The organism is Salinispora pacifica DSM 45544 (genome assembly GCF_000378845.1).
GTDB classification, from domain to species: Bacteria; Actinomycetota; Actinomycetes; order Mycobacteriales; family Micromonosporaceae; genus Micromonospora; species Micromonospora pacifica.
The window spans coordinates 2,852,547-2,966,452 of record NZ_KB905359.1 but is presented as its reverse complement, the minus strand read 5'-3'; the positions used below and the strand labels follow the sequence as shown (position 1 = coordinate 2,966,452).

The following is a 113,906-nucleotide window of genomic DNA, read 5'->3' as shown; positions in this document are numbered from 1 at the left end:
GTCGCGACGGGACGTGTCGCGTGGGGGGAAGCAGTCGCCGAGGGTTACGTACGGGTCAGTGGGGTCCGGGCGGACCTGGCCGCGTACCTGCCGCTTTAGCAGGTGGCGGCGGGTGGCAATTACAGGATGCAGTGATTTCGTGACTTTCTGTGTAGGTGCGGGTTCGCGTACACTGTCAGCGACGACAAGCGGTCCCGGCCGGGGAGCGGATCCTGTGATTCGCCTGGCCAGTCCAGCAAGAGGGAGCGGCAGGTGCCCCGAGGCGATGGCCGGTTGAGCCACGACCTTGACCCCCAACGTCCCGGCCCCCAGGACGCCTGTGGTGTCTTCGGTGTCTGGGCCCCGGGCGAGGAGGTCGCCAATCTGACCTACTTTGGGCTGTACGCGTTGCAGCACCGGGGGCAGGAGGCGGCTGGCATCGCAGTCAGTGACGGCACGGGGGTGGTGGTCTACAAGGACCTTGGCCTGGTAGCCCAGGTCTTCGACGAGCCAACCCTGGCCAGCCTGCGCGGGCACGTGGCGATCGGCCACGCGCGTTACTCGACCACCGGCGCCTCCACCTGGGAGAACGCCCAACCGACCATTCGCTCCACCGCTTCCGGCACGACGATCGCCCTGGCCCACAACGGCAACCTGGTCAACACGGCCGAGTTGCAGCGGGAGGCCGGCGAGCGGGCGCTGGCCGGCGACGGGGCCACCAACGACACCTCGCTGGTGACCATGCTGCTGGCCAGCCGACCTGATCTGTCGGTGGAGGCCGCCGCCCTGGAGGTGTTGCCGCAGCTACGGGGAGCGTTCAGCTTCGTCTTCATGGACGAGTCGACGCTCTACGCGGCCCGTGATCACCACGGGGTCCGCCCGCTGGTGTTGGGCCGACTGGAGCGCGGTTGGGTGGTGGCCAGTGAGACGGCCGCGCTCGATATCGTCGGTGCCAGTGTGGTCCGCGAGGTCGAGCCGGGTGAGTTGATCGCGATCGACGAGGACGGTCTGCGCTCTGCCCGTTTCGCCGCGCCGGAGCCGAAGGGCTGCCTCTTCGAATACGTCTACATCGCCCGTCCGGACGCCACGATCGCCGGCCGGAACGTGCACGCGGCACGCGTCCAGATCGGTCGTCAGCTCGCTCGGGAGCACCCGGTAGCGGCCGACCTGGTGATCCCCGTGCCCGAATCGGGCACCCCCGCCGCGATCGGCTACGCGGCGGAGTCCGGCATTACCTTCGGGGCCGGTCTGATGAAGAATCCGTACGTCGGGCGGACCTTCATCCAGCCGTCGCAGACGCTGCGTCAGCTCGGTATTCGGCTCAAGCTCAACCCGCTACGCGAGAACGTTCGGGGGAAGCGGCTGGTCGTCGTGGACGACTCCATCGTCCGTGGCAACACCCAGCGGGCCATTGTGCGAATGCTCCGCGAGGCCGGCGCGCTGGAGGTGCATGTTCGGATCTCCTCGCCGCCGGTTTCCTGGCCCTGCTTCTATGGCATCGACTTCGCCACCCGCGCAGAGTTGCTCGCCAATGGTCTGGACAACGAGGGCGTCCGGCGGTCGATCGGCGCGGACACGCTCGGCTACGTGTCGCTCAGCGGTCTCATCGCGGCCACCGAGCAACCGAAGAGCCGGCTCTGCCGCGCGTGTTTCGACGGCGAGTATCCGATCGAGCTGCCCGCTGACAGCTTGATCGGCAAGCACGTGCTTGAGGGGGTCGGCCGGCGGGTCGCCGCCGAGTCCTCCGAACCGCACGCCAGTCCGCTCGTCGCCGCACCCAGCGGCCGCGACGCGTTCAGCTCGGCGCGGGTGCCGCGCCCCGACCCGGAAGAGCCGACCACCCACATCCGGTAGCACCACCCGGGTGCAACCCGGCTATCGCCGGTTCGCACCAGGACCATCTAAGGGGAGAACCGTGACGCACGTGTCCGAGCGCAGCGGCGCAGGAAGTAGCCAGACCGGTGCCGGCGGTGACCGCCAGCCCTGGACCACCGCCACCGGGCGTCCGGTGCGCAAACGTTCGGCCTCGTACCTGGATGCCGGGGTCTCGATCGAGGCGGGCGACCGCGCGGTCGAGCTACTCAAGTCGAAGGTGAAGCAGACTCGACGACCAGAGGTGATGGGCGACCTGGGTGGCTTCGCCGGCCTGTTCCGGCTGGACACGAAGAAGTACAAGAACCCGATCCTGGCCTCCTCCACCGATGGGGTCGGCACGAAGCTGGTGATCGCGCAGCAGCTCGGCATTCACGACACGGTCGGCATCGACCTGGTCGCCATGGTCGTGGACGACCTGGTGGCGTGCGGTGCCGAGCCGCTGTTTCTGCTCGACTACATCGCCACCGGTGAGGTCGTCCCGGACCGGGTGGCCGAGATCGGCGCCGGCATCGCCGATGGCTGCCGTTACGCCGGTTGCGCCCTGCTGGGTGGGGAGACCGCCGAGCACCCCGGTGTCCTCCGGCCGGATGAGTACGACATCTCGGCCACCGGTGTGGGGGTGGTGGAGGAGAGCGAAATCCTCAGCTCCGAGCGGGTGGAGGTCGGCGACGTCGTGATCGCGATGCGCGCGTCCGGCCTACACTCCAACGGATTTTCCCTGGTCCGGCACGTGCTGCTGGGCGCCGGCCGAATGCGGCTGGACGTGGTCATCGAGGACTTTGGCCGGCAACGCACCCTTGGTGAGGAGCTGCTGACCCCCACCAAGATCTATGCGCAGGACTGTCTGAAGCTGATCGCTGAGGCGGAGGTCCGGGTATTCGCCCACGTGACCGGGGGCGGTATCCCGGGGAACCTGGTCCGGGTCCTGCCGGAGCACGTGGACGCGGTGGTCGATCGCGCTACCTGGAAGCCGCAGCCGATCTTCGACCTGGTGCAGTCCAAGGGGCGGATCGAAGCCCCGGAGATGGAAGCGACGTTCAACATGGGCGTCGGCATGTTCGCGATCGTCTCCGCCGAGGATGCCGACCGCGCGCTGGCCACTCTCACCGGCCGCGGCGTGGATGCGTGGCAGGCCGGTGAGATCATCGAAGGCACCGGCAATGTTCAGCTGGTCGGGCAGCACACCCGTGGCTGATTGCTTCGGTGCCCGGTTGGACTGCTGATCGGGCTTCGCACCGATCCCGACGGTCCGCGGGTCGAGGGCTTCACCCGGGTGGCCGACGCCGCCTAGCCTGGGGAGCACTCGCGCAACGTCGCCGGGGCACGTCGGGGTGTCGTGGTGCGCCCAGGCCTGGCAGAGGAGGGCGATGGCGGTACGGGGGCAGTCGACAGGTGGGATGCGCGGTTTGGCTGCCGTCCCAGCCTATGTGGTTATGCAGCCCACAACGCTCTGCAATCTCGACTGCGTGTACTGCTATCTCCCGCTCCGCCACGCTAATCGGCGGATGCCAGTCAGCGTGGCGGAGGCGGTGGCGGCATCAGTCAACCCGTGGGCGCGAGCCGGGCGGTTCTCCGTGGTGTGGCACGGTGGCGAGCCACTCGCCGCCGGGCCGGAGCTGCTCGCCGCGTTGATTGCCCCGTTCGGGCCGGAGGTCGAGCATCACGTCCAGACCAACGCGACGCTGATCGACGATGTTTGGTGTCGGTTCTTCGCGGAGCACCGGGTCCGGGTGAGTGTCAGCGTGGACGGGCCGCGGGAGCGCAGCACGGATCGGGTCACCCGGGGTCGGCGTCCCGCATACCCCCAGATCATGCGGGGAGTCGAGGCACTGCGTCGGCATGGGCTGCCGTTTTCGGCGCTGGCCGTGGTGGGGCGGCCCGCGCCGGGTCTCGCCCGTGAACTGTACGACTTCTTCCTTGATCTCGGCCCGGACGTGTTGGGCGTGAACATCGAGGAGACCGAGGGGGTCAATACGCGGGCCAACCGCCACGACGCGGCTGCGGTGGCCGCCTTCTGGTCCGAGTTGGTGGCGGCCTGGCGCCGGAACCCCCGCATCCATCTGCGTGAGGTCGAGTGGTCCCTGCGGTACGTCGCCGCGGTGTTGGACGGCGTCGAGGAGCAGGTACTGCCCCGTCGGCTGGATCCGATTCCCACGGTCGGTCATGACGGGTCGGTGACCGTGCTATCGCCCGAACTGGCGGGCTTCACCAACCCCCGATACGGCGACTTCAGCAGTGGCAACGTGCTGGTCACTCCGCTGGCGAAGATCCTGGCCGAGGCCGCGGAGACACCCTGGGTCGGGGAGTTCCTCGCCGGGGTGGAGGCTTGCCGGGCGTCGTGTTCCTACTTCGGTTTCTGCGGCGGTGGCCATGCGGCCAATCGCTACTTCGAGCAGGGCCGCTTTGACGGTACGGAGACCGAGCACTGCCGCAACAGCAAGATCCGCCTACTGGAGGGAGTATTGGAGCATGCCCGAGGACACCGGTCCCCAGCAACCTGAGCGCACGGCAGGCACGGTCTCGGAGGACGTGGTCGATCGGGTCCGCGCCGCTGGCGTCGACCTCACCACGTTGCTCCGGGAGGCCGAGGCGGCCCGGCGGCTACGGGCGGAGGCGGCGGGAGATGGCTCCGCCAGCGCGGTCTGCGCCTGGAACCACTTCGAGAACATCCCGACGTTCTACAACTGGAACAACCGTCCACGCTGAGGGTTACACCGAGTAACGCAGAGTTGGCTGGTTGGTTACACCGAAGCCGTCCACGCTCCGCCGGTGTTCCGCCACTCCTGCCGGACAGGGCGTGTCTCGGAGCCACTGCCAGTACTCCGAGACACACCCCGCCTCCGTCGGGGACCGCTGACCGATGGGCACAAACATGAGCACGCGGATCGACCGCGTGCTCATGTTGCGACCAGGGGTCAGCGGTTGGGACGAGCCCGGCTGTCCGGGTCGTCGTCCACGTGGTCCTCGTCATCGTCGTCGACATACTCTTTGTAGTCGTCGTCGAAGTCGTGGTCCGACTTGTGGCTGCCGCCGAGTTCGCGTTGCAAGGCGGCGAGGTCGGTGTTCGGGGAGTGGTACTTCAACTCCCGGGCCACCTTTGTCTGCTTGGCCTTAGCTCGGCCGCGCCCCATGGCTCGACCCCCTCGCACAGAATGCGGGGCAGCCCGAAGGCGGGCCCCGATGACGTCAGGCATCTCTCGTGGCTCTTACGGTACATGGAGATGCCATCGTTCGGCACCTCGGGTTACCGTCGCCCGGCTCCGCGCGTCGCGGCGGGCCGGTCGTCACCCAGTGTACTCGGTAAGGGCCAATCCGGAGAGCGCCCCTAACAGCAGGCGAATCACCGTGAATCCAGCTTAACCGCGTTGCGCCGCTGTGGCGGCCCAGGGGCGGAACCAGCCCGGCCCGCCCCCGGGCTGGGATCAGGGCAGCAGGATTGTCCGCAGCCGGCCCACCTCAGCCATCCGTCGCTCGGCCAGCCGGTCCGCGGCCACCGCCGGAGGCACCCCCTCGGTATCGGCGAGCCTCAGGATCTCCCGCGTGGTGTCGTAGATCTTGGTCGCTCGCAGCTTCGCGCGTTCGAAGTTGAAGCCCTCGATCTCGTCGGCAACCTGGATCACGCCACCGGCGTTGACCACGTAGTCGGGCGCGTACAGGATGCCCCGGTCGGCGAGGAGTTTTTCGATGCCCGGGTGGGCGAGCTGGTTGTTCGCCGCCCCGGCGACCACCTTCGCCCGCAGCGCCGGGACGGTGTTGTCGTTGAGCGTGCCCCCCAGTGCGCACGGGGCGTACACCTCGATGTCGGACCCGGCGAGCACGGTGGCGTCGTCCATCAGCGTCACCTGCGGATGGTTCGTCCGCGCCCAGGCCAGGGCCCGCGGGTTCACGTCGGTCGCCACCACCTCGGCGCCGTCGTCCAGGAGGTGGCCGACCAGGTGCTTGCCGACCTTGCCCAGGCCGGCCACGCCGACTCGTCGGCCGCGCAGCGTCGGCGTGCCCCAGGCGTGCTCGGCTGCGGCGCGCATGCCCTGGAACACGCCCCAGGCGGTGAGGATCGAAGAGTCGCCAGCGCCCCCGTGCTCACGGCTTCGGCCGGTCACGTACCGAGTCTCCCGGGCGACCACGTCCATGTCGGCGACGTAGGTACCAACGTCGCAGGCAGTGTAGTAGCGACCACCCAGGGTGGCCACAAAGCGGCCGTAGGCGCGCAACAGCGCCTCGCTCTTGAGCTGTTCGGGATCCCCCCAGATGACGGCCTTGCCGCCGCCCAGGTCCAGCCCGGCCAGGGCGTTCTTGTACGCCATGCCGCGGGAGAGGTCGAGCACGTCGGCGAGGGCCGCCTCCTCGTTCGCGTACGGGTAGAACCGGGTGCCGCCGAGCGCGGGTCCCAGCGCCGTGGAGTAGATGCCGATGATCGCCCGAAGGCCAGACTGTTTGTCCTGGCAGAACAGGACCTGCTCGTGGCCGACCGACCCGGGGTCGTCGGTGGTGGCGAATACGCCCATGACTCACTCCTGGTGGGGTGTGCGGCCTTGTGGGCCGCGGACCTGCGGACGCCGGCGGGATGCTGCCGGTTCCGCTGAGCCTAGTATCGGCCGACATCGTCTCCGTCGTCACCAGCGTGTGCGTTCGTACGGCGGGATCAGCCGCTCGGCGACTCTCCGGAGCGCACGCGAAACCGTGCCACCAGGGATTCGCATCTGACTCGTGGGAGGATCGCGCCGTGCCCTCGCTCTTCGCCGCATACCTGCGCGTGTACGAACCGTTGACTGCCTTCGACCGAGACCGCCAGGAATACTGGCGGCGTTACGTCGAGCAGGGCCGGGCTGTCGCCCCGGTGGAGGGGCCCGGCCGGCAGCTCACGATGGTGATCGAGGCGCTCGGCGCGGGTTGGACGCGGCTGCCGAATCTGCCGGACGAGGCGTACGTCCTGGAGGCGGACGACACCCTGCTGGTCTGCCCGTGGAACCTGCGCATCCGGGTCGCCGAGGCGGCACTGAACGCGCGCGATGGCGTACCCCCGGTGTTGGCGGACGCCTTTGTGCCGCCGGTGCTGGCCGGGAAGGCCAGGGCGGTGGTTGACGACTGGCGTAGCGGGGCGCGCGTACTGGAACACGGCGTTCCCCGGGTGCATGAGCAGATCGCCACCTGGGGTGTGCCGCTGCGGTGGTTTGTCCTCTTCGAGCCGGTGGAGCGGCACCAGGTCACCGAGCCCGGCCGGCGGGCACTGCGGTACCGGACGGAGATTTCCAAGGCCCGCCGGCGCTCGTCGCGGGCCCTTGCCGTGTTGCGGAAGTCGGTCGGTGCCGCGCCGATCACCGAGGCGGTGGAGGAGGCCGCGCGCTGGCTGGAGGAGTTCCATCCACGGTCGGTGGTGGAACTGGACTACGGCGGGCTGGTGTCGCTGCTCTCCGACGAGACCCTCGCGGCGGACGACTCGCCGGAGTTGGTCGCCGCTGGCCTGGCCGGGCTGTCTCGGGGTGAGGCGGAGGAGGCGTCAGCGGCCTACGACAAGCTGGTTGCACGGTGGCGTGCGGTGCAGTTGCTTGAGCGGTGCAACTGACGCCAAATCGGTGGATTTCACTTCGCCAATCTGGGAACCTTTCGCACTTGATTCGCCACGAACCGTGATCATGAAGCTAGATAAGGTGGCTTCTGTCACATTAAAGGGGAATAATTCGGGCATGGTTCATCCGTCCGTCTAGGTACGTTCGGCCGTTCGGCCCATGTCGGACATCGGGGACTAGCCGGACCATGGGAGACGCGTCGGCCGGCGGGACCCCGGCCGGTGTCTATACACGTGGAGGAGTGACCCATGGCATCGCGAACGCACGAACCGGAGCCGCTGCTCACGCCGGCCGAGGTGGCGTCGATGTTCCGTGTCGACCCGAAGACGGTGACCCGTTGGGCCAAGGCCGGCAAGCTGAGTGCGATTCGGACTCTTGGCGGGCACCGCAGGTACCGGGAGTCGGAGGTCAGAGCGCTGCTGCAGGGGCAGATCCCGCAGCAGCGTCAGGGGGACTGACCTGGTGAGAACCAACGGACAATGTGGGTAGGGCGGTGGACGATCTGTCTACCGCCCTACGGCATTTCTGTGGGTGAACGCGGCTCAGCCCTCGGAAGGACTCCGCGGGCGGACGCGACTGGCGGGCGGACGCGACTGGTCACCGGTGGTCTCCGCGGGCGCGGATCAGTCCTTGAGCGTGACCCGGATCCCGATCGTGCCCTGCTCGCCCCGGCGTAACCGGCTCCCCAGCAGGGTCAGCCGGCCGAGCACCCGGTACTTCTCTTTGATCAGGCCCCGGACCCGCCGGGTGCCCGCCGAGTCGGCGAGCGCGGCGTAGCCGGGCACTGTCGGACCGTGCGGTCGCCCGCGGACATCGCAGGGGGCGATGGTCACATCGCCGCTGCGCCGGATCCGCTTCACCTTGCCGGAGCTGGCAACGGTCCATACTACGAGCGCATCGCCGTCACGGACCGCCCAAACCGGGGTCGGTACCGCACGGCCATCCTTGCGGAAGGTCGTGAGCAAGATGTACTTCTCGGTCGCGAGTCGCTCCAGCGTGGTCACGCCGCCAGGATACGGCTCCGCGGCCGATTGACCGGGCAGTGAGCCGGAACGGCGTGCCGTGCACCGCGGGGCTGGCGCGGCACGACACATTCGGAAGCCTCCTTCCGCCCGGTGCCGGGCTGCCGCGCGGTGCCTTCCAACCAATAGGGTCGCGGGGACGAGCGACACGGGTAGGCGGGACAACACGGGTGATCCCCGAGTCGCCGCCGGAGGGAGGAGGCGCCATGGGTGACCGTTGGGTCGTGATCGGAGCCGGCACGATGGGTCTCGGGATCGCGTACGTGGCCGCCGGTGCCGGCTACGACGTGGACCTGGTCGAGGTCGATCCGGCCCGGGGTGAGGCCGCCGTGGCGCGCCTCGGCGAGCTGTGGGACCGGGCCGTTGGCCGCGGCCGGTTAACGGTTGCGCAGGCCGACGCCAACCGGTCCCGGGTGACTGTTCGGGGAGCCCTCACTGAGGTCAGCGCCGGCCCGGAGGTCGTGGTCGAGGCCGTCCCGGAGCGGGCCGATCTGAAGCGCTCAGTGCTGCGCGACGCCGAGCACCTGCGCCCCGCGCTGTTGGCCAGCAACACCTCCAGCATCTCGATCGCCGAGCTGGCCGAGGGGCTGACCCGCCCGGACCGCTTCCTTGGCCTGCACTTCTTCAACCCGGTGTGGGCGATGACGCTGCTCGAGGTCGTCGTCGGCCCGGGGACCACGCCGCAGAGCACGGACGCGGCGGTCGCACTCGCAGCTCGGCTGGGTAAGGATCCCGTCGTCGTACGTGACCTGCCCGGCTTCGCCACCTCCCGGCTGGGCGTGACGCTCGGTCTGGAGGCGATTCGAATGGTCGCCGACAAGGTGGCGGAACCAGCGGACATCGACAAGGCGATGGTGCTCGGCTACCGGCATCCGGTGGGGCCACTGGAGCTCACCGACCTGGTTGGGCTGGACGTCCGGCTCGACATCGCCCGCACCCTGGCGGCCGCGTACGGGGAGCGGTTCGCGCCGCCGCCGCTGTTGGTCGAGATGGTTGCCGCCGGGCACCTCGGCAAGAAGTCCGGCCAGGGCTTCTACCGGTGGGAGAACGGGGTGAAGGCGTGAGGGGCCTGCGGATCGACGAACACGCCGACCGGGTGGTGGCGGTGCTGGACCGCCCAGAGAAGCGCAACGCCATCGACGTTGACCTTGTCCACGCGCTCCACGAACTCTGCGCCGAGCTGGAGGCTCGGCCGCGGCTGCTGCTGCTCACCGGAGGTGCCGAGGGCATATTCGCCGGGGGCGCCGACATCGGACAGCTCCGCGAGCGCGACCGGCTGGATGCCCTCGCCGCGATCAACTCGGCGGTCTTCGCCCGGATCAGGGCGCTGCCGATGCCGACCGTGGTAGCTGTCGACGGGCCGGCCCTGGGCGGTGGCGCCGAGCTGGCGTACGCCGGCGACCTACGGGTGTGCACCTCGCGGGCCGTCTTCGGACAGCCCGAGGTGCGGCTCGGCATCCTGGCCGGGGCGGGGGCGACGCACCGGTTGCCGGCGCTGGTCGGCGAGGCGCGGGCGAAGGAGCTGCTCTTCACCGGCCGGCGGGTGGATGCCGCGGAGGCCCTGCGGATCGGTCTGGTCAACCAGGTGGTCGCCGAGCCGGCCGAGCTGCTGCCGGCGGCGCACACCCTGCTCGACGAGGTGGCGAAGGGCTCCGCGCTCGCGTTACGGCTGACCAAGCTGGCCGTGGACGCTCCGGCCGCCGCGCACCCACACGTGGATCTGGTCAGTCAGGCAGTGCTCTTTGCGGACGAGGAAAAGCACCGCCGGATGACCGACTTTCTCGAGCGTCGGCGCCGGCCGTAGCTCCAGGTGCTGCTGTCGGCGCGGTGCGGGCACGTGGCCGGCTGGGCGGGGCACAGAGGCCGGGAGGGGCATGTAGCCGGCCGGAGGCACGTGGCCGGCCGGGCGGGGCACGTAGCTGGCAGGGGCGGGGCCGCACCGTGCTTCGGTGCGGCCCCGCCCAGTGCCCGACTGCGGCTCAGCGGCGCAGCGACACCCCGGCGTCGGCGAGAGCCCGGATCAGCCCGGCCGACTCGTTGAATCCGATGATCACGACAGCGTCGGACCCAGTTTCCTTGATCTCGCGGACCACGGACGTGAAATCCACCGTTGCCGCCTCGGCCCCCTCCGGCGGCTGATAGGTGTTCAGCGTGATTCGGCCCGCGTCGATGCCTGCCTGTTCCAGCTCGGACCGGACGATCTCCTGTAGTCCCTCGCCGTAGGAGTCCTGACGGGCCACGATGGCGACCTGCTGCGGGCCGTCCCGCAGGATGACGTCAGCCAGTGCCCGGCCCTGCAGGTTGTCGGACGGAGCGGTCCGGAAATAGCGGTCCTCGTCGTCCAGATCGGTGAGGCTCGCTTCGGTGTTCGACGGGGAGAACAGCACCATCCCGGCCTGCACCACGTCGGGCAACACCGCCCGCGAGACGCCCGATGCGCCGGCGCCGATGATGACGTGAACGCCGGCGGCGGCATGGCTCGCCACGGTCGCCCTGGCCACCACCGGATCCGTGCCGTCATCGCCGTCGATCCAGGTTACTGGGGAGCCAAGGACGCCACCCGCGGCGTTGATCTCCTGGATCGCGAGGGCGGCGCCGGCGGCGAGGGGCGGGTGGGACAGCACGAGGGCACCGGTCTGCGGTAGCAGGCCCCCCAGCACCAGCGGGCCTTCCGCGTCTTCGTCGGCCGCCCCGGTCTCCGGTGGCGGTGTGCTGCTCGCGCTGGACTCGAACCCCGCACCGACGAACTCCGTCTTGGCGTCGTTGATCTGCGTCCCGTCGAAGTGCAGGGTGGCGTAGCTGGCGGTCGAGGGCTCGCCGGCGGCAGTGAACCCACCTCGGCTGAGCGAGATGCCACGGTACTCGATGTCCTGCCCGTCCCGGGCCAGCGCGAGGCAGTCCACGGCGGTCTCACACCGCTGGCCGCCGTTGGTGACTCCGACGATCTGTGCGGCGAAAGCCGCCGGATCGGTAGTGCCGGCGAGCTGCGCGGCGAGTGCACTGATCAGTACCGCGTCGTAGGCCTCCGCCGCATAGATGAAGCTGGTCAGGTCGGGCTCGATCGACAGCAACCGGTCCTTGAATTCTTCCGGCAGCGGCGTCAGCGGTGTGGTCCCCTTCATCCCGTCAACCAGGTTGGCCCGGTCTCCCAACTCGGCGGGGAACGAATTGAGCATGGTGCTGTCGGTGCCGTAGAGACGTACCGAGGTAGTGGTGGCCTCGTTGGTCTCGTCGTTCCCGCAGGCGCTGCTGGCGAGCAGGAGCGTCGCGCAGGCGGCAAGGGTGGCAGCTCGCGTGGCGCGTGGGATCAGCATCGCAGTCCTTCCTCGGCGAAGTAACGCTGCGCAGCGTAGCGCGCCTGGCAAGCCGCCCAAAACCCTGGTTATCGCTATCCGCAGGTAGGCCACCTTGTTACTCAGCGTGTTGTAGAAGGCGGTGGGAAAGCGGTCGAGTCAGTGCTTCAGCCGAGGGCGCGCTTCGCCACCACACGCGCATAGCGAGCGAGAAGTTCGGACCAGCCAGCGGTCAGCGCCCGGCGGTAGCCCTCCGCTGCGGGGCCGTGCCGATCGAAGTGTCGGTGTTCCACCTCTACCCGGGTCTGCCCCGAGCGGTCGGGGCGAAAGAGCGCCTCGACCTCGCTGGCCCGGGCCGGATCGGGTGCTGGAACGCGGTCTGCCCCGATCTGCCAGGTGAAGACGAGTCGGCGGGGCGGGGTCCAGGCCAGCACCCGGCCCCAGTCGCTACGGAAGCCGTGCGGGCCGATTTCGTACAGCATCCCACCGGCCCGTGGTTCCATCCCCAGCGCGGTCAGGAGGCCGGGGCCGGACCAGGTGTACTCCGTGACCCACCAGTCGGTTATTGCGCCGGTGAATATCTCGAATGCCTGCTGCGCCGAGGCGGGAATGAGGAGCGAGCTGCGGAGCGAGAACCGTGCGAAATCCTGCTGGATATCGACGGGATCGATTATCTCCTGTCCCATAAGCCCGGACCATACCGGCTGATGCCTGCCGGTGCAGCATTGGGAGTGCGCGATTTAGCTGTTTATGGCAGTGATGTAGCAGGGCGGGTCGTCAACACCTCCATCGGGATTATGTTCCTGGTGGAAATTCTCGTATTTCGCCCTGGTCTCGGTTTCTGGACGACGTTTAGTGTCTAGGTTTAGAAAATTTTGAACGTTCAAGACTCTTGTGTCAGGAAGGGGAGCGGATGGACCCGGAGGTTGGCCGGCGATACGCCGAGGAGGTCGGCGTCGTCCTGGCTCGGATGGGCACCACCCCCGCCTTCGGCAAGCTGCTGGGCTGGCTGCTCATCTGCGACCCGCCGAAACAGACCACCGCGCAGCTGTGTGCGGCGATGGGGCTCTCCAAGGCCTCGGTATCCACCGGCATGCGGGTGCTGGAACAGTCCGGCCTGGTCCGACGGGTGCCGAGCCCGGGCCGAGGGCACGCGTACGAGATGCATCCGGACGCCTTCGCCCGTGCCCTCGACCCGACCGACAAGATGCGGGCTTTCATCGATCTGATGCAGCGCGGGATCGATCTGGTGGGCGACGCGGGGGCACCTGAGGCCAGCCGGTTACGCCATACCCGCGACTTCTACACCTTCATGGTGGAGCGCACCCCCGCCCTGATGGAGGAGTTCCGTCGACAAGCGCGAAAGGACAGTTAGGATGCGAATCCTGGTGATCACCGTAGGGTCGCGAGGGGATGTCCAACCGTACGTGGCCCTCGGCAAAGGTCTCCAGTCGGCCGGCCATGACGTCACCCTCGCCACCTGCGCCCGGTTCCGGTCGTTCGTCACCGACCAGGGTCTGGCGTACGGCGAACTCAGTGACGACATATTGCAGCTGCTGGATTCGGCATCCGGCCGGGCGGCGATGGAGGACACCACCGGATTGCTCGGGGCGGTCAGGACCAACATCCGGCTGGCCCGGCAGGCGAACCCGATCAACCGGAGGTTGCTGACCGACGCCTGGGCAGCAGCGAGGCAGGCCGAGCCAGATCTGGTCGTCTACCACCCGAAGGTGCTGGCCGGTCCGCACATCGCCGAGAGGCTCGGCGTACCGGTAGTCCTGGCGCTGCCGGTGCCGGTCGCCGTGCCGACCGGTGACTTCCCCCTCGTCGGGCTGCCCGAACTGCCGCTCGGCCGGTGGTACAACCGACTGACCTACCGCCTGGCCGGTGCCGGATACCGAATGTACGACGGCATGGTGAACACCTTTCGCCGCGACGCACTCGGGCTCCCGAAGACCCGCGGTGCCGCGCTGACCACCCGGCTCCCGGACGGGCGACCGATCCCGGTGCTGCACGGCATCAGCGAGCACGTCTTGCCGCGTCCCGCCGACTGGCCCGGGCACGCGCATCTCACCGGCTACTGGTTCCTTGACGACGCCGCCCGCTGGCAGCCCCCGGCCGCCCTGGTCGACTTCATCGAGGCGGGCGACCCACCGGTCTACGTCGGCTTCGGCAGCATGGCCGGGCGTGACCCGCGCCGACTCACCCGCCTCGTCGGCGAGGCACTGCGCCGGGCCGGCGTCCGCGGCATCGTGGCCACCGGTTGGGGTGGGTTGGCGGCGACCGAGCCGTCGGGCACCGAGTCGTCAGACACCATCTGGCACCTCACCCAGGCCCCACACGACTGGCTCTTCCCGCGGATGTCCGCCGTCGTGCACCACGGTGGGGCCGGCACCACCGCGGCGGCGCTACGCGCTGGCAAGCCCTCGGTGATCTGCCCGTTTCTCCTGGATCAGTTCGTCTGGGGTCGGCAGGTGTTCGCGCTCGGCGCGGGCAGTGCGCCCATCCCGCAGCGGAAGCTCACTGCGCAGCGCCTGGCCACCGCAATCCGTGCGGTCACCACCGATGCCGACATCCAGGCCGCCGCGGCCAAGCTGGGGCGGAGCCTCGCGTCCGAGGATGGCGTGGCGAACGCGGTCGGCAGGATCGACGCTCTCCTCGGCCCGACGGGTTAGGGTGCCAGCACCGAGTGGCCGCGCCCCCGGATGCCCTGGGCCTGAGTCGGCTGCGGCTTCGTCCGTGGAAAGGACGCCGAAGAGTACTGCGACGCGTCACTGTCACCCGATCACAATCAGCGACACCGTGCGCCGTACCCGTTCCTACCTGCGATCTCACGGGGATCACCACACCACGTAACCCCGTGGCTGGAGTAGGTTGTCTGATTTGCCGGCTTGGCTAATCTACGAATTCACCATATCCTACCGGTGTAGCACCCGTTGCCTCCGGCCGCCGTAGGTCGGAGGCTGTGTTTGAGCCCTGAGTTTGCATCCGGAGTAAAGGGAGTCAAAGCGTTGACCGACGAGTCCGGTAAGGCCAACTTCAGCGGAATCTACAACCAGGAGACGCCGTGCGCGTACTACGCTAACCTGCGCCGGTTTGAATACGAGATCCCGCAGCATGGGGCTACCGTATTCAACCAGCTGATCGATGCTCAACCGTGGGGTGGTGGCTATCGCCCCACCGTGCTCGACGTGTGCTGTTCCTATGGCATCGTCGGGGTGCTCACCAAGACCGATCTTGAGCTGGACGACGTGTACACGTACTACCAGGGTGCCAGTGACGACGGGCGTACCGTGGACCAGGTGCGCCGCGCCGAGAACGAATTTCTGGGTCAGCGGGCCCGGCCAGACGCCCCGCACGTAATCGGGTTGGACGTCGCCGAGAATGCTACTCGGCACGGGGTGGCGGTCGGTGCGCTAGACGACGCCTTTGTCGAGAACCTGGAGGCGACAACGCCGTCGTCAGAATTGGCCAAGAAGATGTCGGAGGTTGACCTCATCACGACCACGGGTGGCATCGGCTATGTCACCGAGCGGACGTTCGAGCGGCTGCTTACCTGCACTGAGGATCCGCCCTGGGTCGCCGCGTTCTGCCTTCGGACGTACGACTATGAGCCGATCTCGGACGTGCTCGCGCAGTACGGGCTCGTAACCGAGAAGGCGGACCAGGCTGTTCGGCAGCGGCGGTTTATCGACGACACCGAACGGGAGTGGGCGATGGCGGAGTTGGCGGCGCGGGGCGTCGACCCGGCCGACATGGAGAGTGCGGGGTATTTGTATGCCGACTTCTACCTCTCCCGGCCGAGGGAAGATGCGACAGAGAAGCCGTTGGCCGACCTGGTGACGATTCCCGCCAACTAGCTGACGCTGTCCCCGCCCTCGTCAAAGACTGCGCTGGTGGCGCGGGGGTGAGTCGGTGATAGCGCCCTCCGGGCCGGCGGGATCACGGTTGCGGTGAACTCGGCTGGCCGATTCGAGGGCTGCTACGCGTGCGATCGAGGCTTGGGGACTGCTGCCCTGGACGCGGGCGGGTCCCCAAGCCTCCCCCAGGTAGATCAGGTGTTGGTGGCTGGGCGTTGAGCTGCCCCCGTGGTGCCGGCGCTGTCAGGCCGTGCCCCGCATGAGGGCGAGCAGCATCCCAAACACGATCACTGTTTGGATCGAGTGCGGAATGACCGAGAGCCACATGCTCCGATAGCGCCTTACTGGTAGTGACATGATTAGTCCGCTGGTCAGCATGATGCCGCCAGCAGTCCAGGGCTGATGTAGGTGGTACAGGCCGAACAGGACGCCGTTGGCGAACCAGTCCGCTGACCCGAACACGCCTTGCATCCTGGGTAGGAGGATGCCGCGGAAGATGAACTCCTCACCGAGGAAGACGTTGAAAATGCTGAGCGTCAGAAAGAGCGCCAGGAACCACCAGGCTCCTTCCATCCGCGGGGCGACTTCGGTCGAGAACAGCGTTTCGGCGTCCTGGAAGGGCAATGGGGCCAGTCCGGGTAGCAGATGCTGCTGCAGGTTCTGAATCGCCGGTGCCAGGTACATCATATTGAGTACGAACGCGATTCCCAGTGGCGCCAGCAGCCAGAGGAGGCGTTTGCGGGGCCGACCGTTCACCGGGTCTCTGGGAACCTGTAACCACAGCCGGCGGGCCATTGCGGAGGGACCTACTGATTTCTCCTCGCGCCGGAGTATCAACATCGCCAGCACGAACTGCCAGACCAGGCCGGCCGCGAGCGTGCCGGTCGCCAGCACCACGGTGTCGTAGGGGCCGTCTGCTACTGCGGGGGTAATCACCCAGTAGCCCAAGCCCATGGGTAGGGCGGCGGCCGCCCAGATTCCCAGGATTTTCGCCAGCGAGTACTGTGCCGGCAGGTCGGTCGATGTTGCTGTGGGCGTGCCGGGTCGCTGTCTCGGCGGACCCGGCCGACTCTGTGTGGCGCCACCGCCCATACCGCTCAGCTCCTCGTAGATGTGTTGCCTCCTGGCCTAATTGTTGTGCCGGCGAAAGGCGTTCGTCCATGGCGGCCAGCCGGCCAGAATCGGGTAGGGAATCCCGGTCTTCCGGCTTGGGGCTCTCCCTACCTTTCGTGCGGGATTCACGCGCCGGACGGGCGAGGCTCGCTGCTGCCCTCCCCGTAGTTCGTTTCAGCGTTATATCGCTCTTTATCGGCGTTGGGACGTGTGTTGGGTATGTAAACGGAATATCTGGAGTGGTTGCCCATACCAATATCAATCCATTGAGGAAAACGGCCGGCTGTTCTGGCGCTCGTCATCCCTGGGTGCGCCTGGCGGGTGGGTGTTCGTCTGCTCGACGGAGCCCGCCGGGCTGTCGCTGGTGGTGTTCGCCACACTTGCACGTATAGTGATGTAAGCATATGTTCGTCGTGGCGCTGACAACTGAGCAGGGGAGAGGCGGATGGGCGCGGGGCACGATCACGGTCAACAAGCGGCGCGGGCCGGTGCGAAGCACCGGGGTCGGCTCTGGGCGGCCTTCGGGCTACTCCTCACCTTTATGGTCGTGGAGGCGGTCGCGGCGGTGATGACCGGCTCCTTGGCGCTGCTCTCCGACGCCGGCCACATGTTCACCGATGTCCTCGGTATCGGCATGGCCCTGGCCGCGATCACCGCCGCCAGCAGGGCGTCCCGGTCTGGCCAGCGAACGTTCGGGCTCTATCGGATGGAGGTGCTGGCGGCGCTGGCCAACGCCGTCCTGCTGTTCGCGGTGGCCTGCTACGTGGTGGTCGAGGCGGTACGTCGGTTCAGTCAGCCGCCGGAGGTGCTGGCGGGGCCGATGCTGGCGGTGGCGGCAGCGGGCCTGGCGGCCAATGTCGTCGCCTTCTTCCTCCTGCGCGCGGGCTCGCGGGAGAGTCTGAACGTGCGGGGCGCCTACCTGGAGGTTCTGGGAGACCTGTTCACCTCCGTCGGCGTGATCGTTGCCGCGGTCGTGATCGCCGTGACCGACTGGTGGTACGCCGATCCGCTGATCGCGGTGGCGGTGGGGGTGTTCATCCTGCCCCGCGCGTACCAGTTGGGCCGCGCCGCGCTGCGGGTGCTGGTGCAGGCCGCGCCGGCACATCTGGACATCTCCGCCGTGCGGGCGGCGCTACTCGCCGTGGACGGGGTAGCCGACGTGCACGACCTGCACGTATGGACGCTAACCTCAGGGATGGACGTTGCTTCGGCGCACCTGGCTCTCAACCGTGATGCCGATCTTGCCGCAGTGCTGGCCCGGTCCCGGCGGCTGCTGCGGGATCGTTTCGCGATCGAGCACGCCACCCTGCAGGCCGAACCGGCGGAGCCGGCCGACGCGGACGCTGTCTGCCACGGGAGTAGGTGGTGATCTGCGTCGCTCCCGGGAACCAGCGGGCGCGACCGGCCGACCACCTGATATACCGCCATCTATCTGGGAGCTCTTCGTGAACCGCCCATCCAGCCTGACTACCTTCCGGGCCGCCGTCTGGCGGGTGGTCGCCGGTCTCCGGCCGGTCCCCCGCCGTCCGCGTCGGTTGGCGACCCGGTGATAGGTCTCGCCGCTCTGGGGCGTCGGCCGTTTCTGCTGTCGGCGGGGACGGTGCTGGTGGCGGCCGCCGTCGGTGCGGTGCTGCTGTGGTGGGGCGGCGGTGCCGTCGCGGAGGTCCCGCCCGGGCTTCCGGACCCTGGACCAACCACCTGGCTGCTGCCGGCCTCCCGGCTGGGTATGCAGGTCAGCGCGGTCGCCACGGTCGGTCTACTGCTGGCAGCGGTGGTGCTCTCGCCCCGGGACGAGGGTGGGCGGCTATCCCCGATCGGCTACCGCCGCATGCGCGCTGCCGCCGGCGCGGCCGCGGTCTGGACCGCGACGTCCGCGGTCGCGGTCAGCTACACCATGGTCGACCTGTTCGGCCTCCCCGCCGCCGAGGTGCTGTCCCTGCCGGGGGTGCTCCACTTCGCCACCGCTGTCCCGCTCGGGCAGTCCCTGGCGCTCAGCGGCGCCCTGGCCCTGATCGTGGCGGTGGTCGCCGCGACCAGCCTGCGACCCGGTGGCGCGCTGACCGCCCTGCTGCTGGCGCTGGGCGCCCTGGTGCCGCCGGTCTTCACCGGCCACGCCGCGGCCAGCGGCAACCACCAGCTGGCCGTCTCCGGTCTTCTCCTACACGTGTTACCGGTCACCATCTGGGCCGGTGGCCTGCTCGCCCTGGCCGTTACCAGTCGCGGCACGACCGCCGACCTGGCACGAGCCGTACGCAGATTCTCCCCGCTCGCCGTTGGCTGCCTGACCGCCGTGGGTCTGTCCGGGCTGCTGTCGGCCGCTGTTCGGCTCCCGAGCGCCGCCGACCTGCTGGGCACCCGCTACGGGCAGGTGCTTCTGATCAAAGCTGCTGCGCTCGTCGCGATCGCCGCCGCGGGACTGGCCCACCGTCGCCGGGCCCTACCTGCCCTGGCGGCAGGTCGGCGCGGGCCGTTCCTGCGGGTTGCGGTCGTCGAGACGCTGCTCTTCGCCGCTGCGATCGGCACCTCGGTCGCGCTGTCCCGCACTCCGGCACCCATCGGTGCGGAGACGGAGGACCTCGCCACCGCGCTACTCGGCTTCCCGATGCCGCCGCCGATGACCATCGGCAACCTCGCCACCGCGTGGCTACCCGAGCCGCTGATCATGGCGGCCGCGCTGGCCGCCGCCGGGTTCTACACAGCCGGGGTGTGGCGGCTCCGCCGCCGCGGCGATGCCTGGCCCATCTCCCGTACCGCCCTGTGGCTGGTGGGCTGTGCCCTCATCATCGTGGCCACCTCGAGCGGTCTGGCCCGCTACGGGCCGCTGCTGTTCTCGATCCACATGATTCAGCACCTGCTGCTGATGATGATCGCCCCGATTCTGCTCGCGCTCGGCGGCCCCATCACCCTGGCGCTGCGTGCCCTGGCCCCGTCGACCGACCCGCGCTGGCCGGGCCCCCGCGAGTGGCTGCAGATGGCGCTGCACTCACGGCTCTCGCGCTTCCTCACCAATCCGGTGGTCGCGTTGGTGATCTACGTCGCCAGCCTCTACCTGATGTACTTCACCGGCCTGTACGAGCTGGCACTGCGTTCCCACGCCGCGCACCTGGCCATGGTCGGACACTTCCTCGGCGCCGGCTATCTGTTCTTCTGGGTCGTCATCGGTGTTGATCCCGCACCACGCCGTATCCCACATCCGCTGAAGCTGATCCTGGTCCTGATCAGCATGGTGCTGCACGCCTTCCTCGGCGTCACGCTCATGCAGTCCACCACCCTGATCGCGGAGACCTGGTGGATAGCGTTGGACCGCCCCTGGGGCGCCACCCCCCTGGAGGACCAACGCACCGCTGGCGGCATCGCCTGGTCCTTCGGTGAGTTGCCCACCGTCGTCGTGTTGGGCGCGTTGATGCGCCAGTGGATGAAGGCCGACGAGCGGGAGGCCCGCCGCCGGGACCGGGCCGCCGACCGCGCCGAAGCCGAAGGGCGCGAGGACGCCGAGCTCGCCGCGTACAACCGGATGCTGGCGGATCTGGCCGACCGCGATCGGCAGGTTCGCCGGTGAGTGGGCGGTTGGGCCGCCCCGCCGCGGGCGTCGGCGTGCCGGATGCCGGCCTCGCCGCTCGGTGCGGCCCTGCCCGTTCTGCGCCGAACAGGTGAATCACAATGATCCGTGGCGGTGCGCCCGGTACCTTTGCGTCCGGCGCTTCGCCTGCTCAGGGCGGTCGCCGCGGATCGGATAGACCGACAGGAGACGGAGATATGACGAGGAACATCCGGCTGACCCTCGCCGCGGTCGTGGCGTTGATTCTGGTGGCGGTCGGCGTGCTGGCGTTCAACCGTCGGGACGCGATTCCCAGCGTGGAGACGACCGGCGACACGGTCGAACGCGCGGTGCTGGTCCGCGAGGACAGCCACCGACTGACCTCCGCTCCCGACGGCAGGGTAACCCTGGTGGAGTTCCTCGACTTCGAGTGCGGGGCATGTGGGTCGGTGTACCCGAAGGTCAAGGAGATCGTCGCCGCCTACGAGGGGAAGATCACCTTCGTGGTGCGGTACTTCCCCATCTCCAGCCACCCCAATGCCGAGCTCGCCGCCCGCGCCGCGGAGTCCGCGGCCAACCAGGACCGCTTCGCCGACATGTACCAGCTGCTCTTCGAGAACCAGGACGACTGGAGCCGCCAGGAGGAGCCGCAGACCGAGGTCTTCCTCGACTACGCTCGTACCCTCGGTCTGGACATCGACCGCTTCCAGCGTGACCTGGACGACCCCGCCACCGCCGCCCGGGTGGCGAAGGACCGCACCGACGGTGAAGCCGTCGGTGTGCGGGGCACCCCCACCTTCTTCCTCAACGGGGAGTCCCTCTCCGACCTGCGCAAGGACGATCTGATCACCATGATCGACACTGCCCTGGCCGGATGACGACCGCCACCGCCGATCGACCCGTCGCCGTCCCCGCCACTGGGCGCCGCTTCCTGACTGTCGTCACCGCCTGGATCCTCACCGTCGGCGGTGGCGTCGGCCTGCTCGCCGCCGCCACCCTCACCGTCGAGAAGATCAACCTGCTGGCTGATCCCGGGTACGTCCCCACCTGCAGCATCAACCCGATCCTGTCCTGCGGCTCGGTGATGAACACTCCGCAGGCCGCGGTCTTCGGATTCCCCAATCCGCTGCTCGGCATCGCGGGGTTCGCCGTGGTCACCACGCTCGGCGTCGTCCTGCTCGCCACCGGAGGCCTCCCCCGGTGGATGTGGCTCGGCCTGCAGGGGGGCGTCAGCTTCGGCGTCGTCTTTGTGCACTGGCTCATCTACCAGAGCCTCTACGTGATCGGCGCGCTCTGCCCGTACTGCATGGTGGTCTGGGCGGTCACCATTCCGATCTTCCTCTACACCACGCTGCAGACCCTGCGCGACAACGCGACCGTACTGCCGCGGGCGCTGCGGCGCGCGACGGAACAGGTCGCCCTCTACCACAGCCTGGTCCTCGTCATCTGGTTCGCGTTCATCGTCGCCGCGATCCTGCACCGCTTCTGGGACTACTGGATCACCCTGGTCTGAGACCGTCGCGGCTCCGAGCCGGCCCTGGCGGTTTCGGAGACGTCCTTTGCCGCCGCTCAGGAGAACACCTGGAAGATCCGCTGGCGCCGGACGTCCCGAGGTGCGAGCTGAGCCCTGCCAGCATCACACCGCGACGGTGGGGCACGGGCCGGCCGACCGGAACGGGTCACCGGGCGCCAACCGGTGGGGAACAAAGAAACCGGGCTGACCTCGTTGCCGGTTCCAACGAGGTCAGCCCGGCTGTGACCGCGCCCCAGGTGGAGCGGGAATCGGGACGGTCAGCTGGGCTTGGGCGCTCCCGGGCGCGCGTAGCGCTGCCAGGTGATGACGACGCAGAGGGCAGCGAATGCCAGCCCGACGAGGTAGAACGCGGTTGGGGACATGATCGTCAGGCCGATTCCGAAGAAGAACGGGCCGAAGGCGGCGATCGCCGCGGTCCAACCGATGACGCCACCGGCCTGCCGGCGCTCGAAAATCATCGGCATCTGCTTGAAGGTGGAGGCGTTACCGATCCCGCTGAACAGGAAGATCGCGAGCATTCCCCAGAGGAACCGGTCGAAGCCGGCATCCAGTGCCGCGGCCGAGCTGGTGTCGGGTCGCAGTGCGGTGATGGTGAAGGCGATGGATGCGACGAGGCCGATTCCGGAGATCAGGGTCCACCGGGCACCGCCGAACTTGTCAGTCAGCGGCGAGAAGGCGACGCGGGCCGCGGCGCCGACCAGCGGGCCGAGGAAGACGAACTTGACCGGGTCGGGTACGGCGTAGCCGTCCACGAGCAGCTGCGCGGCGGCCCCGCTGCCCTGCACGATGTCCGGGTTGCCGGCACCGTAGAGGTTCTTCATCAGCAGCCCGAACTGGGCGGACAGCCCGGCGAAGGTGCCGAAGGTCATGATGTAGAGCAGCGTCATCCACCACGTGTCGACGTTGCGGAAGATGTCGAACTGCTGCCGAATGTTCGCCTTGACCGGGACCGACCGCAGCATGGTCCAGGCGAGCACGGCACCGACGATGATGAACGGGATGTAGATGTACGCCGCGTTCTGGTACCAGACGTCCCGGGCGGGTTCGCCCGGCGAGGTGGCCATCGGCCGGGAGCTGCCGAGGAAGCCGATCAGCGAGAAGCCGATGACCCACGGGGTCAGCAGCTGAACCAGCGAGACGCCGAAGTTGCCGATCCCGGCCTGGACGCCCAGCGCGGTGCCCTGGAGTCGGCGGGGGAAGAAGTAGGAGGTGCTCGGCATGAAGCCGGAGAACGCTCCGCCACCGATACCGGAGAGGAACGACAGCGACAGCAGCACCCAGAACGGGGTGGTCGGGTCCTGAACGAAGATTCCCCAACCCAGGACGGGCAGGAGTAGGAGCACGGTGGTCAGGGTGACCATCTTGCGGGTGCCCATGATCGGCGGCAGCACCATCCAGATCAGGCGCATGAGACCGCCGGCCAGGCCGGGCATGGCGGTGAGCCAGTAGAGCTGGGCGGTGCTGAGGTCGAAGCCGAGATTCGTCAGCTTCGGGGCGATCGCCGAGGCGAGGAACCACGAGGTGAAGCAGAGGGTCAGCGTGAAGGTGCTGATCCAGAGAGTCCGCCACGCCAAGCCCTTGTCCCAGGAGTCCGCATCCTCCGGGTTCCAGGACTCCAGCCACTCGCGGTTCCCGGATCTCCGGGTGGAACTCGTGGTGTTCATTCGTGGGCCTCCTTGGGCGCACGGGTCGCCGCCGAAGCGGGCGCGGCCGATCGGTTCGTGAAGTCGGGCTTTTCGAAGTGGTCGGCGAGCTGGGGTGACTCGCCGTGCAGCATGCGCACGACGGTGAGATGCATCCATATCGCGCAGATGAGGGTGAGCACGAACAGGACCAGGAAGGTGCTCGACGGGAGACCGGTCCAGGTCTTGGTGTAGGCGAAGAGCGGGGGAAGGAAGAATCCGCCGAGGCCGCCGAGCATGCCGACCAGCCCGCCGACGGCTCCCACCTGGCTGGGGAAGTACTCGGGGATGTGCTTGTACACCGCGGCCTTGCCGACGCCCATGGCGCAGCCGAGCAGTACGACCAGCACGGTGAAGGGCACGATGCCGAGCTGGTAGGCGAGGTGGGTGGTCTGGGTGCCGTCGGGGTGGTTGACGACGATGTGGCCCGGAGGCATCATCAGAATGCCCGTACTGAGCAGCATCAGACCAAATGTCCAGTACATCACCCGGCGGGCACCCAGTCGGTCGGAGAGCGATCCGCCGACCGGTCGGAGCAGCGAGGCGGGGAAGATGTACAGGGCGGTCAGGTAGGCCGCGGTCTGCAGGGACACGTCGTAGTTGTTCATGTAGTAGGTCGGCAGCCACGCGGCGAGCGCCACGTAGGCACCGAACACCGCCACGTAGTACAGGCTGAACCGCCACACCCGCAGCCGCTTGAGCGGTTCGAGCTGGGCCCGCAGCGGGGTGCCGCTGCTCGGCACCCGGTCGCGGCGGGGGGTGATGAACCAGGTAGCCGCCGCGAGGACGAGCAGCAACACCGCGTAGACGACGGGGACCAGCCGCCAGCCGCCCTCGATGACGCCGAGGTAGGTGGCACCGGCGGTCCCAGCGATCAGCGGCGGGCCGATGAACTTGGTGACGGAGGCGCCGACGTTGCCGGCGCCGAAGAGGCCGAGCGCGAAACCCTGCTTCTCCCGCGGCTGCCAGGCGGAGTTCCAGGCGATACCCGCGGTGAAGGAGTTACCGGCGAAACCGACCAGGAACGCCAGCACCAACAGCATCGCGTACGAGTTGGCGAGGGATACCAGGAATGAGGCGACCGCGGTCACGAGGAGCATCGCGGTCATTACCCGGCGTCCGCCGATCCGGTCCGCCACAATCCCGGCGGGGAGCCGCCAGAGCGAGCCGTTCAGCACGGCGGCGGCGATGATCCAGGACAGCTGCACCTCGGAGAGCCCGAACTCCTCACTGATCGGCTTGCCGAGGATGCCGAACATGAGCCACACCGCGAACATGACGGTGAAGCCGATGGTAGACAGGGTTAGGACCCGGGTGCGCCCACGATCGTTACGGCTGTTCTGCCCGGCCGCCGCTTCTTCCGGCGTCGGGTCGTCTGGAGCGGGTTTGACGTACACGGCAATTCCTCGATCAGCGGTAGACGGAGGTCGGCGCTAGCGTCACTGGCGCGACTGTCTACCCAAGGCTGCTGTCGTTTATCAGCGGCGGGTAGGGACCTTCTCCCCCGTCTGGCTGGCAGCAGGTCCCGTCGGTCGTACCCCACCCGGTGGAATAGGGGGGTGACCGGGACCTTGGTCCCGACGGGTCGGGACCGCGGCCTCCCGATCTGGCGGTTGATTTCGCGAACCCTGGTATGCGTGGCGCGCTGCCGTGTGCCGCCGACAACCCCTCGCGTTGTCGCTCGCCGCCGGAGGAGTGCCCACGTGTCAGCGCACCGCCCGCCAGAAGTTCATGATCCTGCGACGGACCAGGTCCCCGGCGCGGCGCCGTTGCTGGCTGCTCGGCGCTTCCTCCGCCGGGAGGCGGTCGGTGACCACGGCCGGACGCTGCACCAGGTGGACGACGGCGACTGGGAGCGGTTCTACCGCGACCGATGGCGCTACGACCGGGTGGTGCGCTCCACCCACGGCGTCAACTGCACCGGCTCCTGCTCGTGGAACGTCTTCGTCAAGGATGGCCTGATCACCTGGGAACACCAGGCCACCGACTACCCGACAACCGGCCCGGACTCGCCGGACTACGAGCCGCGGGGCTGTCCCCGCGGCGCCTCCTTCTCCTGGTACGAGTACTCGCCCTCCCGGGTGCGCCACCCCTACGTACGCGGGGTGCTGGCCGAGATGTTCCGCGACGGGCTCGCGCGCCTGGGTGATCCGGTGTCTGCCTGGGCCGACATCGTGGAGAACCCACTCAAGGCGCGCGCCTACAAGACCCAGCGGGGACGTGGCGGCTTCGTCCGCGCCAGCTGGGATGAGGTGACCACGATGGTTGCCGCCGCGCACGTCTACACCACGAAGACGTACGGCCCGGACCGGGTGGTGGGCTTCTCACCGATTCCGGCGATGTCGATGGCCTCCTTCGCCGCCGGCACCCGTTACCACGCCCTGCTCGGCGGCACCCTGCTGAGCTTCTACGACTGGTACGCCGACCTGCCGATCGCCTCGCCGCAGATCTGGGGCGACCAGACCGACGTACCTGAGGCCGGCGACTGGTGGAACTCCACCTACCTGATGATGTGGGGCTCGAACATTCCGGTCACTCGTACGCCGGACGCCCACTTCCTGGCCGAGGCCCGCTACCGGGGCACGAAGGTCGTCGCGGTCAGCCCGGACTACGCCGACAACGTCAAGTTCGCTGACGACTGGCTGGCCCCGCACCCGGGTACCGACGGCGCGCTGGCGATGGCGATGGGCCACGTCGTACTCACCGAGTTCTTCCGGGACCGCACGGTCGACTACTTCGCCGACTACATTCGCCGCTACACCGACCTGCCGTTCCTGGTCACGCTGCGACCCACCGCGGACGGCCGGTGGACCACGGATCGGTTCCTCACCGCGGCGGACCTGGGCCAGGCCGACGGAGCGCACAAGACCGTCCTGGTTGACGAGCGCACCGGCGAGTTGGTCGTGCCGAACGGGTCGCTGGGCTTCCGGTACGGCGAGGCCGGCCAGGGGCGCTGGAACCTGGACCTGGGCGAGGTGCTTCCCGCGCTCGGGCTGCTCGACCGGAGCGACGAGGCGATCGAGGTCGAGTTGGCTCGCTTCGACGTCGGGGAGACCGAGGGCGGGGCCACCATCCGCCGTGGTGTACCGGCCATCCGGGTCGGCGAGCAGCTGGTCACCTCGGTCTACGACCTGGTGCTGGCGCAGTACGGGGTGCGCCGCGGCGAGCTGCCGGGGCAGTGGCCGACGGGTTACGACGACCCGGATTCGCCGAACACCCCGGCCTGGCAGGAGCGGATCACCGGGGTGCCGGCCGCGGTGGCGGCCCGGATCGGCCGGGAGTTCGCCCGCAACGCCGAGCGCAGCAAGGGGCGGTCGCTGATCGTCCTGGGCGCCGGCGCGAACCAGTGGTTCCACTCCGACATGACCTACCGGGCACTCATCTCCCTGGTCACCCTGACCGGCTGCCAGGGCGTCAACGGTGGTGGCTGGGCGCACTACGTGGGGCAGGAGAAAGCCCGGCCGATCACCGGCCAGCAGCACATGTCCTTCGGGCTCGACTGGCAACGGCCGATGCGGCACCAGGCAAGCACCCCGTTCTGGTACCTGCACACCGACCAGTGGCGGTACGAGCGGGTCCCGGTCGATGAGCTCTCCTCCCCGTTGGGCACCGGCCGGTTCGCGGGGATGGCCTTCGCCGACACCGTCGCCGCCGCGCAGCGGATGGGCTGGAGCCCCGGCCACCCGTCGTTCAACCGCAACCCCCTCGACCTCACCGACGAGGCGGCGGTGGCCGGGGTGACGGTGCAGGAGCACATCGTCGCCGAGCTGAAGGCCGGTCGGCTCCGGTCGGTGGCGGAGGACCCGGACGACCCGGCGAACTTCCCGCGCTGCCTCACCCTGTGGCGGGCGAACCTGCTCGGCTCCTCCGGCAAGGGCAACGAGTACTTTCTGCGCCACCTGCTGGGAATCGACTCGGCCGCCAGCGCCTCGGAGTGCGACCCGGAGCACCGACCCCGGGACCTGGTGTGGCGAGATGAGGCACCGACCGGGAAGCTTGACCTCCTCACGGCGATCGACTTCCGGATGACCAACACCGGCCTGCACGCCGACGTGGTGCTGCCCACCGCGACCTGGTACGAGAAGCACGACATCTCCACCACGGACATGCACCCGTTCGTGCACGCGTTCAGCCCGGCGGTGGAGCCACCCGCCGACGCCCACTCCGACTACGACACCTTCCTGGCGCTCGCCGACCGGTTCAGTGAGCTGGCCGTCGACCACCTGGGGGTGCGGCGGGACGTGCTGGCCGCGCCGCTGCAACACGACACCCCGGACGAGCTGGCCATGCCCAGCGGGCGGGTGCGGGACTGGAAGGCCGGCGAGTGCGAGCCGGTCCCCGGCTCCACCATGCCGAAGCTCATCGAGATCGAGCGGGACTACGCCCAGATCGGCGCGAAGATGCGTGCCGTCGGCCCGCTCCTCGACCGGCTCGGCACCAGCACGAAGGCGCTCACCGTGGACGTGACCGCGGAGGTGGAGTACCTGCGGGAGCGAAACGGGGTCGTCACTGACGGGCCGTTCGCTGGTCGGCCGTCGCTGGCCACCGCCGACCGGATGTGCGAGGCGATCCTGGCGCTGTCGGGCACCACGAACGGTCGGGTCGCCGCGGCCGGTTTCGCGGCGTTGGAGCAGCGGACGGGGCAACCGTTCGTCGATCTGATCGCCGGGCACGAGACCGACCAGATCACGTACGCGGACACCCAGCGGGCACCCCAGCCGGTCTTCACCAGCCCGGAGTGGTCCGGCTCGGAGAAGGGCGGCCGGCGCTACTCGCCCTTCACCCTCAACGTGGAGCGGCTCAAGCCGTGGCACACCATCACCGGTCGGCAGCACTTCTTCGTGGAGCACGACTGGGTGGCGGAGTTGGGCGAGCAGTTGCCGGGCTTCCGGCCCCCGCTGAACATGGCTCGGCACTTCGGTGCCCCGGGTGAGTTGGTCGACGGCGGCGTCACCGTACGCTTCCTGACCCCGCACGCGAAGTGGTCTATCCACTCGATGTACCACGACAACGAATTGATGCTGGCGTTGTCCCGAGGCGGGCCGGTGATCTGGATGAGTGTGCCGGACGCCGCCAAGGTCGGCGTTCGGGACAACGACTGGGTCGAGGCGCACAACCGTAACGGAGTCATCGTGGCCCGGGCGGTGGTCAGTCACCGGATGCCGGAGGGAACGGTGTTCCAGTACCACTCGCCGGAGCGGACGATCAACGTGCCCAAGGCGGAGAAGAGCGGTCGCCGGGGTGGTTACCACAACTCGTTGACCCGGCTGCTGGTCAAGCCCACCCACCTGGCCGGCGGACACGCCCAACTCACCTACGCCTTCAACTACTACGGCCCGATCGGCAGCCAACGCGACGAGATCACGGTGATCCGCCGCCGCGACCAGGAGGTGGAGTACTGATGAGGATCCGAGCGCAGGTCGCCATGGTGATGAACCTGGACAAGTGCATCGGGTGTCACACCTGCTCCGTAACCTGCAAGCAGACCTGGACCAACCGGGACGGCACCGAGTACGTCTGGTTCAACAACGTCGAGACCAAGCCGGGCATCGGTTACCCCAAGCACTACGAGGATCAGGACCGCTGGCACGGGGGCTGGCAGCTGGACGAGAAGGGCCGGCTGAAGCTGCGCTCCGGCGGCCGGGTCAAGCGGCTCAGCCGGCTGTTCGTCAACCCGGACCTGCCCTCGATCGACGACTACTACGAGCCGGCGGCCTTCGACAAGGACATCCTGGCCAACGCCCCCGCCGGGCTCAAGGACACCCCGGTGCAGCGGCCCCACTCCGCGCTGACCGGCGAGCCGATGGCCCTCACCTGGGGGGCCAACTGGGAGGACAGCCTCGGCGGAGCCCACGAGCACGCCACCGGTGACCCGAACCTCGCCCGGATGTCGCCGGAGGCCGCGGAGCGGGTGAAGTTCGAGTTCGAGAAGACATTCCTGTTCCACCTGCCGCGCATCTGCGAGCACTGCCTCAACCCGGCGTGTGTGTCGGCCTGCCCCTCCGGCGCGATGTACAAGCGGGAGGAGGACGGCATCGTCCTGGTCGACCAGGACCGCTGCCGGGGCTGGCGGATGTGCGTCTCCGCCTGCCCGTACAAGAAGGTGTACGTCAACCACAGCACCGGTAAGGCGGAGAAGTGCACCCTGTGCTTCCCGCGGATCGAGGCGGGGCAGCCGACGATCTGCTCCGAAACCTGCGTGGGTCGGCTGCGCTACCTGGGCATCGTGTTCTACGACGAGGACGCGGTGCTCGCTGCCGCTTCGGTGACCGACGAGCACGACCTGCTCGAGGCGCAGCGTGCGGTCTTCCTCGATCCGGCCGACCCGGCCGTACAGGAGGCCGCCCGGGCCGCCGGCATGCCGCAGGAGTGGCTGGACGCCGCCGAACGGTCCCCGGTGTGGCGGCTGATCAGCGAATACAAGGTGGCGCTGCCGCTGCACCCGGAGTATCGGACGCTACCCATGGTCTGGTACGTCCCGCCGCTGTCGCCGGTGCTGGACGCGGTGGGGGAGGCCGGCCGGGACGACACCGACGCCGACGATATCTTCCACACCATCCGGGAGCTGCGGATTCCGGTGGAGTACCTGGCCGAGCTCTTCACCGCTGGTGACGTGGAGGCGACCGCCGGAGTCCTGATGAAGCTGGCGGCCATGCGTTCCTACATGCGCGCTCGCACGCTGGACGGTACCGTCGCCGACGATCTGCTCGACGGAATCGGGATGACCGCGGACCAGGTCGAGGCCATGTACCGGTTGTTGGCCATCGCCAAGTACGACGAGCGCTACGTGATCCCGGCCGCGTACAGCAAGGACGCCGCCGCGCTGGAAGCGCAGGCCACCGCGAACCAGGACTGCGCGCTGGACTGCGAGGGCGGCCCGGGAATGACCACGCAGGCCTCCGCGGAGAGCTTCCACCTGGTCGAGGGCGAGCAGGTTCGTCCCGGCCGGCCCGGACTCTTCTCCCGGCGTGCCGACGGCCGGCGTGGCTTCACGATCAACCCGCTGCGAGGCGGCGCATGACCGCCGCGACCGACCGGGCCCGCATCTTCGAGCTGGTCTCGCTGCTGCTCACCTACCCGGATGACGAGCTACTCGGTGCCGGAGCCGAGTTGCGCGGCGCCGCCGCGCGGATCGAGGCGCCGGTGGCGCGGGAGCGGATCGACGAATTCCTGGACTGGCTGCTGAACAACCCCCTGATCGACGTACAGCAGCACTTCGTACAGACCTTCGACCTGCGCCGCCGCTCCGGTCTGTACCTCACCTACTACCTGCACGGAGACACCCGTAAGCGGGGCATGGCGCTGCTGGTGCTCAAGCAGCGATACCGGGCGCACGGACTGCGGCTCGCGGATGGGGAGCTGCCGGACCTGCTGCCGGTGGTGCTCGAGTACGCCGCCTTGGTCGGCCCGGGCGAGGGGGAGGCGCCCCTGCGGCAGCATCGGCAGGGCATCGAACTGCTCCGCGCCGCCCTGACCGACTGCGGCACCCCCTACCGCCTGCTGCTGGACGTTGTCTGCGCCGTGTTGCCGGCGCTGACCGACGCCGACCGGGCCGCCATCGCGGCGCTCGCCGTGGACGGGCCGCCGGTGGAGACGGTCGGCCTGGATTCTCTCGGCGACGGTCCGGACCTGCACGCCGCCGCGCTTGCCCCTTATCCCGCCTGCTCCCCGTCGGAGGCATCGCGATGACCAACCTCGTCTGGACCGTCCTGCCGTACCTGTGCCTCGTGGTCTTCGTCGCCGGCCATGTCTGGCGGTGGCGCCACGACCAGTTCGGCTGGACCACGCACACCAGCCAGGTGTTGGAGAATCGCCTCCTGCGGCTCGGCTCGCCCCTGTTCCACCTCGGCGCTCTCGGGGTCGTCGGTGGGCACGTCATGGGCCTGCTGGTGCCCGCGTCGGTGACCGAGAAGATCGGGATCAGTGAGCACGCCTACCACCTCACCGCGGTCTGGGGCGGTACGGTGACCGGCCTGATGCTGATGACCGGCCTGGTCCTGCTGATCATCCGGCGGATGGTCAACGGCCGGGTTCGTCGGGTGACCACGCGGATGGACAAGGTGCTCTACGCCGCGCTCGCCGCCATGGTGGCGCTCGGCATGATCGCCACGGTTGGGATCAACCTGCTCGGTGGGGGCTACGACTACCGGGAGACGATCGCCGTCTGGTTCCGTGGGATCTTCTGGTTCCAGCCGGACCCCACCCTGATGAGCGGGGCTCCCCTGGTCTACCAACTGCACGCGATCGGCGGTTTCCTCTTCCTGGCGCTGTGGCCGTTCACCCGACTGGTGCACGTCTGGTCGGCGCCGCTGGCGTACCTGTGGCGTCCGTACGTGGTCTACCGCGGGCGCCGTGGCCCGGCGCCGACGGCGACCGCCGCGCCGGAGCAGGTACGGGACGCCGTCCGGGAGCCGTCGGCTCGGCGGTGACCGTCGTGTGGTGGCGGGTCGGTCGGCGGCGCTCCCGACGCGGCGGCCGTCGAGACGTGAGTTCTGCCTGGATACGTCCTCGGACCACGGTGCCCACGGGCCGGGGCTAATGTGTCAATATCGGGCGGTGGCGGAGGGTGATATGCAGCAGCAGTATCTTCCGGATGTCTACGTGAAGTTCCTGGAACGCTTTCCGGATGTCGCAGCGGCGCAGGGCGTGCTGGCGCGGACGGTGCGGGAGCGCAACTCGTTCGACGACCGGACCGACCGGCTGATCAAGTTGGCGGTGGCGGTTGGGGCCGAGGCGGAGGGAGCGGTGCGCTCCAATGTCCGCAAGGCGCTTCAGCACGGTGCGACCGTGGACGAGGTGCAAGCCGTCGCGCTCGCGGCCATCACCACCTGTGGTTTTCCTACCGCCATCGCGGCTTTGGGCTGGATCGACTCGGTCGTCTCGGCGCCGTCGGACGAGTGATGCCGACCGGCACCCCGCGGGGTGCCGGATGCACGGGTTGACTTCACACCGCGGGCGGTCTCGCCTCCCGCCACTGGGTGGGGGTGACTCCGTGCCGGGCGCGGAAGCGTTTGCTGAAGTAGCTGGTGTCGGGGTAACCGACCCGGCGGCTGATCGTGCTGACGGCCAGGTCGGTCTCGGTGAGCAGCAGGCGTGCCTGCTGCATCCGGCGCTGCGTGATCCACTGGGTCACGGTGCGGCCGGTTTTGCGACGCACGGCGGTGGTGAGGTATCCGGTGGTCAGCGCGAGGTCGGCCGCGATGTCGGCGAGGGAGATGGGCTGGTGGTAGCGCGCCTCGATGGCCTCGAAGACGGCCGCCAGCAGCGGTTCGTCGGCGTAGCGCAGGTGGTCGGCGAGGTCGGTCGACAAGCGGGCCACGGTCACGAGCAGCAGGGTCAGGTGGGCGAGGGCGGCCGCCTGGTGACCGTCGCGGCGGGCCCGAATCTCGGCGTCGAGTGCGGCGAAGCGCTCCATCAGGCTGGCCCGGTCGACCGGTGGGACCGGTAGCCGCTGGGCCCGGTTGCTGCCCTGCGCGAACGGAAAGAGCAACGGGTGGGTTCGCCAGGATGAGTAGGCGCCGGGCATTCCCGGCCGGACCACGTCGGCCGGGAACCAGACGGTCCAGCCGTCGCTGGTGATCTCCGCAAACGGGTCGACGGAGGAGACCACCTGCCCTGGTGCGATGACGAAGAGGTCGCCGTCGGCCACCGTCCAGGTGCGGTCGTCGATGCGAACCGTCCCCCGCGCCACGTGGGCGTAGCAGAGCACCAGGAAGTCGTGGGTGTGGGTGGCGAGGTCGAGGAAGGGTTCGCCGTGGGGATGGTGGGCTACCGCGACCGGGGCTATGCCGGGCACGTGGCCGAAGTCGAAGACCGGCACGCCCTGCCCGGTGACACCGACCTGGCGGGAGGGGGGAGTCAAGTTCCGTCGCATCCTGTCCACAGTTCCGCCATTGTCCGCAGCTTCGCTGTCCATGAGGCTGAGGGTACGACCGAGTTTCCGCTATTACCGGAGCGTGCCATGACCGGACAGCACAACTCCCATTCTGAGAATCGGGCCTATCTGCCCGCCATGGGCAAGCAATGGTTGCTGCCCCTCTACGATCCGTTCGCCCGCTTTATTGGCATCGGACGGGTTCATGAGAAGCTTTTGGAGCGTGCGAATCTTCGGCCGGGGCAACGAGTCCTGGAGATTGGCTGTGGCACCGGCGATCTGCTGCGGACGCTCAAGCGCCACCACCCGGAGGTGGACGCGATGGGCATCGATCCGGACCCCAGTGCGCTGCGCCGTGCTCGCCGCAAGGCCGCCCGGGGCAAGGTGCAGATCCAGTACGAGCGCGCGTTCGCCGATGACCTGCCGCTGGCGGACCACAGCGTTGACCGGGTGCTCTCCTCGTTCATGTTGCATCACATCGACGAAGCGGACTGGGTGCGGGTGCTGCGCGAGGTCCGGCGGGTGCTGCGTCCCGGTGGTGAGCTGCATGTAGCCGACATCGACGGCAGCCTGCCCGGACACGAGGGCGGTCATGCCCACCGCTCTGGTCGGGCCGGGGACAGCCTCCCCGATCGGGCCCTGTCCGCGTTGGTTGACGCCGGGCTGACCGGCGTCCGGGAGAACGGCTACGGCCGAGCCCGACTGGGCCGGTACGTCTTCTACCGGGCCGACGTCGGTTGAGGGGGAGCGCTTTCGCCCGGGGCGGCGGCTGGCCGTCAAGGACGGTGGTCTGACCCAGCCGAGGCCGTGCGCCGCCGCGTCAACGCCGGATCTTCGGGGGCACGTCCAGGTCCTGGGCGTCGGCCACGTCGGCGCACGGAACGACCGTGACGATGTCCCGATGCTGACGGAGGTAGTACCGGGCGCCCCGGTCCCGGGTGGCGCTCGCGGCGGCGCCGGCCCAGTGCTCACGCCCGAGCAGTACCGGGTGGCCCCACCGGTCGCCGTGGTAGCCCCCGACCGCCAGAGCATCGGGTCGGGCGGCGGCAGCCACCCGGCGTACCGCCTCGACTCCGACCCCCGGCATGTCAACCAAGGTCACGACAGTAGCCAGGGCGGTGGTTTCCTCCAGCGCTGCCAACCCCGCCCGCAGCGATGAACCCATGCCGGTCGGCCACGCCGGGTTTCGGACGACGCCCGAGTGGACCAATTCGGTCACGGCCTCCGCCCGCGCCCCCACCACGACCAGTACGGGGGCGCAGCCGGCGGCCACCAGCACGTCCCGGCTCCGCAGCACCAGGGGCTGGCCCTGGAAAGCCACGAGCGCCTTCGGCCCGCCGTACCGCCGTCCCGCTCCCGCGGCGAGCAGCAGTCCCGCGACGGGGTCGGTGCGCCCCGCGTCCACCGGCTCTTCGCCCACCGGTTTGCAGGCCGGACCGGGCCGTCGTTTCCGCATGCTCAGCTGACCGTGGCGTCGGCACGTCGGTGGATGGGGCCAGCCAGGTAGGTCAGGGGTCGACCGGTGCCCCCGGCGCCGGCGGCCGCGATCATTTCGGCGCAGATGGAAACGGCGGTCTCCTGGGGAGTTTGGGCGCCCAGGTCGAGGCCGATGGGTGCTCGAAGGTGGCTGAGTTCGTCCTCGGTCAAGCCGGCCGCGGTGAGCCGGAGGAGCCGCTCGCGGTGTGTTTCTCGGCTGCCGATCACGCCGACGTAGCCGGCGCGCCCCCGTAGGGCCAGCGACAGCAGTTCGGTCTCGTGGCGATCATCGTGGCTGAGCACCACGATGGCGCTCCGGGCGTCGGTCTCGATGCTGCGCAGGTGGCGGTGCGGCCAGTCACAGACCACCTGGTGAGCGTCCGGGAAGTGCGCTGCGCGCATGAACACCGGCCGGGGGTCACACACGGTCACCTCGAAGCCGAGGAAACGCCCGAGCTGGCTCATCGCTCGGGCGACCGGACTCATCCCGTAGAGCAACATGCGGGGTGCCGGCTGGTGTCTGACGAACAGGACGTCAACCGGCTGCCCGGCGCCGTTGATGATGCGTTCCACCTGCCCCACCGCGATGCGTTCGACCTGCCCCGCTCCGATGGACACCCGCTCCCGGAGCTGGCGTGCCACGAGCTCGTCCACCCCCGGATCGCCCGACGATCCCCACCACCCATCCGAGTCTGCCGCGAGCAGCGCCGCCCCTGGGCCGGCGGGTAGCACCAGAGCGGAGCCGACCGTCCGATTCGCCAGCAACCGATCGAGCAGCGGTGCCATGACCTCCACCGCCGCGGGCAGCACCACCACGTCGATCTCACTACGACAGGCGAGGCCGACCACCGGCGAGCCGTCGCTCTGGTGGGTGTAGCGGTTCCGGTGCACCCGACCAGAGCGGATCGAGTCCTGGGCCGCCGTGAGGACCGCGCCGTCAATGCACCCGCCGGCCACGCCGCCGGCGACCTCGCCGGTGGCGCAGCTGGCCATCACCGTCCCAACCGGGCACGGCGCGCTCCCCGTCACACCGACGACAACGGCCATCGCGAAGGAGAGGTCGGCCGAACACCACCGCCGTAGGGTCGGCGCGATGTACCTGATCCCCGCTGTCATCAGACTCCCTGCCGGCGAGCGGCCTAACGCGGTGTGGAACCCCTGGCCGTTACCGAGCAGGCTCCGTCATGAGGTCCTCGATGCGGACGGGCAGACTCCGGACCCGGACCCCGGTGGCGTGGTGGACGGCGTTGGTGATCGCGGCTGCCGCCCCGACGTGGACGACTTCGCCCAGGTTCTTGAGACCGAACGCGCTGAACGATGGGTCGGGCTCGTCGATGAAGTCGACGTCGAGGGTGGGTACGTCGGCGTTCACCGGAACCAGGTAGTCGCTCAGGTTGGTGTTGAGGAATCCGCCGAAGCGGGGGTCCACGGTGCTCTCCTCCCGGAGCGCGCTGCTGATGCCCCAGACCAGGCCGCTCAGGGCCTGGCTGGTGGCGGTGCGCCGACTGATCACCCGCCCGCAGTCGATGACCGACAGCATCCGGGTGACCCGTGGTCGGCGGATCCGGGGGCCGATGCGGACCTCGACGAAGTGGGCGACATAGGAGCAGGTGACGAAGTCGGGAAAGACCGGGCCCACCCGGGCGTTGTCGACGTCCGCCATCACCGCGCTCATCGGCGCCGTGCCGGTGTCGGGCGCATCGGTCGGGCGTCGCCCTGGGGCGAAGTACTGCCCGGGAGCTTCGACCGAGGGGAGGCCGGCGGCCATGAGAAGCCCGGCTATCAGTGGCCCCGAGTTGTCTGGGCCGACCAGCCGTCCCTCCGCCAGTCGGCACTCGCTGACGTCAACGTTGGCAACCGGCTCGCCATGGGTGGCGGCGATCTGGTGCAGCTGGGCTCGGATCCCGACGGCCGCTTCCTGGATGGCCGGCATGGCGGTGGCGGCTCCCCACGAGCCACCGGTTTCTGGCTGGGGAGCGACCCGGGTGTCACCAACGACTACCCGGATGTTGCTGGGTGACAGGCCGAGGGCATCGGCCGCGGCCAGCGCGACCACGGTGCGTATGCCCTGGCCCATCTCGTGTCCGCTGACCGAGACCTCCGCCGTGCCGTCGTCACACAGCCGTACGTGCGCGCCGGCGGCGGAGGCGAGGCCGGGATAGCAGCCGGTCGCCACGCCCCAGCCGATGAGGCTGCCATCCTCGCCGCGCATCGACCCGATCGCCGGGTCGCGTTCCGACCAGCCGAACCGTTCGGCGCCCCGATCAAGGCACTGCCTGAGCCGCCGTGAGGAGAATGGTTTGCCGGTTATCGGGTCGGTGGCGGTGTCGTGGCGCCGCCGTAGCTCGACCGGGTCAACGCCCACCCGTTCGGCGAGTTCGTCCAGGGCGCTCTCCACCGCGAACATCGTCGCCATCTCCATCGGCGCTCGCATGTAGCCGGGCGTCTGGGTGTCGAGCCGCACCAGGGTGGTGGTACCGCGGAAGTTCGGGATGCCGTACATACTTGCCGAAACCTGCGGCCCCCAGAACGGCATCAGGTCATGGCGTGATGTCTGCGCGACTGCCTCGTGTACCAGGGAGGTGATCGTGCCGTCGTCCCGCGCGCCGAACCGGATCCGGTGCCGGGTCGCGGGACGAAAGTGGACGCTGTGGAAGACGGCGGACCGCGGGACGATCAGCATCACCGGCCGGTCGACCCGCCGGGCGGCCAGGGCGGCCAGGGTGGTGCTGTACGTCTGACCGGTGCGCTGGCCGAAGCCGCCGCCGAGGGAGGGCGAGACGACCTGGACCAACTCCATCGGGATCCCGAGTTGCTTCGCCAGCGCGTGCCGGACGCGCCCCGCCGCCTGAGTGCCCTCATGGATCAGGAGCGATCCCTCATGCCACTCGGCGAGGGTGGACAGCAGCTCCAGCCCGTTGTGATGCTGCGCGGGGGAGTAGTAGGTGGCGTCAACCACAACTGGTGCCTGGTCGAGTAGCCGGTCACCCTCGCCGATCTCCACCACGGGGAACACGGGCACCGCCTCCGCCTGGTCGACCCGCTCGCCCCCCGGGGCGTCGAGTTCCACAGCGAACGGCTCGACGTCGTAGCGGGCGGTCACCAACGCCGCGGCTTCCGCTGCAGCCTCCAAGGTCTCCGCCACCACGATCGCGATTGGCTGACCGCGGTAGGCCACGGCGTTGTCCCGCATCGGTTGGAAGCTTTCGCTCGCGCTCCCCAACCCGAAGGTGAATTCGGACGGGTGCAGGCGATCCAGGTTTTCGTGCGTGAGTACCGCGAGCACCCCCCGCACCCGTTCCGCCTTGGCGGTCTCGAGGGTCGTGATCCGGCCGCGGCCCACGGTCGCACTGACCGGAATCGCGTACGCCATCGCCGCGGCCGTGCGGTCGGCGCCGTAGAGCGGTTCGCCGCGGACCTTCTCCACGCCGTCGTGGCGGACGTGGTCGGAGCCGATCCAGGCCATGGTGTTCATCCCATTCTCTGCTGAGCCGCCGCGACGGCCTCGAGTACGGTTTCCACAGCCAGCTGTACCCGGAAGTGGTTCTGCGGCGTGGTGCGAGCCGACCGGAACTCCGGCTCCAATGCCGTCCGGATGGACGTCTCGTCCAGCTGGGTCCCGGTCAGTGCCTGTTCGGCCTCCCGTGCCCGCCAGGGCACGGTGCCCAGGCTGCCGAGCGCGATCCGTATTTCGCTGGCGGTACCTCCTGCGTCGAGGTGAAGCCCGACGGCCGCCGACGCGAGGGCGAACGAGTACGAACTCCGGTCGCTCACCTTCTGGTAGCTGGACGACCGCGCCGCCGGCGTCATCGGCACCCGGACGGCCGTGATGAACTCGCCGGGCTTGAGGGTCGTCTCCCGGTGCGGTGTGTCGCCCGGCGGCACGAACAGGTCATGGATCGACATGGAGCGGGTGCCGTCGGGCCCGAGGACGGAGAGGCTCGCGTCGAACGCGGTCAGTGCCACCGCCAGGTCGCCGGGATAGACGGCGATGCAGCGGTTGCTGGTACCGAGGACGGCGTGGTGGCGATTGACGCCCTCCATCGCGGAGCATCCCGACCCGGGCTGACGTTTGTTGCACGAGAACTCGACCGCTCGGAAGTAGCCGCAGCGGGTGCGTTGCAGCAGGTTACCGCCGATCCTCGCCATGTTCCGTAACTGTTGGGAGGCCGCGGACAGGAGGGACTCCGCGAGCACCGGGCAGTTGGCCGCGACCAGCGGGTGGTTCGCGGCGTCGCTCATCCGGGTCAGCGCCCCGATGACCAGGTCACCCTGCTCCTCCCGGACGAAGTCCAAATCCGGGACGTCGGTCAGGTCGATGAGCAGACCGGGGGCTTCGACGTCGAGCTTCATCAGGTCCACGAGGGTCGTGCCACCACTGAGGTAGTGGGGTTGGTCGTCCTGAGAGGTGGCGAACGTCGATACCGCCTCCGCCGCGGAGCGCGCCCGGGTGTAGGTGAAGGCCCGCATCAGGACCGCCCGGGATCGGCGGCATGAACCCTGGCGACCGCTTGGACGATGCCCTGGTAGGCGCCGCAGCGGCAGAGATTCCCACTCATGAACTCGCGGATCTCCTCGGTGGACCCGGCGTGCCCCTCGTCGACACAGGCAATTGCCGACATCAGCTGTCCCGGGGTGCAGTAGCCACACTGCAGCGCGTCGCAGTCGAGGAACGCCTGCTGCATCGGATGCAACTCGTCCGGCGACTCCGTGAGCCCTTCGACGGTCCGTACCGCACCGCCGGCGACCTGGGCGGCGAGGGTCAGACAGGCCACCACGGGCCGGTCGTCGACATGGACCGTGCAGGCACCGCACTGCCCATGGTCGCACCCCTTCTTCGTGCCGTAGAGGCCGACGTGATCTCGCAGCGCGTCCAGCAGCGTCGTTCGGGCATCGAGCGTCCACTCCCGGTCCTGACCGTTAACGGTGAGCCTGGTCTGCACCGTCATGGACCCATCCCCTCCTGCTCTCTTCCGCATTCACCTCAGGTGGTCACCCGCACACAGGCTAGTGCCTGTTTCTACCGAAAATCGGTGTTTGCACCGATTCTTGGCGGGGACTGGGGCTGCCGCCTCGAAGGTTCATGGGTGCTGGGCAGGTCGCCGCCGGTTGTTGCGCCATCGGGTACAGGTCGGGTGGTACGCGAACCGCCCGTGTCGTCGCGGGCTGAGGTTCCACCCCTGACTTGGCTCACACGCCTGTCCACCCAACCGGGGAGCGAGTGTGACGGGGGCCGCAGCCGCTCGATTTGACGTGTGAACCCGAATCCGCGTAACTTTCTCTCTGCCAGCGCGGAACGGGGCAAACAGGGCGAAAGTCCTGAGGCCCACTCCAAGCGGCACCGGCGACAAGAAGCTTCACTGTCGAGTCGCCGGGCGGGCGGTGCCCGCCAAGTCTGCCGACAGGCCGATTTGGTGCGGCGAAACCGACCGGGTAAGGTAACAGCCGGCAGGAACCGGGCGAGCCAGCGGGAAACCGCGGGCGGCCGGTCTGCCAAATCCGAGGATCACACACGCGGGTAGCCACGTGTGCGCTCAACGGAAGCTGAACCGTGCGAAGCACGACAGACCGGGACAAACGGTTTGACACGGCGAAGACGGTGAGGTAAAGTAGTAAAAGTGCCTGGCGCGAGAGTGGCGGGCTGGAGCGGTTGCCTCTTGAGGGGCCCTGGTTTGGGGTTCTGATGGTGTGTGGTTGTTCTTTGAGAACTCAACAGGGTGTTTGGAAAGCCAGTGCCGTTTTGGTCTGGGTTGGCCTGCTGTTTGGTGGGTTGGCTTGGGCTTGAATTTGGCAGCAGATTGTTTTTTGTTGCTGGGGTTTTCTTCAAGTTTTTGTTGGAGAGTTTGATCCTGGCTCAGGACGAACGCTGGCGGCGTGCTTAACACATGCAAGTCGAGCGGAAAGGCCCTTCGGGGTACTCGAGCGGCGAACGGGTGAGTAACACGTGAGTAACCTGCCCTAGGCTTTGGGATAACCCCGGGAAACCGGGGCTAATACCGGATATGACTGGCTGCCGCATGGTGGTTGGTGGAAAGATTTTTCGGCTTGGGATGGACTCGCGGCCTATCAGCTTGTTGGTGGGGTAATGGCCTACCAAGGCGGCGACGGGTAGCCGGCCTGAGAGGGCGACCGGCCACACTGGGACTGAGACACGGCCCAGACTCCTACGGGAGGCAGCAGTGGGGAATCTTGCACAATGGGCGGAAGCCTGATGCAGCGACGCCGCGTGAGGGATGACGGCCTTCGGGTTGTAAACCTCTTTCAGCAGGGACGAAGCGTTTGTGACGGTACCTGCAGAAGAAGCGCCGGCCAACTACGTGCCAGCAGCCGCGGTAAGACGTAGGGCGCGAGCGTTGTCCGGATTTATTGGGCGTAAAGAGCTCGTAGGCGGCTTGTCGCGTCGACTGTGAAAACCCGTGGCTCAACTGCGGGCTTGCAGTCGATACGGGCAGGCTAGAGTTCGGTAGGGGAGACTGGAATTCCTGGTGTAGCGGTGAAATGCGCAGATATCAGGAGGAACACCGGTGGCGAAGGCGGGTCTCTGGGCCGATACTGACGCTGAGGAGCGAAAGCGTGGGGAGCGAACAGGATTAGATACCCTGGTAGTCCACGCTGTAAACGTTGGGCGCTAGGTGTGGGGGGCCTCTCCGGTTCTCTGTGCCGCAGCTAACGCATTAAGCGCCCCGCCTGGGGAGTACGGCCGCAAGGCTAAAACTCAAAGGAATTGACGGGGGCCCGCACAAGCGGCGGAGCATGCGGATTAATTCGATGCAACGCGAAGAACCTTACCTGGGTTTGACATCGCCGGAAATCCTTCAGAGATGGGGGGTCCTTCGGGGCCGGTGACAGGTGGTGCATGGCTGTCGTCAGCTCGTGTCGTGAGATGTTGGGTTAAGTCCCGCAACGAGCGCAACCCTTGTTCGATGTTGCCAGCGCGTTATGGCGGGGACTCATCGAAGACTGCCGGGGTCAACTCGGAGGAAGGTGGGGATGACGTCAAGTCATCATGCCCCTTATGTCCAGGGCTTCACGCATGCTACAATGGCCGGTACAATGGGCTGCGATACCGTGAGGTGGAGCGAATCCCAAAAAGCCGGTCTCAGTTCGGATCGGGGTCTGCAACTCGACCCCGTGAAGTCGGAGTCGCTAGTAATCGCAGATCAGCAACGCTGCGGTGAATACGTTCCCGGGCCTTGTACACACCGCCCGTCACGTCACGAAAGTCGGCAACACCCGAAGCCGGTGGCCTAACCCTTGTGGGGGGAGCCGTCGAAGGTGGGGCTGGCGATTGGGACGAAGTCGTAACAAGGTAGCCGTACCGGAAGGTGCGGCTGGATCACCTCCTTTCTAAGGAGCGCCATCCGTCGAAGGGCGGTATGGAGCCTCGGTTGCCTGTGTTGGGTGATGGGGTGCTCATTGGTCGGAGACACTGGCTAGTTGGTTTTGGCAGCGGTTTGATGCTCTTGTACACGCTCTCTTCGGGGGGTGGTTGGAAGGGGTTGATGATGCGGCTGGGGCTGGCGTTGGACACCCTGTTGGGTCCTGAAGGAATGACCGTGTGGTTGTTTCTTGGGCCGTGTGGTCTGTGATGTCGCCGGTTGGTGGTGTTGCGGGTTGGCGGTTTGCCTGGCGTGGCTTGCTTCGTATACCGGATGCTGGCTTTTGCCTCCTGTGAGGGGGTGGGGTTGGTGTTGCTGGTGCGGGGTGGTGGTTGCGGGTTGGTTGTTTGTTGAGAATTACACAGTGGACGCGAGCATCTTTGTGGTCAAGTTGTCAAGGGCGAACGGTGGATGCCTTGGCACCAGGAGCCGATGAAGGACGTGGGAGGCCGCGATAGGCCTGGGGGAGCTGTCAACCGAGCTGTGATCCCAGGGTGTCCGAATGGGGGAACCCGGCATCAGTCATGTGATGTCACCTGCACCTGAACTCATAGGGTGTGTGGAGGGAACGCGGGGAAGTGAAACATCTCAGTACCCGTAGGAAGAGAAAACAATTGTGATTCCGTGAGTAGTGGCGAGCGAAAGCGGATTGAGGCTAAACCGGCTGCGTGTGATACCTGTCAGGGGTTGCGTGGTTGGGGTTGTGGGACCCTGCGGCACGGGCTGACACTCGTGTGGGGAGTTATAAAGCTGGTGGTTAGTTGAACAGTCTGGAATGGCTGACCGTAGACGGTGAAAGTCCGGTAGGTGAAAGCTGCCAGTCTCCTGTGGGTGTTCCCGAGTAGCGGCGGACTCCTGTAATCTGCCGTGAATCTGCCAGGACCATCTGGTAAGCCTAAATACTTCCTGGTGACCGATAGCGGATAGTACCGTGAGGGAATGGTGAAAAGTACCCCGGGAGGGGAGTGAAATAGTACCTGAAACCGTTCGCCTACAATCCGTCGGAGCCTTTAGGGGTGACGGCGTGCCTTTTGAAGAATGAGCCTGCGAGTTAGTGGCATGTGGCGAGGTTAACCCGGGTGGGGGAGCCGTAGCGAAAGCGAGTCTGAATAGGGCGTCAGAGTCGCGTGTCCTAGACCCGAAGCGGAGTGATCTAGCCATGGGCAGGCTGAAGCGTGGGTAAGACTGCGTGGAGGGCCGAACCCACCAACGTTGAAAAGTTGGGGGATGACCTGTGGTTAGGGGTGAAAGGCCAATCAAACTCCGTGATAGCTGGTTCTCCCCGAAATGCATTTAGGTGCAGCGTCGTGTGTTTCTTGCCGGAGGTAGAGCACTGGATGGTCTAGGGGGCCTACAAGCTTACCGAAATCAGCCAAACTCCGAATGCCGGTAAGTGAGAGCGCGGCAGTGAGACTGCGGGGGATAAGCTTCGTAGTCGAGAGGGAAACAGCCCAGATCACCAGCTAAGGCCCCTAAGCGTGTGCTAAGTGGAAAAGGATGTGGGGTCGCATAGACAACCAGGAGGTTGGCTTAGAAGCAGCCATCCTTGAAAGAGTGCGTAATAGCTCACTGGTCAAGTGGTTCCGCGCCGACAATGTAGCGGGGCTCAAGCACACCGCCGAAGCTGTGGCATTCACGCGTGTACTTCGCATGGCCTTTGGGTTGTGTGTAGGTGTGTGGATGGGTAGGGGAGCGTCGTGCCGGGGGTGAAGCAGCCGAGTGATCGAGTTGTGGACGCGGTGCGAGTGAGAATGCAGGCATGAGTAGCGAATGAAGGGTGAGAAACCCTTCCGCCGGATGACCAAGGGTTCCAGGGCCAGGTTAATCCGCCCTGGGTGAGTCGGGGCCTAAGGCGAGGCCGAGAGGCGTAGTCGATGGATAACGGGTTGATATTCCCGTACCCGCGAAGGAGCGTCCCTGATGAACTTCGTTGTGCTAACCATCCGATCTTGGTGTGGTCTTTGGACTGTGCTGGGGGAGCGTGGGAACCTGGCGGGTAGTAGTCAAGCGATGGGGTGACGCAGGAAGGTAGCTGAGCCCGGCCGGTGGTTGTGCCGGGGTAAGCGTGTAGGCTGTGTCGTAGGTAAATCCGCGGCGCGTGTGGCTGAGACGTGATGCCGAGCCGATTCAGGTGAAGTCAGTGATCCTATGCTGTCGAGAAAAGCCTCTAGCGAGTTCCGAGCGGCCCGTACCCTAAACCGACACAGGTGGTCAGGTAGAGAATACCAAGGCGATCGGGTGAACTGTGGTTAAGGAACTCGGCAAATTGCCCCCGTAACTTTGGGAGAAGGGGGGCCGGAGACGTGAAGGCACGTGCTGCTGGAGCGTTGTATGGCCGCAGAGAGCAGGGGGAAGCGACTGTTTACTAAAAACACAGGTCCATGCGAAGAAGTAATTCGATGTATATGGACTGACGCCTGCCCGGTGCTGGAACGTTAAGGGGACCTGTTAGTCTTTCGGGGCGAAGCGGAGAACTTAAGCGCCAGTAAACGGCGGTGGTAACTATAACCATCCTAAGGTAGCGAAATTCCTTGTCGGGTAAGTTCCGACCTGCACGAATGGCGTAACGACTTCCCCACTGTCTCAACCACAGGCCCGGCGAAATTGCATTACGAGTAAAGATGCTCGTTACGCGCGGCAGGACGGAAAGACCCCGGGACCTTTACTATAGCTTGACATTGGTATCTGAATTAGCTTGTGTAGGATAGGTGGGAGCCGGTGAAGTGTGCACGCCAGTGCATGTGGAGGCAATCTTGAAATACCACTCTGGTTGGTTTGGGTATCTAACTTCGGACCGTTATCCGGTTCAGGGACAGTGTCTGGTGGGTAGTTTAACTGGGGCGGTTGCCTCCTAAAGGGTAACGGAGGCGCCCAAAGGTTCCCTCAGCCTGGTTGGCAATCAGGTGTTGAGTGTAAGTGCACAAGGGAGCTTGACTGTGAGACTGACGGGTCGAGCAGGGACGAAAGTCGGGACTAGTGATCCGGCACTGGCGAATGGAAGCGGTGTCGCTCAACGGATAAAAGGTACCCCGGGGATAACAGGCTGATCTTCCCCAAGAGTCCATATCGACGGGATGGTTTGGCACCTCGATGTCGGCTCGTCGCATCCTGGGGCTGTAGCAGGTCCCAAGGGTTGGGCTGTTCGCCCATTAAAGCGGTACGCGAGCTGGGTTTAGAACGTCGTGAGACAGTTCGGTCCCTATCCGCCGTGCGCGTAGGATACTTGAGAAGGGCTGTCCCTAGTACGAGAGGACCGGGACGGACGAACCTCTGGTGTGCCAGTTGTCCCGCCAGGGGCACGGCTGGTTGGCTACGTTCGGAAGGGATAACCGCTGAAAGCATCTAAGCGGGAAGCCTGCTTCAAGATGAGGTATCCCATCCACCTTTGGTGGGGTAAGGCCCCCAGCTAGACGACTGGGTTGATAGGCCGGAAATGTAAGCTCGGTAACGGGTTCAGTTGACCGGTACTAATAGGCCGAGGACTTGACTACTAAGTTGCTACGCGTCCACTGTGTATCTCTTGGCAAGCAAACATTGCCTGTGGTGTTGGGTGTGTTTGATATGTCGATAAGTGTTACGGCGGTCATGGCGGAGGGGAAACGCCCGGTTACATTCCGAACCCGGAAGCTAAGCCCTCCAGCGCCGATGGTACTGCACTCGGGAGGGTGTGGGAGAGTAGGACACCGCCGGGCAAAACTTTGTTGAGGGCCGACCCTACCCGGGTCGGCCCTCAACGCTTTTCCCGCCGGGACGCCACCCGGAAGACAGTCTCAGGATGCTTCGGCCTGGCGCCGGCAGCGTGCCCGGTTCACCGGACCTCGTGACACATCGGTTCAGATCAGCCCGGATTTCGGGGGCACCTCGCGGTTTTGGATCAGAACGAGGGTCGGAAGTCGGAACGCCACGCCGACAGGTCCAGGCGGGCTCGCCTACCCGTACCCACTCCGGGTTGCCGGCCTGCGCGCCGGGCTCCGCCAACGTCGGCTGGGTGGGCTGGAAAGCGGTGGCGGCACGTGATCCAGCCGCCGGGCGGGCCCACCTCGCTGGGGGTTTGTCGCCTGCTCGTCGAACGTCGGTCGGCCCGACCGCACCCGGTTCTCCGCGTCGCCGTCGTGGTCCGCCGGATCAGTGGCCGGGGGTGGTCTGTTCGCCGGCGGCCGAAGCGCTCAGCAGCTGCCGGCGACAACAGCGGTTCGGCCACCGTACGTCGGTGTCAGGAGCTGTGGTTGTCGGATGCCAAGGAGGCTGTGTCGCCGATGATGAGGAAAGGGCCCTGCCGGGGCAATGCCGACAGGGCCCCTCAGTTCAGGTGAGGGCGGGGCTCAGGAGGGTTTCGGGCCGCAGATGAAGCGTGGCTCCGCGGAGTAGCGCCAGCTGAACTTCTCCCGCTTCGCCTCCTTGCCGTTCTTGTAGAACACCCGGTAGGCGTTCTGGCTGAACCCGTCGCTGCCGTTGGCGGCGATGCAGTCCGGGCCGGGCTCCAGATAGACCGTCTTCGGCTTGGTGATGTTGCTTCGGGGGCCGTACTCCGTCTTTACCTTGTCCCAGACCTTTGTGCTCCAGATCGAAACGGTGATCTTGTTCGACGTGTAGGAGGTGTCGATCAGGAGTCCGTACTCGGTGTTGTTGCGGAACTTGAAATCGAGATCTGGGTAGAAGATCGTGGACTCGATGACCGCCGGATAACGGCTGAAATAGTACGAGTGGGGCTTGTGCTCGACATCCTCCAGCCCCGCGTAGTAGGTGGCGTTGAAGAGCGTCGTGGTGAACTGCGAGACCCCGCCCCCGACTCCCGGCACGAGCTTGCCATTGAGGATGACCGGAGCATCCTGGTAGCCCTTTGCGTAGTTTCGTTCGCCGGTGTGCTTGTTCAAGGAGAACGTCTCGCCGGGCAGCACCAGCGTGTTGTCGACGTCCTTGGCGGCAGTGATGATGTTCTGGCTGCGGGGCGAGGAGAGCCCGCCGGAGAACTGGGTGGTGAAGGTCGACACCTTCTCCTTGATGCCCAGGCCGGCCAACTTCTCCGTGGTGAGCTCCGGCTTCTTCGTTTCGAGTGTGCCGCTCACCCGGCGGTCGTCCGCCTGCGGTAGGACCGCGAGCAGAGCCTCCCCGAGGCCGTCGGCGTCCAGTTCCTTCCCGTTCTGGCTGTCGATGATCTTCGGCTTGCCGTCGGTGAGCGTCATCCGGGCGTTCTTCGGGGTCACCTCGACCTTGGCCAGGTCATCGCCGAGCGCGGAGCGGAGACGTTTGACATCGACCTTCGCCGACAACGTGCCGGCCTCGTCGGCGGTGAACAGCAGGCTCTTCGCGATCGCCTCCGGCGGGATGCTCACCGAGCCCTGGTCCGTCGTCAGGGTTACCGGGGCCGCCACGGCCGGCTTCGCCAACTCGGTCACCAGCCGGTCCACCTCCTCGGCGGTGGTCACCGGGTATGTCTCGACCAGCGGAACGGTGACCGGATCGCCGCTCAACCAGCCCTCCCGAACCGCCTGCGCGGACTGCTCCGGGTTGAGCTCCAGGCTGGGCTTCGGGTGGGTTGCCTTCGGGGTGAGGCCACTCCAGGTGATGCCGGGCATGGTCATCTCGCGGCCCTGGTCCCCCAAGACCTCCACGAGTGCCGCGTCGAGCTTCTCCACGTCCACCGTCGCCACCGGTGGCACCGCGCGGGAGCCGGCGAGGCGTTCGAAGACGTGCGCCTCCACCTGCATGGCGGCCCGCACAGTGGCCTCCACGTCAACCCGGAGACCCACCTCGGTCGGCACCAGTTCCGCGGTGTGTTGGCCGACGACCACCGGCAGGGGGGCGCTCAGCATGGCGGCCTGTTGTTCGACCGCCGCGTGCAGCTTCTCGACCGCGGCTGCCTGGCTCTGACCGCCGAGATCCGTACCGAGGACCGTCGTGCCACGGGGCACGTCACCGCCGTACGCGAAGACGCCGATGCCGACTGTGGAGGCGAGCACAACAGTGGTGACCCCGGTGGCAAGCAGCAACCAGGCGCGGCGCATCCGCCCCCCGCCCGGTGGAAAGGACCACTTCCCACCGGGCGGAAAGGACTTTTTGCCGCCAGTTAGAAAGGCCCACTTCCCGCCCCGTTGGCGGTTGACGGGTTCCGTCTCCTCAACGGGCCACTGCACCGCGGTTACCTGGACGGTGGGCCGGTCGTCGGCGGGCAGATCTTTGTCGCCGTACAGGGTCACAGTCACCTCGACTAGGGGCGTCGCGCTCGGGCGGTCATCACACCCGGAAGGAAACTACGGTAACCAACATGTGCCCGTGGCGGCAGGTCGTGTCCTGCGTCGCGTGTCGCGTCTCCCGATCCTCGCGGGTCGGCCCGGACGTGCGACGGCGGCGGGCGAGATGGTGCCGCCCCGCACCCGGTAGAGCGGGGTTCCGTACGGTGGGGTCCATGCGGGAGGACGAGGTGGCCCTGGCGTACGGCGGTGGTTGGGTGGACCGGGCCGGTGCCCTCCGCGCCGATCCGGAACGGCTGGCGAAACTGCTGGGCGCGGCAAACACCAGGGTGCTGCCGCTGTGGCAGGACCACTGCCTGGTCAACGAGGCGGTGCCGGTGCAACTGAGCGGTGACGCGGCGGCGCGGGCCCGCGCCGCCGCAGCGGAGACGGTCTTCCTCGGGTTCGCGGCGGGGCGGGCAGTCTTCGCGGTGGACCTCTCCGAGCTCACTGAGGACGCCGCACTGGCGGCCGCCGGGGCGACTCGGGTGGTGGGGGTGCGCGGGCTCGTCGGGCGGCTATCCCCGGCCGAGGCGGCCATCCAGGGGTACGCGCGTGGCCTGCTGCACTGGCACCGGCAGCAACGGTACTGCGGCGCGTGCGGTGGGGCGACCAACGCCCAAGATGCCGGGCATGCCCGGCGGTGCACGGATCCAGGCTGTGCCCGGCTGTACTTTCCCCGGATCGAGCCCGCCATCATTGTGCTGGTGGAGACAGCTGGCTCGCCCGGCCGCTGCCTGTTGGCCCGGCACGCCGGGGCGGCCGAGAACGCGTTTTCGACCCTCGCCGGCTTCGTCGAGGTGGGGGAGACGCTGGAAGACGCGGTCCGGCGCGAGGTGGCCGAAGAAGCGGGCGTCGTGGTCACGGACGTGGCGTACCAGGGGTCGCAGGCCTGGCCCTTTCCGGCGGGGCTGATGGTGGGCTTCCGGGCCACCGCCGAATCCGACGAGATCCGGGTGGACGGGGTCGAGCTGCTGGAGGCGCGCTGGTTCACTCCCGCCGAGCTGCGTCGGCGGGCGGCGGCAGGCCATCGGCTCGGCCGGCCGGACTCGATCGGCCACCATCTGCTCAGCGGCTGGCTGGCTGAGGACGAAGCAGCCGGGTCAGCTCCCCGCTGACGCCCGCCGTGGTGCCGGAACCCGCGGGTCGGCACGCGCTGGGGTCGACCGCCACGTGCGGAGCGTCATGACCAGGGTCGTGATCACGGCGGCTCCCAGGGTGGGCCAGAGCAACCCGGCGACGGTCCGTGGCGCGGTCCACAGCGCGACCGTCGCCAGCAGGACGCTGCCCACCCAGAGCGGCGCGGCGGGCCAGCGGACACCAGTGGCGACCGCCGCGTTCAACAGGACGAAGACGACGGCCCAGAGCGCTCCGACCGCGGCGAAGAGCGGCGCTAGGGGGCCCAGGTGGGTGTAGTTCGGGCCGCCGGCGAGTTGGAAGGCCAGGGCGCCGGCGAACGTCGAGCCGAGAATCAGCAGTACGCCGCAGCCGGCGGTCACGGCGAGCGCGACGGCCCGACTGAATCGATCGTCGCGGGCCAGCCGGGGTAGGGCGAGCACGGTGGCGACCTGCGGCGCCCACAGCGCGCCCTTGGTCAACACCGTCCCCACCGCGTACCCGCCGGAGTCGTCGGCCGGCAGTAGCTGACGGGCGAGGAAGAGGTCCACGTAGGAGACGACGAGCATGGCGAGCATCGCGGTGCAGCCGGTCAGGATCTGGCCGGCGTTCAGCGGTGGTGCCGTGGAGGGGGTCCGCGGGACGGCCGACCGGGCCAGGGCGGCCAGCCCGACCGGGGTGAGCGCGGCGGTCCCGGCGCCGAGCAGCAGGGCTCCGGTTGGGCCGGCGTCCAGCAGCAGACCGACCAGCACTCCGCCGTACCGGCCGGCAGCCAGCAGTCCCATGGCGATGGCCAGTCGAACGAACCGTTGCCCGCCCTGGAGTTCCCCCAACGTCCGGCAGGAGAGCACGATGGCGGCCGTGATGACCGCGGAGAGGAGGAGCACCTCGACCGGAAGACGCAAGCCTTTGCCGAGTAACGGGGTGGCGATAATCAGGGCGGACGCGCAGAGGGCGGCGGTCAACAGGGCTGCGCGGCGGGTCTGGGTGGGGCCGTGCTTCGCGTGGTGCACGGCGACGGCGAGCTGTAGGCCGAACCCCGGCACACTCGCGATGGCGATCAGGCCGAGCGCGGTGGCGAGCGCGCTGAGCTCGGCGGAGTCGAGCTGGCGGGCGGCCAGCACCGGGGCCAGGTAGGCGAGTCCGTTGCCCAGCAGCCCCGCGGCGGTCACGGCTAGGCCGGCGGTGCCGAGTGCCCGGACGCCGGTACTCGGGGAACGCGTCTCCGAGCCGTCCACATCGTTGGTTCGCCGGCTCACACGGCTCCCGAGGGGTCGGATTCCCGCCGGGAGGCGTCCGGGGCGGCGCCCGGCGACTGCATGGGCACCTCCACCGCCGGGGGCACCGGATCGGGGCGCTGGAGAGCGCGGTGGACGGACCGGTGTCGAAGACAGGTCGACAGCCAGAGGCAGCCGAGGGCGAGAACCATCAGAAGCTGCGGAAGGGCGGCGGTGTGCCGCTGTGTGGCGTCCAGGTACGCCCACCCGGCGAGCAGGACGAGGGCGGCGGGAAGCCAGGACTCGACGAACCGGGGGGCGAGCCGTACCCAGCGGGGGTCGGTCGGCCGCGGTTCGCGTAGCGCACCGGGGAGGGCGAGGAGGACTCCAGCGGCGACGAGTGCCCCGCCGACGAGGCCGCCGAGCAGGATCAGGGCGGTCGCGCCGACCGCCAGCAGGGGCAGCGAGCGGGGGGTCCGGCGTCGCGGTCGCCGGGTCGGCCGGGCCGGGCCGCTGCCGCGGCGTTCGGGGAGCAGCGCGAGAAGCGTGACGCCCAGGAGTAGGACGCCTCCGGTCAGGAGCGCCACCTGGTATGGGCGGTCCGGGGTGAAGCGTAGGACGACCTCGCCCGCGGCGCCGGCGGGTAGCATCCAGCCCTGCTGCCAGCCGTCAACGACCACGGGGCGTAGCGGCTCGCCGGCGAGCGTGGCCTGCCAGCCCCGGTTGGTGTTCTCCCGCACCGCGAGTAGCCGTTCGGCGGCGTGCCCGGCGACCTGTACCCGCCGCTCGGTCGCATCCCAGGCGGTGACCTGGAGGGCGCTCGGGCCCGTCACGTCCGTGGGCTGCTGCGGTACGAGAGCGACCCGGGTCGGCGTGGCGAACTGGCTGGCGGCGGCGACGAGGCGGTGTTCGGCGGCGTCGAGCGGTAACTCGGTGTCGGTGCCGCACGGCTCGGCCGGCACCTCCCGCAATTCCAGGAGGTCCCGCATCGTGCCGCGTAGGGCGGTGGTTACGGTCTCTTCGCCGATCGTCAGCGTTGGACCGGAGCCGCAGTCCAGCGTCAACGGCGCGTCCAGGTCTGCTGGGCTGGCAGGGGCGCCCGGAAGCACCGTGAGCTCGCCGACCGCGATCGGCAGGGGTTCGGGCAACCGAAATCCGTACGGATCGATGCTGGTGATGGAGGGCTGGTCGAGGAACTGGATGGTGAGCTCTTTGGTGCGGATCGGCGGATCCAGGGTCAACACTCCGTCCTCGCTGAGCAGACCGCCGCGGATGCCATCGTCGGCGATCACCCGCACGCTGCCGAGCCGGGTGGCTGCGACGGCCGGGTCGACGGCGAACCGGAGGCCGTCGATCACCTGGGTCTTCAGCCAGGTGAGGCGCAGGATCGGGGCGTCGTCGCTGATCGCCGGTGACCAGCTGGTGGCCGGGTCCCCGTCCAATACCGCGCCGGGGCGGCGGGTCGGATGCGGGACGCCGGTTGACGAGGCGCTCACCTCGGGCGCCAGACCCAGTGCCTGTGCGGCGGTCACCGCCTGGTCGAGGACCGCGTGCAGGGCAGCGCCGTCCATCGGGCGGGCCCACAGCTGCGGGTCGTAGGTTCCGGCAGCGGGCAGGATGAGCGTACGGTCGATCGTGCGTCCATCCTCCGAGCCGCGGATCGCGTTGGTGGAACAGGCCGGTTTCCCGTCCACCTGGAAGCAGGCGGGCGTGCGGGGATCCGCGGAGACGACGACGGCCGGTGGTTGGTCGGTGGCGGGTGCTTCCGGCAGCCGGAGGGTGCGACTGGTCTGGATGCCCGGGATGCTGATTTCGGAGATCCCCACCACCCCGGCACCGAGCGGACGGAGGGCGAAGGTGTCGTCGATGGAGATGTGGACGCGTCGGGTGGCGTGGCTGCCGTCCAGGTCGAAGATCATTCGATCGCCGAAGCTCTCCACGGTCTGGCTCTCGTACCCGGCGGTGACGGTTGCTGTGGTCGGCACCACGTCCGCGGTCAGGTCGAAGCTGAGCTCGACTCTGGTGACGTTGGTCGGGTTCTCCAGCGTTATCTCTATCCATTGTCGATCGCCGCGGTGGTGCGGGGCGGACTGCCAGGAGGTCGTCGGGTCACCGTCCATGGCCGCGTACGGCTGGTGCTCGGAGCGGTTCCCGCCAGGAATGCCGACCTGTGCGCGTGCCGTAGCTGCGCGAATCGAGCTGATGCCCGCATACTCAGCCACTGTGGACCAGTCCGGGGCCCAGTCGGGCAGGTAGTCGTGCGCGGGGGCCGACGGCGCGAGGGGCTCGTCGGCGGTATGGGTCTGCGAGACGTTGTCCTGGGACCGACCGAAGGAGACCTCGCGGCGCCGCAGTCCGTCGGTCATCGCCACCGGACCGTAGCCGTCGCCGGCTTCCGCGTCGCCGGCCAGGACTGTGGGGGCGGGACTCAGCAGGCCCGCCGCCGCGAGGTCGAGCAGGGACTCCGGGCCACCGACGACGGTCGCGACATCCCTCCGGTCGTAGGCGACTACCGGCTCCACCCGGCGGTTGACCTGGTAGACCTCAAGTGCCCGGGCGGGCACGTCGAGCCCCTGGTCGCGCCGCTCGTCCACCGCCTCCGGCCCACCCCGGACCGGGCCGAAGGTGGTGACCCGGGTCAGCCCCGGTGAGCGCTGCAGGGCCTGGCGAACCACGGCGGGGCGGGTCGTGTCGGAGCGACCGTGGTCGAGGTCGGCGCGGAACAGCACGTGGCTGATCCCGGAGCGGGCGAGAAGGTCGGCGAGGCCCGCCGAGCCGGCGCCGGAGCTGAGCGTGGCTTCGATCGCGTCCAGGAGTCGGATGGTGGTGGGCGGGGTGAAGGGGATCGAGTTGCGTACCGCCCAGCTGCTCTCCAACAGCGGTTGGACGATCTCGTCGGTGGTGCTGCCCCAGTCGTAGGCGGGGCGGCGGGCCCCGGGTACGACGAGCACCCGTCCCGGACCGGTGTTCGCGTCCAGCCAGTCGGCGGCGTCCTGCCAGTACTGCGGTACTACCCGCGCGCTTCCCGGAGTGGCGAGGCCGCCGACGATCGCCGGGCTGGCGACCGCCGCGACCGCCGCCATGGTCACGCCGGTGGTGATCCAGGCTCGCGCGACAGCCGGCCGGCGTCGCGCGGCGGGCGCGGTACGCACTGCCCGCCCGACCAGGCAGACCAGGTGGGCCAATCCGAGCGCCAGTGGTAGGCGGAGCAGGACGTCGAACTTGTGGGTGTTCCGTAGCGGTGCGCCCACCCCGTCGAGGAACTGTTGCTGTCCTCCGGCGAGGAGATTGGGGAGATCGCTGACGTGTCCCAGCCCGACCATCGCGGCGCCGAGCACCAGGCCGGTGATGAGGAAGCGGCGGTGCGGCATCCCGCGCCGGGAAAGCCCCAGTACACCCAGGGCGGCGACGGCGAGCGTGGCGAGAACCAGCCCAAGCTCGGTGGCCAACCGGGCGCCGCCGGGGATGGCCTGCTCAACCGGGGAGGCCAGGTACGCCACCCAGTAGGAGGCACCGCGGAGCGTCGTCACGGCGTCGGTCACGCTGGTGGTGCTCTGGGCGGTTTCGATGTAGTCGAGAAACGGCGGGCTGTACCGCCCGAGAATGAGCAGTGGAACCAGCCACCAGGCGGTGGCCAGGGCGACCGCGCCGCACCAGGCGGCGATCGCGGTGATCCGGCGGCGGATTGGCGTCAGGGTGGCGAGCCAGAGCAGAGCGAGCGGCACCACCGCGAACACGGCGGTCGCATTGACTCCGCCCGCACAGGCCACGGCGAGTGCCGACCCCGCGACCGCCCGACGTAGCGGCGCACCTCGGGCGAGGCCGACCAGCGGGATCAGTACCCACGGCGCCACCGCGCTGGGCCAGGATTCGACCGAGGACCAGCCGAGCTGGGTGAGGATCCGGGGTGACAGGGCGAAGGCGATGCCAGCGATCATGCGTCCGGCGGGGGAGCCGATGCCGAGGCTACCGGCCAGCCGCACCACACCCAGGTAGGCGACGCAGAAGAGCAGCGCCCACCACAGCCGTTGGATCACCCACGGCGCCAGGCCAAGCTCCGATCCCACCAGGAAGAACGGACCCATTGGCCAGAGATACCCGTAGGCCTGGTTCTGCAGCTGGCCGAAGGTGCCGGTCGGGTCCCAGAGGTGCAGCGAGCGGAGTAGCCACCCGGCGGGATTGACGTTCAGGTCGACCTTGGTGTCGGGGACGATCAGCCCGGGTGCCTGCTGGAAGGCGAGGCCGGTGAGGACGACGCAGATGGCGAGGTGCCGGAATCTCTGGTCCAGCCGCTGGGCTCGATTCGGCTGTGCTCCGGCGCCACTGGTCACCTCTGCACGCATGTCGCTCCTGTTCCGCCGGTGGTACGGGTACCGGCAGCCGACGATGGTTGAGCGACGCAGCCGGGACCGGGGGGTGGGCAAGGGCGGCGGCAACGGTTGGTGTGACGAACATGGATGGATGGCCACCCCCCACGGCGTGTAAGCGTGTGGCAGGCTGCCGAGCATGTCAATGCCAGAGGCTGGGGCTGTGGCACCTGGAGAGCCCACCGCGTCGATGCCCGACGAGCCGCGAGCGTTCGCGCGGCGACTTCGTCCCGACCGCGTCGGGGCGGTGGCGATAGCCCTCATCGTGGTGTCGGTCGCCTGGCGGGCCGGCCTCGCCGCGCGTGGCTGGTTCTCCCAGGACGAGTTCGTGCTCGCCGCCCAGGCCCTGGACGCCCGGTTGGACGCGGACTTCCTGCTGGGAACCTTCAACAACCATCCAACGCCCGGCGGCCTGTTGATCGCCTGGCTGATGGTGCGGCTGGCCGGTTTCGCCAGTTGGCCCTGGGTGCTGATGCTGGCGGTGGGACAGGCGGCCGTGGGCATCGCCGTGTACCGGCTGCTGCGTGACCTGCTGCGGCCGGGCTGGGGCTTGTTGGTCCCGTTGGCCCTCTTTCTGTTCAGCCCGCTGACGCTGGAGGTGTCGTCGCTGTGGCTGGTCGGGCTACTCCTGTTGCCGGTGCAGCTCGCCCTGGTCCTGGCGGTGCGGGCGCAGGTCCGATATCTGCGTACCGGCCGTCGCCGGCACCTCGCGATGGTCGTCCTGTGGCTGCTGTTCGGGCTGCTGTTCGACCCGAAAGCGCTGCTGATTGCGCCGCTGTTGTTCCTGCTGACCCTCTTTTTGTTTACTGACGGTTCGCCGTGGCGCAGCCTGGTCACGGCGGTGCGTCGGCACTGGCCGGTCTGGCTGTCGCTCACCGTGCTCTCCGGGGCCTACTTGGCGTTCTACCTGACCCGACCGGCTCGTGCGCTGGACCAGCTGACCTCACCCGGTCAGGCTTTCACGTTCCTCGGCGACCTGGTCGGTGCGACCGTCGTGCCGGGCCTGCTCGGGGGGCCGTGGCGGTGGACCCACGCCGGTGACGGGCCGCCGTTGGCGGATCCCTATCCGGTTGCGATGTGGCTGTCGTGGCTGGTGCTGGCGACCCTGGTTGTGGTGACCGTTCGGCGGCGCCGGTCGGCGGCGCGGGCCTGGCTGCTTCTGGTCTGCTATCTCGGGCTGGTCAGCGCGTTCTTCGCGGTAACCCGCCTTGGTGGTGTGCTCGGCCCAATGGTGGGCACGGTCCCACGTTTCGTGGCCGACGTGGTTCCGGTAGCCGCGATCTGTGTCGGGGTAGCCCTGTTCGGGCTTCGCGACACCGGCGAGCAGGACCGGTACACCCCCCGGCCGCTACCGGGACTCCCGCGCGTGCTCGACGCCGTCGCGGTCGGTCGGGTGGCGGTCGCTGTCCTGGTCGCGGTCGGGCTCGGTACGGTGTGGAGCACCGTCACGTTCGGCGATAACTGGAGCACCAAGCACGGCCGGGAGTACCTCGCCACGGCCCAGGCCGAGCTTGCCGCCGCGCCCGCTGGCACCGTTTTCCTCGACACGATCGTCCCCGATCGGGTCGTGTCCGGCTATTTCTGGCCGGACAACCTTCAGTCGCACTTCTTCCGACCGGCGGAGCACCAGCCGGAGTTCGTCGAGGTGGCCGAGCTGCCGGTGACCTTCGATGCCGAGGGTCGAATCCGGCCGGTCCGGATCGAGGGAGTCAAGGTTCTGCCGGGCCAGGTGCCCGACTGCGGGCACCTGGTGGAGAGCGGGCGTACGACTCGGATTCCGTTGGCAGCACCGGTTGCGGAATGGCCGTACGTGGTGGAGCTCGGCTACCTGAGCTCCGGCGACGCGACGGCGACCCTGCGCCTGGGCGAGGCCACCCGGGAGGTCACGCTGCGGAGTGGACTGAACCAGCTGTATTTCCCGTTGCACGGTGCGGGGGAAGCCATCGAGGTCACCATCAGCACGCCAGACATCGCCCTCTGCACCAGGTTGATCACTGTCGGGCGGGTGGTGCCGGCGTCGTGAGTGGGTGACCGACCAGCCGATCGAACCCGGGTGGTTCGAGATCGGCTCCTGTTGTACGCCGTCGCGGCGGTGGTGACGGCGATGGTGCTCGCCCCACTGGCAGCACCGGGCTACGTGTTGCGCTACGACATGGTGTTCGTGCCCCGGCAGCCGCTGACCTGGGATCTTGTGGCGCCAGCGCAGGGCCTGCCGCGGGCGGTGCCGATGGATGCCGTGGTCTCGGTGCTCACCCAGCTCGTCCCGGGCTGGGTGGTGCAGCGGATCGCGCTGGGCGGGGCGGTCCTGCTGGCGGCGGTCGGTGCCGGGCGCCTGGTGCCGACCGAACGGACCGGGGTTCGGCTGCTTGCCGCGGTCGGCTACGCCTGGACGCCGTACCTGGCCGAGCGGTTGTTGATCGGGCAGTGGGGGCTGCTGGTCTGCTATGCCGCCCTGCCGTGGCTGGTGCGGGCGGGTTTGGAGTTGCGGGCCGGGCGGGCCGGCGCGGTGGCGCGGGTGCTGCTCGCCGCCGCGCCGGCTGCGATCACCCCGACCGGTGGGCTGATCGCGTTTGGTGTGGTGTCGCTGCTCGCACCGCGACGGGGACGTTGGCGGGGATCGACGATCGCGGTGGCGGGGGTCGCCCTGCTCAACGCCCCGTGGGTGACCGCTGCCCTGGTCACCGACGCGGGCGGAACCTCCGACCCGGCGGGAGTAGCCGCCTTCGCGCCCCGGGGCGAGAACTGGGCGGGTCCGCTGACGGCGCTCGCGGGCACCGGGGGCATCTGGAGCGCTCAGGCCACTCCGGCGAGCCGAGCTCTGCCCCTGGTGCCGTTGGTGACCCTGGTGCTGCTGGCTCTGGCCGGCGCCGGGGTCGGGCTACTGCGGCGGCGGACGTCGCCGGGCGTCTCGGCCCGGCTGTTGGTGCTGGCCGGGGCCGGCTTCCTGCTCGCTGCGCTGGGCACGGTGCCGGGGACCGCCGATGTACTGCGGTGGGCGGTGGCGCAGCTGCCGGGGGCCGGGCTGCTTCGCGATGGGCAGAAGTTTCTGGCGCCGTACGCGTTGCTGCTGGTGGTGTGTGTGGCGCTGGGCGCCGAGCGGCTCGTGACCCGGGTGGAGCGGACGAACCGGGAGGTGGCGGGGGTGGTGCTGGGTGGTGTGCTGCTGCTGCCGGTCGCGGCTATGCCGGATCTCGCGTTCGGCGGCGCGGGTCGGCTGTGGCCGGTCAGTTATCCGGCGGACTGGCCGGTGGTGGCGGGGCGATTGGCCGCCGATCCCGGTGGGGAGGTCTTGGCGCTGCCGTTGAGCGGCTACCGCGCGTACCCGTGGAATGGCGGGCGGACCGTTCTGGACCCGGCCCCGCGCTACCTACCGGCGACAGTCCTGATCGACGACACGCTCCGGGTCGGCGACGTCGCGGTGTTTGGCGAAAACCCGCGTCTGCGGGAGATCCGGCAGCTGATCGGGGCGGGACGGCCGGCGGCGGAGACGGGGGTGCGCTGGGTGCTGGTCCAGCAACACCGCGCGGACCAGGTCGATCCGGCTACCCTCGCCGGCCTCGAACTCGTGTACCAGGGGGTGTTCCTGGCCCTCTATCGCAATCCAGCCGCACCGCCGAGCCCGGTGATGGCCGCCCCGGCTCGGTGGGCGGTGGTGGTGGCGCTGGCGGTCGCCGTCGTGGTGGTGATCGCTGCCCTGTTTCGGCGGTACGCCGGTGGGCTACTGCGTGGTAACCTCCGCTCCGAGGTTCAGACATTGGAGGATTGGCATGCGTAAAGCCCTGACCTTGGTCGTCACCGGCCTGGTGGCGGCGGTGCTCGGGATCCTGTCTCTCGGTGGGCTGGCCGCCGCTACGACCGCCAGCGAGGAGGAGGCGGTTTCCCAGGCTGAAGAGCTCATCGAGAAAGCCAAGCAGGCCAACGAGCCGGACCCCTACACGCCCGCGATCTACGGCAGCAGGTAGGACGGGGCGCCCCGTGAACGCGTCTGACGGGGCGACTCCGCGCTCTCCAGTAGAGCGGCGAAGCGGCTTCCGGCAGCCGGCCAGGTAAAGGTCGCCGCGTGCTCCCGGGCCGCGTCCCCCAGTTGCTGCCGTAGCTCGTGGTTGTGTAGGAGGGTCCGTACCTTCGCCACGTAGTCGTCAACGTCGTCGGCGAGAAGCCCCGTTTGGCCGTCCAGCACCGCCTCGCCCACACCGCCCGCGCTGCGGAACGCGACCGTTGGAGTGCCCGCCGAGCCGGCCTCCACGATGGTCAGACCCCATCCTTCCTTCAGGGACGGGGTCAGCGCCACCCAGGACGAGGCGAGGAGGGCCGCTTTCTCCTCCTCCGGCACGAATCCCCGGAACTCCACCCGGTCGGTGATGCCCAGGTTGTTGGCGACCTCGCGGAGCTGCCCTTCCCACCAGCCCTGGCCGGCGACGACCAGCCGCAGTTGCGGCAGCTCGTCGGCGAGGGTGGCGACCGCCTGCAACGCCACCTCGACGCGCTTGTGCGGGACCAGTCGGTTGAGCGTGACGAGCAGCGGGGAGGCTGCGCGTTCCGCGTCGGTGGGCGGGAGCGGCGGGGTGCCGTTGTGCACCACGGAAATCTGCTCCGCGGGTACGCCGAGCTGGATCAGCTCCTGACGGGTGGCGTCGGAGACGGTGATGTGGCGGCAGTGCCGGTAGACGAATATGGCGAAAGATGACTCCACCCACCAGCCGAACCGAGCTGCCCATGCCGGAAGCACCACATGCCATTGTTCGCGATGAATATGGTGGATAAGCTTGACGATCGGTCGACGAGCCCATAACGGAGTCATGAATGGCAGGCCGTTGCAGACATCCACGAGCACGTCCGGTCGGCCGCCGCGTCGGCGAGACAGGGGGCCGACGCCGAGGGCGCCGGCGAGATAGTAGAACGCGGCCCACAGGTAGACGGTGTGGCGGCCACCGCGTCTGACCAGCCGAATCCCATCCTCGTTGACCTCGTCGGGGAGGCCCTGACGATGTGCGGCGCAGAACAGCGTGACCCGGAGGCCGCGGGCTACCAGCTCTGCGGCAATCCGCTCAACGTATACCTCGGATCCACCGCCTTCGGGGTTCCGGGTGTCCCGCCAGTTGAGGAACAGCACATGTCCGGCGGTGGCGGAAAAGTGCTCCACGTGATCCCTACTCCCTAGTAATTTAGCGTCACACTAAAGCTCGGGAGCCGGCTAGGCAATGCCTAGGTGAATATCTGGGTCAATGTGGCGAATTGACCGTCGGCACTCTCTGCTCGGGTTGGGGGGCGGTCGGTCGAGGGCGGCGGCGGTCACCGAGCGCCTGGGCCGGGCGTTCGACGCCGTAGTAGCTCGCCGCAGCCAACACCAACCCACCCGCCATCGTCAGGCTGAAGGTCTCGAGGAATCCCCCGGTAAACAGTGGACGGTCTGTCACGAGGTAGATCGTTTCGATCACCAGCGGATGCCAGAGGAACAGCCCGTACGAGACGAGGCCGAGCCAGCGGACGGCGGCGCTGCCGAAGGCCTTGTGCACCCGGGTCGTCCGCTCGCCGAACGCCACCGGAATCATGATCAGGGCGCTGACCGCGAGATAGAGGGTGAGCTTCACGGCGAACTCCGCGACGGTCGGCTCGGCGAGGTCCAGCGGGCCGGCGATGGGTGTCGTCGCGATCGCCAGCAGGCCCGCGGCCGCGGCCCAGCAGGCGACCGGCGCCGCGGCGAGGTCGTCGAGGATGCGCAGAGCGGCCGGGCCCGTCCCGCTCCGGAGGGCCACATGTGCCACCGCCAGGACCATGCCGCCGCAGAACCAGGCCGCGTACGAGGGTAGCCACATGGTCTGGATCGCGGTGTCAACGATGCCAAGCCCCATCAGGGTGAGCCACCCGGCCGTCAGCAGGGCGCCCCCGGCGGCGAGCGCCAGGGTGCGGACCGGGCGCCAGGCCCGGCCCACGGCCAGCACCGCGACCAGCGGCAGGACCAGGTAGAACACGACCTCGGTGGCGAGGCTCCAGGTCTGGCTGAGGCCAGCGCGGAGCTGATTGGGCTGATAGATCTGAGTGAAGGTCAGGTGGCGGAGCCAGTCACCAGCCGAGGCTGGCTGGTTCTGCGGCAGAACGATCAGGCAGACCAGCACCGTCAGCCAGTAGGCCGGCAGGATTCGCAGGGCGCGGCGCCAGAAGTACCGGCGAACCCCGGGCCGGGGGAGCCCGGCGGCGATGCCCGATGCCCAGGGCCGGAAGAGCAGGAATCCGGAGAGGACGAAGAAGATGGCGACACCGACGTCCATCCGCGCCAACCAGGTGCCCCACTGGCTGTTCAGGCTCACGCCCGTGTGGAACCCGACGTGGTGGGCGACGACGGCCACCGAGCCGATCGCGCGGAGCGCATCCAGGGCGGGCAGGCGGCCGGTGATCGAAGGATGGGACCGGTTCGGGGTGACGGTTGCCGACATCTGGACATCCAGGGGGTTCGCTTTAATGTTGACTGGGGAGTAACCTCCCGCCATGTTATGGATCGATCGCCCTGGGCAACAGGCCGTAGGGCGGCAGGCGTTTCAGGAGGAAGAGTGAAGCTTCGGGTTAGTGCCGCGCTCTTCGGGCTCGGCGTCTTGTTACTGGTCTTCGCGGTCGGGCTGCCGCTGTACGTCGCTCCCGCCATCAGCCGGCTCCCCTACGACCTCAAGCCAACGACGTTGGTCGCAGAAGCAACCAATGCGCGGTTCTTGCAGATCACCGCCGACAATGAATCGCTCACCGTCGAAGTTCCACGAGCCACCCTGCAGTCCACGATCGAGGTACTTCCCCAGCCTGGCGAGACCCGGGATCGCCTGCCCGAGCAGCTCAAGGGCGACGCGGTGATCTGGGATGTCTACCAGACCGTCGTACGGAGTGACACGCAGGCTCCGATCACCATGTACAGCACGCAGCTCGCCCTCTATCGCGTCTCCGGTACCGCCGCTCCCTGGGATGACCAGTGGCTCAAGCAGGACGACAGCGAGGGGACCCCGCAGGGCAACGTCGAGTACTCGGGGCTGACCTACAAGTTCCCGTTCGGTGCGGAGAAGAAGGACTACCCGGTCTTCGACCGTGACCTCAGGGAGGCGATCGCGGCGACCTTCGTCGGCACCGAGACCGTCGAAGGTATCGAGGTCTACCGCTACGAGCAGCGGATCGAGAACCGGGTGCTGGACACCCCGGAGGAGAGCCTGCAGGTGCTGCTGAGCACCTTCGCCCCCGGTTCCACCACCGGCGAGATCGTCTACAACAACACCCGGACGTACTGGGTTGATCCGGTTACCGGTGCGTACGTTGACGTGCGGGAGCAACAGCGAAAGGAACTGCGTACGGACGCTGGCTCCACCACCGTCCTGCTCGATGCTGACTTCAACTACACGGACGACACCGTCAACAACAGCGTAGAGACGGTTAAATCGAACCGTCTCAAGATCGGCCTGGCCCGGCTCTGGGGACCGATCGCCGCGGGTGTTCTCGGCCTGATCGCCCTCGCCGTCGGCCTCCGGCTGTTCCTGCGAACCGGGGGTGCCGGCGGTCGACACTCGACCGCCGCATCGGCGGCTGGCGGCCCGGCAGCCACCAAGGTGGAGCAAGATCCGAGCTAGTCGCCGGGGGTTGACCCGGGGGCAGGTGACGCGCACGTCCGCCCCTTGCCCCCGGGCCCTTGCCTCCGCCCTCAGATCCGGGCGAGCGCCCGACGTAGCGGGTCCAGGCCGAGTGAGCCCAGGTCGAGCGCCTGCCGGTGGAACTCCCGGAGGTCGAACTCCGCCCCCTTGCGGGCCTCGGCGTCGGCCCGAGCCTGCAGCCAGATTCGCTCACCTACCTTGTAGGACGGTGCCTGCCCGGGCCAGCCCAGGTAGCGGTTCAGCTCGAAGCGCAGGACCTCATCCGGCACCCGGCAGTGTGCCCGCATGAACTCCCAGCCCAACTCCGGCGTCCAGCGTTCACCCGGGTGAAAGCCGAACGGGTTGTCGGCCGGGATCTCCAACTCCAGGTGCATGCCGATGTCGACGATCACCCGGGCGGCGCGGAGCGCCTGGCCGTCGAGCATGCCCAGCCGTTCGCCCGGGTCCCCGAGGTAGCCCAGCTCGTCCATCAGCCGTTCGGCGTAGAGCGCCCACCCCTCGCCGTGCCCGGAAACCCAGCAGAGCAGCCGCTGCCAGCGGTTGAGGGTCTCTGCCTGGAGCACCGTCTGGGCAACCTGAAGATGGTGGCCCGGCACGCCCTCATGGTAGACGGTGGTGACCTCGCGCCAGGTGGAGAAGTCGTCGATGCCCTGTGGCACCGCCCACCACATCCGGCCGGGACGGGAGAAGTCCTCACTCGGGCCGGTGTAGTAGATCGCGCCGTCACTCGTCGGTGCCAGGCAACACTCGATCTGGTGGACCTGTTCCGGGATGTCGAAGTGAGTGCCGTGCAGCTCACTGACCGCCTTGTCGGCGAGGTTCTGCATCCAGTCCCGGAACGCCTCCTTGCCCCGGATGGTCCGCGCCGGGTCCGCGTCCAGCGTGGCTACCGCCTCGTCGACGGTGGCGCCGGGGCCGACGATCCGCGCGGCGACCGCTCGCATCTCCGTCTCCAGCCGGGCCAGCTCCGCAAACCCCCAGGCGTACGTCTCGTCCAGGTCCACCCGGGCACCGAGAAAGTACTGCGAGGCCAGCTCGTAGTGCTCTCGGCCGGCGGCCTGCTTCGCCCTGCCCCGCGGGGCCAGTTCGGTCCGGAGGAAGCGGCCGAACTCGGCGGTCGCCGCGGTGGCGGTCGTGGCACCCCGACGCAGTTCGGCACCGAGTGCGCCCCCCGCGCCCAGCCGTTCGACCAGCCCGTGGAAGAAGTTGTCCCCGTCCGGTGCCACCCAGGTGTCACACTGTTTGGCTACCTCGAGCAGCTGGGCTCGCGCGCTGGAATGGCCGGTCGCAGCCGCCTCGCGCAGCGTGGTCTGGTACTGCCCGAGCGCTCCGGCGAAGTGGTTGAGCCGCGCGGCGATGTTGGCCTGTGCCTCCTCGCCCTCGGTCGGCATCAGGTCAAACACGGAGCGGAGCTCGTGCAGTCCGCTGGTGATGACGTTGACTCCCCGGCCGACCTCTCCCGCCGCGTAGCGGGCGAGTTCCAGGCTGAGCCGCTCCTGCATGGCCTCCTTCGCGGTCTGCTCCGGCAGCGACTGAGGTGCCACGCCGTCGAGGTCGGCGAGGGCTCGGCGGGTCAGGTCGGCGCGGGCGGCGTAGCCGTCCGGCGAGAGGTCGTCGAGGCGGTCGTCGTGGCCGGTGATGCCGACGTAGGTGGCGCCGGTCGGACTCAGCGCGGCCCACTCGCCCACGTACCGGTTCGCAATATCGTCGATTCGTCCCACGAGCTCGACCCTACGTGATCGTGCAGTCGGGGCGCGCCCGTGAGCGCGCTGGATTCGGGGTCGCTCCCAAGACCTGCGGTCACCGCCCGGCAGGCTTTGTGACGGCCAACACGGCGTCCGAAAATCACCAGACTTTCCTGCCCACGGCCGGCAGAGTGTCAGGGGTGACAGTCGAGTCCGCCCCTGACCGGGCTGTGCTGCGGAGCTGGCTGCCCGGGTACCTCGCGTTGGCCGCGATCTGGGGTTCCAGCTTCCTGTTCATCAAGATCGGGGTACGGGAGCTGCACCCGGTGCACCTGACCCTCTACCGGGTCGGCGCCGGCGCGGCAACGCTGCTGATCCTGCTCGCGGTGCTGCGCGACCGGCTGCCGCGCGAGCCGCGGGTCTGGGCCCATCTGGTCGTCACCGGGGGAATCGGCGTGGCGCTGCCGTTCACCCTGTTCGGCTACGGCGGGGAGCGGGTCGAGTCCATGCTCTCCGGGATCTGGAACGCCACCACACCGCTGGTCGTGCTTCCCATGGCGGTGCTGGTCTTCCGCACCGAACGGCTGACCGCCGCCCGGGCGGTCGGGCTCGGGCTGGGCTTCGTCGGCGTACTGGTGGTGCTCGGGGTGTGGCAGGGGGCTGGTGGTGCGCACTTCGTCGGCCAGCTGATGTGCTTCGGCGCCGCGGCCTGCTACGGGATGGCCATCCCGTACCAGAAGAAGTTCGTCGCGGGCCGCTCCTACTCCGGGCTGGCCCTGTCGGCGGCGCAGCTGTTGATGGCGCTGGCGCTGCTCACCGTCGTCACCCCGTTCGTGGCGGGTGCCCCGCCGCTGCCGACCGCCCTCTCCGGCTCGGTCCTGGCCAGCATGGTCGCGCTCGGCGCGCTCGGTACCGGGCTGGCCTTCCTGATTCACTTCCGCAACATCCGGGTCGCCGGCGCGAGTACCGCGGCGACGGTGACCTACGTGATCCCGGTCTTCGCGGTGCTGGTCGGTGCGCTGGTGCTCGACGAGCGGCTGACCTGGCACCAACCGGTCGGTGCGGTGGTGGTCCTGCTCGGTGTCGCCGTCACCCAGGGGCTGATCGGTCCCCGCCGCCGACCACGCACCGCCGCGCAGCCGGCTGCCGCAGCCGGAACTTCGGCCGCGGCAGCCGGAACCTAGTCCTCGGCGGCGGGAGCATCGGCCCGCCATCGGTCAGGAGCGGCTTGCGGCCCACGCCACCAGCCGCTGCGCCGGCCAGGTGTTGACCACCCGGTCGGCGGGGACGCCACAGCGGGCGGCGCGTTCGCAGCCGAACCGTTGCCAGTCGAGCTGACCTGGGGCGTGCGCGTCGGTGTTGATCGCGAACCGGCAGCCAGCCTCCAGTGCCCGCCGAATCAGCCGTTTCGGCGGGTCCTGCCGCTCCGGCCGGGAGTTGATCTCAACCACGACGCCCCGCTCCGCGCAGGCCGCGAAGACGGCGTCCGCGTCGAAGTCGCTCTCCCCCCGGGCGCGCCGCCGGTGCCCCCGGTCGCCCGGCCCGGTCACGCCCGCCGGCCGAGTGGAGACCATCCGGCCGGTGCAGTGCCCGAGGATGTCCAGGTGCGGGTTCGCGACCGCGGTGAGCATTCGACGAGTCATCCGCCCCCGCTCGTCGGAGAGGTTGCTGTGCACCGAGCCCACCACCACGTCGAGTTGGGCGAGCAGCTCCTCGTCCTGGTCCAGCGTGCCATCGGCGAGGATGTCCACCTCAATGCCGGTAAGGATCCGGAACCCCGGCGGCAACGCCTCGTTCAGCTGCGCCACCTGCTCCAGTTGGCGGCGTAGCCGGTCGGCGGTCAGCCCGCGCGCCACCTTCAGCCGAGGCGAGTGGTCGGTGAGCACCAGGTACTCATGGCCCAGCTCGACCGCGGCCAACGCCATCTCCTCAATGGGGGAGCCGCCGTCGGACCAGTCCGAATGGGTGTGACAGTCGCCGCGTAAGGCCGTCCGTAACGCTGCCGCCTCAGCGTCCAGGTCGGTGCCCTCGGTCGCCGCCAGCCGACGCAGGTAGACCGGCTCCTCGCCCGCCAGTGACTCAGCCACGCAGCGGGCGGTGACCGCGCCCACCCCGGACAGGTCGGTGAGCTTGCCGGCCCGGGCCAACTCGGCGACCTCCGCGGTCGGCAGGGCGGCCACGGCCTTCGCCGCCGACCGGAACGCGCGCACCCGATAGGTGGCCTCGTTGGCCCGTTCCAGCAGGAAAGCTATCCGGCGTAGGTCAGCGATGGGATCCCGGGCGGTCATTCCTGCAACCTAGCGGCTGCGGCCAGGACACTCACGGCTCCTTCGGGCAACCGTGTCGGCGCTGCCAGTCCGTCACCTCCACAGCGGGCGACCGGTTCACCCCACGTCGCCACGCGTCCAGGTAGGGCGCCGGCCACACCACCCCCCGCCGGATCCACCAGCCGTCCTTTCCTAGACACGGCGGCGAGATGCCGAAGTGCAGATGACACACGTTGTTCGCGTTGCCGGTTCGGCCGACGGTGCCGAGCTGCTGCCCGGCGACGACGCGTACGCCCGGATCGAGGCCCGCTGCGACCTCGGTCAGGTGTGAGCCGTAGTAGCGCACCCCGTCATCGCCCAGTACCGCCACCGACAGGCCGCCATTGAACGGACCGCGGAGGCCGCCCGGGTCGAAGCGGTCCACTCGGCTCACCTCCAGCACCGAACCGTCCGTCACCGCCACCACCGGCGCACCGCAGTCGGCGAAGATGTCCGTGGCGGGATACACCGAGTGGGTCGGATGATAGGAGGCGTCACCGGCCCGTACCGGGAAGACGTGCCGGACCTCGGCGGGCCGCGTCTGCGGTGGGGACGCCGCCGCCTTCGGCGAAGCCGCTGTCGCCGTCGGCGTCGAGCTGGCCGCGGGGGTGGTGGGGGTTGGGGCAATGGTGCCCGGGCGACCGGCCGTGCCGGTGTCCACCCCGGGGCGGGTCGTCGCGCAGCTCGCGGTGAGCACCGCGGCGAGCAGAAGCAGCAGGGGATACGCCGGGCGGCGTCCGGTCAACGGCGCAGGCATCCGGCCATCCTGACAGACCAGTACGGTGGGAGGGAAAAACTGGGGAGGAGGCGACCGTGACCGACCCGTACGACGGGGGCCGCCCGCGAAGCCCGTCGGGGCTCTTCCCCGCTGGGCCGCCAGCGCGACCCACCTACCGTGAACCCCATCCAGTCCACGGTGCCGCGGTAGTCCTCGGTGGCGTCGTCGCCACGACCTGGCTGCTGCTCTTTGGGCTGCTCGGCGCCAGCGTGCGGGGATTCGCCTGGTGGACGGTGTTCGCTGGTGGCGTCGCCTGGCTGGCGGCTCTGCTGTTGGTGCGGCACGGCGATCGGGGAGTTGCCACCGGGGTCGCGATCGTCGTCGGTGGCGGGTGGAGCATCGCGGCGGCGGTCGTTGCGAGCCGCTGGATGGTCAGCGGAGACTGGCCCCTCTGGTAGGTGGTTCGGCCACCTAGGGCGGCCCGGTCCACCCTTCCCCCGGCTGCTTCGATCAGTGCGGCGGCGTCGATTGGCCACCTGTCGGGGCGTTGGCCGGTCGTCCGGCGACCCCACCGGCTAACGTGCACGCGTAAGACCGTCCGGGCATCGCTGGGCGAGCGGCAGGTGGGGCTGATGGCCTGGTCACGCCGTGACCGGCGGTGGTCGGTGGCCAGGCCGGCCACCGACTACGCGCAGCCGCGGACGGTCCGAGGATTTCGGGCTACGCCGAGGAAATTTGGGGGGAACCGTGTCGTACTTTGCTGCGGCCGTGGTGCGGGACGAGAGCGGCTGGACCGCCGCCGAGGTGAACCTCCGCGGTGCCGTTGACGTGGACGGGATTGCCGACCGGTTGCGCGACGTTGACCCCGGCGCCGACCTGTCGCTGCTCTTCGTCGAGGCCGAGGATGAGTACCTGGTGATCCTGCGGCTCGACGAGGGTGAGGACCTGCGGGTCTTCGGTTCGGACTCGGCGTACGCCGAGGAGACCCAGCTGGGCGCGCTGCTGGTCGGGGATCTCAAGGCGTCGGTGCCGGCGTTGGACGAGATCGAGGAACCCCGTGCCGCCGCCGGTGACCCGGAGAGCGAACAGCCCGCCGCGGACCCGGAGGCGGACCCGGTCGGGGACGCGGACCTCCTCGCCGACCTGGGGGTGTCCGGGACGAAGCTGATCGCGCTCTGCGGGCATGAGGGGCTGCTGCCGGCGGATGTCACCACCGAGGCGTGCACGGTGTTGGGCTGCGCCGACGAGGTTGAGGAACTGCGTGAGGTGTGAGCCCGTCGCCGTGGGCGAGATCGGGAGCGTGGGCGGGGCCGGGACCGGGAGCGTGGGCGGGGCCGGGACCGGGAGCGTGGGCGGGTCCGGGAGTGGGAGCACAGGTGAGCGTGAGCGCGAGGCCGGCCTGGGCGGTGCCGGCCGCCGGCAGCGCCACGAAGAGTGGATGCGCCGGGCGTTGGAAGTCGCGGTCGCCGGGGCGGCGACCACGGTCACTGCCGCGGACGGGATTCCGGCCCCCGCCGCCGCTGACGACATTCCGGTCGGCGCCGTGCTCCTCGGCCCGGACGGGGCCGAGCTGGCCACCGCCCGCAACGAGCGGGAGCTGACCGGGGACCCGACCGCGCACGCCGAGGTGCTGGCGCTACGCCGGGCAGCTGGTCGGCTCGGCCGCTGGCGGCTCGACGGGTGCACCCTGGTGGTAACCCTGGAGCCGTGCACGATGTGTGCCGGGGCGCTGGTGCTGGCCCGGGTTTCCACGGTGGTGTTCGGAGCGTGGGAGCCGAAGACCGGCGCGGCCGGCTCGCTCTGGGACGTGCTGCGCGACCGCCGACTGAACCACCGCCCCGAGGTCTACGGCGGTGTCCTGGAAACGGAGACGGCGGCGGTCCTGCGCGCCTTCTTCCGGTAGGGCCGACGGCCCGAGACGACCGACGGCCACCTTCGCGGCAGGTCCGGCGGCTGCCGTCTTCGCGGCAGGTCCGGCGGCCGCCGGTGCTCGCGGCAGCGTCCCGACCCGGCGCCGACGGTTGGTGCCGCCACCGGATCGGGACGAGCCCGTGGATCAGGCGATGATGGTGTCCAGGGCGATCTCCACCATCTGGCTGAACGTCTGCTCCCGCTCCTGTGAGGTGGTCTTCTCCCCGGTGCGGATGTGATCGCTGACCGTCAGGATGGTGAGCGCGCGGGCCTTGAACCGGGCGGCGATGGTGTAAAGCGCTGCCGATTCCATCTCGACCGCCAGCACGCCGTATTCGGCGAGCGAGTCGTAGAGGTCCGGCCGGTCGGTGTAGAAGGCGTCCCCCGCCAGGACCGGCCCGACCCGCATGGTGACGCCGCGCCGCTCGGCCACCTCCACCGAGGTACGTAGTAGCCCGAAGTCGGCGACCGGGGCGTAGTCGACCAGCCCGTCGAAACGTACGCGGTTCATGTTCGAGTCGGTGGCGGAACCGATCGCCGCCACTACGTCACGGAGTTGGAGGTCCTCGGCGAGGGCGCCACAGGAGCCGACCCGGATCAGCGACCGGACGCCGTACTCGTTGATCAGCTCATGCGCGTAGATCGAGGCGGACGGCATGCCCATGCCGGAACCCTGGATCGACACGTCGACCCCGTTCCAGCGGCCGGTGAAGCCGAGCATCCCGCGGACGGTCGAGTAGCACTGCGCGCCCTCAAGGTAGGTCTCCGCGATCCACTTGGCCCGCAGCGGGTCACCTGGCATCAGGACCCGCTCGGCGATCTCTCCCGGCTTCGCGCCGATGTGCGTACTCATGGCAGGGATTCTGCCAGCCCACCCCCGGCCTCGTACCGGTTGGGCCTTCCCTCGGGCGGTCCTGTAGCCTACTCGGCGGTGGTGTGTCCGAGTGGCCTAAGGAGCACGCCTCGAAAGCGTGTGAGGGTTTACGCCCTCCGCGGGTTCAAATCCCGCCACCACCGCCAGTGAAAGGTGAAGCGCCCGGTCGGTCCGGAAAGACCAGCCGGGCGTTTCGCTATCCCAGGATCGTCTCAGTTGTGGTCGTCGTCTGGGTCAGGGCCGGCGGGCCACCACCGCGCCGTTCGCGCCGGGCGCATCGAAAGCCACGACCCGGGCGTCCACGAAGCCGGCGTCGCCGAGCCAGGTGACGTATTCGGCACCGGAGTAGTTTTTGCCGCCCTCGGTTTCGACGAGCATGTTCATCCCCATCAGGGCGGCCTCCGGTGGGCCGGTGCGTTCGTCGTTGAGGAGCAGTTCGGAGATGACGATCGCGCCACCGGAGGGGAGCGCGGCGTGGCACCGGGCCAGTAGCGCCCGGTTGGTCGCTTCGTCCCAGTCGTGCAGGATCATGCTGAGCAGGATCACGTCGTGCCCGTCCGGCAGGGCCGGGTCGGCGAGGAAGTCGCCGGCGACCGCGCCGACCCGACCGGTCAGGCCCGCCTCGGCGATCCGCTCCTCGGCCCGGACGCAGACGTGCGGTAGGTCCAGGATCGTGGCCTGGAGCTGTGGCAGTCGCTGGCAGAGCTCGATCGGGAAGGCCCCGGCGCCGCCACCGACGTCGAGCAGCCGGCGGTGGGCGCCGAAGTCGTACGCGTCGGCCAGCGCGCGGGCGGTGAAGCGGGAGGTGGAGAACATGGCGTCCCAGAACTCGGCCACCATTGCCGGATCAGTGGTGTCGAACATGGACCCTTGTTGTTGCGGATCCCAGGTCAGTGGGCGGTTACCGCGCAGCGCCTCGCCGATGCGGTGCCAGGGCAGGTAGGTGCGCAGGTCGGAGTAGCGGACCTGGGCACCGAAGTAGTACGGCCGCCCTTCCACCAGGAACTGCTCGGCCAGCTCGGAGTTGCGGTAGCCGGCGCCGGCTTTCTCCAGCAGCCCCAGGGATGCGCTGGCGGCCAGCAACAGGTCGGCCGGGCGTTCGTCCATCCCGAACTCGGCGGCGGCTTCGGTCACGGTGATGGTCCGTCCGCCGGCCAGGCGGGTGAACAGTCCGAACTCGACACCGACGGCGAGGGTCTTGAAGCCCCAGACGCCGGCTACGAGTTGCATCAGGGGAGTAGGGGTGATCATTAGGAGATAAGAACACGAAGTGGTTCGCGGCCGTGGGTCGGCGCCGGAGGCGGTGCGCGAGGTCGGCGAGGTGGCGGAGGTGCGTCACGCTAGTAGCATGATGCGCTTCGTCCTGAACGTGCTGTGGCTCATCTTCGGCGGCGGAATCGTGCTGGCCTTCGGCTACCTCGTCGCCGCGTTGATCTGCTTCGTCCTCGTCATCACCATCCCGTTCGGGGTCGCCTCGCTGCGGCTGGCTTCGTACTCGCTGTGGCCCTTCGGCCGCACCCTGGTCACCAAGCCGGGGGCCGGCATCGCCTCCGGGCTGGCGAATGTGCTCTGGGTGCTGTTGGCCGGCTGGTGGCTCGCGCTGTCGCACCTGATCGCCGGGGTGTCGCTCTGTGTCACGATCATCGGCATTCCGTTCGGCATCGCCAACTTCAAGCTCGTACCGGCGGCATTCTGGCCGCTCGGCCAGGAGGTCATCGAGGTCCGCTGAACCGAAGCCCGCCTGGCTCGCCGGACCGAAACCCGCCTGGCTCGGGGCGCTGGCTGGCCTCGGCTTCGCGCCGTTCCCACTCCTCCACCAACTCGTCCCAGTAGTCGGCCCCCAACCCCCGCCGCCCGTGCGCCAGCCAGCCGGCGGTGTTCCGCTCCACGTGCAGCCCAAGCTCGGCGAAGAGGTCAACCCACGGCCCCGGCTCCACCCCCACCTCGACCAGCGCGGCGTTGATCGGCCACCGCCCCCGCGGTCCGTCGAACGCCGAGTCGAAGCGCGGTCCCCAGATTCGTTGCCCACCGAGCCACACCGCCGCCGCCTGGTGGCCGACGCCACCGGCGAACTCCGCCTCGACGTACGCCACCGGCCCCTGCCGCGACCAGTCGGCCAGCGTCTCGGTCAGCGCGGTGGAGAGAACTAGCGTGAATGGGCGCTCCGGGGTGGGCTCCTCGACGGCGTAGTCGAGTGGCGCCCCGGTCAGCTCCTCGACCAGTTGTGAGGTCACCGGCAGTAGGGCGAACTCCTGCCGCAGGTTGCCGAGGACCGCGTGATCCAGCCCCCGGGTCTCCCCGTGCAGCAACCCGACGTCCGCGATGATCGCGCTGAGCTGGTAACTCATTTGTCCACAGGCTGTGGATGAAACATGTGTACGAAGATCCCGGTCAGCTTCGCCTCCGCTGGTTGCCCAGTGCGCTGCACGCCCCCAGTATCCCTGCTCAGCTGGGGGCGGGCCGGGACACGACCCACCAGGCGGCGGTCGCCATGACCGCGACCAGGCCGCTGAAGATGAAGGGTGCTTCGATCCCGATCGTTGCCGTGAGTACACCGCCGAGCAGTGCGCCCGCGGCGGCGGCGCTGAAGCTCAGGGTGCGGCCGGCCGCGATCGTACGGCCGAGTAGTTCCCGTGGCACCAGTCGTTGTCGTAGCGACACGACCGTGACGTTGAGCACCGCGAACGAACCGCTCGTGACCACGATGACGAGGATCGCCGCCCACAACTGGGTGGTCACGGCGAGTATCGCCGGGATGCCGGCGGTGATCGCCAGTGAGCAGGTGAGAATCATGCGGTGCCGGCGGCCCGCGACGAGTCGGTCAACGATGACCGAGCCGAGCAGGCCGCCGAGGGCGCCGGCGGCGAGCAGGATTCCGAAACCGGTCGCGCCGATGCCGAGGGGGCCCTCCGCGTACAGCACCAGGATCGCGAACCAGGCGCTGTCGGCGGCGGCGACCGCGGCGGTGACCAATGCGAGGGTTCGTAGCACCCGCTGGCCTGCCAGCCAGCGCAGACCCGCCATTACACCGGGGCTGGCCTGCTTCGGCGCGTCCTGCGGTGGCCGGGCGGCGATGCTGATCGGCAGAGTCAGCAGGAGCATGACGGCCAGGGCGAGGGACGCCCCGTTCGCGGCGAAGGGTAGCGCGGCGCCGGCCACGAAGAGCGCGGCGCCGACCGGCGGGCCGACGAACTCGTTGCCGACGATCTCGCCGGCGACCAGCCTTCCGTTGGCGCGTTCAAGTAGCCGTTCGGGTACCAGGCCGGGAAGTGCCGTCTGCGCGGCCGTGTCGCGTACCGTCTCTCCGACCCCGAGCAGGAAGCTGGCCAGCAGGACCAGCGGCAGCGACGCCCAGTCCATCGCCACGGCTACCACCAGGACGCCCAGGACGACCACCCGGGCGGTGTCCGCCTGGGCGAGTAGCGCGCGAGGGCGGCGGCGGTCGGCCAGCGACCCGGCGAGGAGGCCGGTCACCAGCCACGGTAGGGACTGGGCCGCGGCTACCGCGGCCACCGCGATCGGGTTGGCGGTCAGCGACGCGGCGAGTAGGGGGAAGGCGGCCAGTCGGATGCCGTCACCGACGTTGGCGAGGGTGCTGGCGCTCCAGAACGTCCAGAAGGGCCGGCCCAACGGAACGGAATTGGTGACCATGACGGGCATCATCGCACCATCAGCGCCTCCGTTGGGGGCGCTGGATTGGCTCCGCAGCCCTCATCCTGGCCGTGATGCGCACACCGCGGCGGTGAGGCGGCGGAGGGCGGCGTGCGCCGGTGGGCCCCAGGAGGGCTTGCCGCCGGGGCGGCCGTGGACGCCGTTGTCGCCGATGATGAGGCAACCGAGGGCGCGTGCTGCCGCCCATCCGCGGGCGCGGCGCAGGGTGGCGGGGTCGGGGGTCGGCTCGTACGCCGCGTGGAGGTGGTCGATGCCCTCGGGCAGCAGCAGCCACCCGGCGGCGAGGTCATAGGCGGGATCGCCGGTGCACAGGTCACCGAAGTCGATCACTCCGCAGAGGGTGCCGTCGGCGGTGAGCACGTTTGCCGGGTGTAGGTCGGCGTGTAGCCAGAGCGGTGGGCCGGTCCAGGGCGGAGCGGCAACCGCGTCCTGCCAGATGGCGCGAAGTGCGTCCGGCTCGTCGATCAGCCCACGTTCGGTGGCGGCGGCGAGCGCCTCGGCGAACTGCTCGGATTGGTCCACCAGCGGCCCACCCCGGTCCCGGCCGGCAGGTGCCCCGCTGGGGGCGGGTTGGTGCAGCGCCGTCAGGAAGGTCGCCAGCGACCTGGCTGCGTCGAGGGGGCGTGTGACCGGGGCTTGGTCGGCGGGGGCGCCCGGAATCCAGGTGGTGATGAGCCAGGACCGGGGAAACCGTTCGGAGGGTACGCCGAGTCGTTGCGGGACGGGGACCGGCAACGGTAGGTGTGGGGCCAGAGTGGGTACCCAGGCGTGTTCCTTGGGTAGCAGCACGTCCGCGAACGCCGTGGCCCACGGAAGCCGGACGGCCAGGTCGTCACCGAGCCGCCACAGTTGGTTGTCCCACCCCCGCGCACCGAGCCGGATGGGGCGTTCGGCGAGGTCGGGGTGCTGGTCGCGGACCAACTCCCGGACCAACTCCGCGGTGATCTCATGATCGACGTGGGTCATGCGGAGCAATGTATCCGTTGCCGGGCCCCTCGGGGCCCGGCCTATTCGGACTGCTAACCGGCGCAGCCGGAAACCTCGACGCAGTTGTTCGGTCGATTCTTGACCACGACGGTGCCGGTCGCGGTGTTCAGGTTCACCGTGCCGCCCACCTCGTTGTAGATGCCGCCACCGTCGGCGCCGGCGATATTTTTGGTGACCTTGGTGGTGAAGAGGGTCACGGTTCCGATGTCCTCGTTGTAGATGCCACCGCCCAGGCTGCCGGCCTGGTTGCCGAAGACCTTCGTGTTTCGTAGCACCAGATCGGAGATGTTGTAGATGCCGCCGCCCTCGACGCCGGCGTTGTTGTTCTTGATAACACTGTCCTCAACGACGACGGATGCGCCGTCGTCCACCCCCAGGCCGCCGGCGATTACGGTCTGGGACACGTTGTCGGCGATGGTGACCGAACGGAGCGTTACCTCTGTGCGGAGGCCCGCGAGGATGCCGCCGACCACCATGGTGGAGCTGTTGCCCAGAACGCTGCTTTCCGTGACCGTGGCGGTGCCGCTTTCGACAAAAAGACCGCCGGTGGATTCCTGGGCGCGATTTTTCGCGATGCTGCTGTGTTCGATCAGAACAGTTCCCGTGCTGGTGGCCCCGGCGCCCACCAGGGCGGTGTTGGCGTGGATGCCAGATTTACTGATATTGAGTAGGCCGGAATTTATGATGCCTCCGCCGGAAGAGCCAGCGGTATTGCGGCTGACCTTGGAGGATCGGAGGTGGGTGGTGCCGTTGTTGGCGATGCCGCCACCCGCGTCGCTGGCGATGTTGCGGGTGATGGTGCTGTGATTAGCAGTCAACGCTCCCCCCGCGTCCACCAATATGCCAGCGCCGTCAGTGCCAGCGCCGGTGGTCTGGCCGCCGGTGATCGTCAGCTGGTTGAGGGTGAGGTCACCGCCGGTGTTGACGTTGAGGATGCGGAACTGGTCAACCGCAGCGGCGCGTTCGATGGTGGTGCTCTTACTCCCGTTGAGGGTGATCGGGCTGGTGATGGCGGGTAGGCCGGCGCCGTCGATGTTCGCGGTCAGCAGGTAGGTGCAGTTTCGGGCGAGGTCGAGCACACCCCCACCGCGGGCGTTGGCCAAGGTGATCGCAGCGATCAGGGCATCCGCGTCGCAGGGGACCGGTACGCCCGGTGACCTCCCGCTCTTCTTTCCCGGGTCGTCCCTGCTCTGGTCGTTGGGTTTGCCGCCGTCGAGTTGGCCGCGGTGCTCGTCGGTGGCGGGCCGGTCGGCGACGGCGGGGCGGGTGCGTCCGACCGCAGCGGCGGCCGGGGTGGCGGCGACGCCGACGGTGGTGAGGGCCAGGCCCGTCACTCCGACAGCCCACCACCGGGACCGCCCCCGGCGTCCACCAGATCGAGCCGGGTCGGGCTGGTGGGTGTGCTCCTGATGGCTCATCGCAGTCTCGGTGTCCTTCCCCGTCATGGACGAGAAGCCACCAAACCCCGGGGCTGGCCGGGTGACGCTCCTCGGCTACCAGGCCGGTGGTAGCAGCCACCTCCGAGTTAAACCCGGCGCAGACCCCATAAGGACATGAATGCGAAGAATATGCCCAAACCGCTCAAAAGTGTCTTGTGGGGTAAGGCGTCGCCGTGCGTCCCAGCGGGCGGTAACGCCGGCTGGGACGCTACCGCCCCGGGGCTGGCAGCGCCCGGATCGCGAGGAACCCGATCGGCTCCCGCAACAGCCGTTCGTAGCGTTCTCGATCGATCAGCGCCGCCTCGGCGGTCGGTCGTGGCTCCAACAGCCGCTCGATCAGAAAGCCCGCCTCATGTAGCTCTTCGCAGGTCCGTTCCAGCGGGGCCAGCCAATAGCGCACCTGCCAGCCCCGGCTCCAGGTCTCTTCGATAACGCGCACGTCGAAGTAGCTGCCACCGTGCCGAAGCCAGTCACCGGTGGGGTGTAGCCGGGACAGCACGAGCGCGCCGTCCGGCCGCAACACCCGCCGCAACTCCCGCAGCGTCGAGGTCCGGTCATCGACATACTCCAGCCCGAGCGCGAACAAGACCAGGTCAACCGAGGCATCCGGCAGCCAGTGCAGCCGGTCAGCAAGATCATGTACGTGGAAGACGCCGGCGGGGACACGCTCTCGACACAACTGGACCATGCGCGGACTCTGGTCCAACCCGATCACCCGGGCACCCCGGGCGGCCAACTCCTCGGCGTAGAGCCCGGGACCACAGGCCGCATCCAGCACCGTGCGCCCAGCGACCGCACCGAGCAGCCGCAGACAGGTCGGCCGGTCGTAGTGAGCGTTGTAGAGGCCCTCGCGGGCGTGCTCCAAGAACTCGTCGGCGAACGCGTCGTACTGCGGTCCCGGTCCCACGGCGTCGGTCATGTAGCCAGTTCTACGCGCAGCGGCGCCAGCTATCCATGGGTTTCACCGGTGATAGGCGAGGCTGACGGTGAGCGCGGCGAGAGCGACCACGAAGAAGAGCGCCCAGGCGCCGAGCCGGAAATTGCCGGCCCGCACGTGTGCGCCCAGCGCACCGAGGAAGTACAGGACCAGACCGGCCGCCGCGAGGGTGCCCAGGACCGGCACGACGAACCCGGCCAGCAGGCCGAGCGCACCAGCGCCGAGGAGCACCCCCAGGGGCCGTACCCACGACCGGGGAACCCGGTTGCGGTCCGCCTCCCTCTTCGGATACTCGTGCCCGATCAGGTTGGCGACGGCGGCCGAACCGGTGAGGGCCGAGGCGAGCAGGGTCACGACAAGATACGTTGCGAACATCGTTGCCTCCGGTGCGGGACAGGGACGTTGGTCAGTCGTTCCCGGACGAGACGGTGACCCGAGTTGTGACGCGGCCACGAGTGAGCTGGGTCACTCGGTTGTCCCGGTCAGCTTCTGCGGGCTACTGACCACGTGGATGGTCTGGACCAGGCCCCTCACCAGGTGCAGGGTCATCACGAGCACGGTCTCTCCGTCGCAGCGGACCACCACACCGGGGCCACCGTTGACGGGTAGCACCCCGACCGTCGACCCGACCGGCTGCTGCCGGGAGAGCACGACGATGGCGCGGGCCACGCGGTCCGAACCGTGAATCGGCCTGCGTGGCGCGCCCGTGAGGCCGCCGCCGTCGCTGACCATCGTCACGTCCGGGGCCAGCACGACGATCAGCGCGGCGATGTCACCACCGGAACAGGCGGCCAGGAAGCGCTCGGTCACCTGCTGCCGGGTCGCCGGGTCGCTGTCATAGCGGCGGTGGCGGTTCTCCACCGCCTTCCGGGCCCGGTGCGCAAGCTGGCGTACCGCCGGCTCGCCGCGTCCCAGAAACCGCGCGATCTCGGCGTACGGGTAGCCGAAGGCCTCCCTCAACACAAACACCGCACGTTCCAGTGGGGACAGCGCCTCCAGAACGAGCAGTAGTGCGGTGGAGACGGAATCGGCGAGGGCCACGTCGTCGGCGATGTCCGGTCGAGTGAGGACGGGTTCCGGCAGCCACGGGCCGACGTACGCCTCCCGTCGTACCCGGGCGCTACGTAGCTCGTCGATCGCCAGCCGGATGGTCACCCGAACCAGGAACGCCTCGGAGTCCACGACGGTGGCCGGATCGACCCGACTCCACCGCAGCCAGGTCTCCTGCACCACGTCCTCGGCTTCCTTGGCGCTGCCGAGCGTTCGGTACGCGACCGCGTACAACAGGCCACGGTGCTTCACGAAGGACGACTCGTGCGGGGCCCCTGCCACTTCCTCAGCCACCCGACCAATGATCCGGATGTTGGCCCGAACCTCGCCAGCGCGGTCTCCTCGTCGGCGGAGCCTCCATTCCACTGCGCGACCGCCATCTATTTCAACAACATCCGGCTCTGCAACGTTCACCTGTCTCCGCGAGGCAGCGACACCCGGGACGCCACCTGGGAGTACGCCGACGACCAGCTCGGCGAGATCAAAAAGGTTGTTGACGACTACGGCAACGTAGCCTTCGGCGGCGACTTCAACCTTCTCCCGCCGGATCACGTCTATCCAATAGACGACGAGAACGACCCGGACCGTGGTTGGGTCTGGGACGCCAAGGGTGGCAACCCATATCCAAAGTATCGCGAGTGCGACCAGACGCGCCAGACAGGTGGCGGCCGCCCAACGACCAAATACGGAAGCAAGATCGACTACGTGTTCAGCAGTCGGCCATGGCGCTGGTGCGCGGTCACCACCACCGCCTTTTCCGACCACTATCCGCTCGTCTACAGCATGGAGATCGCCTAACCGATGCGGGCAACAGAAGATCCCCAAGTCCTGATGAGCCGCAACCGGCAGTTCTGGGCAACGGTCCGTCGACCTGCTGGCGTTCGTTCAGGTCACGCCACCAGCGGCGGATGGTGGCGTCGGCTGGTTTCACCGCATGCTTCCGGTGCGCTAACGCGAGCGTGTTGCCGGTGAGCGCCTGTTGTCTGCGTCTCGGGCGGCAGCGAGGCTGGTGCGATACAGCCTGTTGGCATCAGAGTGTCGACCGGCGTCGAACGCCGCTCATCCGGCGAGTTGGGTCTGTTCCGCGAGGACCGCCAGGGGTTGCCGGCCGGGTGGAGTCTGGCCGACCGTCCGGCATGGAGATCGGCTTGAAGGAGAACTACGACCAGCTGGTCGCGCTGAACACGAACTTCCAGATCGTGGCTGGCGACGTGAAGGGCCTTGCTCGGCAGGGCGAGGACCATGAAGCACGCCTACGCGCCCTGGAGCGCGCCCGGTGGCCGCTGCCCTCACCGGCCGCGCTGGTCTCCATCATCGCCCTGGTGGTGTCGGTCGTCGGCTACAACGCCCCCGACTGAGACGCCGGACCTCTCCAGCCCCTCGCGTACCTCGGCCGCGTGCTACTGGGCAACGGCCATGTCAGCGCCGGCCGCCTGGAGCAGCTCCACAACCGCATCCCCCGACCCAAACCAGGAAGGGCCCCGCCCCCCTGCCGCCCGTAGACGATAGGGGGCGAGGCCCCTCGTGGTGCCCGAACGACGGGGTCAGTCCGGGCAGCCGGTGACATTGACGCAGTTGTTCGGCCGGTTCTTTGCCACGACGGTGCCGGTAGCGGTGTTCAGCTCGACCGTGCCGCCCACCTCGTTGAAGATGCCACCACCGTCGGTAATGGCGATGTTCTTGACCACCTTCGTGTCGGAAAGAGTGAGCGTGCCGGTGGCCGGGTTGAAGATGCCACCACCCTGGTCTCCGGCCTGGTTGCCGGTGGCCGTGGTCCGCCGCATGGTGAGGACACCCTGGTTGAAGACCCCGCCACCGTCAGTGCCGGCGCTGTTGTCCTTGATGCGACTGTCCTCGACGACAACCGTGCCCACCGGTCCGACAATCAGCCCGCCTGCTGTCAAAGTTGTTGCCGTATTGTTCGCGAGGGTAACGCGCTTCAGAGTGAGCTGTCCGCCACCTGCGACAGCGCCCACCTCACTGGCGGTGTTCCTCGTGATGCGAGTATCAATTATCTCTCCAATCGCCCCGAAGCCGACGAGGATGGCTCCGCTACTCTGCCTTGCGGTGTTACCGGTAAGCGTGCTTCCCCCGATTCGGATCGAGCTACCGCTGAGGTTTGCTATACCCCCAAAATCGACGGCTGCGTTGGCGTCGACGTGAGCATCGCTGATGGTGAGTTGGCCAGTGTTGCGGACGCCTCCACTGTTGTTTCCAGCGGTGTTCCGGCTGATGGTGGAGTGTTTTATGGCGGTGATTCCGTTGTTGGAAATGCCGCCGCCGTTGATGTTGGCGATATTACGGGTGATGGTGCTGTATTTGGCGGTCAGTGCTCCACCGGTGTTGACCAGGATTCCCCCGCCGCTGCCGGTGGACTGTCCGCCGGTGATTGTCAGGTGGTTGAGGGTGAGGTCTCCGCCGGCGTCGACGGTGAGGATTCTGAACTCGTCGGCGGCAGCGGCGCGTGTGATGGTGGTGTGTTTGCCGCCGTTGAGAGTGATCGGGGTAGTGATTGCGGGCAAGCCCGCACCGTCGTCGATGTCGCCCGTGAGTGTGTAGGTGCAGTCCTCGGCGAGGTCGAGGACAGCACCCCCGCGGGCGTTGGCGAGGGTGATCGCCGCGATCAGCGCATCGGCGCCACACCGAACCGGTGTGCCCTTGCCTTTGTCCTTCCCACCCTTGCCCTCGTGATCCTTGTTGTCGGTGGAGGCGTGGATAGGTCTTCCCAGCCGGTCATCGGCGGCGGTGACAGCGCGTTCGACGGCGCCGATAGCCGGCGCGCCGCCAACGCCGAGGCTGGTGGTGAGGGCCAGGCTGGTCATCCCGGCCAGTCCGACGGCCCGCCGTCGTGACCTCGCCCGGCGTGCACCTGGTCGGTCCGGTTTGTGTTCGTGGCGCTGATAGTTCATCGCGGTGTTGGCGTCCTTCCCCGTCACGGACGAGAACCACCGACCCCGGAGGGCGGGGCCGCGGTGGTGTTCCTCGGCTACCAGGCAGGCGGCAGCAACCACCCCGAGCTAAACCGACACCAACCCCACCAAGACATGAACCCGAAAAACATGCCTGAACGAGACATGAGACCGCCGTGGCGTCAGGCCCACCCCGCACACCCGGAGAGGAATGACCCACGACTACCTGATCTCGCTCATCCACACCGCGGCCCCCGCGGCTGTCGGCGCGCTGCTCGCCTGGCCTCGACGGCGGGCATCGTCCTCGACGCCGACTCGTCCACCGCCCTCACTGCCGGGGTGGTGGCGCTGGCGACGGCCGGCTACTACGCCCTCGTCCGGGTGCGAGGCAGGGTGGTCGGGCTCGGTGTTGCCGAGGCGAGACCCAACTAATCAAGGCCGAATGCTGCAGTAACCACGACGGCGACGGCGAACCAGAGGACGAACGCGACGGCACTGACGCCAACCATGATCAATGCCTTAATGGCGGTCGGGGTCTGGATGCGGGTGACAGCACCCACGTTCACCACAAAGCCCAGCGCTCCGATCAGTCCACCGAGGGCGCCACCGACAGCGACCATCAGGAGGATCGGCAGCAGGGTCATGACTCGCAGGACAGCCGGTACCGAGGGCCCGGTCCGATGCCGTACACCGTTGACCTCCACAGTCGGGTAGGGGTCGGCGAACGCGCTGCGTACAGTGGCTTCAACCGCACCACCGCCCGCTGCCGGCAGCGCGTACTGGTGCCCGCCGGTCCGGGGGGCTGGCACTCCGCTAACGGTGACGACAGGGTGGGCCCGGAAGGCGTTGGTCGTCACGACAATCGGGCCGGCTACGCTGTCGATGCTGATAGGTTCTGTATTCACCAAGATGATCTTAAGCTATCTGCGTGCCCGCACCACACCTGCCCGTGACCAGGGAAACCGACACCAGCCTCGCTCACCAGCGGCCCCTGTTCAGCCACCACAGGGGGCCCGGATGGGGGAGGGCTTGGTGGACTCTCTTTCCGGATCCGTTGGGGTAGCGGCGGTGGTGGCGGATTACGGCGCCAGGACGGACACGCACGACAGGACAGCCCCTTCCAGTTGACAAATGAGAGCGGGCGGCGGCGGGCTTCACCGCCGGCCCCGGGGTTCGGGTGGCGCCCAACCGCCCTGCCCGAGCGTGGCGAGGTAGTCGTAGGCGGTTTCGGTGGGCGGGCACGGCCATGCGGACCGGCAGATCGGGCACCGGTCCACTCGCGGCCAGTGTTCGGTGATGATTCGCCGGGCGGGCAGGATCATCCGGTTGCGTAGCTGGACCGTAGACAGGCTGCCGGAGGGCGGCCGGGCGTGGGTGGCCATCACCGGCGGTAGGCCCGCTGCCGGGCCAGCGGGGTCAGCAACGGCCGGCTGTCGAGGATCACCGTCGGTTGGTCGCACAGTGGGCGGTAGGCGCCGGCCCGCGCCGAATACAGCGTGGCGGGACCGGTCGCGTCCAGCCGTGCGGGCCGGCGGGAACGCCGTGGGACCGCGAAACCTAACTTGGACAACCACGTGCGCATGCGCTGCCTCCCAAAGGGATGTCAGGGGGACGCACTGACCCCGCACTGTTGCCCGGCTACGTTGTCGCCGTTTCCACCCTTTCCGCATTGCGCAGTCGCAGTTGAGGGAAGAGTTGTCCGTGCTGTCCGCGGACACCTTGTGGCTAGGGTGTGCCAGGTGAGCGACTGCGTGCAGGTATCGACGGCCGCGCCGTCCCGAGATGTCGCGGTGGAACTCGCCCAACAGGCCGTAAGCCAACGCCTCGCGGCTGGTGCCCAGATTGTCGGGCCGGTGACATCGGTGTTCTGGCACCTTGGGGAGCAAGGTGTGGGTGAGGAGTGGCAGGTGCTGCTGTATACCACCCTGGACCGCTAATCCGACTTGGAGGCGTGTATACATCAGGCGCACCCATGGACAAACCCGCAGGTGACAGCGGTGCCAGTGGTGGTGGGGGCTACCGGCTACCTGAATTGGGTGTCGAGGACGGTCGATGATGCGTAGGCATCTCGGAAGCCAGCGAGCGCAACTCGGTGACGCAGGGCAGCGCGGCGTGTGGCTCTAGGCGGCCGAGGATCTCATGTAGTCGTTGTCCTGGCCGGATTGAGCCCACGCCAGCGGCGAGCCGGGCCACGACTGAGGCCGTTGCGCACACTTGCTCGACCTCGTTGGCGTCGAGGTAGGCGTCGGCCAGCCACGACAGATACGGGGACTTGTCGCGGGCCTGCGTGTCGTCAAACCCCGCCAAGGCTCGTTCGAGCACGGGGATGGTTCCGAACAGGTTCGAGCTGTCCGCTATGAAGTAGCGGACATTCAAAACGTCAACGGACGTCCAAAAATCATTCGTCGATGTCACTTGTCGACTATGGATACGCTACTAAACTCGTTCGGGCTGATAAGTGATCACGAGCATCGGTGACGGGTGCCTCCGTGCGGGGGTCGTGGCCCTCGGTTCGCGCACCATCGCCGCCCTATCTCGGCGGTCATCCATCGACACACCCACGAGAGGGCTTCCCATCTGTTCGTACGTGTGTTCGACTATCGTGTCCCTGGCCGGCACTCACCGGAGGTCTTCGACAGCGTGAACTACCCCTCCCCCTCCCACCCCCACCGTCGCCCCGCCATGCCACTGGTTGCCCGCGCGGCACACGCCGCCACCGCCGCTACCAGCGCGCAATGACCAGCAAGCGCGAACGCCTGTACCAGCAGGAAAACCGGCGCCTCCGGCAGGAGAACGCGTGGCTCCGGGCGAGGTCCGACACTGCTGGGACGCCATCGACGTGATGAACCGTCTTGCTGGGCTGGCCTCCGAGTTCCCCGATCGATCCGTGGGGCGCACAGTGGTCGTCGATCAGCGGCGCCTGCTGGAGGTGCACCTTCGCGAACAGTTCGCCGCCGACTGGAGGAGGCGCGGCGCAAGGGCTACGCGAAGGGATATGTGACCGGGGTTTTGGACCGTCTGTCGGGTGGGGAGCGGCGGCGGGTCCGCTAAGTGATCTCCCCTACCTGTCCCCTAAGATCGTCAGGCCCCGGCGTGAACCGGGGCCTGACCTGCGCTTTTACGCGCTCACCGCGAGCGGAGGATACGAGATTCGAACTCGTGAGGGTGTAAACCCAACACGCTTTCCAAGCGTGCGCCCTAGGCCTCTAGGCGAATCCTCCGCCGAACAGGATACAGGTCCGGTCGGGGGTCCCCACCCCACCACCCCCCGATGATCGACACTCGGTCGGGTAGGCTGTCTGCACCCCCCGTGCGGCGTGCATCTCGTGAACCTCCCCAGGGCCGGAAGGCAGCAAGGATAAGCGGGCTCTGGCGGGTGCACGGGGGGCCTTTCGGTGCCGCCGTCGGCGCCTGCCGCTGAGCTGCCTTGTCAGCAAGGGCTCCTTCTGTTAAGCGGGCGTCAATCCGGCTCCTTCCTTGCCCCGGGGCCAGCGGGGCGGGTGGTCACCCGGGCCGGACCGGCGCAGAATGGCTCGGTCGAGAGGAGGCGGGACGCTGTGGCGCTGGCGCTCTACCGCAAGTACCGGCCACGTACCTTCGCCGAGGTTATCGGGCAGGAGCACGTCACCGAGCCGTTGTCGCAGGCGCTGCGCAGCGGGCGGCTCAATCACGCGTACCTCTTCTCTGGGCCGCGTGGCTGTGGCAAGACCTCCAGTGCCCGCATCCTGGCCCGGTCGCTGAACTGCGAGCATGGCCCGACCCCGGAGCCCTGTGGGACCTGCGCCTCCTGTCGGGCGTTGGCTACCGATGGTGCCGGTTCGATCGATGTCATCGAGATCGACGCGGCCAGTCACGGCGGTGTTGACGACGCGCGGGAGCTGCGCGAGAAGGCGTTCTTCGCGCCCGCGCAGAGCCGCTTCAAGATCTACGTCATCGACGAGGCGCACATGGTCTCGTCGGCCGGCTTCAACGCGCTGCTCAAGCTGGTCGAGGAGCCCCCGGAGTACGTCAAGTTCATCTTCGCCACCACCGAGCCGGAGAAGGTCCTCGGCACGATCAAGTCGCGGACCCACCACTACCCGTTCCGGCTGATCCCGCCGAAGGTGCTCCGGCCCTACCTGGAACAGCTCTGCCAGGCCGAGGGGGTCCAGGTTGAGCCGGCGGTCTTCCCCCTCGTCGTGCGCGCCGGTGGCGGCAGCGCCCGGGACAGTCTCTCGGTGCTCGACCAGCTCATCGCCGGGGCCGGCCCGGAGGGCGTCACCTACGCCCGGGCCGCCGCGCTGCTCGGTGTCACCGACTCGGCGCTGATCGACGAGATGTGCGACGCGCTCGCCGCGGGGGACGGTGCGGCGGCGTACGCCACCGTTGACCGGATCGTCGGCGCCGGCCACGACCCGCGTCGGTTCGCCGCTGACCTGCTGGAGCGCCTGCGTGACCTGATCATCCTCCAGCGGGTGCCGGACGCCGCGCCGAAGGGCCTGGTGGATGGCCCGGCTGACCAGATCGAGCGGATGACCGCCCAGGCGCAGCGGCTTGGGCCGGGCACCCTGTCCCGGTGCGCCGACATCGTGCACGACGGCCTGGTCGAGATGCGGGGTGCCACCGCCCCCCGGCTGCTGCTGGAGCTGATCTGCGCCCGGCTGCTGTTGCCCGGTGCCGATGACTCGACCGTTGGCCTCCTGCAACGCCTCGAAACTCTGGAGCGTCGACTCACGGCCGCCGGTGCCGGTGCCCCACCGGCCGCTGCCCCCGCGCCGACTTCCGCCACGCTGGCTGCCCCTGCCCCGCCGACTACTGGCTCGTCTCCCGTGCCGGCGGCCCCTGCCCCGGCAGTTGGTACGCCTTCCGCGCCGGCTGCCGGCCCGTCTTCCGCGCCGGCAGCCGACTCCCCGCCTCGCCCGGCGGCTACCGCGACGTCCGCGAGCACGGCGGGCCCGGCTGGTCCGGCCGCGTCCGACGATGCTCGCCGTACCTCCCCCCGGCCGGCGGTCATGCCCGACCCGGCCACGCCCGAGCCGCCCCGGCCGGGTACGACCGGCCCGGGCACCCTCGACGCGGCCGCGGTACGGCGGCGCTGGTCGGAGGTGGTCGGCCTGGTGGGTCGCAAGAGCAAGAAGGCCGCTGCCTGGGCGCGGGAGGCGACGGTCCACGAGGTCGACGGTCAGACCCTCGTGCTGGCCTTCCGGTATCCGTTTCACGCCCAGGCGCTCGCCAACGAGCCGGATCTGCTTATCGAGTCCCTCCACGAGGAGTTGGGCGAGCGCTGGCAGATCAGGTGCGAGGTGGCCGGTGAGCGGGTCGGCGGACCCGCTGCTGGGGCCCGCGCCGGCAGCCCGGCCCGGCCTGCGGCCGCGCCGGCTCGGCCGGAGCCGGCTCCAGCCGCTCCGACCCGCTCGTCGGCCGGCGGCGGGACGGCCGGCGGCGGGGCGGCTGATGGTGCGGCCCGGCGCCCCGCTGGTTCCGCCGAGGAGCAGGAGTGGCCAGAGCCGGCGCGCCCCGGCGGGGCTGCTGCCCCGCCCGAGCCGGTCGGCAGCGCGGCCGAGGAGTGGCCTGCGACCGCCCGTCCAGGGGGGCCAGGGGCGGCCGCCACGGCTCCGTCAGCAGGACCAGCAGCGGGACCGGCTCCGTCAGCAGCAGGGTCGGCGGGGTCGGCTGCCGGTGGTGGCCGGGTCTCCGGCGCGGGTGCGGCGGCGCCTGCGGCCGCATCCCGGCCGTCCGTGACGAGCGGTTCCCCGGCGAGTAGTGCGATCGCCGCTGCCCGGGCGGCGGCTGCCGGCGGGGGGCGGTCGCAGCGCTCCTCCGCTCCGTCGCGACGGATAGCGGAGCCGGACTGGGCCGGCGAGCCGCCGTACGATCCGGACTACGACGGTGCGCCGCGTGGTGGTACGGCTTCCGCGGTGGTGCATGAGGGGTTCGATCCGGGGGACGAGCCGCTGGACGAGGTGATTGATGAGCGGACCGCCCGTCAGTCCAGTGAGGAGCAGGCGGTGCGGCTGCTCCGCGAGGCGTTCGGCGCGGAGCGGATCGACGAGGTTGAGTCCCGTTAGGTCGGCGGCGCTGCTGGCGGGGAGTAGCACCCGTGAGCAAGGCCAGTGAGCAGTAAGCAGTGAGCAGAGTTAGTAGCAAGTCGATGAGTGAGGAGTCGTTCGTGCGCCCAGGTGGACAGCCGAACATGCAGCAGATGCTGAAGCAGGCGCAGAAGATGCAGCAGCAGATCGCCCAGGCGCAGGCCGAGCTGGCCGAGGCGGAGCTGACCGGTGCCGCGGGTGGTGGCCTGGTCACCGCGACCGTCGCCGGCACCGGCGAGCTCAAGTCGGTCACCATCGACCCCAAGGCGGTCGATCCGGAGGATGTCGAGACCCTGGAGGATCTGGTGGTCGCGGCCGTGCGGAACGCCGGCGAGGCGGCCCGGGAGCTGACCGACCAGAAGATGGGGCCGGTGGCCGGCGGCATGGGCGGCCTCGGCATGCCCGGTTTCTGAGCCGACGATGTACGAGGGCGCCATCCAGGACCTGATTGACGAGCTGGGCCGGCTGCCGGGCGTTGGCCCGAAGAGCGCCCAGCGGATCGCTTTTCACGTCCTGTCCGCGGATCCGGCCGACATCAACCGGTTGGCCGGCGCGTTGCGCAAGGTCAAGGAGCTGGTGCGTTTCTGCACCAGTTGCTACAACGTGGCCGAGTCCGAGCAGTGTCGGATCTGTCGCGATCCACGCCGTACCGATGAGGTGCTCTGCGTGGTGGAGGAGCCGAAGGACGTGGTGGCGATCGAGCGGACCGGTGAGTTCCGCGGCCGCTACCACGTCCTCGGTGGCGCGATCAACCCACTGGAGGGGATCGGGCCGGACAATCTGCGCGTCCGGGAGTTGCTGACCCGGCTGGGCGGTGGCGCGGTGCGGGAGCTGATCTTGGCCACCGACCCGAACACCGAGGGTGAGGCGACCGCCACCTATCTGGCGTTGATGGTGAAGCCGATGGGCATCGCCGTGACCCGGTTGGCCAGTGGCCTGCCGGTCGGCGGTGACCTGGAGTACGCCGACGAGATCACTCTCGGTCGTGCCTTCGAGGGGCGCCGGACGGTCTGAGCTCCGGCTGGCACCCCGGGGGCCAACGGCCTGGGCCCACGGGCATCCCTCGGGGGGCCATGGGCGCCCCCCGGGGGTGCCAACCAGGCGCCGCTGGCACCCGGGCCAACGGTCTGGGCCTTGTTGGTCACGCATCAACGGGGGTCGTATTGATCTAACAGCTGAGGCCCCCAGGGCTGGGATGATGTAACAGTTTCGCATCACGGCCACCGATCATTCGGAAAGTTCTTCTTTTTTCCTTCGATCCTTCGGCCTGGGTGGGGAAAAGTCGCGATCCGACATCGACTGTCCACCTAGCAGTTTCCGCACCGTTGGCCGGCCGGCTATGGTTCCCGCCATCGGTGACCCCGGTCACCGCGTTGTCCGTATCCACAAGGACGAGGTGAAGCACCCATGCGTGCATCCAGGCCGAAGGCTGCTGTCGCGGCCGTCGCGGTCGCGGCCCTCGCGGTAGCCGGCTGCGCCGAGAGCGACCGCGAGGATTCCGGCGGTAGTAACAACGACACCCTTGTCTTCGGTGTCGCCTCTGACCCGAAGGTGCTCGACCCGAGCTTCGCCAGCGACGGTGAGTCGCTGCGGGTGGCCCGTCAGGTCTTTGAGACCCTGGTCCGCCCCGAGGAGGGCGGCACCAAGGTGAGCCCGGGTCTGGCTGAGTCCTGGACTCCGGATGAGGCGGGCACCACCTGGACCTTCAAGCTTCGCTCGGGCGTGAAGTTCCACGATGGCACCGACTTCAACGCCGAGGCCGTCTGCGTCAACTTCAATCGCTGGTACAACGCCACGGGCCTGATGCAGAGCCCGGACGTGACCGCGTACTGGCAGGACGTGATGCAGGGCTTTGCCCAGAACGAGGACGAAGGGCTCTCGGAGAGCCTCTTCAAGTCCTGCACCGCCAAGGACGCCACCACGGTCGACCTGACCTTCAGCCGGGTCTCCAGCAAGATCCCGGCCGCCCTGATGTTGCCGTCGTTCTCCATCCACAGCCCGACGGCGCTGAAGAAGTACGACGCGGACAACATCGGCGGCACCGCGGACGACGTCCAGTACCCCGAGTACGCAACCAAGTACCCGACCGGCACCGGACCCTTCAAGTTCAAGTCCTGGGACATCGCCAACAAGTCGCTCACCATCGAGCGCAACGACGACTACTGGGGCGAAAAGGCCAAGCTGAAGAACCTCATCTTCCGGACCATCCCGGATGAGAACGCGCGCAAGCAGGCGCTGAGCTCCGGCGACATCGACGGCTACGACCTGGTCGGGCCGGCTGATGTCGAGCCGTTGAAGAGCGAGGGCTTCAATCTCCTGACCCGGCCGGCGTTCAACATCCTCTACCTGGCCATGAACCAGGAGGGGAACCCGAAGCTGGCCGACCTCAAGGTCCGGCAGGCGATCGCCCACGCGATCAACCGGCAGGCCCTGGTCGACTCGAAGCTGCCCCCGGGCGCGAAGGTCGCGACGAACTTCTTCCCGGACACGGTCGAGGGTTGGAACGGCGACGTCACCACCTACGACTACGACGTCGACAAGGCCAAGCAGTTGCTGGCCGAGGCCGACGCGACGGACCTGACGCTGCGGTTCCACTACCCGACCGAGGTCACCCGTCCGTACATGCCGAACCCGAAGGATCTCTTCGAGCTGGTCTCGGCGGACCTCCAGGCGGCTGGCATCACGGTCGAGCCGATCCCGCTGAAGTGGACCCCGGACTACATCAACGCCACCACCTCCGGTAGCGAGCACGACCTGCACTTCCTCGGCTGGACCGGCGACTACGGCGACGCCTACAACTTCATCGGTACCTTCTTCGACCGGCAGAAGGACGAGTGGGGCTTCGACAACCCGGCCCTCTTCGAGCAGTTCCAGGACGCCGACTCCACCGCCGACTCGGTGGAACGGGTGGAGAAGTACAAGGGTCTGAACAAGACCATCATGGACTTCCTGCCCGGGGTGCCGATGTCGCACTCACCGCCGGCGATCGTGTTCGGCAAGGACGTGACCGGTATCACGGCCAGCCCGCTCACCGACGAGCGGTTCGCCAAGGCTGAGTTCAAGTCCTGATCTAAGGCAAGAAACCGGGCGGGCGCTGTGCTGCACAGCGCCCGCCCGCGCCCCTCCGCACCCTTCTGAGGCATCGTGTTCCGGTTTATCGTCAGACGCCTGCTCCAGCTGATACCAACGCTGTTCGGGCTTTCGCTCCTGCTCTTCATCTGGGTCCGTCGCCTACCGGGTGGCCCCGAGGACGCCATCCTCGGCGAGCGTGGCACCCCCGAGATGCGCGCGGCGATTCGCCGCAGCATGGGTCTCGACGAGCCGATCCTGGTGCAGTACGGCCGCTTCGTGCAGCGGCTCCTCCGCCTGGACCTGGGCACCTCGTCGTCGACCAAGCGTCCGGTGGTCGAAGAGTTCCTGGAGCGTTTCCCCGGCACCGTCGAGTTGACGATCACCGCCCTGGTGATCGCGATCGGGGTCGGCATTCCCCTCGGCTACCTCGCCGCCCGCCGTCGGGGCCAGCTCCTCGACCATCTCTCGGTCGGCGGATCGCTGGTCGGGATCTGCGTCCCCATCTTCTTCCTGGCCTACGTCCTGAAGGCGATCTTCTCGGAGAACCTGGGCTGGTTCCCGTCCAGCGGCCGACAGGATCCGACCCTCGACGCGACCCGGATCACGAACTTCTTCGTCCTCGACGGGCTGATGACCCGGGAGTGGGATGCCGCCGCGGACGCGCTCTGGCATCTGGTGCTGCCGGGGATCGCCCTGGCCAGCATCCCGTTGGCGATCATCGTCCGGATCACCCGGGCGAGTGTGTTGGAGGTGCTCAACGAGGACTTCGTCCGGACCGCCGAGGCGAAGGGGCTGACCGAGCGGACCGTGCGGGGCCGGCATGTGCTGCGCAACTCGCTGTTGCCGGTGGTCACCTCGATCGGCCTGCTCACCGGGGGGCTGCTCTCCGGTGCCGTGCTGACCGAGACCGTCTTCGCGTTCACCGGCATCGGGGCCTTCATCTACGAGGCGATCAACCATCGTGACTACCCGGTGCTGCTGGGCTTCATCATGATCATATCGGTGGTGTACGTGCTGGTGAACCTCCTGGTTGACCTCTCCTACAGCCTGATCGACCCGAGGGTGAGGGTCCGATGACGATGACAGGTAAGAGGGAGCGGTTGGATCGGCTCGCCGAGTTGGTGAACCGGGACGACGAGCGGGGGGTCAGCCTCTGGCAGGAGGCGTTCCGGCGGCTGCGGCGGAACCCCGCCGCCATCATCGGCGCCGTCATTCTGACGGCCTTCGTCCTGGTGGCGCTGGTCGGCCCGTTCTTCGTCCCCTACGAGCCGAAGGACACCATCGGGATTCGCGAGGGCCTGGTGAAGTCGGGGCAGGGCATCATCCCCGGCGCCTCCGCCGAGCACTGGTTCGGCTACGACCACCAGGGCCGGGACGTCTTCAGCCGGATGATCGTCGGGGCTCGACAGACGCTGCTGGTCGGCGTGGTCGCCACGCTGATCGGACTGACCGTGGGCGCCCTGATCGGCGGGATCGCCGGCGCGGCCGCCGGTCTGGGGGGCCGCTGGGGGCGCGCGGTCGACAACGCGCTCATGCGCGTCATCGACATGATGCTGGCGCTGCCCAGCCTCCTGCTCGCGGTCAGCATCGCCGCCCTGCTCGGGGCGAGCCTCAGCACTGTCATGATCGCGGTCGGCATGGTGTCGGTGCCGGTCTTCGCCCGGCTGCTGCGGGTCTCGATGATCGCGCAGGCCAACAGCGACTACGTGCTCGCGGCCACCTCACTGGGCGTCCGGAAGCCGAAGATCGCGCTGACGCACATCGTGCCGAACTCGCTGGCTCCGGTCATCGTGCAGGCCACGCTGACCCTGGCCACCGCGATCATCGAGGCCGCCGCGCTCTCGTTCCTCGGCCTCGGCAACCCGGACACGGCGCAGCCCGAGTGGGGCGTCATGCTCGCCGACGCCCAGCCGTACCTCGGCATTCGACCCGCACTGGCGATCTTCCCGGCGGTGGCGATCATCATCACCGCGCTCGGCTTCACCCTGCTCGGTGAGGCGATGCGTGAGGCCCTCGACCCGAAGCTGCGGAAGTAGGTCCCGCCATGTGTGTAGCCCGAGAAACGGGTTCGCGAGCCCCGCAGGTGCGAACGGAGGGCCGGTAATGGCGCTGCTCGAAGTGGATGACCTGAGCGTCACGTTCGCCCGGCGTGGGCAGCGTACGGTGCGCGCGGTGGACGGGGTCTCCTTCTCGGTCGACACCGGTGAGGTCGTCGGTCTGGTCGGTGAGTCCGGCTGCGGCAAGAGCGTCACCTCGATGGCGATCATGGGTCTGCTGCCTCGGCATCCGGGCACCCGGATCGGCGGCAAGGCGGTCTTCGACGGAACCGACCTGCTCGGACTCGACGACCGCGCCCGGCGGGACATCCGCGGTCGGGACGTAGCGATGATCTTCCAGGATCCGCTCTCCTCGCTGAATCCGGTGATCCCGATCGGGTTGCAGGTGACCGAGGTGTTGGCCCGTCACCGGGGAATGACGGGTGGCGCGGCACGCAGGGAAGCGGCCGGGCTGCTGGACCGGGTCGGCATCCCGGATCCGAACCGGCGGCTCAAGGAGTATCCGCACCAGCTCTCCGGTGGGATGCGGCAACGGGCGTTGATCGCGATGGCGGTCGCCTGCCGTCCCCGGCTGCTGATCGCCGACGAGCCGACCACCGCGCTGGACGTCACCATCCAGGCGCAGATCCTGGAGCTGCTCAAGGAGTTGGTCCACGACTCCGGCACCGCACTGGTCATGATCACCCACGATCTGGGGGTGGTCGCCGGCATGTGTGACAGCATCAACGTGCTGTACGCGGGTCGGGTGGTCGAGACCGCCCGTCGACGTCCCCTCTTCCGGGAACCACGGCACCCGTACACCGCGGGTCTGCTCGGTTCGGTGCCCCGCCTGGACAGTGGACGTGGCGAGCCGCTGAACCCGATCCCCGGCTCGGTACGCGACGTGCTGTCCTGGTCGGAGGGCTGTGCGTTCGCTCCGCGCTGCTCCCGGCGGGTGGACGCCTGCCTCGACGAGACGCCGCCGCTGGTACGCACCCACGACGGCCGTACCTACCGCTGTGTCGACCCGGTGCCGTTGCCCGGCGCCGTCCCGGCCCAGGCCGGTCCGGCCGACCAGCCCGGGGCGTCGAGCCCGGAGCCCAACGAGGAGAAGACCCGTGACTGACAACGAGTTCCTCGTCGAGGTCCGTGACCTGAAGGTGCACTTTCCGATCAAGCGGGGGGTGCTCTTCGATCGCACGATCGGCCACGTGAAGGCGGTCGACGGGGTCGACCTGCGGATTCCCCGTGGCAAGACCTACGGCCTGGTGGGCGAGTCCGGGTGCGGGAAGTCGACGCTCGGCCGGGCGCTGCTCCAGCTGACCGCGCCCACCGGCGGCGAGGTCGTCTTCGACGGTGTCGAGCTGACCACGCTGCCGCCGGCCCGGCTGCGCGCCATGCGTCGTCGGATGCAGATGATTTTCCAGGATCCGATGTCCAGCCTGGACCCACGGCAGAATGTCGAGTCGATCCTCACCGAGGGTTTGCAGACCCACGGCATCGGCGGCAACCGGGACGAGCGACGCGCGATCATCGGGGAAGCGCTCGACAAGGTGGGGCTGCCCCGGTGGGCGCTGTCCCGTTACCCGCACGAGTTCTCCGGCGGGCAGCGGCAGCGGATCGGGATCGCCCGGGCGGTGGTCCTCGGTCCGGAGCTGATCGTCGCCGACGAGCCGGTGTCCGCCCTGGACGTGTCGATCCAGGCGCAGGTGGTCAACCTCCTCGACGAACTGCAGGAGAGCCTCGGTCTCACCTATCTGGTGATCGCGCACGATCTGGCCGTCGTCCGGCACATCTCCGACATCGTCGGCGTCATGTACCTCGGCGCTCTGGTGGAGGAGGCCCCGAGCGACCGGCTCTACACCGAGCCGTTGCACCCGTACACCCGGGCGCTCATGTCGGCGGTGCCGGTGCCGGACCCGGATGTGGAGGACCGCCGGGAGCGGATCCTGCTCGCCGGGGACCTGCCCTCGCCAGCCAACCCGCCGGCGGGCTGCCGATTCCACACCCGCTGTCCGTGGGCCCAGCCGACGCGCTGCGCCGACGAACGGCCGGTGCTGCGCGACATCGGCGGCAGCCGGGTGGCCTGCCACTGGGCCGAGCAGATCGCCAGCGGGGAACTCCGTCCGGGCCACGCCGGGGCGGGAGCCACCCGGGCGTCCGACGGCGACGCGGTTCCGGAGCCGGTATCGATCCCGGCCCCGACCGCGAAGGCGGATTCCGCCGACGGCTGAGCCGTCGGAGCCGGGTCGCGGGCAGCCAGGACCGGCTGTTACCGCGGCCCGGCTCAGCCGTCGGGGCGGTGGAGCAGGGCGACGGCGATCGCGTGTACCGCTCCGAGGCCGGCCGGGTCGGGCAGCATCACCCGTCCGCCGGTCACGACATACCACTCGTCGGCCTCGCGGTACTGCACTCGCAGGGTGACCTGACCGTCGAGGTACTCGGTGCGGAGCGTCAGCTCGCCGGTGATCACACCGACCTCGTCGGTCATCACCCCGCCCGGCCCGGGGACGATGTCCGCGCTGCAGACCTGGGACCCGCCGTCGGCCCGCATCCCGGAGCCGGGAGTGCCGCCCGCCGGGGCGCCGGTGGTCTCCGCGCTCATCCCCGCGCCGGGTACCGCGGCACCGGCAGCGCCGTCGGCCGTCATCCCGGCGCTGCCCGGGGCGGAACCACCGGTCACGTCGTTGTCGGCTCCCGGGAGCCGGTGCGGTGTCGGGTCAGTCCCGGTGCTGGTCACGATCGGCTCCCCCCGGTGCAGCCCGCCAACATGTCGGCCAGCGCGGTCTTCTCGTCGGTGTTTACCGACAACTGCCAGTGATGTTTCACCGTGACCCAGCTTTCGGCGTAGCGGCACCAGTATGACCGGTTCGCCGGTCGCCACTGGGATGGATCCTGATCACCCTTCGACCGGTTGGCGGTGCGGGAAACCGCGAAGAGGTGCGGCAGCCGGGTGTCGTTGGCGAAGTCACCCCGCTTCGCGTCGGTCCACCGGTCGGCCCCGGATCGCCAGGCGTTCGCCAACGGGACCATGTGGTCAACATCGACCTCGGAGGGGTCGGTGAGGACCAGGCCGTCATAGACGCTCTCCCAGCGCCCACCGACCACGTTGCAGCCGGAGAGCTTGATGCTCTCTCCGTCGCGCGCGAGCACGGTGTCCCGGACGTCGCAGTTCTTGCCGGTGCCCCGCCAGTGGGGGAAGCGATCGCGGCTGTAGCCCTTCATCGAGCCGGCGCTGGCCACCGTCAGCTCGGCCAGCTTCTCCATCGCGCTCCCACCGTCGCTGGTGGGCGTCGGCTCCGGTGTGGTGGCCGGGACGCAGCCGGCCAAACCGAGCGCCAGCACTGTCGCGAGTAGCGGTCCGGATCTGGTACGCAGAGACGACACCGCTCTAGCTTGGCGGGTTCCAGGGCTCTCGCCCAGCATCTCGGCGGGCCGTTTCGGCGTTTCGTAGCCGCTTCGAGATCGAGTCGGGGCAACCTTGGGGCCATGACTACACCCTCCCTTCGGCTGGGTACCCCGGCGGGGGCCGGCACGCTACTCGCCGCGGTGCTCGCCTCCGGCATGGTCTTTCTCGATGGGACCGTGGTCAACGTTGCCCTGCCCCGCCTTGGCGCAGACCTCGACGCCACCGTCTCGGATCTGCAGTGGACGGTCAATGGCTACCTGCTGATGCTCGCGGCGTTCGTACTGCTCGGTGGCGCGCTCGGGGACCGGTTCGGCCGACGGCGGGTCTTCCTGCTCGGGGTGGTGTGGTTCACCGCGGCGTCGGTGCTGTGTGGGCTGGCCCAGGACACCGGGCAGCTCATCGCGGCCCGGCTCCTGCAGGGCGCCGGAGCGGCCCTGCTCACCCCCGGTTCCCTTTCGGTCCTACAGGCCAGCTTCCACCCGGACGACCGGGGGCGGGCGATCGGCGCCTGGGCCGGCTTCTCCGGCGTCTCCACCGCGCTCGGCCCCTTCGTCGGCGGCTGGCTGATCGACCAGTTCTCCTGGCGATGGATCTTCTTCCTGAACGTGCCGCTGGCCGTGTTGGTGCTGCTGGCCGCCCTGCGCTGGGTGCCGGAGAGTCGCGACGAGAGCGCCTCGCGTACCAGGACCAAGGGGTCGGGCCGGCGGCGGTTCGACGTGCTCGGCACGGTGCTGGGGGCGGTCGCCCTGGCCGGGATCACGTTCGCGCTGATCGACGCACCGGCTCGGGGTGCGACGTCGGTATCGGTGTTGCTCGCCGCCGCGGCCGGCGTTCTCGCTTCGGTGGCCTTCGTGCTGGTCGAGCGACGCCGGGGGGAGACCGCGATGCTGCCGACCGGGCTGTTCAGCAGCCGGATCTTCTCCGTGCTGAACATCTTCACCGTGGTGATCTACGCGGCGCTCAGTGGGTTCACCTTCTTCGTCGCCGTTTTTCTTCAGAACGTGGCCGGCTGGTCGGCGCTGGCCACCGGCGTCGCGCTGCTGCCGGTGACCGTGCTGCTGCTGGTCGGCTCACCGCTCGCCGGTGATCTGGCGACTCGGATCGGGCCCCGCCTGCCGTTGACCGTGGGGCCGGTGGTGTCCGCGGTCGGGCTTGTCCTGCTCCGTGAGGTCGGGGCGGAGGCGTCCTACTGGCGGGACGTGCTGCCCGGGGTGTTTCTCTTCGGGTTCGGGCTGGCCCTGGTGGTGGCGCCGTTGACGGCCTCGGTGCTGGCCGCCGTCGCGGATCGCTTCGCCGGAGTGGCGAGTGGCTTCAACAATGCGGCCTCGCGCGCCGGGGGGCTACTCGCGGTGGCCGCACTGCCCTTGCTGGTCGGCCTCTCCGGCACCGAGTACGAACGGCCGGACGAGTTGACCGCCGCCTACCGGGGCGCGCTGGCCTGGTGCGCCGGGCTGCTGCTGATCGGGGCGGCGCTGGCTGTGGTCTTCGTACGCCGTCCGCGCCGGGCGCCGCCACCGTCGCAGCCCTGCCAGTCCCTGCCGGCCGCCACCGGGTCGGAGAAGGGGATGGCTTCTTGACGGCTCCGGCCGTACCGGCCGACTGAGGTCGGCCGGTACGGCCGGCAGGCGGCCGGGCCCGGGTTTGCCCTCGGGTGGAGTCAAACCGGGCCGGGCCCCGGGTTGACCTCGGGTGGAGGCCAACCCGGACTGGGTCCCGGGTGAACCTCGGTGGAGGCCAACCCGGGCCGGGCCTTGGGTGCCTCAGTGGGCGCGGTTGACGGCGCTGGTCACCGCCCTGATGGTGGCGGTGACGATGTTGGCGTCCACGCCGACGCCCCAGACCGTACGGCCGTCCACCGCGCACTCCACGTACGCGGCCGCCTGGGCGTCGCCGCCGGCGGAGAGGGCGTGTTCGTGGTAGTCGAGGACGCGTACGTTGACGTCGAGGGACTGCAGCGCGTTGACGTACGCGTCCACCGGTCCGTTGCCGATGGCGCTGACGGCGCGTTGCCCGCCGCCGTGCCCGACCCGCGCCTCGAACTCGACCTTGCCGTCCACAGTGCCGAGCGTGTAGGTGGTCAGGGTGACCGTGGGGTTCACCTGGTGGTCGAGCAGGTACTGCCCGGCGAAGATCTCCCACATGGTCTGCGGGTCGACCTCGCCGCCGTTGTCGTCGGTGACCTGCTGGACCACGCCGGAGAACTCGATCTGGAGCCGGCGGGGCAGGTCGAGTTGGTGCTCGGTCTTCATGATGTACGCCACGCCGCCCTTGCCGGACTGCGAGTTGACCCGGATGACGGCCTCGTAGGTGCGACCCAGGTCCTTCGGGTCGATCGGCAGGTACGGCACCGCCCACGGGTGCTGCTCGACCGGGATGCCGGCGGTGTCGGCGGAGGCCGCGAGGGCGTCGAACCCCTTGTTGATCGCGTCCTGGTGGGAACCGGAGAAGGCGGTGTAGACCAGGTCGCCGGCGTACGGGTGACGCTCGTGCACGGGTAGCTGGTTGCAGTACTCGACGGCACGTTTGATCTCGTCGATGTTCGAGAAGTCGATCATAGGATCGATGCCCTGGGAGAAGAGGTTCAGGCCCAGGGTGACCAGGTCCACGTTGCCGGTGCGCTCGCCGTTGCCGAAGAGGCAGCCCTCGATCCGGTCCGCACCGGCCAGCAGGCCCAGTTCGGCGGCGGCCACTCCGGTGCCGCGGTCGTTGTGCGGGTGCAGGCTGAGCACCAGGCTGTCCCGTCGGGGCAGGTGGCGGTGCATCCACTCGATCGAGTCGGCGTAGACGTTTGGCATCGCCATCTCGACAGTGGCCGGCAGGTTGAGGATCAGCCGGTGGTCGGGGGTCGGGTCGAGGACCTCGATCACCTTCGCGCAGACCTCCACGGCGTAGTCCAGCTCGGTGCCGGTGTACGACTCGGGGGAGTACTCGTAGTGGATGTCGGTGTCCGGGGTGTGGATCTCCGCGTACTTCTGGCAGAGCCGGGCGCCGGTGGTCGCGATGTCGGTGATGCCGTCGCGGTCCAGCCCGAAGACGACCTGGCGTTGCAGCGTTGAGGTCGAGTTGTAGAAGTGCACGATTGCCCGCTTCGCGCCCCGCAGCGCCGTGAAGGTGCGGTCGATCAGGTGTTCCCGGCACTGCGTCAGCACCTGGATGGTGACATCGTCGGGGATCAGGTCCTGCTCGATGAGCTGTCGGACGAAGTCGTAGTCGGACTGGCTGGCCGAGGGGAAGCCGACCTCGATCTCCTTGTAGCCGAGCTGCACCAGGAGCTGGAACATCCGGCGCTTGCGCTCGGGGGACATCGGGTCGATCAGGGCCTGGTTGCCGTCTCGCAGGTCGACCGCGCACCAGCGCGGCGCGGCCTCGACCTGCCGGGTGGGCCAGCTGCGGTCGGGGAGGTCGGTGCGGAACTGACGCTGGTAGGGCTGGTAGCGGTGGTACGGCATCCGGCTGGGGCGTTGCCGGGCGATGGGGTCGGTCGCAGCGTCGGGGGTGGCAGCAGGGTGGGCCATGCGGAGTGCCTCCGTGGTCATGTGACATCAGCAGTCGAGGTCGGCGAGGCGCCGAAGAATGGGTCGGAGCGGGCGGCGCGGTTCGACCCCGCGGCGAGGTGCCGGCCGTCAGGCCTCGCCGCGGCGACCAAGGAGAAGCAACGGCTGCCACATGACAGCGTCACCCTACGTGGCGGGAAGTGGATCTGGGAAGGATCGCCCGGACTGTGAGACGGGAGTCGCAGTCGGGTGGCCAGCAACAGGTCAGCGGGAAGGTCGAACTCGCTGGTACGACGGTGCGGTTGGCGGCGGTTAAATGTGGGAAAAGGTACCCGTAACGGTCCGCTGTCCGGAGCGTCCCGGCGCTCGGGGCCGGATGCTGGGATCACCCGACGCGGCCGGGTGGTCCGCCGGATACCCTGAGGGCGTCTTGACATGACGCCGCCGGCTCCGTCGGCGGCGTCGGCACGCTCAGGGTCACTTGGGAGGGGAGTGCGCCGTCGTGGCACTCGTGGTGCAGAAGTACGGCGGATCCTCCGTCGACAACGCCGAGCGGATCAAGCGGGTGGCCGAGCGGATCGTCGCCGCCCGTAAGGCCGGCGACGACGTGGTGGTGGTGGTCTCCGCCATGGGCGACACCACCGACGAGTTGACCGATCTCGCCAACCAGGTTAGTCCGCTGCCGCCCGGTCGGGAGCTGGACATGCTGCTCACCGCCGGGGAGCGCATCTCGATGGCACTGCTCGCGATGGCGATCCACAACCTGGGGTACGAGGCGCGGTCGTTCACCGGCTCGCAGGCCGGGGTCATCACCACCTCGGTGCACGGTCGGGCCCGGATCATCGACGTCACGCCGGGGCGGCTCAAGGGTGCCCTGGACGAGGGCGCGGTGGTCATCGTCGCCGGCTTCCAGGGCGTGTCGCAGGACACCAAGGACGTCACCACTCTGGGGCGGGGTGGCTCGGATACCACCGCCGTGGCTCTCGCCGCCGCGCTCAACGCCGATGTGTGCGAGATTTACAGCGACGTTGACGGCGTCTTCAGCGCCGATCCGCGGATCGTGCCGGACGCCCGGCACATCCGACAGATCACCTACGAGGAGATGCTGGAGCTCGCCGCCTGCGGCGCCAAGATTCTGGCGCTGCGCGCCGTGGAGTACGCCCGCCGGGCGGGGTTGCCGGTCCACGTCCGTTCGTCATACTCGACCAGCACCGGCACGATGGTCACCGGATCGATGGAGGACCTTCCCGTGGAACAGGCGTTGATCACCGGAGTCGCCCACGACCGCAGCGAAGCCAAGATCACGATCGTCGGGGTGCCCGACGAGCCGGGTGCGGCCGCGCGGATCTTCGACACCGTCGCCGGTGCGGAGATCAACATAGACATGATCGTGCAGAACGTCTCCACCGAGGGCACCGGCCGGACGGATATCTCGTTCACCCTGCCCAAGACCGACGGCCCCACCGCCATGGCCGCGCTCAGCAAGATCCAGGACAGCGTCAAGTTCAAGGGGCTGCTCTACGACGACCACGTCGGCAAGGTCTCGCTGATCGGTGCCGGAATGCGTTCCCACCCGGGCGTGGCGGCCGGCTTCTTCGCCGCCCTCGGCCAGGCCGGCGTGAACATCGAGATGATCTCCACGTCGGAGATCCGGGTCTCGGTGGTGTGTCGCGACACCGACCTGGACAACGCCGTGCGCGCCATCCACGACGCCTTCGAGCTCGGTGGTGACACCGAGGCGGTTGTGTACGCGGGGACGGGGCGGTAGCCCATGGCGTCGCAGCCCACCCTGGCTGTGGTCGGGGCGACGGGCGCGGTTGGCGCCATCCTGTGTGAGTTGCTCACCGGCCGGCGGAACGTCTGGGGCGAGATCCGACTCGTCGCCTCTCCCCGGTCGGTCGGGCAGCCGGTGTGTTGCCGGGGCGAGGAGCTGACCGTTCAGGCGCTCACCCCGGAGGTCTTCGACGGCGTTGACGTGGCGATATTCGACGTTCCGGACGCGGTCTCGGCCCAGTGGGCGCCGACCGCGGTCGACCGGGGCGCCGTCGTGGTGGACAACACCGCCGTGTTTCGTGCCGAACACGATGTTCCGTTGGTGGTCCCCGAGATCAACCCGGAGCAGGTCCGGAACCGGCCGAGGGGCATCGTCGCCAACGCGACCTGCACGACCACCGCCATGATCGTCGCGGTGGCGCCACTGCACCGCGAGTACGGCCTGCGGGAGCTGGTGCTCTCGTCCTACCAGGCGGCATCCGATGTCGGGCAGGCCGGGGTGGACACCCTGCACCGCCAGCTCGTCAAGATCGTTGGAGACCGGGAGCTCGGCTCCCGTCCCGGAGATGTCCGGCAGGCGGTCGGGGACGACCTTGGCCCCTTCCCCGCACCCCTCGCACTGAACGTGGTGCCCTGGGCCGGGGTGCTCAGCGACGGCGGATGGTCCTCCGAAGAGGTGACCCTGCGTAACGACTCGCGCAAAATCCTCGACCTGCCTGATCTGAAGGTCACCGCCACCTGCGTCCGGGTACCCGTGGTCACCGGGCACTCGGTGGCGGTGCACGCCGTCTTCGGCACCGAGGTGGACGCCGAGGGGGCCGGTGAGGTGCTGCGCAACGCACCCGGCGTGATTCTGGTCGACGAACCGGCGGCCGGTGAGTTCCCCATGCCGATCGACGCCGTCGGCACCGACCCGTCCTGGGTCGGTCGCCTCCGCCGTGCCCTGGACGACCCCCGCGCGCTCGACTTCTTCGTGACCGGGGACAACCTCCGCAAGGGCGCCGCCCTGAACGCGGCGCAGATCGCCGAACTCCTGGCCGGCGAACTGACCCGGCGTTGACGTTTCAGGCGGCGGCCAGGCGTACGCCGTCGCGGCCCTCCCGTTTCACCCGGTAGAGCGCCTGGTCGGCGCGGTGGAGGGCGTGGCCGGCGGGCTCGTCCGGGTACGGGAGGGCGACGCCCACGCTGACGGTGCGGCCGATCCGGCGCGCCGCCGCGGTGAGGCGTTCGGCGACCCGGAGAGCCTCCTCGGGGCGGTTCACCTCGATCACCGCCGCGAATTCGTCGCCACCGGTCCGGTACAGCTCGTCGCCCTGGCGCAACGCGCCCTCCAACGCCCGCGCCAGCCCCACCAGCAGCCGGTCACCGGCCTGGTGGCCGTACGTGTCGTTGACGGTCTTGAAGCCGTCCACGTCGATCGCGAGCAGGGCGGTACGCCCGGGGGTGGCCGCCGCGATCCGCTCCCCGAACGGCCCGGTATGCCGCAACCCGGTCAACGGGTCGGAGCTGGCCCGCTCGCGGAGCCGGGCCACGGTCCGGAGCCGGTCCAGGGCGCTTCCGGTCTGGCTGGCGAGCAGCTCCAGCAGGTTGACGGTGGTCGGGTCGGGGCGGAGCCGCCGCGCGTCGGCGACCAGCAGTAGCCCGATGTCGTCGGTTGCGCGGACCGGTACCGCCACCAGCGTGCGGACCCCGGCCCGGGTCAGCGGAGCGTGGTCGTCGGTCGCCGGCGGTTCGGTCTCACCGAGGGTGTAACCGGCGCCGTAGCGGTGGGCCAGGTCGACCATCCGCCCCAGCGCCTCCGGGCCGGCCGCGGAGAGCGCGGCCCGGACCCGGGCCTCCAACTCGTCGGGGCGGGTGGTCGGCGCGCACAGCCGGGGCCCCGGCTGCCCGGCGAGCACCATAACGGCGGTGGAGAGCGTCGAGACGTCCCGCGCGGCCGTGCACGCCGCGTGTCGCAGCTCCCGCTCGGTGTCGGCGGCGGCCAGCGCGGCGGCGTGCCGCAACAGCTCCTCGCTCCGGGTCTCCGCCGGCGGTCCGCCGAGCGCGGCGATCCGCGCGCCGAGCTGTTCCGCGAGGCGTTCGGCGGTGTCCCGCCACGCCGTCAGGTCCGCCGGTTGGCTCCAGATCAGGTCGAGGACGCCGACGGGTCGCCCCGCCGGCCCCGGCACCGGTACGCAGACCTCACCGGTGGCGTCGGGGCGGACCGGGAGGCGATCCGGGTCCGCGCCGAGGTCGGTGATGACCGCGGGGCGGCCGGTGGTGTGCACCTGACCGACGACGCCGGTAGCCGGCGGGACGGTCGAGAAGACCTGCCACGACCCGGTGGCCGCGATGCACCGGAGCCGGTCATGGACCTCCAGCAGCACCGAGACGGCGGCCGGGGTGGACTGGGCCAGGGTGGCGACGGTCCACTGGCACGCCTGGGCGACGGTCGACGCCATCGGCAGGCGGGCCGTGCCGGCACAGATGATTTGATCGTGATCCACTCGCGTGTTGTCCCGGGTCGGAGGTGACCGGCCGCTGCCGGTGCCGGGTACCAGGGTAGCCAGCCGGTCGCGGCACCCCGGTCTGCTCGATACGGCGGGCCAGCGGGCTACCCACTGTTGTTGAAGCTGTGGTCTACCGCCCGGTCGACTGGTGGCGGGAGCGATGAGAGGCTGGTGTCGGTGCTGGTGGCGTACCCGTCGCCGCCGGTGTCTGAATCCTGCCGATGGCGCGAAATGGTGGGCGTGCCTAGCCCGGATGTTTCCGCGCCGGTTCCACGAGGAGTTCCATGTCCATCCCTGGGATGCGTCGGGCCGCAATCGGCCTGACCGCGCTCGCTGTGGCCGCCTTCGGCGCGGTCGCGACCACCCCTGAAGCGGCGGACGCCGGCCGGAAGCCGGTCGACGTCACGCTGCTCGCGCTGAACGACTTCCACGGCAATCTGGAGCCGCCCGGTGGCTCCAGCGGCACGATCGAGGGCCAGCCCGCCGGCGGGGTCGAGTACCTGGCGACCCACCTGGCCGAGCTGCGTAAGGCCAGCAAGAAGAAGAACACCATCACGGTCGCCGCCGGGGACCTGATCGGCGCCTCGCCGCTGCTGTCGGCGGCCTTCCACGACGAGCCGACCATTGAGGCGTTGTCGCAGGCCGGGCTCGACTACGCGAGCGTCGGCAACCACGAGTTCGACGAGGGCTCCGACGAGCTGCTGCGGATTCAGCACGGCGGCTGCCACCCGGTCGACGGCTGCGCCGACGGCACCCCGTACCGGGGCGCCGACTTCCAGTACCTCGCCGCGAACTCCTTCGTGACCGAGACCGGCGAGCCGCTGCTGCCCCCGTACGCGATCCACCGGGTGCAGGGCGTCAAGATCGGTTTCATCGGAATGACCCTCGAGGGCACGCCGGACATCGTCAGCCCGGACGGCGTCGCCGGCCTGACCTTCGCCGACGAGGCGCGGACCGCCAACCGGTACGCGCGGGAACTGCGCCGTAAGGGCGTGGAGACCATCGTGGTGCTGCTGCACGAGGGCGGAAACCAGGCCGGCGCCGGTGGCATCAACGACTGCGTCGACTTCACCGGCCCGGTGGTCGACATCGTCAACCGGATGGACCGGTCCATCGACGTCGTCGTCAGCGGGCACACCCACCAGGCGTACAACTGCGAGGTCAACAACAAGCTGGTGACCAGCGCCAGCTCGTACGGCCGGCTGATCACCGACATCGACCTGAAGATCGATCGGCGGACCGGGGACGTGCTGCGGGCCACCGCCGAGAACCTGGTGGTCACCCGGGACGTCGCCGAGGACCCGGCCCAGACCGCGCTGATCGACCGGTACCAGACCGTCCTCGGCCCGGTCGCCGGCCGGGAGGTCGGCGAGACCACCGAGGCGATCACCCGGACGCAGGAGACCCTCTTCGACACCGTCCGCGGGGAGTCCCCGCTCGGGAACCTGATCGCCGACGCCCAGCTCTGGGCCAGCGAGGGGGACCAGAACGCGGTCGCCGCGTTCATGAACCCGGGCGGTGTCCGGGCCGACCTCGACGCCGGCCCGGTCACCTACGAGGAGGCGTTCACCACCCAACCGTTCACCAACAACCTGGTGACCCTCGACCTCACCGGCGAGCAGCTCTACTGCCTGCTGGAGCAGCAGTTCGTCACCGAGCGGGTGCTCTACCCGTCGGCCACGGTCCGGTACGTCGTCGATCCGGCTGGCGGCACCGCCCCGGCGGATGACCCCTGCGCCGGCACGCGTGTGGTCCGCGGCAGCCTGACCTTCGCCGACGTGCCGGTGGAGACCGACGGCACCTACCGGGTCACGGTGAACAACTTCCTGGCCGGCGGGGGCGACGGCTTCTCCGTTCTCACCGAGGGCACCAACCCGGCCACCGGCCAGATCGACCTGGACGCGCTGGTCGCGTACCTGACCGAGACCTCGCCGGTCTCCGCCCCGGCACTGGACCGGATCCGTACCACCGGGGAGGCCGGCCGCTGACGCCCCGCTTCCCAGCGAGAACAGGCCCCGGGAACGCCCGGGGCCTGTTCTCGTCCCGGCCCGGTGTTCCCCGCCGATCAGGGCGTGGTGGTGGCGAGTCGGTGGTTGAGGGCGGTGTGCCGGCGACCGGCGCCGACGGTACGGACCGCGGCGGCGAGGGCCCGGCGGGAGCCGACCAGAACAACGAGCTGTTTGGCGCGGGTGACCGCGGTGTAGAGCAGGTTGCGTTGCAGCATCATCCAGGCGCTGGTGGTCAGCGGGATGACGACGGCCGGGTATTCGGAGCCCTGCGAGCGGTGGATGGTCATGGCGTAGGCGTGCGCCAGCTCGTCCAGCTCGTCGAAGTCGTAGTCGATGCTCTCGTCCTCGTCGGTGCGGACGGTCAGGGTCTGCTCCTCGGTCGAGAGCTGGGTGACGATGCCGAGGGTGCCGTTGAAGACCCCCGCCTGCCCCTTGTCGTAGTTGTTACGAATTTGGGTGACTTTGTCGCCGATGCGGAACACCCGCCCGCCGGCACGCCGCTCCGGCTGCTCCTCCCGATGCGGGGTGAGTCGTTGCTGGAGCAGGGTGTTCAGCGCTCCCGAGCCGGCGGGGCCGCGGTGCATGGGGGTGAGGACCTGCACGTCCCGGCGGGGATCCAGGCGGAACTTGGCGGGGATCCGGGAGCAGGCGACATCGACGGTAAGGTCGGCGGTGGCCTCCGTGTCGTCGCAGGCGAAGAGGAAGAAATCCGGCAGGCCCTGGAGCAGGGGCGGGCGGCCGGCGTTGATCCGGTGCGCGTTGGTGACGACGCCGGACTGGGCGGCCTGGCGGAAGATCTGGGTCAACCGCACCCGCGGAATGGTGGGAGCGGCGAGCAGATCGCGCAACACCTCGCCGGCGCCGACGGAGGGAAGCTGGTCGACGTCGCCGACCAGCAGCAGGTGTGCGCCGGGTGGTACGGCCTTGACGAGCTTGTTGGCCAGGATGAGGTCGAGCATCGAGGCCTCGTCCACGACCAGCAGGTCAACGTCGAGGGGGTTGTCCCGGTCGTAGGAGGCATCCCCGCCCGGGCGTAGCTGCAACAGGCGGTGCACCGTGGCGGCGGGGTGCCCGGTCAGCTCGGAGAGGCGCTTGGCGGCCCGCCCGGTCGGGGCCACCAGCGTGACCTTGGCTTTCTTGGCGGCGGCCAGCTCGACGATCGAACGGACAGTGAAGCTCTTGCCGCACCCCGGCCCGCCGGTCAGCACCGCGACCTTCGAGGTCAGCGCGAGCCGGACCGCCTGCTCCTGCTCCGGGGCGAGGTCGTTGCCGGTACGCGCCTTCAGCCAGGTCAGAGCCTTGTCCCAGTCGACGCCCGCGAAGTGTGGCAACCGATCAGCCCCATCGCCGAGCAGGCGGAGCAGGCTGGTGGCGAGAGACCGCTCCGCCCGGTGGAACGGCACCAGGTACACCGCCCGGACCGGCTCCGCGTCGCCGCCCGGCAGCGACTCACGGACCACGCCCTCCTCGGCGACCAGGTCGTCCAGGCAACGGGTGACGAGGTCGGCCGGCACGTCGAGGATCTTCGTCGCGTCCGCGACCAGCTCCGGTTCGGGGAGGTAACAGTGGCCGTTGTCGGTGGCCTCGGAGAGCGTGTACTGCAACCCGGCCATGACCCGTTGCGGGCTGTCGTGCGGGATACCGACCGACCGGGCGATGGTGTCGGCGGTTTTGAAGCCGATGCCCCACACATCGGCCGCCAGCCGGTACGGCTCCTTCGTGACCACATCGGTGGCGGCGTCGCCGTACTGCTTGTAGATCCGTACCGCCAGCGAGGTCGAGACACCGACGCCCTGGAGGAAGACCATGACCTCTTTGATCGCCTTCTGTTCCTCCCACGCCGCGGTGATCTTCGCCGTGCGTTTCGGGCCCAGCCCCGGCACCTCCACCAGCCGGGCCGGCTCCTCCTCGATGATCCGCAGCGTCTCCAGGCCGAAATGGGCGACGATCCGCTCGGCGAACACCGGTCCGATGCCCTTCACCAAGCCCGAGCCGAGGTAGCGCTGAATGCCCTGGATCGTGGCCGGCAAGACCGTGGTGTAGGTGTCGACCTCGAACTGTCGGCCGTACCTGGGGTGCGAGGACCAGCGCCCGTGCAGCCGTAGGCTCTCCCCCGGCTGCGCGCCCAGCAGCGCACCCACCACCGTCAACAGATCCCCACTGCGGTCGGTGGCGACCCGGGCCACGGTGTAGCCGGTCTCCTCGTTGACGTACGTGAGCCGCTCCAGCACCGCCTCGAGCGTCGCCAGGGCGGGACGGGGGGCAGCGGTCACGTCGGCCATCCTGCCGTACGCCAGCGGCGGCGCGGCGCTCCGGTCCGGGCTGGTTTTCCTATCCGAGGAGTTCCAGGCTCACGGCGGTGACGTCGCCGGCCTCGATGCTTTCCGCCTCGCGGACAGCTCGTTTGACGGGTAGCACGTAGCAGCTTCGCTGCTTGTCCGGAAAAATTGAGGTCGCCCAGGTGCTGCCACCGACCGTGACCCGGACCCGCAGCGAGCCGAAGCCACGCCGTGGCGGTCCGGACAGCTCCCGGATCTCCTCCGACAGGTCGATGGGGAGGCTGACGAAGGTCCAACTGTCCGCCCGCCGGGCACTCCAGCCCCACAGCTCGGCCTCGAAGGTGACGATCACGGGTCCCAGCCTGACACGGCGGTCCGACACCGGTCGTCGCTCGGCACCCCGGGCGACCAGACCGGCACCGTCGCTCGGCATCCCGGGCGACCAGACCGGCGCCGTGGCGCAGGTCACCGACGCTACCGGCGGGCCGAGCCGAGCCGTGGTGCCTCGGGGGCCGTGTGGCTACTGTCGGGTCATGCCGCTGCGTTCGCACGAGGTCGAGCTGTTCGAGGACTCCAGGGCTCGGTTGGAGGCGATCGCCTACCGGCTGCTCGGTTCGGCGAGCGACGCCGAGGACACGGTCCAGGAGACGTTTCTCCGGTGGCAGGCCACCGACCGGACCGTGGTTCGGACGCCCGAGGCGTGGCTGACGAAGGTGCTCACCAACCTCTGTCTCAACCAGCTCACCTCGGCGCGCGCCCGGCGCGAGAGGTACGTGGGCACCTGGCTGCCCGAGCCGTTGCTCCCCGGAGACCCGATGCTCGGCCCGGTCGACACCGTGGAGCAGCGGGAGTCGGTCTCGATGGCGGTGCTCGTCCTGCTGGAGCGGCTCTCAGCCAACGAGCGGGTGGTGTACGTGCTCCGGGCGGCGTTCGGTTACTCGCACGGTGAGATCGCCGAGTTCCTCGACCTCACCGAGTCGAACTGCCAACAGATCTACCGGCGGGCGAAGCAGCACATCAGCACCGACCGGGTCCGGGCGGAGGTGGACGCGACCAGCACGCGGAAGGTCGTCGAGGAGTTCCTTGTGGCCGCCACCAGTGGGGAGGTTCGGCGGCTCGTCGAGCTCCTGACCGCGGACGCGACGAGCGTCGGCGACGGTGGTGGCAAGGTTCCGGCCCGGACCACGCCGGTCGCCGGCGCGCTGGCGGTGGCGCGGTTCCTGCGCGGTCTCCTCGTTCCCACCAAAGTCAAACGAGACCGGATCGGCGGCCGACCTGCTGTCTATGCCGGCGCCGTCAACGGCGGGCCCGCGGTGGTGGTCGTGCTCGACGACCGGGTCGTCGCCGTCATGTCCCTGCACCTGACCGGGGAGGGCATCGCGGCCATCCATACCCAGGTCAACCCCGACAAGCTTGTCCGCGCCACCCACCGCTGGTCCGCGGCCGAGCCCGGCGAACCGCTCATCGAAGCCTGGTGACCCAGCTCACGGCGAACTCCTGTCAGTAACCGCGTCGCTGTCCGGTTCAGGAAGCGGACGCATCGAGACAGGAGTGAGATCATGAAGCACCGCATCGTCGTCCTCGGGGCCGGATACGCCGGAACCGCCGCCGCCGGACGTCTCGCCCGGCGGCTGCACCCCGACAGCGTCGAGATCACTGTCGTCAACGCCGAGGCCGAGTTCGTCGAGCGGGTCCGGCTGCACCAACTCGCGACCGGACAGCGCCTCGCCCACCGCCGACTGCGTGACATCTACGCGGGTACGGACGTGCGGCTACTCCTGGGGCGAGTCACCGCGGTTGACCTCGATCACAAGATCGTCACGTTGGTGGACCAGCAGGGCGCGGACGAGATCAGCTACGACACCCTCGTCTACGCCCTCGGTAGCACCGGTACTGACCACGGGGTTCCCGGTGTCGCCGCGCACGCCTACAACATCGCTGGAAGGGAGTCCGCGCTGCGGCTGCGCGACCGCCTGGTCCGCCTCGGCGCCGGCGGGAACATTCTGGTCGTTGGAGGTGGGCTGACCGGCCTCGAAGCTGCCACCGAGATCGCCGAGGCGCGGCCGGACCTCGCCGTCGCGATCGCCGCCCGCGGCGGCCTCGGTGACTGGCTGGACGTCGGGGCACGGCGTCACCTACGACGTGTTTGCGACCGGCTCGGCATCACCGTGCACGAGCACACGAACATCGCCGGGGTCGACGCGGCCAGCGCGGTCACCGGCGACGCCCGAACCATTCCGGCTCAGGTGACTGTCTGGACGGCGGGCTTCGCCGTTCACCCCATCGCCGCCGCCACGCCCCTTGAGCTTGCCGAAACTGGACAGATTCGGGTGGATGCCACCATGCGGGCGGTCTCGTACCCCGAGGTGTATGCGATCGGGGATGCCGCGTTCGCGGAGGGGCCTGGGGGTAAGCCGCTCCGGATGTCCTGCGCCACCGGGATTCCGATGGGGTGGCAGGCCGCCGACGCGATCGCTGCGCGCCTGACCGGCCGGGAGGTGCCGAAACTCGCGTTCCGCTACTTCAACCAGTGCGTCAGTCTCGGCCGGCGGGACGGGCTCATCCAGTTCGTGACCGCCGATGACCGCGCCAAGTCGTCTTTCCTCGCCGGAAGGATGGCAGCCCGGTACAAGGAAATGGTCTGCAAGGGAGCGGCCTGGAGCGTCCGCCACCCCACGTTGCTGCTGCCGACCCGCCGTTACCGCACCAGCCTGAGCGGGCCGTACGCGTTGCGCTGAGCTGTGCGAAACAGACCACCGGTGCCCGGTCGCCCGGCTCTCGGTGCGGCCTACGGCGTGGTGGGTCGTTGGGGTTCGTGGCGCTTTGGCTACCGGTGCGTCTGTCCGCGGGCGGGTTGGATGCCGGTGGCTGTGGGATGGTCCGGTATGGCGGCGCGTTCGGGTGCGGCGATTGGGGGACCGACCAACTTGGTCAGTTCGGCGCTGAAGGCGTCGCCCACGGCCCGGATCTGGGCGCTGGCGCCATCGAGTTGGCTGGTGGCGCCATCGAGTTGGCTGGTGGCGCCGGCGACTGCGGCGAGGATGTTTCGTGCGATGGCGGCGAGGCGTTCGACCTGTTCGCGGTCGGCGGAGTATTGCTGACCTGCGCGGACGCGGTAGGAGTGGGCGGCTGCTTCCGCCTCGCGGCGTGCCTCGACGACGACGCGTTCGGCCTGGCTACGCGCGTCGGTCTGCATGCTGCGGGCGTGGGTTTTGGCATCGGCGATGAGTTGGTCGGCCTGTTGCTGGGCGGTGGCCAGGATGTTGATCGCCTCGCTGGAGAAGGCGCGTTGGCGGGCGGGTTCGGTGTCGATGTTCTGGTTGCGGAAGAAGTCGCGTAGCCGGTTGATTTCCGCGAGGTCGCGGGCGTGGACGGTGGTCCACCGTTGCACCTCCTCGGCCATTCGGGCGAGGAATGCCTCGACCTCGTCCGGGCGGTAGCCACGGCGACCGAGTGCGGTCTCGCGGAACCGCTGTCCCCGGACGTGTTCCGGGGACAGCGGTTGCCATCCGCGAGGTAGGGCTTGTTCCAGCCCGAGTTTAGGCTCGTCGCGGGTGTGGTTGGCGGTGTTCATCGTGCGTACACCTCGGCGCGGTCGGCCACCGTGACGGTGGCTACGGAGTCGGGGCGGTAGGGGTCGTTGGTACCGTCCTCGCTTCGAATCTGTTGCGGGGCGATACCAGCCTCGGCGAGACGCTCGCGGCTGGTGGCGACCATTTCGGCTGGACCGCAGACGTAGATGTCGTGCGTGTCCCAGCGGCCCATGCGTAGTGCGACGTCCACGGCGGTGCCACGGTGAACGCCGGCGGCGTGGGCATCGTGGGACAGGGTGGGGACGACGGTCAACCAGGGCATCTGCTGCGCCATGGATTCCAGGGCGGGTAGGTCGTAGAGGTCGCCACTCGTGCGACCGCCGACGACGAGGGTGACTCGTCGTCGGCCGCCCTCGGCGGCGAGTTGTTCGGTGAGTGCCTTCAGCGGAGCCAGGCCGGTGCCGCCGGCGAGCAGCAAGAGATCCCGGCCGGAGTCCGGGTCCAGGGTCAGGCTGTGCCCGATGGGCGCGCCGACGCGGGTCTCGTCGCCGACGCGCAGCGACTGGACGATGGCGGTGGAGACCTCCCCACCTGGTACGGCCTTCACGTGTAGCTCAACCAACCCATCGCGGCGCGGAATGTTCGCCGGGGAGTAGTACCGCCAGAGGCGAAGCCGTGTCGGCACCTCGATCGCGCAGGACTGACCCGGCAGATACCAGTAGGGCACGGGCTGGTCCACCTGCAGTCGGACCACCGCCACATCCAGGCCCCGGCGTTCGTGTTCGACAACCAGCGCTTTCCAGTACGGGGGCTCGTTGCGGGTGGCCTCCGCCGCGGCATCACACATGACCTGCGCGACGAGGCCGTACGCCTCAGTCCACCCGGCGGCCAGGTCGGCGTCCCAGTCCGGGCCGAGGAACTGGCTGAGGGTGGCCAGTAGCGCCTCCCCAACGGGCGGGTAGTGCTCGGGACGAACGTCGAAGCGTCGGTGGTCGCGGCCGAGCCCGCGTGCGAAAGGCAACATCACGTCTGGCTGACCAACACCGGCGACAATGCGTCCAAGTGCGGTGACCAGCCGATCCCGTTGGCCCGCCATGGACGCCGGGAAGAGTTGTCGCAGCTGCGGGTTACGCGTGAACAAAGCCGCGTAGAAGTAGGCCGGCACCGCATCACCATGCGCGACAACCCGTGCCCACGACGCTTGTAGCCGGTCAGGCTCCACTGTCACGTCGGCGAACCAACCGGTGCGGGATCGGAATCGGCGCTTACGATGGTGGCTTGTAGCGTGGTAAGGGTCTCGACCATTGCCGCGAGCACATCGGCGGGAGCATGTTCGATGTAAAGGCATGCGAGCAGGTAGTCGGCGACCGAGCGATACTGCGCATCCGTTATGGCAAGGGGCTGGTGCACTGTGGCAAGATCCTGACCGGTGTAGGCCTTGGGGCCGCCGAGGACCTGTGACAGCAACGCAGCCATGTGCCGTTTGAGTGGGACCAGGTCCTTGTCGTGGAAGGTCGGACGCAGCAGCGAGTCGTCCAGGATCAGCGTGTAGAGCCGGTCCACGACTCGCGTCACGGTTGACGCGCCGCCAATCCGGTCGTACATCGACTCGGCATTTTCGGGCTGCGTTGTTGTGGTCATATATCCGCCTTCAGTCTCAGACTTCGCGGGACCGGACGGGTGCCGGCAGGGAGGTGTTGGGGCGCGGCACCACCAGGTCCTGCGCACGCATTGCGGCCGTTCCCCGTTGTTTGGAATTTGCTTGCCTGGCAGTTTGAGTAGCGCCACCGTGAACTGCCACGGCACCACTTAGCAGGTGTTGCGTTTGTCGTCAACACTTGCTTTGTGTTGATCGATCTGCTCCAGCGACGATAGTCGCAGCCGACCAGACGTGTCTACGTCATAAATGCGGACAAAACTCTTCGTTTAGCCGATGCCGCTGGCCTTGGATGGAGCCGAAATACCGGCCGCTGTGGGCAGGGCTTTTGCATGTTTGGTCGGTGGTTTCTGAGCTGAGGGTCTTTCTGGTGCCTGGTCGCTGCGGAGGTGGTGGTACGGGTGGCTGCCCGGCCTCGCCTGGGGGTCCCCGGGCCGGTGCGGCCAGGCGGTGACCGGTGCGGCCGGGTGGGCTGCGACCATGCGGGCGGTCTCGTATCCACCACCCAGGGGTGGATGCGATCGGGGATGCCGCGTTCGCGGAGCGGCCTGGGGTGAGCCGCGCCGGATTCGCCGAAATCCTGGCCGGCTGGGGCCTCGGAACCGGCCAGGGCCGCCGACTGCGCGGCGATCGCGAAGCGCGGTGCGTCAGCCGCGGCGGGCGGCGTCGATCAGCTCGGTGACGGCGGCGGCAGCAGCGTCTGGCCGGCCGTGGCGGCGGGCGGCCTCCGCCAGGGCGTGTCGACGCTGCGCGTCGTCCAGCAACGTCAAGAGTTCGGCGCGGAGCGCGGCGCCGGTGGCATCGCCGCCGGTGAGCATCCGCGCCGCGCCGGCCGCGGCGAGGTGCCGGGCGGTC

Annotated in this window: 93 protein-coding genes, 2 tRNA genes, 3 rRNA genes, 1 other RNA gene and 5 pseudogenes (2 of these 104 cut by a window edge); 56 read left to right on the top strand and 48 right to left on the bottom strand. The window is 68.9% G+C overall.

Features of this window, described 5'->3' with window-relative positions:
• From SALPAC3_RS0113410 to amcA, 5 genes are all read left to right on the top strand, one after another.
• Nucleotides 1-99 carry the 3' end of a sterol carrier family protein gene (locus SALPAC3_RS0113410; protein WP_018221740.1) on the top strand. The gene continues 225 nt to the left of window position 1, outside the view, so only the last 99 of its 324 coding nucleotides appear in the window; its start codon lies beyond the left edge, outside the window; the stop codon is at nucleotides 97-99.
• 153 nt (nucleotides 100-252) lie between these two features.
• Nucleotides 253-1,833, top strand: a complete 1,581-nt coding sequence (gene purF / locus SALPAC3_RS0113405) for an amidophosphoribosyltransferase (protein WP_018221739.1) — start codon at nucleotides 253-255, stop codon at nucleotides 1,831-1,833.
• 61 nt (nucleotides 1,834-1,894) lie between these two features.
• On the top strand, nucleotides 1,895-3,049 hold the full coding sequence (gene purM, locus SALPAC3_RS0113400) for a phosphoribosylformylglycinamidine cyclo-ligase (protein WP_018221738.1): 1,155 nt from the start codon (nucleotides 1,895-1,897) through the stop codon (nucleotides 3,047-3,049).
• A gap of 202 nt (nucleotides 3,050-3,251) precedes the next feature.
• A complete protein-coding gene (gene amcB / locus SALPAC3_RS0113390) occupies nucleotides 3,252-4,355 on the top strand; it encodes a cyclophane-forming radical SAM peptide maturase AmcB (protein WP_332308193.1) in 1,104 nt (367 codons plus the stop codon).
• Entirely contained in the window at nucleotides 4,324-4,560 is a 237-nt protein-coding gene (amcA, locus tag SALPAC3_RS0113385) for a multiple cyclophane-containing RiPP AmcA (protein WP_018221735.1), read from the top strand. Before amcB ends, amcA begins: the two co-directional genes overlap by 32 nt.
• 209 nt (nucleotides 4,561-4,769) lie before the next feature.
• On the opposite strand, the gene SALPAC3_RS0113380 is transcribed toward amcA, so the two are convergent.
• The gene (locus tag SALPAC3_RS0113380; protein ID WP_018221734.1) at nucleotides 4,770-4,985 is read right to left on the bottom strand and encodes a DUF3073 domain-containing protein; all 216 of its coding nucleotides are present in this window, start codon (nucleotides 4,983-4,985) and stop codon (nucleotides 4,770-4,772) included.
• 291 nt (nucleotides 4,986-5,276) lie between these two features.
• Nucleotides 5,277-6,359, bottom strand: a complete 1,083-nt coding sequence (locus SALPAC3_RS0113375) for a Glu/Leu/Phe/Val dehydrogenase dimerization domain-containing protein (protein WP_018221733.1) — start codon at nucleotides 6,357-6,359, stop codon at nucleotides 5,277-5,279.
• Between the two features lie 218 nt (nucleotides 6,360-6,577).
• Between SALPAC3_RS0113375 and SALPAC3_RS0113370 the strand changes: the two genes are divergently transcribed.
• Complete coding sequence (locus SALPAC3_RS0113370; protein WP_018221732.1) at nucleotides 6,578-7,417, top strand: DUF8083 family protein; 840 nt, start codon at nucleotides 6,578-6,580, stop codon at nucleotides 7,415-7,417.
• 252 nt (nucleotides 7,418-7,669) lie between these two features.
• Nucleotides 7,670-7,879, top strand: a complete 210-nt coding sequence (locus SALPAC3_RS0113365; protein ID WP_007073996.1) for a BldC family transcriptional regulator — start codon at nucleotides 7,670-7,672, stop codon at nucleotides 7,877-7,879.
• A gap of 165 nt (nucleotides 7,880-8,044) precedes the next feature.
• Here the strand turns inward: SALPAC3_RS0113365 and SALPAC3_RS0113360 are convergent, their stop codons facing one another.
• Nucleotides 8,045-8,425 (bottom strand): PPOX class F420-dependent oxidoreductase, encoded by a 381-nt coding sequence (locus SALPAC3_RS0113360; RefSeq protein WP_018221731.1) that lies wholly within the window; start codon nucleotides 8,423-8,425, stop codon nucleotides 8,045-8,047.
• Nucleotides 8,426-8,649: 224 nt separating this feature from the next.
• Between SALPAC3_RS0113360 and SALPAC3_RS0113355 the strand changes: the two genes are divergently transcribed.
• Nucleotides 8,650-9,507 (top strand): 3-hydroxyacyl-CoA dehydrogenase family protein, encoded by an 858-nt coding sequence (locus SALPAC3_RS0113355; protein WP_018221730.1) that lies wholly within the window; start codon nucleotides 8,650-8,652, stop codon nucleotides 9,505-9,507.
• Complete coding sequence (locus SALPAC3_RS0113350; RefSeq protein ID WP_018221729.1) at nucleotides 9,504-10,247, top strand: enoyl-CoA hydratase/isomerase family protein; 744 nt, start codon at nucleotides 9,504-9,506, stop codon at nucleotides 10,245-10,247. The genes SALPAC3_RS0113355 and SALPAC3_RS0113350 overlap by 4 nt, the downstream gene beginning before the upstream one ends.
• A gap of 175 nt (nucleotides 10,248-10,422) precedes the next feature.
• Here SALPAC3_RS0113350 and SALPAC3_RS0113345 read toward each other — a convergent pair whose 3' ends face one another.
• Nucleotides 10,423-11,757 carry an ABC transporter substrate-binding protein gene (locus SALPAC3_RS0113345; RefSeq protein ID WP_018221728.1) on the bottom strand — a complete coding sequence of 445 codons (1,335 nt, stop codon included), beginning with the start codon at nucleotides 11,755-11,757 and terminating at the stop codon, nucleotides 10,423-10,425.
• A gap of 146 nt (nucleotides 11,758-11,903) precedes the next feature.
• Nucleotides 11,904-12,422, bottom strand: coding sequence for an SRPBCC family protein (locus SALPAC3_RS0113340; protein ID WP_018221727.1), 519 nt, complete (start codon nucleotides 12,420-12,422; stop codon nucleotides 11,904-11,906).
• Nucleotides 12,423-12,649: 227 nt separating this feature from the next.
• Between SALPAC3_RS0113340 and SALPAC3_RS0113335 the strand changes: the two genes are divergently transcribed.
• The 3 genes from SALPAC3_RS0113335 to SALPAC3_RS0113325 all read left to right on the top strand — a co-directional run bounded on the left by SALPAC3_RS0113335 (nucleotide 12,650) and on the right by SALPAC3_RS0113325 (nucleotide 15,596).
• Nucleotides 12,650-13,111: a GbsR/MarR family transcriptional regulator gene (locus tag SALPAC3_RS0113335; RefSeq protein ID WP_018221726.1), complete on the top strand. Its 462-nt coding sequence runs from the start codon at nucleotides 12,650-12,652 to the stop codon at nucleotides 13,109-13,111.
• A gap of 1 nt (nucleotide 13,112) precedes the next feature.
• Nucleotides 13,113-14,411, top strand: a complete 1,299-nt coding sequence (locus SALPAC3_RS0113330; protein WP_018221725.1) for a glycosyltransferase — start codon at nucleotides 13,113-13,115, stop codon at nucleotides 14,409-14,411.
• Between the two features lie 336 nt (nucleotides 14,412-14,747).
• On the top strand, nucleotides 14,748-15,596 hold the full coding sequence (locus SALPAC3_RS0113325) for a hypothetical protein (RefSeq protein ID WP_018221724.1): 849 nt from the start codon (nucleotides 14,748-14,750) through the stop codon (nucleotides 15,594-15,596).
• Nucleotides 15,597-15,839: 243 nt separating this feature from the next.
• Here SALPAC3_RS0113325 and SALPAC3_RS0113320 read toward each other — a convergent pair whose 3' ends face one another.
• Entirely contained in the window at nucleotides 15,840-16,688 is an 849-nt protein-coding gene (locus SALPAC3_RS0113320) for a CPBP family intramembrane glutamic endopeptidase (RefSeq protein ID WP_026185531.1), read from the bottom strand.
• Between the two features lie 466 nt (nucleotides 16,689-17,154).
• On the opposite strand from SALPAC3_RS0113320, the gene SALPAC3_RS0113315 reads away from it, so the two are divergent.
• The 4 genes from SALPAC3_RS0113315 to SALPAC3_RS0113295 all read left to right on the top strand — a co-directional run bounded on the left by SALPAC3_RS0113315 (nucleotide 17,155) and on the right by SALPAC3_RS0113295 (nucleotide 21,760).
• Nucleotides 17,155-18,078, top strand: a complete 924-nt coding sequence (locus SALPAC3_RS0113315; protein WP_018221722.1) for a cation diffusion facilitator family transporter — start codon at nucleotides 17,155-17,157, stop codon at nucleotides 18,076-18,078.
• Between the two features lie 180 nt (nucleotides 18,079-18,258).
• Nucleotides 18,259-20,268 (top strand): bifunctional copper resistance protein CopD/cytochrome c oxidase assembly protein, encoded by a 2,010-nt coding sequence (locus SALPAC3_RS0113305; RefSeq protein WP_026185530.1) that lies wholly within the window; start codon nucleotides 18,259-18,261, stop codon nucleotides 20,266-20,268.
• A gap of 197 nt (nucleotides 20,269-20,465) precedes the next feature.
• Nucleotides 20,466-21,125: a DsbA family protein gene (locus tag SALPAC3_RS0113300; protein WP_018221720.1), complete on the top strand. Its 660-nt coding sequence runs from the start codon at nucleotides 20,466-20,468 to the stop codon at nucleotides 21,123-21,125.
• Complete coding sequence (locus SALPAC3_RS0113295) at nucleotides 21,122-21,760, top strand: vitamin K epoxide reductase family protein (RefSeq protein ID WP_018221719.1); 639 nt, start codon at nucleotides 21,122-21,124, stop codon at nucleotides 21,758-21,760. Before SALPAC3_RS0113300 ends, SALPAC3_RS0113295 begins: the two co-directional genes overlap by 4 nt.
• 278 nt (nucleotides 21,761-22,038) lie before the next feature.
• On the opposite strand, the gene SALPAC3_RS0113290 is transcribed toward SALPAC3_RS0113295, so the two are convergent.
• Nucleotides 22,039-23,445, bottom strand: a complete 1,407-nt coding sequence (locus tag SALPAC3_RS0113290; RefSeq protein WP_018221718.1) for an MFS transporter — start codon at nucleotides 23,443-23,445, stop codon at nucleotides 22,039-22,041.
• Nucleotides 23,442-24,860 carry an MFS transporter gene (locus SALPAC3_RS0113285; protein ID WP_018221717.1) on the bottom strand — a complete coding sequence of 473 codons (1,419 nt, stop codon included), beginning with the start codon at nucleotides 24,858-24,860 and terminating at the stop codon, nucleotides 23,442-23,444. The genes SALPAC3_RS0113290 and SALPAC3_RS0113285 overlap by 4 nt, the downstream gene beginning before the upstream one ends.
• 306 nt (nucleotides 24,861-25,166) lie before the next feature.
• Between SALPAC3_RS0113285 and SALPAC3_RS0113280 the strand changes: the two genes are divergently transcribed.
• The 5 genes from SALPAC3_RS0113280 to SALPAC3_RS0113260 all read left to right on the top strand — a co-directional run bounded on the left by SALPAC3_RS0113280 (nucleotide 25,167) and on the right by SALPAC3_RS0113260 (nucleotide 32,364).
• Nucleotides 25,167-28,865, top strand: coding sequence for a nitrate reductase subunit alpha (locus tag SALPAC3_RS0113280; protein WP_033660559.1), 3,699 nt, complete (start codon nucleotides 25,167-25,169; stop codon nucleotides 28,863-28,865).
• Nucleotides 28,865-30,484, top strand: coding sequence for a nitrate reductase subunit beta (narH, locus tag SALPAC3_RS0113275; protein ID WP_018221715.1), 1,620 nt, complete (start codon nucleotides 28,865-28,867; stop codon nucleotides 30,482-30,484). Before SALPAC3_RS0113280 ends, narH begins: the two co-directional genes overlap by 1 nt.
• Entirely contained in the window at nucleotides 30,481-31,152 is a 672-nt protein-coding gene (gene narJ, locus SALPAC3_RS0113270) for a nitrate reductase molybdenum cofactor assembly chaperone (RefSeq protein WP_018221714.1), read from the top strand. The genes narH and narJ overlap by 4 nt, the downstream gene beginning before the upstream one ends.
• On the top strand, nucleotides 31,149-31,892 hold the full coding sequence (narI, locus tag SALPAC3_RS0113265; protein WP_018221713.1) for a respiratory nitrate reductase subunit gamma: 744 nt from the start codon (nucleotides 31,149-31,151) through the stop codon (nucleotides 31,890-31,892). The genes narJ and narI overlap by 4 nt, the downstream gene beginning before the upstream one ends.
• 142 nt (nucleotides 31,893-32,034) lie before the next feature.
• A complete protein-coding gene (locus SALPAC3_RS0113260; RefSeq protein ID WP_018221712.1) occupies nucleotides 32,035-32,364 on the top strand; it encodes a carboxymuconolactone decarboxylase family protein in 330 nt (109 codons plus the stop codon).
• A 43-nt stretch (nucleotides 32,365-32,407) separates the two neighbouring features.
• Here the strand turns inward: SALPAC3_RS0113260 and SALPAC3_RS0113255 are convergent, their stop codons facing one another.
• On the bottom strand, nucleotides 32,408-33,283 hold the full coding sequence (locus tag SALPAC3_RS0113255; RefSeq protein ID WP_018811925.1) for an AraC family transcriptional regulator: 876 nt from the start codon (nucleotides 33,281-33,283) through the stop codon (nucleotides 32,408-32,410).
• Nucleotides 33,284-33,424: 141 nt separating this feature from the next.
• Between SALPAC3_RS0113255 and SALPAC3_RS0113250 the strand changes: the two genes are divergently transcribed.
• Complete coding sequence (locus SALPAC3_RS0113250) at nucleotides 33,425-34,078, top strand: class I SAM-dependent methyltransferase (RefSeq protein ID WP_018221710.1); 654 nt, start codon at nucleotides 33,425-33,427, stop codon at nucleotides 34,076-34,078.
• A 79-nt stretch (nucleotides 34,079-34,157) separates the two neighbouring features.
• Here SALPAC3_RS0113250 and SALPAC3_RS0113245 read toward each other — a convergent pair whose 3' ends face one another.
• From SALPAC3_RS0113245 to SALPAC3_RS0113225, 5 genes are read right to left on the bottom strand one after another with little or no spacing between them, the layout of a single operon-like run.
• Entirely contained in the window at nucleotides 34,158-34,793 is a 636-nt protein-coding gene (locus SALPAC3_RS0113245) for a nucleotidyltransferase family protein (RefSeq protein WP_018811926.1), read from the bottom strand.
• Between the two features lie 2 nt (nucleotides 34,794-34,795).
• The gene (locus tag SALPAC3_RS0113240; RefSeq protein WP_018221708.1) at nucleotides 34,796-35,929 is read right to left on the bottom strand and encodes an XdhC family protein; all 1,134 of its coding nucleotides are present in this window, start codon (nucleotides 35,927-35,929) and stop codon (nucleotides 34,796-34,798) included.
• 49 nt (nucleotides 35,930-35,978) lie between these two features.
• Complete coding sequence (locus tag SALPAC3_RS0113235) at nucleotides 35,979-38,288, bottom strand: xanthine dehydrogenase family protein molybdopterin-binding subunit (protein ID WP_018221707.1); 2,310 nt, start codon at nucleotides 38,286-38,288, stop codon at nucleotides 35,979-35,981.
• A complete protein-coding gene (locus SALPAC3_RS0113230; protein WP_018221706.1) occupies nucleotides 38,285-39,283 on the bottom strand; it encodes an FAD binding domain-containing protein in 999 nt (332 codons plus the stop codon). Before SALPAC3_RS0113230 ends, SALPAC3_RS0113235 begins: the two co-directional genes overlap by 4 nt.
• Nucleotides 39,283-39,762 (bottom strand): (2Fe-2S)-binding protein, encoded by a 480-nt coding sequence (locus SALPAC3_RS0113225; RefSeq protein ID WP_018221705.1) that lies wholly within the window; start codon nucleotides 39,760-39,762, stop codon nucleotides 39,283-39,285. The genes SALPAC3_RS0113230 and SALPAC3_RS0113225 overlap by 1 nt, the downstream gene beginning before the upstream one ends.
• A gap of 882 nt (nucleotides 39,763-40,644) precedes the next feature.
• Here SALPAC3_RS0113225 and SALPAC3_RS0113220 point away from each other — a divergent pair.
• The 3 genes from SALPAC3_RS0113220 to rrf all read left to right on the top strand — a co-directional run bounded on the left by SALPAC3_RS0113220 (nucleotide 40,645) and on the right by rrf (nucleotide 45,884).
• Nucleotides 40,645-42,160: ribosomal RNA gene (locus tag SALPAC3_RS0113220) — 16S ribosomal RNA — on the top strand.
• Between the two features lie 416 nt (nucleotides 42,161-42,576).
• Nucleotides 42,577-45,683 (top strand): 23S ribosomal RNA (locus SALPAC3_RS0113215).
• An 84-nt stretch (nucleotides 45,684-45,767) separates the two neighbouring features.
• Nucleotides 45,768-45,884 (top strand): 5S ribosomal RNA (gene rrf, locus SALPAC3_RS0113210).
• Together the 16S, 23S and 5S rRNA genes form the textbook arrangement of a ribosomal RNA operon.
• 630 nt (nucleotides 45,885-46,514) lie before the next feature.
• Here rrf and SALPAC3_RS0113205 read toward each other — a convergent pair.
• Nucleotides 46,515-48,395: a VanW family protein gene (locus SALPAC3_RS0113205; protein WP_026185529.1), complete on the bottom strand. Its 1,881-nt coding sequence runs from the start codon at nucleotides 48,393-48,395 to the stop codon at nucleotides 46,515-46,517.
• 203 nt (nucleotides 48,396-48,598) lie between these two features.
• On the opposite strand from SALPAC3_RS0113205, the gene nudC reads away from it, so the two are divergent.
• The gene (gene nudC, locus SALPAC3_RS0113200) at nucleotides 48,599-49,540 is read left to right on the top strand and encodes an NAD(+) diphosphatase (RefSeq protein WP_018221703.1); all 942 of its coding nucleotides are present in this window, start codon (nucleotides 48,599-48,601) and stop codon (nucleotides 49,538-49,540) included.
• Here nudC and SALPAC3_RS0113195 read toward each other — a convergent pair.
• Both SALPAC3_RS0113195 and SALPAC3_RS0113190 read right to left on the bottom strand, forming a co-directional pair.
• Complete coding sequence (locus SALPAC3_RS0113195) at nucleotides 49,526-50,797, bottom strand: lipopolysaccharide biosynthesis protein (protein ID WP_018221702.1); 1,272 nt, start codon at nucleotides 50,795-50,797, stop codon at nucleotides 49,526-49,528. The two genes, nudC and SALPAC3_RS0113195, sit on opposite strands and share 15 nt — an antisense overlap.
• Nucleotides 50,794-55,098, bottom strand: coding sequence for an alpha-(1->3)-arabinofuranosyltransferase (locus SALPAC3_RS0113190; protein WP_018221701.1), 4,305 nt, complete (start codon nucleotides 55,096-55,098; stop codon nucleotides 50,794-50,796). The genes SALPAC3_RS0113195 and SALPAC3_RS0113190 overlap by 4 nt, the downstream gene beginning before the upstream one ends.
• A 169-nt stretch (nucleotides 55,099-55,267) precedes the next feature.
• Between SALPAC3_RS0113190 and SALPAC3_RS0113180 the strand changes: the two genes are divergently transcribed.
• The 3 genes from SALPAC3_RS0113180 to SALPAC3_RS0113170 are packed head-to-tail and all read left to right on the top strand — an operon-like array spanning nucleotide 55,268 to nucleotide 59,084.
• The gene (locus SALPAC3_RS0113180; RefSeq protein ID WP_196231389.1) at nucleotides 55,268-57,145 is read left to right on the top strand and encodes a hypothetical protein; all 1,878 of its coding nucleotides are present in this window, start codon (nucleotides 55,268-55,270) and stop codon (nucleotides 57,143-57,145) included.
• A complete protein-coding gene (locus SALPAC3_RS0113175) occupies nucleotides 57,146-58,897 on the top strand; it encodes an MmpA family trehalose lipid delivery protein (RefSeq protein WP_018221698.1) in 1,752 nt (583 codons plus the stop codon).
• Nucleotides 58,890-59,084: a hypothetical protein gene (locus tag SALPAC3_RS0113170; RefSeq protein WP_018221697.1), complete on the top strand. Its 195-nt coding sequence runs from the start codon at nucleotides 58,890-58,892 to the stop codon at nucleotides 59,082-59,084. Before SALPAC3_RS0113175 ends, SALPAC3_RS0113170 begins: the two co-directional genes overlap by 8 nt.
• Here the strand turns inward: SALPAC3_RS0113170 and SALPAC3_RS0113165 are convergent.
• Together SALPAC3_RS0113165 and SALPAC3_RS0113160 are read right to left on the bottom strand one after the other, a co-directional pair.
• Nucleotides 59,069-60,265, bottom strand: a complete 1,197-nt coding sequence (locus SALPAC3_RS0113165; protein WP_018221696.1) for a glycosyltransferase family 4 protein — start codon at nucleotides 60,263-60,265, stop codon at nucleotides 59,069-59,071. The two genes, SALPAC3_RS0113170 and SALPAC3_RS0113165, sit on opposite strands and share 16 nt — an antisense overlap.
• Before the next feature lie 79 nt (nucleotides 60,266-60,344).
• Nucleotides 60,345-61,556, bottom strand: a complete 1,212-nt coding sequence (locus SALPAC3_RS0113160; RefSeq protein WP_018221695.1) for an acyltransferase family protein — start codon at nucleotides 61,554-61,556, stop codon at nucleotides 60,345-60,347.
• 114 nt (nucleotides 61,557-61,670) lie between these two features.
• Between SALPAC3_RS0113160 and SALPAC3_RS0113155 the strand changes: the two genes are divergently transcribed.
• Complete coding sequence (locus SALPAC3_RS0113155) at nucleotides 61,671-62,723, top strand: cell envelope lipid trafficking protein PgfA (protein WP_018221694.1); 1,053 nt, start codon at nucleotides 61,671-61,673, stop codon at nucleotides 62,721-62,723.
• Between the two features lie 71 nt (nucleotides 62,724-62,794).
• Here the strand turns inward: SALPAC3_RS0113155 and SALPAC3_RS0113150 are convergent, their stop codons facing one another.
• Nucleotides 62,795-64,465, bottom strand: a complete 1,671-nt coding sequence (locus tag SALPAC3_RS0113150) for a DUF885 domain-containing protein (RefSeq protein ID WP_018221693.1) — start codon at nucleotides 64,463-64,465, stop codon at nucleotides 62,795-62,797.
• Nucleotides 64,466-64,629: 164 nt separating this feature from the next.
• Between SALPAC3_RS0113150 and SALPAC3_RS0113145 the strand changes: the two genes are divergently transcribed.
• Nucleotides 64,630-65,613: a DMT family transporter gene (locus SALPAC3_RS0113145; RefSeq protein ID WP_018812933.1), complete on the top strand. Its 984-nt coding sequence runs from the start codon at nucleotides 64,630-64,632 to the stop codon at nucleotides 65,611-65,613.
• 33 nt (nucleotides 65,614-65,646) lie between these two features.
• Here SALPAC3_RS0113145 and SALPAC3_RS0113140 read toward each other — a convergent pair whose 3' ends face one another.
• Both SALPAC3_RS0113140 and SALPAC3_RS0113135 read right to left on the bottom strand, forming a co-directional pair.
• A complete protein-coding gene (locus tag SALPAC3_RS0113140; protein WP_018221691.1) occupies nucleotides 65,647-66,717 on the bottom strand; it encodes a PHP domain-containing protein in 1,071 nt (356 codons plus the stop codon).
• A gap of 31 nt (nucleotides 66,718-66,748) precedes the next feature.
• Nucleotides 66,749-67,492: a M23 family metallopeptidase gene (locus SALPAC3_RS0113135; RefSeq protein ID WP_018221690.1), complete on the bottom strand. Its 744-nt coding sequence runs from the start codon at nucleotides 67,490-67,492 to the stop codon at nucleotides 66,749-66,751.
• Between the two features lie 56 nt (nucleotides 67,493-67,548).
• Between SALPAC3_RS0113135 and SALPAC3_RS0113130 the strand changes: the two genes are divergently transcribed.
• The 3 genes from SALPAC3_RS0113130 to SALPAC3_RS0113120 all read left to right on the top strand — a co-directional run bounded on the left by SALPAC3_RS0113130 (nucleotide 67,549) and on the right by SALPAC3_RS0113120 (nucleotide 69,356).
• Complete coding sequence (locus tag SALPAC3_RS0113130; protein ID WP_018221689.1) at nucleotides 67,549-67,911, top strand: hypothetical protein; 363 nt, start codon at nucleotides 67,549-67,551, stop codon at nucleotides 67,909-67,911.
• A 289-nt stretch (nucleotides 67,912-68,200) separates the two neighbouring features.
• Nucleotides 68,201-68,725, top strand: coding sequence for a tRNA adenosine deaminase-associated protein (locus SALPAC3_RS0113125; RefSeq protein ID WP_018221688.1), 525 nt, complete (start codon nucleotides 68,201-68,203; stop codon nucleotides 68,723-68,725).
• A 166-nt stretch (nucleotides 68,726-68,891) separates the two neighbouring features.
• On the top strand, nucleotides 68,892-69,356 hold the full coding sequence (locus SALPAC3_RS0113120) for a nucleoside deaminase (protein WP_018221687.1): 465 nt from the start codon (nucleotides 68,892-68,894) through the stop codon (nucleotides 69,354-69,356).
• 153 nt (nucleotides 69,357-69,509) lie between these two features.
• Here SALPAC3_RS0113120 and deoD read toward each other — a convergent pair whose 3' ends face one another.
• Nucleotides 69,510-70,217 carry a purine-nucleoside phosphorylase gene (gene deoD, locus SALPAC3_RS0113115; protein ID WP_018221686.1) on the bottom strand — a complete coding sequence of 236 codons (708 nt, stop codon included), beginning with the start codon at nucleotides 70,215-70,217 and terminating at the stop codon, nucleotides 69,510-69,512.
• 77 nt (nucleotides 70,218-70,294) lie between these two features.
• Here deoD and SALPAC3_RS0113110 point away from each other — a divergent pair.
• Nucleotides 70,295-70,384 (top strand) — tRNA-Ser (locus SALPAC3_RS0113110).
• An 88-nt stretch (nucleotides 70,385-70,472) separates the two neighbouring features.
• On the opposite strand, the gene SALPAC3_RS0113105 is transcribed toward SALPAC3_RS0113110, so the two are convergent.
• A complete protein-coding gene (locus SALPAC3_RS0113105; protein WP_026185526.1) occupies nucleotides 70,473-71,489 on the bottom strand; it encodes a methyltransferase in 1,017 nt (338 codons plus the stop codon).
• 97 nt (nucleotides 71,490-71,586) lie between these two features.
• Here SALPAC3_RS0113105 and SALPAC3_RS0113100 point away from each other — a divergent pair, with 97 nt between their 5' ends.
• Entirely contained in the window at nucleotides 71,587-71,967 is a 381-nt protein-coding gene (locus SALPAC3_RS0113100; RefSeq protein ID WP_026185525.1) for a YccF domain-containing protein, read from the top strand.
• Here SALPAC3_RS0113100 and SALPAC3_RS0113095 read toward each other — a convergent pair.
• The 7 genes from SALPAC3_RS0113095 to SALPAC3_RS0113065 form a co-directional block, all read right to left on the bottom strand.
• Nucleotides 71,951-72,586, bottom strand: coding sequence for a hypothetical protein (locus SALPAC3_RS0113095; protein WP_018221683.1), 636 nt, complete (start codon nucleotides 72,584-72,586; stop codon nucleotides 71,951-71,953). The genes SALPAC3_RS0113100 and SALPAC3_RS0113095 overlap by 17 nt on opposite strands.
• 97 nt (nucleotides 72,587-72,683) lie before the next feature.
• Nucleotides 72,684-73,901, bottom strand: a complete 1,218-nt coding sequence (locus SALPAC3_RS0113090; RefSeq protein ID WP_018221682.1) for an MFS transporter — start codon at nucleotides 73,899-73,901, stop codon at nucleotides 72,684-72,686.
• Between the two features lie 48 nt (nucleotides 73,902-73,949).
• A complete protein-coding gene (locus tag SALPAC3_RS0113085; protein WP_018221681.1) occupies nucleotides 73,950-74,876 on the bottom strand; it encodes an aminoglycoside phosphotransferase family protein in 927 nt (308 codons plus the stop codon).
• Between the two features lie 53 nt (nucleotides 74,877-74,929).
• Nucleotides 74,930-76,231: an autotransporter outer membrane beta-barrel domain-containing protein gene (locus tag SALPAC3_RS0113080; RefSeq protein ID WP_018221680.1), complete on the bottom strand. Its 1,302-nt coding sequence runs from the start codon at nucleotides 76,229-76,231 to the stop codon at nucleotides 74,930-74,932.
• Nucleotides 76,232-76,544: 313 nt separating this feature from the next.
• Entirely contained in the window at nucleotides 76,545-77,255 is a 711-nt protein-coding gene (locus tag SALPAC3_RS0113075) for a class I SAM-dependent methyltransferase (RefSeq protein ID WP_018221679.1), read from the bottom strand.
• A gap of 42 nt (nucleotides 77,256-77,297) precedes the next feature.
• Nucleotides 77,298-77,648 carry a DoxX family protein gene (locus SALPAC3_RS0113070; RefSeq protein WP_018221678.1) on the bottom strand — a complete coding sequence of 117 codons (351 nt, stop codon included), beginning with the start codon at nucleotides 77,646-77,648 and terminating at the stop codon, nucleotides 77,298-77,300.
• A gap of 90 nt (nucleotides 77,649-77,738) precedes the next feature.
• Nucleotides 77,739-78,617: an RNA polymerase sigma-70 factor gene (locus SALPAC3_RS0113065; protein WP_050563695.1), complete on the bottom strand. Its 879-nt coding sequence runs from the start codon at nucleotides 78,615-78,617 to the stop codon at nucleotides 77,739-77,741.
• Here SALPAC3_RS0113065 and SALPAC3_RS25780 point away from each other — a divergent pair.
• The gene (locus tag SALPAC3_RS25780; RefSeq protein ID WP_018221676.1) at nucleotides 78,588-79,121 is read left to right on the top strand and encodes a hypothetical protein; all 534 of its coding nucleotides are present in this window, start codon (nucleotides 78,588-78,590) and stop codon (nucleotides 79,119-79,121) included. The genes SALPAC3_RS0113065 and SALPAC3_RS25780 overlap by 30 nt on opposite strands.
• A 112-nt stretch (nucleotides 79,122-79,233) precedes the next feature.
• On the opposite strand, the pseudogene SALPAC3_RS28765 reads toward SALPAC3_RS25780, so the two are convergent.
• A pseudogene (locus tag SALPAC3_RS28765) lies at nucleotides 79,234-79,433 on the bottom strand (helix-turn-helix domain-containing protein); the annotation flags it as partial.
• 26 nt (nucleotides 79,434-79,459) lie between these two features.
• On the opposite strand from SALPAC3_RS28765, the gene SALPAC3_RS0113055 reads away from it, so the two are divergent.
• A complete protein-coding gene (locus tag SALPAC3_RS0113055) occupies nucleotides 79,460-79,681 on the top strand; it encodes a hypothetical protein (protein ID WP_018221675.1) in 222 nt (73 codons plus the stop codon).
• Between the two features lie 186 nt (nucleotides 79,682-79,867).
• On the opposite strand, the gene SALPAC3_RS0113050 is transcribed toward SALPAC3_RS0113055, so the two are convergent.
• Nucleotides 79,868-81,259 (bottom strand): autotransporter outer membrane beta-barrel domain-containing protein, encoded by a 1,392-nt coding sequence (locus SALPAC3_RS0113050; RefSeq protein WP_026185522.1) that lies wholly within the window; start codon nucleotides 81,257-81,259, stop codon nucleotides 79,868-79,870.
• A 184-nt stretch (nucleotides 81,260-81,443) separates the two neighbouring features.
• Between SALPAC3_RS0113050 and SALPAC3_RS27140 the strand changes: the two are divergent.
• Nucleotides 81,444-81,664: pseudogene (locus SALPAC3_RS27140) on the top strand (hypothetical protein).
• Here the strand turns inward: SALPAC3_RS27140 and SALPAC3_RS0113040 are convergent.
• From SALPAC3_RS0113040 to SALPAC3_RS0113030, 3 genes are all read right to left on the bottom strand, one after another.
• Nucleotides 81,661-82,137, bottom strand: coding sequence for a hypothetical protein (locus SALPAC3_RS0113040; RefSeq protein ID WP_026185521.1), 477 nt, complete (start codon nucleotides 82,135-82,137; stop codon nucleotides 81,661-81,663). The pseudogene SALPAC3_RS27140 and the gene SALPAC3_RS0113040 overlap by 4 nt on opposite strands.
• Nucleotides 82,138-82,386: 249 nt before the next feature.
• Nucleotides 82,387-82,614, bottom strand: a complete 228-nt coding sequence (locus tag SALPAC3_RS28760; protein ID WP_018221672.1) for a hypothetical protein — start codon at nucleotides 82,612-82,614, stop codon at nucleotides 82,387-82,389.
• Nucleotides 82,614-82,814, bottom strand: coding sequence for a hypothetical protein (locus tag SALPAC3_RS0113030; RefSeq protein ID WP_018221671.1), 201 nt, complete (start codon nucleotides 82,812-82,814; stop codon nucleotides 82,614-82,616). Before SALPAC3_RS0113030 ends, SALPAC3_RS28760 begins: the two co-directional genes overlap by 1 nt.
• Before the next feature lie 148 nt (nucleotides 82,815-82,962).
• On the opposite strand from SALPAC3_RS0113030, the pseudogene cutA reads away from it, so the two are divergent.
• Nucleotides 82,963-83,295, top strand: a pseudogene (gene cutA / locus SALPAC3_RS25775) (divalent-cation tolerance protein CutA).
• Here the strand turns inward: cutA and SALPAC3_RS27135 are convergent.
• A pseudogene (locus tag SALPAC3_RS27135) lies at nucleotides 83,249-83,560 on the bottom strand (helix-turn-helix domain-containing protein); the annotation flags it as partial. The pseudogenes cutA and SALPAC3_RS27135 sit on opposite strands and share 47 nt — an antisense overlap.
• A gap of 354 nt (nucleotides 83,561-83,914) precedes the next feature.
• Here SALPAC3_RS27135 and SALPAC3_RS28755 point away from each other — a divergent pair.
• Nucleotides 83,915-84,283, top strand: a pseudogene (locus SALPAC3_RS28755) (hypothetical protein).
• A gap of 85 nt (nucleotides 84,284-84,368) precedes the next feature.
• Here SALPAC3_RS28755 and SALPAC3_RS0113015 read toward each other — a convergent pair.
• Nucleotides 84,369-84,453, bottom strand: a tRNA-Ser gene (locus tag SALPAC3_RS0113015).
• A gap of 81 nt (nucleotides 84,454-84,534) precedes the next feature.
• Between SALPAC3_RS0113015 and ffs the strand changes: the two genes are divergently transcribed.
• The 9 genes from ffs (at nucleotide 84,535) to SALPAC3_RS0112975 (ending at nucleotide 94,642) form a co-directional block, all read left to right on the top strand.
• Nucleotides 84,535-84,625: signal recognition particle sRNA small type (gene ffs, locus SALPAC3_RS27130), an RNA gene on the top strand.
• A 164-nt stretch (nucleotides 84,626-84,789) separates the two neighbouring features.
• Entirely contained in the window at nucleotides 84,790-87,279 is a 2,490-nt protein-coding gene (locus SALPAC3_RS0113010; protein ID WP_018221668.1) for a DNA polymerase III subunit gamma and tau, read from the top strand.
• A gap of 125 nt (nucleotides 87,280-87,404) precedes the next feature.
• Complete coding sequence (locus tag SALPAC3_RS0113005) at nucleotides 87,405-87,713, top strand: YbaB/EbfC family nucleoid-associated protein (protein ID WP_018221667.1); 309 nt, start codon at nucleotides 87,405-87,407, stop codon at nucleotides 87,711-87,713.
• A gap of 7 nt (nucleotides 87,714-87,720) precedes the next feature.
• Nucleotides 87,721-88,314, top strand: a complete 594-nt coding sequence (recR, locus tag SALPAC3_RS0113000) for a recombination mediator RecR (RefSeq protein ID WP_018221666.1) — start codon at nucleotides 87,721-87,723, stop codon at nucleotides 88,312-88,314.
• A gap of 393 nt (nucleotides 88,315-88,707) precedes the next feature.
• The gene (locus tag SALPAC3_RS0112995) at nucleotides 88,708-90,369 is read left to right on the top strand and encodes an ABC transporter substrate-binding protein (RefSeq protein ID WP_018221665.1); all 1,662 of its coding nucleotides are present in this window, start codon (nucleotides 88,708-88,710) and stop codon (nucleotides 90,367-90,369) included.
• A 75-nt stretch (nucleotides 90,370-90,444) separates the two neighbouring features.
• The gene (locus SALPAC3_RS0112990; RefSeq protein WP_018221664.1) at nucleotides 90,445-91,449 is read left to right on the top strand and encodes an ABC transporter permease; all 1,005 of its coding nucleotides are present in this window, start codon (nucleotides 90,445-90,447) and stop codon (nucleotides 91,447-91,449) included.
• A complete protein-coding gene (locus SALPAC3_RS0112985) occupies nucleotides 91,446-92,408 on the top strand; it encodes an ABC transporter permease (protein WP_026185519.1) in 963 nt (320 codons plus the stop codon). Before SALPAC3_RS0112990 ends, SALPAC3_RS0112985 begins: the two co-directional genes overlap by 4 nt.
• 67 nt (nucleotides 92,409-92,475) lie before the next feature.
• Nucleotides 92,476-93,534: an ABC transporter ATP-binding protein gene (locus SALPAC3_RS0112980; RefSeq protein ID WP_018221662.1), complete on the top strand. Its 1,059-nt coding sequence runs from the start codon at nucleotides 92,476-92,478 to the stop codon at nucleotides 93,532-93,534.
• Nucleotides 93,527-94,642 (top strand): ABC transporter ATP-binding protein, encoded by a 1,116-nt coding sequence (locus tag SALPAC3_RS0112975; RefSeq protein ID WP_018221661.1) that lies wholly within the window; start codon nucleotides 93,527-93,529, stop codon nucleotides 94,640-94,642. Before SALPAC3_RS0112980 ends, SALPAC3_RS0112975 begins: the two co-directional genes overlap by 8 nt.
• Before the next feature lie 53 nt (nucleotides 94,643-94,695).
• Here SALPAC3_RS0112975 and SALPAC3_RS0112970 read toward each other — a convergent pair whose 3' ends face one another.
• Together SALPAC3_RS0112970 and SALPAC3_RS0112965 are read right to left on the bottom strand one after the other, a co-directional pair.
• Nucleotides 94,696-95,148: a hypothetical protein gene (locus SALPAC3_RS0112970; protein WP_018221660.1), complete on the bottom strand. Its 453-nt coding sequence runs from the start codon at nucleotides 95,146-95,148 to the stop codon at nucleotides 94,696-94,698.
• On the bottom strand, nucleotides 95,145-95,753 hold the full coding sequence (locus SALPAC3_RS0112965; RefSeq protein ID WP_018221659.1) for an HNH endonuclease family protein: 609 nt from the start codon (nucleotides 95,751-95,753) through the stop codon (nucleotides 95,145-95,147). Before SALPAC3_RS0112965 ends, SALPAC3_RS0112970 begins: the two co-directional genes overlap by 4 nt.
• Nucleotides 95,754-95,897: 144 nt before the next feature.
• On the opposite strand from SALPAC3_RS0112965, the gene SALPAC3_RS0112960 reads away from it, so the two are divergent.
• The gene (locus SALPAC3_RS0112960; protein WP_018221658.1) at nucleotides 95,898-97,394 is read left to right on the top strand and encodes an MFS transporter; all 1,497 of its coding nucleotides are present in this window, start codon (nucleotides 95,898-95,900) and stop codon (nucleotides 97,392-97,394) included.
• A gap of 183 nt (nucleotides 97,395-97,577) precedes the next feature.
• On the opposite strand, the gene leuA is transcribed toward SALPAC3_RS0112960, so the two are convergent.
• Nucleotides 97,578-99,353, bottom strand: a complete 1,776-nt coding sequence (gene leuA / locus SALPAC3_RS0112955; protein WP_018221657.1) for a 2-isopropylmalate synthase — start codon at nucleotides 99,351-99,353, stop codon at nucleotides 97,578-97,580.
• Nucleotides 99,354-99,813: 460 nt separating this feature from the next.
• Between leuA and SALPAC3_RS0112950 the strand changes: the two genes are divergently transcribed.
• Both SALPAC3_RS0112950 and SALPAC3_RS0112945 read left to right on the top strand, forming a co-directional pair.
• Nucleotides 99,814-101,079 carry an aspartate kinase gene (locus SALPAC3_RS0112950; RefSeq protein ID WP_018221656.1) on the top strand — a complete coding sequence of 422 codons (1,266 nt, stop codon included), beginning with the start codon at nucleotides 99,814-99,816 and terminating at the stop codon, nucleotides 101,077-101,079.
• A 3-nt stretch (nucleotides 101,080-101,082) separates the two neighbouring features.
• Nucleotides 101,083-102,144, top strand: coding sequence for an aspartate-semialdehyde dehydrogenase (locus tag SALPAC3_RS0112945; RefSeq protein WP_018221655.1), 1,062 nt, complete (start codon nucleotides 101,083-101,085; stop codon nucleotides 102,142-102,144).
• A gap of 4 nt (nucleotides 102,145-102,148) precedes the next feature.
• On the opposite strand, the gene SALPAC3_RS0112940 is transcribed toward SALPAC3_RS0112945, so the two are convergent.
• Nucleotides 102,149-103,570, bottom strand: a complete 1,422-nt coding sequence (locus tag SALPAC3_RS0112940; protein ID WP_018221654.1) for a GGDEF domain-containing protein — start codon at nucleotides 103,568-103,570, stop codon at nucleotides 102,149-102,151.
• Between the two features lie 287 nt (nucleotides 103,571-103,857).
• Here SALPAC3_RS0112940 and SALPAC3_RS0112935 point away from each other — a divergent pair, with 287 nt between their 5' ends.
• Nucleotides 103,858-105,561, top strand: a complete 1,704-nt coding sequence (locus SALPAC3_RS0112935; protein ID WP_026185518.1) for a bifunctional metallophosphatase/5'-nucleotidase — start codon at nucleotides 103,858-103,860, stop codon at nucleotides 105,559-105,561.
• Between the two features lie 77 nt (nucleotides 105,562-105,638).
• On the opposite strand, the gene recD2 is transcribed toward SALPAC3_RS0112935, so the two are convergent.
• Together recD2 and SALPAC3_RS0112925 are read right to left on the bottom strand one after the other, a co-directional pair.
• A complete protein-coding gene (gene recD2 / locus SALPAC3_RS0112930) occupies nucleotides 105,639-107,864 on the bottom strand; it encodes an SF1B family DNA helicase RecD2 (RefSeq protein ID WP_018221652.1) in 2,226 nt (741 codons plus the stop codon).
• Nucleotides 107,865-107,913: 49 nt separating this feature from the next.
• Entirely contained in the window at nucleotides 107,914-108,213 is a 300-nt protein-coding gene (locus SALPAC3_RS0112925) for a DUF1905 domain-containing protein (RefSeq protein ID WP_018828231.1), read from the bottom strand.
• Nucleotides 108,214-108,394: 181 nt separating this feature from the next.
• Here SALPAC3_RS0112925 and SALPAC3_RS0112920 point away from each other — a divergent pair, with 181 nt between their 5' ends.
• Both SALPAC3_RS0112920 and SALPAC3_RS0112915 read left to right on the top strand, forming a co-directional pair.
• On the top strand, nucleotides 108,395-109,339 hold the full coding sequence (locus SALPAC3_RS0112920) for an RNA polymerase sigma-70 factor (RefSeq protein ID WP_018221650.1): 945 nt from the start codon (nucleotides 108,395-108,397) through the stop codon (nucleotides 109,337-109,339).
• 81 nt (nucleotides 109,340-109,420) lie between these two features.
• Entirely contained in the window at nucleotides 109,421-110,599 is a 1,179-nt protein-coding gene (locus tag SALPAC3_RS0112915; protein ID WP_018221649.1) for an NAD(P)/FAD-dependent oxidoreductase, read from the top strand.
• Between the two features lie 89 nt (nucleotides 110,600-110,688).
• Here the strand turns inward: SALPAC3_RS0112915 and SALPAC3_RS0112910 are convergent, their stop codons facing one another.
• From SALPAC3_RS0112910 to SALPAC3_RS0112895, 4 genes are all read right to left on the bottom strand, one after another.
• Nucleotides 110,689-111,435 (bottom strand): DivIVA domain-containing protein, encoded by a 747-nt coding sequence (locus SALPAC3_RS0112910; protein WP_018221648.1) that lies wholly within the window; start codon nucleotides 111,433-111,435, stop codon nucleotides 110,689-110,691.
• Nucleotides 111,432-112,622, bottom strand: a complete 1,191-nt coding sequence (locus tag SALPAC3_RS0112905) for a globin domain-containing protein (protein WP_026185517.1) — start codon at nucleotides 112,620-112,622, stop codon at nucleotides 111,432-111,434. Before SALPAC3_RS0112905 ends, SALPAC3_RS0112910 begins: the two co-directional genes overlap by 4 nt.
• On the bottom strand, nucleotides 112,619-113,035 hold the full coding sequence (locus SALPAC3_RS0112900) for a group I truncated hemoglobin (protein ID WP_232430502.1): 417 nt from the start codon (nucleotides 113,033-113,035) through the stop codon (nucleotides 112,619-112,621). Before SALPAC3_RS0112900 ends, SALPAC3_RS0112905 begins: the two co-directional genes overlap by 4 nt.
• A gap of 663 nt (nucleotides 113,036-113,698) precedes the next feature.
• Nucleotides 113,699-113,906 carry the 3' end of a UDP-N-acetylglucosamine--N-acetylmuramyl-(pentapeptide) pyrophosphoryl-undecaprenol N-acetylglucosamine transferase gene (locus SALPAC3_RS0112895; RefSeq protein WP_018221645.1) on the bottom strand. The gene runs 962 nt beyond the window's last position, so 208 of the gene's 1,170 nt are visible here — the last part of the coding sequence; its start codon lies beyond the right edge, outside the window; its stop codon occupies nucleotides 113,699-113,701.

Coding starts and splice junctions, on each gene's coding strand:
- SALPAC3_RS0113190 (WP_018221701.1), bottom strand. CDS start 55,098: ATGCGTGCAGAGGTGACCAGTGGCGCCGGAGCACAGCCGAATCGAGCC.
- SALPAC3_RS0113355 (WP_018221730.1), top strand. CDS start 8,650: ATGGGTGACCGTTGGGTCGTGATCGGAGCCGGCACGATGGGTCTCGGG.
- SALPAC3_RS0113055 (WP_018221675.1), top strand. CDS start 79,460: ATGGAGATCGGCTTGAAGGAGAACTACGACCAGCTGGTCGCGCTGAAC.
- SALPAC3_RS0113290 (WP_018221718.1), bottom strand. CDS start 23,445: ATGAACACCACGAGTTCCACCCGGAGATCCGGGAACCGCGAGTGGCTG.
- SALPAC3_RS0113085 (WP_018221681.1), bottom strand. CDS start 74,876: ATGACCCACGTCGATCATGAGATCACCGCGGAGTTGGTCCGGGAGTTG.
- SALPAC3_RS0113300 (WP_018221720.1), top strand. CDS start 20,466: ATGACGAGGAACATCCGGCTGACCCTCGCCGCGGTCGTGGCGTTGATT.
- deoD (WP_018221686.1), bottom strand. CDS start 70,217: ATGAGTACGCACATCGGCGCGAAGCCGGGAGAGATCGCCGAGCGGGTC.
- SALPAC3_RS0113235 (WP_018221707.1), bottom strand. CDS start 38,288: ATGAACACCATGGCCTGGATCGGCTCCGACCACGTCCGCCACGACGGC.
- narJ (WP_018221714.1), top strand. CDS start 30,481: ATGACCGCCGCGACCGACCGGGCCCGCATCTTCGAGCTGGTCTCGCTG.
- SALPAC3_RS0113160 (WP_018221695.1), bottom strand. CDS start 61,556: ATGTCGGCAACCGTCACCCCGAACCGGTCCCATCCTTCGATCACCGGC.
- SALPAC3_RS0112995 (WP_018221665.1), top strand. CDS start 88,708: ATGCGTGCATCCAGGCCGAAGGCTGCTGTCGCGGCCGTCGCGGTCGCG.
- narH (WP_018221715.1), top strand. CDS start 28,865: ATGAGGATCCGAGCGCAGGTCGCCATGGTGATGAACCTGGACAAGTGC.
- SALPAC3_RS0113070 (WP_018221678.1), bottom strand. CDS start 77,648: ATGTTCGCAACGTATCTTGTCGTGACCCTGCTCGCCTCGGCCCTCACC.
- SALPAC3_RS0113090 (WP_018221682.1), bottom strand. CDS start 73,901: ATGATGCCCGTCATGGTCACCAATTCCGTTCCGTTGGGCCGGCCCTTC.
- recR (WP_018221666.1), top strand. CDS start 87,721: ATGTACGAGGGCGCCATCCAGGACCTGATTGACGAGCTGGGCCGGCTG.
- SALPAC3_RS28760 (WP_018221672.1), bottom strand. CDS start 82,614: ATGGCCACCCACGCCCGGCCGCCCTCCGGCAGCCTGTCTACGGTCCAG.
- SALPAC3_RS0113095 (WP_018221683.1), bottom strand. CDS start 72,586: ATGAGTTACCAGCTCAGCGCGATCATCGCGGACGTCGGGTTGCTGCAC.
- SALPAC3_RS0113140 (WP_018221691.1), bottom strand. CDS start 66,717: ATGACCGCCCGGGATCCCATCGCTGACCTACGCCGGATAGCTTTCCTG.
- SALPAC3_RS0113380 (WP_018221734.1), bottom strand. CDS start 4,985: ATGGGGCGCGGCCGAGCTAAGGCCAAGCAGACAAAGGTGGCCCGGGAG.
- SALPAC3_RS0113260 (WP_018221712.1), top strand. CDS start 32,035: ATGCAGCAGCAGTATCTTCCGGATGTCTACGTGAAGTTCCTGGAACGC.
- SALPAC3_RS0113240 (WP_018221708.1), bottom strand. CDS start 35,929: ATGACAGCGGGGATCAGGTACATCGCGCCGACCCTACGGCGGTGGTGT.
- SALPAC3_RS0113345 (WP_018221728.1), bottom strand. CDS start 11,757: ATGCTGATCCCACGCGCCACGCGAGCTGCCACCCTTGCCGCCTGCGCG.
- SALPAC3_RS0113105 (WP_026185526.1), bottom strand. CDS start 71,489: ATGATCACCCCTACTCCCCTGATGCAACTCGTAGCCGGCGTCTGGGGC.
- SALPAC3_RS0113245 (WP_018811926.1), bottom strand. CDS start 34,793: ATGCGGAAACGACGGCCCGGTCCGGCCTGCAAACCGGTGGGCGAAGAG.
- SALPAC3_RS0113295 (WP_018221719.1), top strand. CDS start 21,122: ATGACGACCGCCACCGCCGATCGACCCGTCGCCGTCCCCGCCACTGGG.
- SALPAC3_RS0112985 (WP_026185519.1), top strand. CDS start 91,446: ATGACGATGACAGGTAAGAGGGAGCGGTTGGATCGGCTCGCCGAGTTG.
- SALPAC3_RS0112920 (WP_018221650.1), top strand. CDS start 108,395: ATGCCGCTGCGTTCGCACGAGGTCGAGCTGTTCGAGGACTCCAGGGCT.
- amcB (WP_332308193.1), top strand. CDS start 3,252: ATGCGCGGTTTGGCTGCCGTCCCAGCCTATGTGGTTATGCAGCCCACA.
- SALPAC3_RS0113120 (WP_018221687.1), top strand. CDS start 68,892: ATGCGCCGGGCGTTGGAAGTCGCGGTCGCCGGGGCGGCGACCACGGTC.
- leuA (WP_018221657.1), bottom strand. CDS start 99,353: ATGACCACGGAGGCACTCCGCATGGCCCACCCTGCTGCCACCCCCGAC.
- SALPAC3_RS0113340 (WP_018221727.1), bottom strand. CDS start 12,422: ATGGGACAGGAGATAATCGATCCCGTCGATATCCAGCAGGATTTCGCA.
- SALPAC3_RS0112980 (WP_018221662.1), top strand. CDS start 92,476: ATGGCGCTGCTCGAAGTGGATGACCTGAGCGTCACGTTCGCCCGGCGT.
- SALPAC3_RS0113100 (WP_026185525.1), top strand. CDS start 71,587: ATGATGCGCTTCGTCCTGAACGTGCTGTGGCTCATCTTCGGCGGCGGA.
- SALPAC3_RS0112915 (WP_018221649.1), top strand. CDS start 109,421: ATGAAGCACCGCATCGTCGTCCTCGGGGCCGGATACGCCGGAACCGCC.
- SALPAC3_RS0112910 (WP_018221648.1), bottom strand. CDS start 111,435: ATGAACACCGCCAACCACACCCGCGACGAGCCTAAACTCGGGCTGGAA.
- SALPAC3_RS0113180 (WP_196231389.1), top strand. CDS start 55,268: ATGCCAGAGGCTGGGGCTGTGGCACCTGGAGAGCCCACCGCGTCGATG.
- SALPAC3_RS0113135 (WP_018221690.1), bottom strand. CDS start 67,492: ATGCCTGCGCCGTTGACCGGACGCCGCCCGGCGTATCCCCTGCTGCTT.
- SALPAC3_RS0113375 (WP_018221733.1), bottom strand. CDS start 6,359: ATGGGCGTATTCGCCACCACCGACGACCCCGGGTCGGTCGGCCACGAG.
- SALPAC3_RS0112900 (WP_232430502.1), bottom strand. CDS start 113,035: ATGACCACAACAACGCAGCCCGAAAATGCCGAGTCGATGTACGACCGG.
- SALPAC3_RS0112960 (WP_018221658.1), top strand. CDS start 95,898: ATGACTACACCCTCCCTTCGGCTGGGTACCCCGGCGGGGGCCGGCACG.
- SALPAC3_RS0113075 (WP_018221679.1), bottom strand. CDS start 77,255: ATGACCGACGCCGTGGGACCGGGACCGCAGTACGACGCGTTCGCCGAC.
- recD2 (WP_018221652.1), bottom strand. CDS start 107,864: ATGGCCGACGTGACCGCTGCCCCCCGTCCCGCCCTGGCGACGCTCGAG.
- SALPAC3_RS0113170 (WP_018221697.1), top strand. CDS start 58,890: ATGCGTAAAGCCCTGACCTTGGTCGTCACCGGCCTGGTGGCGGCGGTG.
- SALPAC3_RS0113250 (WP_018221710.1), top strand. CDS start 33,425: ATGACCGGACAGCACAACTCCCATTCTGAGAATCGGGCCTATCTGCCC.
- SALPAC3_RS0113005 (WP_018221667.1), top strand. CDS start 87,405: ATGCAGCAGATGCTGAAGCAGGCGCAGAAGATGCAGCAGCAGATCGCC.
- narI (WP_018221713.1), top strand. CDS start 31,149: ATGACCAACCTCGTCTGGACCGTCCTGCCGTACCTGTGCCTCGTGGTC.
- SALPAC3_RS0113225 (WP_018221705.1), bottom strand. CDS start 39,762: ATGACGGTGCAGACCAGGCTCACCGTTAACGGTCAGGACCGGGAGTGG.
- SALPAC3_RS0113335 (WP_018221726.1), top strand. CDS start 12,650: ATGGACCCGGAGGTTGGCCGGCGATACGCCGAGGAGGTCGGCGTCGTC.
- nudC (WP_018221703.1), top strand. CDS start 48,599: ATGCGGGAGGACGAGGTGGCCCTGGCGTACGGCGGTGGTTGGGTGGAC.
- SALPAC3_RS0113365 (WP_007073996.1), top strand. CDS start 7,670: ATGGCATCGCGAACGCACGAACCGGAGCCGCTGCTCACGCCGGCCGAG.
- SALPAC3_RS0113320 (WP_026185531.1), bottom strand. CDS start 16,688: ATGGGCGGTGGCGCCACACAGAGTCGGCCGGGTCCGCCGAGACAGCGA.
- SALPAC3_RS0113330 (WP_018221725.1), top strand. CDS start 13,113: ATGCGAATCCTGGTGATCACCGTAGGGTCGCGAGGGGATGTCCAACCG.
- SALPAC3_RS0112945 (WP_018221655.1), top strand. CDS start 101,083: ATGGCGTCGCAGCCCACCCTGGCTGTGGTCGGGGCGACGGGCGCGGTT.
- SALPAC3_RS0113030 (WP_018221671.1), bottom strand. CDS start 82,814: ATGCGCACGTGGTTGTCCAAGTTAGGTTTCGCGGTCCCACGGCGTTCC.
- amcA (WP_018221735.1), top strand. CDS start 4,324: ATGCCCGAGGACACCGGTCCCCAGCAACCTGAGCGCACGGCAGGCACG.
- SALPAC3_RS0113315 (WP_018221722.1), top strand. CDS start 17,155: ATGGGCGCGGGGCACGATCACGGTCAACAAGCGGCGCGGGCCGGTGCG.
- SALPAC3_RS0112935 (WP_026185518.1), top strand. CDS start 103,858: ATGTCCATCCCTGGGATGCGTCGGGCCGCAATCGGCCTGACCGCGCTC.
- SALPAC3_RS0113230 (WP_018221706.1), bottom strand. CDS start 39,283: ATGCGGGCCTTCACCTACACCCGGGCGCGCTCCGCGGCGGAGGCGGTA.